General features: G+C 32.6%; 101 protein-coding genes, 1 tRNA gene and 2 riboswitches (2 of these 104 cut by a window edge). Of the genes, 59 read left to right on the top strand and 43 right to left on the bottom strand.

The features are described from left to right. From EV143_RS08740 to EV143_RS08725, 4 genes are all read left to right on the top strand, one after another. On the top strand, window positions 1-31 hold the 3' portion of the coding sequence (locus tag EV143_RS08740; RefSeq protein ID WP_133507573.1) for a SusC/RagA family TonB-linked outer membrane protein. The gene continues 2945 nt to the left of window position 1, outside the view; only the last 31 of its 2976 coding nucleotides appear in the window; the start codon falls outside the window, past its left edge; it ends in the stop codon at window positions 29-31. A gap of 35 nt (window positions 32-66) precedes the next feature. Beyond that, complete coding sequence (locus EV143_RS08735) at window positions 67-1701, top strand: RagB/SusD family nutrient uptake outer membrane protein (RefSeq protein ID WP_133507572.1); 1635 nt, start codon at window positions 67-69, stop codon at window positions 1699-1701. Window positions 1702-1719: 18 nt separating this feature from the next. After that, window positions 1720-2469, top strand: a complete 750-nt coding sequence (locus EV143_RS08730; RefSeq protein ID WP_133507571.1) for a SusE domain-containing protein — start codon at window positions 1720-1722, stop codon at window positions 2467-2469. Between the two features lie 76 nt (window positions 2470-2545). Beyond that, window positions 2546-5416, top strand: coding sequence for an alpha-amylase family glycosyl hydrolase (locus tag EV143_RS08725; RefSeq protein WP_133507570.1), 2871 nt, complete (start codon window positions 2546-2548; stop codon window positions 5414-5416). Window positions 5417-5490: 74 nt separating this feature from the next. On the opposite strand, the gene EV143_RS08720 is transcribed toward EV143_RS08725, so the two are convergent. The 3 genes from EV143_RS08720 to EV143_RS08710 all read right to left on the bottom strand — a co-directional run bounded on the left by EV143_RS08720 (window position 5491) and on the right by EV143_RS08710 (window position 7725). Further along, window positions 5491-5718 (bottom strand): DUF6814 family protein, encoded by a 228-nt coding sequence (locus tag EV143_RS08720; protein ID WP_133507569.1) that lies wholly within the window; start codon window positions 5716-5718, stop codon window positions 5491-5493. A 12-nt stretch (window positions 5719-5730) separates the two neighbouring features. Further along, window positions 5731-7230, bottom strand: coding sequence for an MFS transporter (locus tag EV143_RS08715; RefSeq protein ID WP_133507568.1), 1500 nt, complete (start codon window positions 7228-7230; stop codon window positions 5731-5733). A gap of 422 nt (window positions 7231-7652) precedes the next feature. Further along, window positions 7653-7725: transfer RNA gene (locus tag EV143_RS08710), tRNA-Phe, on the bottom strand. A 99-nt stretch (window positions 7726-7824) separates the two neighbouring features. On the opposite strand from EV143_RS08710, the gene EV143_RS08705 reads away from it, so the two are divergent. The 7 genes from EV143_RS08705 (at window position 7825) to EV143_RS08675 (ending at window position 14918) form a co-directional block, all read left to right on the top strand. After that, window positions 7825-8559, top strand: a complete 735-nt coding sequence (locus tag EV143_RS08705; protein WP_133507567.1) for a type III pantothenate kinase — start codon at window positions 7825-7827, stop codon at window positions 8557-8559. After that, window positions 8552-9778 carry a hypothetical protein gene (locus EV143_RS08700; protein WP_133507566.1) on the top strand — a complete coding sequence of 409 codons (1227 nt, stop codon included), beginning with the start codon at window positions 8552-8554 and terminating at the stop codon, window positions 9776-9778. Before EV143_RS08705 ends, EV143_RS08700 begins: the two co-directional genes overlap by 8 nt. 52 nt (window positions 9779-9830) lie before the next feature. Further along, window positions 9831-10382, top strand: coding sequence for an LPS export ABC transporter periplasmic protein LptC (gene lptC, locus EV143_RS08695; protein ID WP_133507565.1), 552 nt, complete (start codon window positions 9831-9833; stop codon window positions 10380-10382). A 10-nt stretch (window positions 10383-10392) separates the two neighbouring features. After that, complete coding sequence (locus EV143_RS08690; protein WP_133507564.1) at window positions 10393-10587, top strand: hypothetical protein; 195 nt, start codon at window positions 10393-10395, stop codon at window positions 10585-10587. Window positions 10588-10590: 3 nt separating this feature from the next. Further along, window positions 10591-11850 (top strand): hemolysin family protein, encoded by a 1260-nt coding sequence (locus tag EV143_RS08685; protein ID WP_133507563.1) that lies wholly within the window; start codon window positions 10591-10593, stop codon window positions 11848-11850. 108 nt (window positions 11851-11958) lie between these two features. Then, the gene (locus EV143_RS08680; RefSeq protein ID WP_133507562.1) at window positions 11959-14058 is read left to right on the top strand and encodes a peptidylprolyl isomerase; all 2100 of its coding nucleotides are present in this window, start codon (window positions 11959-11961) and stop codon (window positions 14056-14058) included. A gap of 512 nt (window positions 14059-14570) precedes the next feature. Continuing rightward, window positions 14571-14918, top strand: a complete 348-nt coding sequence (locus EV143_RS08675) for a hypothetical protein (protein WP_243739822.1) — start codon at window positions 14571-14573, stop codon at window positions 14916-14918. Between the two features lie 37 nt (window positions 14919-14955). Here the strand turns inward: EV143_RS08675 and EV143_RS08670 are convergent, their stop codons facing one another. Next, window positions 14956-15876: a GYDIA family GHMP kinase gene (locus EV143_RS08670; protein WP_133507561.1), complete on the bottom strand. Its 921-nt coding sequence runs from the start codon at window positions 15874-15876 to the stop codon at window positions 14956-14958. Window positions 15877-15895: 19 nt separating this feature from the next. Further along, complete coding sequence (locus tag EV143_RS08665; protein ID WP_133507560.1) at window positions 15896-17209, bottom strand: hydroxymethylglutaryl-CoA reductase, degradative; 1314 nt, start codon at window positions 17207-17209, stop codon at window positions 15896-15898. A 180-nt stretch (window positions 17210-17389) separates the two neighbouring features. Here EV143_RS08665 and EV143_RS08660 point away from each other — a divergent pair, with 180 nt between their 5' ends. From EV143_RS08660 to EV143_RS08635, 6 genes are all read left to right on the top strand, one after another. Continuing rightward, window positions 17390-19561 carry a S9 family peptidase gene (locus tag EV143_RS08660; RefSeq protein WP_133507559.1) on the top strand — a complete coding sequence of 724 codons (2172 nt, stop codon included), beginning with the start codon at window positions 17390-17392 and terminating at the stop codon, window positions 19559-19561. 35 nt (window positions 19562-19596) lie between these two features. Further along, a complete protein-coding gene (locus EV143_RS08655; RefSeq protein WP_133507558.1) occupies window positions 19597-21273 on the top strand; it encodes a peptide MFS transporter in 1677 nt (558 codons plus the stop codon). Between the two features lies 1 nt (window position 21274). Beyond that, window positions 21275-22759: a peptide MFS transporter gene (locus EV143_RS08650; protein ID WP_133507627.1), complete on the top strand. Its 1485-nt coding sequence runs from the start codon at window positions 21275-21277 to the stop codon at window positions 22757-22759. 52 nt (window positions 22760-22811) lie between these two features. Next, window positions 22812-23279 (top strand): thioredoxin family protein, encoded by a 468-nt coding sequence (locus EV143_RS08645; RefSeq protein WP_133507557.1) that lies wholly within the window; start codon window positions 22812-22814, stop codon window positions 23277-23279. 222 nt (window positions 23280-23501) lie between these two features. After that, the gene (locus EV143_RS08640) at window positions 23502-23960 is read left to right on the top strand and encodes a thioredoxin family protein (RefSeq protein ID WP_133507556.1); all 459 of its coding nucleotides are present in this window, start codon (window positions 23502-23504) and stop codon (window positions 23958-23960) included. 268 nt (window positions 23961-24228) lie between these two features. Beyond that, window positions 24229-24678, top strand: a complete 450-nt coding sequence (locus EV143_RS08635; RefSeq protein ID WP_133507555.1) for a thioredoxin family protein — start codon at window positions 24229-24231, stop codon at window positions 24676-24678. Window positions 24679-24689: 11 nt separating this feature from the next. On the opposite strand, the gene EV143_RS08630 is transcribed toward EV143_RS08635, so the two are convergent. The 5 genes from EV143_RS08630 to surE form a co-directional block, all read right to left on the bottom strand. Beyond that, complete coding sequence (locus EV143_RS08630; RefSeq protein WP_133507554.1) at window positions 24690-26726, bottom strand: ComEC/Rec2 family competence protein; 2037 nt, start codon at window positions 26724-26726, stop codon at window positions 24690-24692. Window positions 26727-26778: 52 nt separating this feature from the next. Continuing rightward, window positions 26779-27261 carry a C40 family peptidase gene (locus EV143_RS08625; RefSeq protein ID WP_133507553.1) on the bottom strand — a complete coding sequence of 161 codons (483 nt, stop codon included), beginning with the start codon at window positions 27259-27261 and terminating at the stop codon, window positions 26779-26781. Window positions 27262-27270: 9 nt separating this feature from the next. Then, window positions 27271-28386, bottom strand: coding sequence for a lipid-A-disaccharide synthase (lpxB, locus tag EV143_RS08620; protein WP_133507552.1), 1116 nt, complete (start codon window positions 28384-28386; stop codon window positions 27271-27273). A gap of 67 nt (window positions 28387-28453) precedes the next feature. Then, the gene (locus EV143_RS08615; RefSeq protein ID WP_133507551.1) at window positions 28454-28726 is read right to left on the bottom strand and encodes a hypothetical protein; all 273 of its coding nucleotides are present in this window, start codon (window positions 28724-28726) and stop codon (window positions 28454-28456) included. Beyond that, window positions 28719-29498, bottom strand: a complete 780-nt coding sequence (gene surE, locus EV143_RS08610) for a 5'/3'-nucleotidase SurE (RefSeq protein WP_133507550.1) — start codon at window positions 29496-29498, stop codon at window positions 28719-28721. The genes EV143_RS08615 and surE overlap by 8 nt, the downstream gene beginning before the upstream one ends. Before the next feature lie 216 nt (window positions 29499-29714). Between surE and EV143_RS08605 the strand changes: the two genes are divergently transcribed. Both EV143_RS08605 and EV143_RS08600 read left to right on the top strand, forming a co-directional pair. Beyond that, entirely contained in the window at window positions 29715-31898 is a 2184-nt protein-coding gene (locus tag EV143_RS08605) for a carboxy terminal-processing peptidase (protein WP_133507549.1), read from the top strand. A gap of 87 nt (window positions 31899-31985) precedes the next feature. Beyond that, window positions 31986-32762 carry a DNA/RNA non-specific endonuclease gene (locus EV143_RS08600; protein WP_410503700.1) on the top strand — a complete coding sequence of 259 codons (777 nt, stop codon included), beginning with the start codon at window positions 31986-31988 and terminating at the stop codon, window positions 32760-32762. On the opposite strand, the gene rpe is transcribed toward EV143_RS08600, so the two are convergent. The 10 genes from rpe to EV143_RS08550 form a co-directional block, all read right to left on the bottom strand. Next, complete coding sequence (gene rpe / locus EV143_RS08595; RefSeq protein WP_133507548.1) at window positions 32739-33401, bottom strand: ribulose-phosphate 3-epimerase; 663 nt, start codon at window positions 33399-33401, stop codon at window positions 32739-32741. The genes EV143_RS08600 and rpe overlap by 24 nt on opposite strands. A 331-nt stretch (window positions 33402-33732) precedes the next feature. Beyond that, entirely contained in the window at window positions 33733-34596 is an 864-nt protein-coding gene (locus EV143_RS08590; RefSeq protein WP_007804760.1) for a sigma-70 family RNA polymerase sigma factor, read from the bottom strand. 142 nt (window positions 34597-34738) lie between these two features. Then, window positions 34739-36496: a hypothetical protein gene (locus EV143_RS08585; protein WP_133507547.1), complete on the bottom strand. Its 1758-nt coding sequence runs from the start codon at window positions 36494-36496 to the stop codon at window positions 34739-34741. A 20-nt stretch (window positions 36497-36516) separates the two neighbouring features. Further along, window positions 36517-37740 carry a DUF4249 domain-containing protein gene (locus EV143_RS08580; protein WP_133507546.1) on the bottom strand — a complete coding sequence of 408 codons (1224 nt, stop codon included), beginning with the start codon at window positions 37738-37740 and terminating at the stop codon, window positions 36517-36519. 12 nt (window positions 37741-37752) lie between these two features. Continuing rightward, entirely contained in the window at window positions 37753-40527 is a 2775-nt protein-coding gene (locus EV143_RS08575) for a TonB-dependent receptor (RefSeq protein ID WP_133507545.1), read from the bottom strand. A 1-nt stretch (window position 40528) separates the two neighbouring features. Next, complete coding sequence (locus tag EV143_RS08570; RefSeq protein ID WP_133507544.1) at window positions 40529-41299, bottom strand: hypothetical protein; 771 nt, start codon at window positions 41297-41299, stop codon at window positions 40529-40531. 180 nt (window positions 41300-41479) lie between these two features. Beyond that, window positions 41480-43615 carry a polyribonucleotide nucleotidyltransferase gene (locus EV143_RS08565; RefSeq protein WP_133507543.1) on the bottom strand — a complete coding sequence of 712 codons (2136 nt, stop codon included), beginning with the start codon at window positions 43613-43615 and terminating at the stop codon, window positions 41480-41482. Window positions 43616-43793: 178 nt separating this feature from the next. After that, window positions 43794-44060, bottom strand: coding sequence for a 30S ribosomal protein S15 (gene rpsO / locus EV143_RS08560; protein ID WP_133507542.1), 267 nt, complete (start codon window positions 44058-44060; stop codon window positions 43794-43796). Window positions 44061-44227: 167 nt separating this feature from the next. Next, window positions 44228-45184, bottom strand: coding sequence for an energy transducer TonB (locus EV143_RS08555; RefSeq protein WP_133507541.1), 957 nt, complete (start codon window positions 45182-45184; stop codon window positions 44228-44230). Between the two features lie 30 nt (window positions 45185-45214). After that, the gene (locus EV143_RS08550) at window positions 45215-45670 is read right to left on the bottom strand and encodes a GAF domain-containing protein (protein WP_133507540.1); all 456 of its coding nucleotides are present in this window, start codon (window positions 45668-45670) and stop codon (window positions 45215-45217) included. A 71-nt stretch (window positions 45671-45741) separates the two neighbouring features. Here EV143_RS08550 and xrtF point away from each other — a divergent pair, with 71 nt between their 5' ends. From xrtF to EV143_RS08520, 6 genes are all read left to right on the top strand, one after another. Further along, entirely contained in the window at window positions 45742-46278 is a 537-nt protein-coding gene (xrtF, locus tag EV143_RS08545) for an exosortase family protein XrtF (protein WP_133507539.1), read from the top strand. Continuing rightward, window positions 46268-46714 (top strand): exosortase F system-associated membrane protein, encoded by a 447-nt coding sequence (locus tag EV143_RS08540; RefSeq protein WP_133507538.1) that lies wholly within the window; start codon window positions 46268-46270, stop codon window positions 46712-46714. The genes xrtF and EV143_RS08540 overlap by 11 nt, the downstream gene beginning before the upstream one ends. A gap of 45 nt (window positions 46715-46759) precedes the next feature. Beyond that, on the top strand, window positions 46760-47158 hold the full coding sequence (locus tag EV143_RS08535) for an HYC_CC_PP family protein (protein ID WP_133507537.1): 399 nt from the start codon (window positions 46760-46762) through the stop codon (window positions 47156-47158). Between the two features lie 103 nt (window positions 47159-47261). Next, a complete protein-coding gene (locus EV143_RS08530) occupies window positions 47262-49268 on the top strand; it encodes a TonB-dependent receptor plug domain-containing protein (RefSeq protein WP_133507536.1) in 2007 nt (668 codons plus the stop codon). A gap of 41 nt (window positions 49269-49309) precedes the next feature. After that, window positions 49310-49648 (top strand): heavy-metal-associated domain-containing protein, encoded by a 339-nt coding sequence (locus EV143_RS08525; RefSeq protein ID WP_133507535.1) that lies wholly within the window; start codon window positions 49310-49312, stop codon window positions 49646-49648. Between the two features lie 134 nt (window positions 49649-49782). Further along, window positions 49783-50463, top strand: coding sequence for a DedA family protein (locus EV143_RS08520; RefSeq protein ID WP_133507534.1), 681 nt, complete (start codon window positions 49783-49785; stop codon window positions 50461-50463). A 226-nt stretch (window positions 50464-50689) separates the two neighbouring features. On the opposite strand, the gene rodA is transcribed toward EV143_RS08520, so the two are convergent. The 6 genes from rodA to purH form a co-directional block, all read right to left on the bottom strand. Further along, complete coding sequence (gene rodA / locus EV143_RS08515) at window positions 50690-51925, bottom strand: rod shape-determining protein RodA (RefSeq protein WP_133507533.1); 1236 nt, start codon at window positions 51923-51925, stop codon at window positions 50690-50692. Window positions 51926-51940: 15 nt separating this feature from the next. Beyond that, window positions 51941-53923 carry a penicillin-binding protein 2 gene (mrdA, locus tag EV143_RS08510; RefSeq protein WP_133507532.1) on the bottom strand — a complete coding sequence of 661 codons (1983 nt, stop codon included), beginning with the start codon at window positions 53921-53923 and terminating at the stop codon, window positions 51941-51943. Next, a complete protein-coding gene (locus tag EV143_RS21770; protein ID WP_133507531.1) occupies window positions 53920-54426 on the bottom strand; it encodes a rod shape-determining protein MreD in 507 nt (168 codons plus the stop codon). Before EV143_RS21770 ends, mrdA begins: the two co-directional genes overlap by 4 nt. Beyond that, window positions 54419-55249: a rod shape-determining protein MreC gene (mreC, locus tag EV143_RS08500; protein WP_133507530.1), complete on the bottom strand. Its 831-nt coding sequence runs from the start codon at window positions 55247-55249 to the stop codon at window positions 54419-54421. Before mreC ends, EV143_RS21770 begins: the two co-directional genes overlap by 8 nt. A gap of 110 nt (window positions 55250-55359) precedes the next feature. Continuing rightward, complete coding sequence (locus EV143_RS08495; RefSeq protein ID WP_007804822.1) at window positions 55360-56388, bottom strand: rod shape-determining protein; 1029 nt, start codon at window positions 56386-56388, stop codon at window positions 55360-55362. 54 nt (window positions 56389-56442) lie between these two features. Further along, window positions 56443-57969, bottom strand: coding sequence for a bifunctional phosphoribosylaminoimidazolecarboxamide formyltransferase/IMP cyclohydrolase (gene purH, locus EV143_RS08490; RefSeq protein ID WP_133507529.1), 1527 nt, complete (start codon window positions 57967-57969; stop codon window positions 56443-56445). 164 nt (window positions 57970-58133) lie between these two features. Here purH and EV143_RS08485 point away from each other — a divergent pair, with 164 nt between their 5' ends. After that, window positions 58134-59381 (top strand): ABC transporter permease, encoded by a 1248-nt coding sequence (locus tag EV143_RS08485; protein ID WP_133507528.1) that lies wholly within the window; start codon window positions 58134-58136, stop codon window positions 59379-59381. Between the two features lie 93 nt (window positions 59382-59474). Further along, complete coding sequence (locus tag EV143_RS08480; protein ID WP_133507527.1) at window positions 59475-60359, top strand: cupin-like domain-containing protein; 885 nt, start codon at window positions 59475-59477, stop codon at window positions 60357-60359. Here the strand turns inward: EV143_RS08480 and EV143_RS08475 are convergent. The 4 genes from EV143_RS08475 to tamL form a co-directional block, all read right to left on the bottom strand. Continuing rightward, window positions 60356-61030: a hypothetical protein gene (locus tag EV143_RS08475; protein WP_133507526.1), complete on the bottom strand. Its 675-nt coding sequence runs from the start codon at window positions 61028-61030 to the stop codon at window positions 60356-60358. The two genes, EV143_RS08480 and EV143_RS08475, sit on opposite strands and share 4 nt — an antisense overlap. A 44-nt stretch (window positions 61031-61074) precedes the next feature. Continuing rightward, window positions 61075-61929 carry an acetyl-CoA carboxylase, carboxyltransferase subunit beta gene (gene accD, locus EV143_RS08470; protein ID WP_133507525.1) on the bottom strand — a complete coding sequence of 285 codons (855 nt, stop codon included), beginning with the start codon at window positions 61927-61929 and terminating at the stop codon, window positions 61075-61077. A gap of 83 nt (window positions 61930-62012) precedes the next feature. Further along, window positions 62013-63080 (bottom strand): class II fructose-bisphosphate aldolase, encoded by a 1068-nt coding sequence (gene fbaA / locus EV143_RS08465; RefSeq protein ID WP_133507524.1) that lies wholly within the window; start codon window positions 63078-63080, stop codon window positions 62013-62015. A gap of 59 nt (window positions 63081-63139) precedes the next feature. After that, window positions 63140-65695, bottom strand: a complete 2556-nt coding sequence (tamL, locus tag EV143_RS08460; protein ID WP_133507523.1) for a translocation and assembly module lipoprotein TamL — start codon at window positions 65693-65695, stop codon at window positions 63140-63142. 37 nt (window positions 65696-65732) lie between these two features. Between tamL and EV143_RS08455 the strand changes: the two genes are divergently transcribed. Continuing rightward, window positions 65733-66461 (top strand): TrmH family RNA methyltransferase, encoded by a 729-nt coding sequence (locus EV143_RS08455; protein WP_133507522.1) that lies wholly within the window; start codon window positions 65733-65735, stop codon window positions 66459-66461. Between the two features lie 9 nt (window positions 66462-66470). Here the strand turns inward: EV143_RS08455 and porT are convergent, their stop codons facing one another. The 4 genes from porT to EV143_RS08435 all read right to left on the bottom strand — a co-directional run bounded on the left by porT (window position 66471) and on the right by EV143_RS08435 (window position 69348). Next, window positions 66471-67190 carry a type IX secretion/gliding motility protein PorT/SprT gene (gene porT, locus EV143_RS08450; RefSeq protein WP_133507521.1) on the bottom strand — a complete coding sequence of 240 codons (720 nt, stop codon included), beginning with the start codon at window positions 67188-67190 and terminating at the stop codon, window positions 66471-66473. A gap of 1 nt (window position 67191) precedes the next feature. Next, window positions 67192-67923 (bottom strand): bifunctional demethylmenaquinone methyltransferase/2-methoxy-6-polyprenyl-1,4-benzoquinol methylase UbiE, encoded by a 732-nt coding sequence (gene ubiE, locus EV143_RS08445; protein WP_133507520.1) that lies wholly within the window; start codon window positions 67921-67923, stop codon window positions 67192-67194. A 582-nt stretch (window positions 67924-68505) separates the two neighbouring features. Beyond that, window positions 68506-68988, bottom strand: a complete 483-nt coding sequence (locus EV143_RS08440; RefSeq protein WP_133507519.1) for a dihydrofolate reductase — start codon at window positions 68986-68988, stop codon at window positions 68506-68508. A gap of 12 nt (window positions 68989-69000) precedes the next feature. Further along, complete coding sequence (locus tag EV143_RS08435; protein ID WP_133507518.1) at window positions 69001-69348, bottom strand: 2TM domain-containing protein; 348 nt, start codon at window positions 69346-69348, stop codon at window positions 69001-69003. A 241-nt stretch (window positions 69349-69589) separates the two neighbouring features. Between EV143_RS08435 and EV143_RS08430 the strand changes: the two genes are divergently transcribed. Further along, window positions 69590-69886: an isoamylase early set domain-containing protein gene (locus EV143_RS08430; protein ID WP_133507517.1), complete on the top strand. Its 297-nt coding sequence runs from the start codon at window positions 69590-69592 to the stop codon at window positions 69884-69886. Window positions 69887-69927: 41 nt separating this feature from the next. Here EV143_RS08430 and EV143_RS08425 read toward each other — a convergent pair whose 3' ends face one another. The 4 genes from EV143_RS08425 to EV143_RS08410 form a co-directional block, all read right to left on the bottom strand. After that, window positions 69928-70779: a thymidylate synthase gene (locus EV143_RS08425; protein WP_133507516.1), complete on the bottom strand. Its 852-nt coding sequence runs from the start codon at window positions 70777-70779 to the stop codon at window positions 69928-69930. Between the two features lie 116 nt (window positions 70780-70895). Continuing rightward, window positions 70896-71519, bottom strand: coding sequence for a bifunctional nuclease family protein (locus tag EV143_RS08420; protein WP_133507515.1), 624 nt, complete (start codon window positions 71517-71519; stop codon window positions 70896-70898). 164 nt (window positions 71520-71683) lie between these two features. Next, window positions 71684-72652, bottom strand: a complete 969-nt coding sequence (locus EV143_RS08415; RefSeq protein ID WP_133507514.1) for an electron transfer flavoprotein subunit alpha/FixB family protein — start codon at window positions 72650-72652, stop codon at window positions 71684-71686. A gap of 161 nt (window positions 72653-72813) precedes the next feature. Continuing rightward, window positions 72814-73560 (bottom strand): electron transfer flavoprotein subunit beta/FixA family protein, encoded by a 747-nt coding sequence (locus EV143_RS08410; protein ID WP_133507513.1) that lies wholly within the window; start codon window positions 73558-73560, stop codon window positions 72814-72816. Between the two features lie 490 nt (window positions 73561-74050). On the opposite strand from EV143_RS08410, the gene EV143_RS08405 reads away from it, so the two are divergent. The 5 genes from EV143_RS08405 (at window position 74051) to EV143_RS08385 (ending at window position 81799) form a co-directional block, all read left to right on the top strand. Continuing rightward, window positions 74051-75028 carry a pyruvate dehydrogenase complex E1 component subunit beta gene (locus EV143_RS08405; RefSeq protein ID WP_133507512.1) on the top strand — a complete coding sequence of 326 codons (978 nt, stop codon included), beginning with the start codon at window positions 74051-74053 and terminating at the stop codon, window positions 75026-75028. Window positions 75029-75091: 63 nt separating this feature from the next. Continuing rightward, on the top strand, window positions 75092-77596 hold the full coding sequence (locus tag EV143_RS08400) for a DUF5686 family protein (protein ID WP_410503699.1): 2505 nt from the start codon (window positions 75092-75094) through the stop codon (window positions 77594-77596). Window positions 77597-77896: 300 nt separating this feature from the next. Further along, entirely contained in the window at window positions 77897-78496 is a 600-nt protein-coding gene (locus EV143_RS08395; RefSeq protein WP_133507511.1) for a DNA-3-methyladenine glycosylase family protein, read from the top strand. A gap of 111 nt (window positions 78497-78607) precedes the next feature. Beyond that, window positions 78608-79138, top strand: a complete 531-nt coding sequence (locus EV143_RS08390) for an inorganic diphosphatase (protein WP_127337859.1) — start codon at window positions 78608-78610, stop codon at window positions 79136-79138. Between the two features lie 111 nt (window positions 79139-79249). Then, window positions 79250-81799 carry a sodium-translocating pyrophosphatase gene (locus EV143_RS08385; RefSeq protein ID WP_133507510.1) on the top strand — a complete coding sequence of 850 codons (2550 nt, stop codon included), beginning with the start codon at window positions 79250-79252 and terminating at the stop codon, window positions 81797-81799. 155 nt (window positions 81800-81954) lie between these two features. On the opposite strand, the gene EV143_RS08380 is transcribed toward EV143_RS08385, so the two are convergent. The 3 genes from EV143_RS08380 to EV143_RS08370 all read right to left on the bottom strand — a co-directional run bounded on the left by EV143_RS08380 (window position 81955) and on the right by EV143_RS08370 (window position 83775). Next, window positions 81955-82257 carry a hypothetical protein gene (locus EV143_RS08380; protein WP_133507509.1) on the bottom strand — a complete coding sequence of 101 codons (303 nt, stop codon included), beginning with the start codon at window positions 82255-82257 and terminating at the stop codon, window positions 81955-81957. Window positions 82258-82345: 88 nt separating this feature from the next. Continuing rightward, window positions 82346-82960 (bottom strand): deoxynucleoside kinase, encoded by a 615-nt coding sequence (locus EV143_RS08375; protein ID WP_133507508.1) that lies wholly within the window; start codon window positions 82958-82960, stop codon window positions 82346-82348. After that, window positions 82960-83775 (bottom strand): hypothetical protein, encoded by an 816-nt coding sequence (locus EV143_RS08370; RefSeq protein WP_133507507.1) that lies wholly within the window; start codon window positions 83773-83775, stop codon window positions 82960-82962. The genes EV143_RS08375 and EV143_RS08370 overlap by 1 nt, the downstream gene beginning before the upstream one ends. A 234-nt stretch (window positions 83776-84009) precedes the next feature. On the opposite strand from EV143_RS08370, the gene EV143_RS08365 reads away from it, so the two are divergent. From EV143_RS08365 to EV143_RS08355, 3 genes are all read left to right on the top strand, one after another. Then, entirely contained in the window at window positions 84010-84915 is a 906-nt protein-coding gene (locus EV143_RS08365) for a GLPGLI family protein (RefSeq protein WP_133507506.1), read from the top strand. Between the two features lie 75 nt (window positions 84916-84990). Then, window positions 84991-87678: a carboxypeptidase-like regulatory domain-containing protein gene (locus tag EV143_RS08360; RefSeq protein WP_133507505.1), complete on the top strand. Its 2688-nt coding sequence runs from the start codon at window positions 84991-84993 to the stop codon at window positions 87676-87678. A gap of 95 nt (window positions 87679-87773) precedes the next feature. Beyond that, window positions 87774-90008: a hypothetical protein gene (locus EV143_RS08355; protein ID WP_133507504.1), complete on the top strand. Its 2235-nt coding sequence runs from the start codon at window positions 87774-87776 to the stop codon at window positions 90006-90008. A gap of 60 nt (window positions 90009-90068) precedes the next feature. Here EV143_RS08355 and EV143_RS08350 read toward each other — a convergent pair whose 3' ends face one another. After that, complete coding sequence (locus tag EV143_RS08350; protein ID WP_133507503.1) at window positions 90069-91847, bottom strand: DUF4153 domain-containing protein; 1779 nt, start codon at window positions 91845-91847, stop codon at window positions 90069-90071. Window positions 91848-92005: 158 nt separating this feature from the next. Further along, complete coding sequence (gene metK, locus EV143_RS08345; RefSeq protein ID WP_133507502.1) at window positions 92006-93256, bottom strand: methionine adenosyltransferase; 1251 nt, start codon at window positions 93254-93256, stop codon at window positions 92006-92008. Window positions 93257-94123: 867 nt separating this feature from the next. On the opposite strand from metK, the gene EV143_RS08340 reads away from it, so the two are divergent. The 22 genes from EV143_RS08340 to EV143_RS08240 all read left to right on the top strand — a co-directional run. Then, a complete protein-coding gene (locus EV143_RS08340) occupies window positions 94124-94309 on the top strand; it encodes a hypothetical protein (RefSeq protein WP_133507501.1) in 186 nt (61 codons plus the stop codon). A gap of 77 nt (window positions 94310-94386) precedes the next feature. Continuing rightward, the gene (locus EV143_RS08335) at window positions 94387-95691 is read left to right on the top strand and encodes an O-acetylhomoserine aminocarboxypropyltransferase/cysteine synthase family protein (RefSeq protein ID WP_133507500.1); all 1305 of its coding nucleotides are present in this window, start codon (window positions 94387-94389) and stop codon (window positions 95689-95691) included. Between the two features lie 90 nt (window positions 95692-95781). Beyond that, entirely contained in the window at window positions 95782-96870 is a 1089-nt protein-coding gene (locus EV143_RS08330) for a homoserine dehydrogenase family protein (RefSeq protein WP_133507499.1), read from the top strand. 631 nt (window positions 96871-97501) lie between these two features. Beyond that, on the top strand, window positions 97502-97699 hold the full coding sequence (locus tag EV143_RS08325) for a hypothetical protein (RefSeq protein WP_133507498.1): 198 nt from the start codon (window positions 97502-97504) through the stop codon (window positions 97697-97699). Window positions 97700-97888: 189 nt separating this feature from the next. Continuing rightward, a riboswitch (SAM riboswitch) is annotated at window positions 97889-97997 on the top strand. Window positions 97998-98078: 81 nt separating this feature from the next. Then, a complete protein-coding gene (locus EV143_RS08320; RefSeq protein ID WP_243739821.1) occupies window positions 98079-99062 on the top strand; it encodes an alpha/beta fold hydrolase in 984 nt (327 codons plus the stop codon). Window position 99063: 1 nt separating this feature from the next. Next, window positions 99064-101478 carry a bifunctional aspartate kinase/homoserine dehydrogenase I gene (gene thrA, locus EV143_RS08315; protein WP_133507496.1) on the top strand — a complete coding sequence of 805 codons (2415 nt, stop codon included), beginning with the start codon at window positions 99064-99066 and terminating at the stop codon, window positions 101476-101478. A 217-nt stretch (window positions 101479-101695) separates the two neighbouring features. Continuing rightward, on the top strand, window positions 101696-102121 hold the full coding sequence (locus EV143_RS08310; protein WP_133507495.1) for an OsmC family protein: 426 nt from the start codon (window positions 101696-101698) through the stop codon (window positions 102119-102121). Window positions 102122-102228: 107 nt separating this feature from the next. Next, the gene (locus EV143_RS08305) at window positions 102229-103401 is read left to right on the top strand and encodes a trans-sulfuration enzyme family protein (RefSeq protein WP_133507494.1); all 1173 of its coding nucleotides are present in this window, start codon (window positions 102229-102231) and stop codon (window positions 103399-103401) included. A 190-nt stretch (window positions 103402-103591) separates the two neighbouring features. Continuing rightward, window positions 103592-104098: an RDD family protein gene (locus EV143_RS08300; protein WP_133507493.1), complete on the top strand. Its 507-nt coding sequence runs from the start codon at window positions 103592-103594 to the stop codon at window positions 104096-104098. Between the two features lie 150 nt (window positions 104099-104248). After that, window positions 104249-104659 (top strand): RrF2 family transcriptional regulator, encoded by a 411-nt coding sequence (locus tag EV143_RS08295; RefSeq protein ID WP_059114931.1) that lies wholly within the window; start codon window positions 104249-104251, stop codon window positions 104657-104659. 115 nt (window positions 104660-104774) lie between these two features. After that, window positions 104775-105692, top strand: coding sequence for a sulfite exporter TauE/SafE family protein (locus EV143_RS08290; protein ID WP_133507492.1), 918 nt, complete (start codon window positions 104775-104777; stop codon window positions 105690-105692). Between the two features lie 27 nt (window positions 105693-105719). Next, window positions 105720-106430, top strand: a complete 711-nt coding sequence (locus tag EV143_RS08285) for a phosphoadenylyl-sulfate reductase (protein ID WP_133507491.1) — start codon at window positions 105720-105722, stop codon at window positions 106428-106430. A 119-nt stretch (window positions 106431-106549) separates the two neighbouring features. After that, complete coding sequence (gene cysD / locus EV143_RS08280) at window positions 106550-107449, top strand: sulfate adenylyltransferase subunit CysD (RefSeq protein WP_133507490.1); 900 nt, start codon at window positions 106550-106552, stop codon at window positions 107447-107449. Between the two features lie 145 nt (window positions 107450-107594). Continuing rightward, complete coding sequence (locus tag EV143_RS08275) at window positions 107595-108839, top strand: sulfate adenylyltransferase subunit 1 (RefSeq protein WP_133507489.1); 1245 nt, start codon at window positions 107595-107597, stop codon at window positions 108837-108839. An 82-nt stretch (window positions 108840-108921) separates the two neighbouring features. Continuing rightward, window positions 108922-111012 (top strand): nitrite/sulfite reductase, encoded by a 2091-nt coding sequence (locus tag EV143_RS08270; protein ID WP_133507488.1) that lies wholly within the window; start codon window positions 108922-108924, stop codon window positions 111010-111012. After that, window positions 111005-111778: a uroporphyrinogen-III C-methyltransferase gene (gene cobA, locus EV143_RS08265; RefSeq protein ID WP_133507487.1), complete on the top strand. Its 774-nt coding sequence runs from the start codon at window positions 111005-111007 to the stop codon at window positions 111776-111778. Before EV143_RS08270 ends, cobA begins: the two co-directional genes overlap by 8 nt. A gap of 140 nt (window positions 111779-111918) precedes the next feature. Next, window positions 111919-112500, top strand: coding sequence for a precorrin-2 dehydrogenase/sirohydrochlorin ferrochelatase family protein (locus EV143_RS08260; protein WP_133507486.1), 582 nt, complete (start codon window positions 111919-111921; stop codon window positions 112498-112500). A gap of 97 nt (window positions 112501-112597) precedes the next feature. Continuing rightward, window positions 112598-113650 (top strand): NAD(P)/FAD-dependent oxidoreductase, encoded by a 1053-nt coding sequence (locus tag EV143_RS08255; protein ID WP_133507485.1) that lies wholly within the window; start codon window positions 112598-112600, stop codon window positions 113648-113650. 101 nt (window positions 113651-113751) lie between these two features. Next, the gene (locus EV143_RS08250; RefSeq protein ID WP_133507484.1) at window positions 113752-113979 is read left to right on the top strand and encodes a hypothetical protein; all 228 of its coding nucleotides are present in this window, start codon (window positions 113752-113754) and stop codon (window positions 113977-113979) included. Further along, window positions 113970-114263, top strand: a complete 294-nt coding sequence (locus tag EV143_RS08245; protein WP_133507483.1) for a type II toxin-antitoxin system RelE/ParE family toxin — start codon at window positions 113970-113972, stop codon at window positions 114261-114263. Before EV143_RS08250 ends, EV143_RS08245 begins: the two co-directional genes overlap by 10 nt. A gap of 151 nt (window positions 114264-114414) precedes the next feature. Continuing rightward, window positions 114415-114549 (top strand): hypothetical protein, encoded by a 135-nt coding sequence (locus EV143_RS21890; RefSeq protein ID WP_262710973.1) that lies wholly within the window; start codon window positions 114415-114417, stop codon window positions 114547-114549. 150 nt (window positions 114550-114699) lie between these two features. After that, window positions 114700-114813, top strand: a riboswitch (SAM riboswitch). 314 nt (window positions 114814-115127) lie between these two features. Continuing rightward, window positions 115128-115343: the start of a homocysteine S-methyltransferase family protein gene (locus EV143_RS08240; RefSeq protein ID WP_133507482.1), read on the top strand. Its footprint extends 789 nt past the window's final position; the window shows 216 of its 1005 coding nt (coding positions 1-216); the start codon lies at window positions 115128-115130; the stop codon falls past the right edge of the window.

Below are 115343 nucleotides of genomic sequence, written 5' to 3'. Positions count from 1 at the left end.
ATTCTTGTTTGGAGTGAATGCGAATTTCTAATAGTAGACTGAATCAAAAATTTAAAAATAAACAAAATGAAAATATCATTTAAATATATATCTTATTTTTTCCTATTCATTTTAGGAATAAGTATGACGCTTACTTCGTGTACGGACGATTTAAACGTGACGCCAAAGGATGATGATGAATTTCTATCAGAAGCCTTTTTTAAAGATCCGGCATCGTATAAAGAAGTATTAGCTAAACTATATGCAGGTTTATATGTTGGAGGAAATGATGGTGATGGAGATGCTACGAAACCGGGGCAAAATCCTGATATTGCTGGACTTGGAGGTGACTTTAGCAGTTACTTAAGATTACTTTTTGTAACGCAGGAATTTACAACAGATGAAGCTATTATTGCTTGGGCTGATGGTACGTTACCAACTTTAAATACTCAAACATGGTCTGCGGATAATGAATTTTTAGCAGGAACATTCTCAAGAGCATTTTATCACATTAGTGTTGCAAATGAGTTTTTAAGACAAACTACTGATGAGAAATTAACGGCAAGAGGTGTTGATGCAGGTTTGAAAGCAGATATTGCAAAATTTAGAGCTGAAGCTCGTTTCTTGAGAGCTTTCTCTTATTATAATTTAATGGATTTATTCGGAAATGTGCCAATCACAACAGAAAATGATCCTGTTGGATTCTATTATCCGGTGCAAAAATCAAGAGCAGAAGTTTTTGCTTATGTAGAATCTGAATTGAAAGATTTAGACAATAGTTTAGTGGCTTCAAAAGCAAATGAATACGGAAGAGTTGATAAAACTGCAGCTAAATTTTTATTAGCACAAATTTATTTGAATTCGAAAGTATATACAGGTGTAGACAGAAACAATGAAGCAGCTACATTATGTAGTGAAATCATTACTGGTTCAGGATATACTTTTGCAAATGTTCCTTACCGTTACTTATTTTCTGCGGATAATAACAGAAATGGTGCTGAAAGTGAATTTATTTTTCCAATTATTGGAGATGGTAATGCGATTAGGGCTATCGGTGGTGGAATGAGCTTTATTATGCACGCTTCTATTGGAGGTAGCATGAATGCGGCTTCCAGAGGAATGGACGGTGGATGGCAAGGAATCAGAACTCGTAGAGAGTTTGTAAACCTTTTTCCAGACGAAACTGCAACTGCAACTGCAGATAATAGAGGTACATTTTACACAGCTGGTCAGTCAAAAGATATCAACAACGTTGCAACTTTTACAGATGGTTACGCTGTAACAAAATACATCAATGTAAATTCAGATGGTTCTGCAGCGCAAAGAAATGATATGCCAGATATTGATTTCCCAATGTTTAGATTAACGGATGTTTATTTAATGTATGCTGAAGCAACTCTTAGAGGAGCTACTACCGGAAATATTAATACAGCTTTGGGATATATCAATCAAATTAGAACAAGAGCAAACGCACAAACAATTACACTTCCTCAATTAACACTTGATTTTATTTTAGATGAAAGAGGAAGAGAATTATTTTGGGAATGTCACAGAAGAACTGATTTGATTCGTTTTGGAAAATTTACTGGTGGATCTAAAATCTGGCAATGGAAAGGTGGATCTATAAATGGTAATTCTACAGATGCAAACAGAGATTTAATGCCAATTCCTGCAAGAAACATTCAGGCAAATCCAACATTAAAACAAAATCCAGGGTACTAACATCTTATAAACATTAAAATGAAAAATATATATAAAATTTTAATCGCATTTATTGGTGTATTGGCTGTTTCATGTAATGCTGATGATGTAGACAATAGACCCGTTATTGATGCAGGAACTGCTCCGGTATTATTAACACCAAAGTCTGATTTTAGTATTGTACTTACAAAAGATACAGAGAAAGACATTGCTACAACAGTAACATGGAATAAGGCAACTTATACCGGAATTCAAACAATTGTAAATTATACTATTGAAATTGCAAAAGCAGGTACAAATTTTGCCAATCCAACAACTGTGTCAAATACAACTGCGCTTTCAAAAGAATTAACAGTTGCCGAATTAAATTCTGCGGTACTTAATGGGGGTTTTACTCCATATCAGGAAAATAATGTTGATGTTCGTATAAAGTCTGTTGTAGGAGCTACAGGACTTCCTCAATATTCTAATTCCTACACAATTAAAGCAACTCCTTATGCTGCTTGGGCAAACTGGGGTTTAATTGGTTCTGCAACTCCTAATGGATGGAATGATCCAGATACTGATTTAAATTATGATTTGGCTACTAAAAAATATTCTTATGTTGGACCATTAGTAGTAGGCGAAATTAAGTTTAGATTAGATGATGGTTGGGCTACTAATTATGGAGATGATGGTAATAACTTATCATTAGATCTTGGAGGTGCTAATATTCCTGTTCCAGTAGCTGGAAATTATACTGTTGAAGTTGATATCACTAATAAAAAATACACTATTACGAAAAACTAATATTTTCTTCAAATTAAAAATGGGGCTATCTAAGGATAGCCCTTTTTTAATCATACTAACCAATCAACCACATATTATGAAAAAAATTATACTAACCACATTTCTGTTGTTGTCAGTGACAATTTTTGCACAAAAGCAAGATGTTACTTACTCAATAAACCCTCCAACTTTTGAGGATACAACACCAATCACCATAACTATTCCAGGCACAAGCATCAATGAAGTTCCATGGGGTATAGACACTACTCATGCATTATATCTTTGGTCATGGTGTTATGATGTAAACGATGCAAACCAAATGGATTCGCCATCTAACGGTTCCTGGACTGTTTCAAATGAAGCAAGCAGATTTACCTACAATGCGGGAACAGATACTTATACAAAAACATTTACACCATCTGTTTATTTTAACAGAAATGGAATTGGCAGAATAGGATTTCTTGTAAAAGCAAAAGACGGATCGGGTACAAAACAATCACAAGATATTGTGGTCGAAGTCGGTTCTTTTCAGGCAACACTGACTGCTCCAACAGAAAATAGTGCCAGCGTTATTGCTTCAGGTTCAAACTTTGCAATTGCAGCAACTAACACAAATGGCGCGGCAAGTTATACCTTAAAAGCAAACGGAACGATAATAAATACTAACGCAAGTACATCAAGTTATACTTATTCTCATATTAATGTTACAACCAATCAAAGCTACGAGCTAACTATAGTTCAGGGAGCAACAACAATCGTAAAAAAGTTTTCTGTAATTGTAAATCCCAATACAATTTCACAAGCTATGCCAGGAGGTTTGGTTGATGGAATTAATTATAATTCGACTGATGCAACAAAAGCAACTTTGGTTTTAGATGCGCCTTTAAAAGATTTTGTTTATGTTGCAGGAAGTTTCAATAATTGGCAGCCTTCATCGGCGTACGCCATGAAAAAAGATCCGGCTTCGGGCAAATTCTGGTTAGAGCTAACTGGGTTAGTTTCAGGAATAAATAATACCTATCAATATTGGGTTGTCGATGCTACTCCGCTTGCCAATTCTCCTTCGTTGGTAAAAACAGCAGATCCTTATTCTAGTTTGGTTTTATCTCCTTTTGACGATGCTGGAATTCCTTCAATTTCATATCCAAACATGCCAACTTATCCGGTTGGACAAAACTTTGAAGTTACGGTTCTTAAAACCGGACAAACGCCATACAATTGGCAAGTAACTAATTTCACAAAACCTGAAAAAGAAAAATTAGTGGTGTATGAAGTTTTAGTTCGTGATTTTGATGCAGCCAGAAATTATCAAAGCTTAATTGACAGAATCGATTATTTTAAAAATCTTAAAATAAATGCCATTGAATTAATGCCTGTAATGGAATTTGAAGGAAATGAAAGTTGGGGTTATAACACTTCATTTCATATGGCTCTGGATAAATTTTATGGAACTTCAGATAAGTTAAAAGAATTGATTGATTTATGCCATCAAAACGGAATTGCAGTTATTCTCGACGTTGCTTTAAATCATGCTTTCGGAAGAAATCCGATGGTGAGAATGTGGATGAACGATCCTGACGGAGATGGTTTTGGATCGCCTACAACTGAAAACCCGTATTTTAATACTGTTGCAAAACACAGTTATAATGTTGGTGAAGATTTTAATCATCAATCATTAAAAACGCAAAACTATGTAGATCGCGTCATCAAACAATGGATTGAAGAATACAAAATTGATGGTTTCCGTTGGGATTTAACCAAAGGATTTACACAAGCTTGTACAGATGCTGATCAGGCTTGTACGAATGCATATCAACAAGACAGAGTTGATATCTTGAAGAAATATGCCGATTATTCCTGGAGTCTTGACCCAACACATTATACCATTTTCGAGCATTTAGGAACTGACGCCGAAGAACAACAATGGGCAAATTACAGAATTACAGAAACGCCAAATAAAGGAATTATGATGTGGGGAAAAATGACAGATCAATACAACGAATTGTCAATGGGATACAATAGTAATATTTCAAGAATGTCAAGCGCAAGTCGTGGGTTTACTGCAAATCGTTTGATGGGTTATGCAGAAAGTCATGATGAAGAACGTTTGATGTATAAAAATTTACAATACGGAGCTTCAAGCGGATCTTATAATGTAAAAACATTAAATACAGCTTTATCAAGAATGTCTGCGATTGGTGCCGTTTCACTATTGATTCCCGGACCAAAGATGATTTGGCATTTTGGAGAATTAGGTTGGGATGATTCTATTTTTACGTGTAACAATGGCACCGTAAATAATGATTTTGATGCTACTTCGGGAGATTGTAAATTAGACACAAAGCCACAGCCTCAATGGACAGAAAACTGGCTGGGAGATTCAAACAGAAATAAAATCTACAACGACTGGGCAAAAATGATTGCACTTAAAATCGCAGAGCCTGTATTTTTAGGAACACCAACAATTGCAAATGCAAATTCATTATCCGTAAACATAAAAATTACCAATAGTAATTTGGTTTCAACGCAATTAAAAGATGTTCTGATTTTAGCCAATTTTGATGTAACAGCACAAAATGTTGCTACTGGATTTCAATATACAGGAAGCTGGTACAATCTAATGGACAATACTTCAATAAATGTTACGGATGTAAATGCCCTAATAAGCTTAGCGCCTGGAGAATACAGAATTTACGGAAACAAACAAGCGAATTTAGCCATAGAAGATTTCGAAAAAGGAAGCTCGGTTAGTTTACATCCAAATCCGGTTTCTAATTATTTTACTCTAAATATTGCAACTACAAAAGTTCAGGTTTATGCGGTATCCGGACAATTAGTAAAAAGTTTTATAGCCAATGGAAATTCCGAGTTTCAGTTTAATGTAAGTGATTTAAAAACAGGATTATATATTGTTAAAGCTTTGAATGCAGATAATGAAACGCAAGTAATGAAGTTCATTAAAAAATAAGTTTTGGTTTTGTTAGTAATGCAAAAAGGGCTGCCTATTATTGGCAACCCTTTTGTTTTTCTGACGTTTTAAAATTACTTTTTTTCGTCGCTATATTCGCCTATCATCGCAAAATATCCAAATGTACCCAAGCCTAAAACAATAAGAGGAGTGAGAATGAAAAGGATTATAATGCCAAAGACAAGATCATCTTGTTTGTCTGAGAGCAATTTAGGCAATCCAAATTCAAATACACAAAAGTACGCCGCGGCAATAGCTAATATAGCCCATAAAACACCTAAAACCTGTTTGATTGTATTCATTATTATTAAATATTAAAGGTGATTCGTTTTATTTTTATTATCGATATAAACCATTCCAATTACAAAGCACACCGATGCAATAATTATAGGATACCAAAGTCCGTCAAGATAAAAATCAGCATTTCCGGCTTGTTTAGAATGTGTTACAAAATAAGTTGAAATGGCAGGAAGCAAGCCTCCAAAAATTCCGTTACCAACATGATACGGCAATGACATTGAAGTATACCTGATTTTAGTTGGAAACATTTCCACTAAAAAAGCTGCAATTGGGCCATAAACCATTGTAACAAATAAAACCTGAATGAAAACCAGAAAAATGATTGTCCATTCATCGCTGGTATTTATATTGATTGAAACACTACTTTGAGATTCTTTTTCGTTATTATTAAAATCTTTCTTCTTCTCAATATACGTAGTTCCGTCAGTGTAGGTTTTTGAAATAGTGGTAATTACATCATTATTTTTTGTTGTTTCAATGTTTTGCGTAGTTTTTTCTACAATTTCAGTTTTATGATTTACATCTGTTGTTTCATACATCATTTTATAAATAGGTCGGTAAAATAAAATGGCAAGTAACATTCCACCCATCATGATATGTTTTCGGCCTATCTTATCACTTAACCATCCAAAAACAATAAAAAACGGAGTTCCTAATAATAAAGCAATTCCCAGTAATTCATCCACTTGAGATGATTCTATATTCATTACTGTTTTCATGAAACTCATGGCATAAAATTGGCCTGTGTACCAAACAACGCCTTGCCCCATTGTAGCACCAAATAACGCTAATAAAACAAATTTCAAGTTATATCGGTTACCAAAGCTCTCTTTCAGTGGATTTGTACTTGTTGTTCCTTCTTTTTTAGCTTTAGCAAATACAGGAGATTCATCCATGTTTTTTCGAATCAAATACGAAACGCCAACCATAACGATAGAAACCCAAAAAGGGACGCGCCATCCCCAGGTATCAAAATCTTCAGCCGAAAGAATATTTTTAGTGACAAGAATTACCATCAACGAAATAAATAATCCTACAGTTGCTGTGGTTTGAATCCATGATGTCCAATATCCTTTTTGTCCTTCAGGCGCATGCTCGGCAACATAAGTAGCTGCTCCGCCATATTCTCCACCAAGAGCTAAACCTTGCAGTAAACGCAGAATTAAGACCAATAAAGGAGCTAAAAATCCAATAGTTTCATAACTCGGAATACAGCCTATTAAAAAAGTAGAACCACCCATTAATAATAAGGTAGCCATAAAAGTATATTTCCGACCAATAATATCACCAAGTCTTCCAAAAAATAATGCACCAAATGGACGAACTACAAATCCCGCCGCAAAAGTGGCCAAGGTCGATAAAAATGCTGCGGTTGGATTATCACTCGGAAAAAATTTAGTAGAAATCACAACAGCTAAACTTCCAAAAATGTAGAAATCATACCATTCTATCATAGTTCCCATGGAAGAAGCAGAAATTACTTTCCAAATACCTTTAGTAGAAGTTTCGTTCATAAATTAGTGTTGTATACTTGTTAGTAAATAAAACTATAAAATATTATTTCACGAATATAAAAGATAATTTTTTAATTTTTTGATACTTTTTTAACAAATATTTATAATTTATTCGCTTCTTGAAATTTAAATAAGAAATAGCTGATGTATACTTTAAAATAAGGGAATTTTAGCAGAAAAGGCATTAAATTTTAATAAGATTTATATAGCATCAAATAAAACAAGAAAAAAGAAGAAGTAAAAAGATAATTTTACCGCAAAACTCACCAAGAAGAAACACAAAGGTTCTCTAAAGCTATAAATTAAAACTTTGCGAACCTTTGCGTAAACCTTAGGGCTCTTTGCGGTATAACTTTTTGCGGTAAAATTTGAGGAAAGTATTAAAAACAAAAAACCCACTCGGTTGAGTGGGTTTTTAAAGGTGGTGCCTCCAGGGATCGAACCAGGGACACATGGATTTTCAGTCCATTGCTCTACCATCTGAGCTAAGGCACCGTGCTGATTGCGGGTGCAAAGATAGAATCATTTTTCATTTATCCAAAACATTTTTTTAAAAAAATCAATTCGTACCTTCGCATTTGTAAATAATAAAATATGGTTTTAACGGTTGATGTTGGTAATACTCGAATTAAAGCTGCTGTCTTTGAGGGAAGTACTGTTCTTGAAAATTTTGTTTTTGAGAAGAATGAACTCGAAAAAAAAATTGAAAAAATTTTAAAAAAATTTCAAAATTGCTCTGATTTAGTCGTTGCATCAGTCGGAAATATCGAAAAACAATCTTTTTTGGCTTTCGAAAACCAGCTAAATATTCATTTTTTGACACATGAAGACGTTTTTCCCTTCATCAATAAATATGCAACCCCAAAAACTTTAGGAATCGACAGAATGGTTTTGGCTGCCGGAGCAACTTTGCAGTTTCCAAAACAAAATAGGTTAGTAATAGATGCAGGAACTTGCATTACCTACGATTTTATCGACGAAAATGACAATTATTTGGGCGGAGCAATTTCTCCCGGCCTGAGATTGCGTTACGAAGCTTTACATAATTACACAGCCAGACTGCCTTTGCTGGTATTAGAATCTCCTGATTCCTATATAGGAAACTCCACGCAACAGGCGATTCATTCAGGAGTTGTTAATGGCTTCGTCTATGAGATTGACGGTTTTATAGATGAATATCGGGCAAACTTTTTAAATTTTATAATAATTTTAACGGGTGGTGATGCAGAATTTTTGGCTAAACGATTAAAAAATACCATATTTGCCAATTCAAATTTCCTTTTGGAAAGTTTGAACCAAACATTTCAATATAAAACCGAAAATGATTAAAAAAATTATAATAAGTGCTTGTTTGCTTATCTCGTTCGTTTCATTTGCTCAGCAAGGTACTTCATCACCTTATTCTTTTTACGGAATTGGAGATGCAAGATTTAAAGGAACCCTCGAAAACAGATCTATGGGTGGTGTTGCGGTAGAGCAGGATAGTATTCACTTGAATATTGATAACCCGGCAAGTTATGCTAGTCTTGGACAAACAACTTTTACTGTTGGTGGAACTTTTGGAGGTAATACTATAAAAAGCGATACAGAATCATCAAAAGCACAAAGATCAACTTTTGATTATTTAGCATTAGGAATTCCGATGGGTAAATTTGGAGCTGGTTTTGGTTTGATTCCGTTGTCATCTGTTGGATATAAAATTTCAGATATTAATACCGGAGCAGGTGCTGTAAACAGCCAGCTTGAAGGAAAAGGAGGAGTAAACAGAGTATTCTTTGGTTTAGGATATAAAATTACTCCAAAATGGAATATTGGGGCTGATGTGCAATACAACTTTGGTAAAATTACGACAACAACTATAGAAGGTATTGTAGATGTTCAGGGCGCAACAAGAGAAACAAGTTCATCTGAATTGTCAGGAACAAGTTTTAATATTGGTACCATGTATCGAACAAAAATTGATAAAAAATTAAATTTATATACAAGTTTAAGTTACTCTTTTGCAAGTGATTTAAGATCAAATAGCGCAAGAATGATTGAAGTTGATGGTGATCCTGATCCTTATGAATATCCTGCTTCTACAATTACATTAAAATTGCCAAACAAAATAACTTTTGGTGCTGGTATCGGAGAAGCAAGAAAATGGTTAATTGGTACTACATTAGCCTTTCAGGGGAATGGACAACTGGCTAATTATTACAATACAAGCGATAATGTTCGTTATGAAAAATACTCGAAATATGCGTTTGGAGGATATTATATTCCTAATTATACGTCATTTTCAAGTTATTTCAGCAGAATTACATACAGAGCAGGTCTTAGATTCGAGAAAACAGGTTTAATAGTTAATGATCAATCAATTAATGATGTTGGGATGACTTTAGGAGCTGGATTTCCAATTACAGGAACTTTTTCAAATGTAAACTTCGGAATCGAATTTGGTAAAAAAGGAACTACATCTGCAGGCTTAGTTCAGGAAAATTATTTAAACTTTAGTTTGAGTTTCTCTTTCAACGATAAATGGTTCGTGAAAAGTAAATTCAACTAAAACATAAAATTGCTGTTTTTTTAAGCTCAGTACAATTTACTACATTTGGCAAATGAATTTACCAAAGAGATATATTATAACCGTTGTCACAGTTTTTGCTGTGACACTGTTTTTTGGATGCGAAAGTAATTTTAAGGACGTTCAGAAAATGGACTTTTCAGAATTTGTTCCAGGAAGTGATGCTGATACTGTAAATATAAAATATACGGATTCAGGAAGAATAACCGCAGTTTTGAAAAGCCGAAAAATGCTTGACTTTTCTAATCTTGATTTTCCGTTTACAGAATTTCCTAAAGGAATCGATGTTACCTTATATGATAAAAAACTAAAACGTACTTTTATAACATCAAATTATGCTGTATCTTATAAACAAACCGGGATCATTGATTTGCAGGGAAAAGTAAAAATTACTTCAGAAACCGGCCAGATGCTTGAAACGGAGCAGTTGTATTTTGATCAGAAAAATGAATGGTTTTATACCGAAAGAAAATTCAAGCTTACAGATGCAAAAGGCGTTTCATACGGACAAGGAATTGATTTTAGTAAAGATTTTAAAGTGATAAATTCACAACGAATAACAGGCGAATTAGAAGCCGAAGAATAAAATAGAGATTATGGGCATACTAAAATATACACAATACGTTTACTTATTAATTGCAGTTGCGTTTATTTATGACGGAATTACAAAGCTAAATGATCCTACAACTAATCCGTGGTTAAGTTTTTTGATTGCCGGTGTGAGTATTTTTATGTTTTTCTTTAGAAGAAAATATGCTAAAAGATTTGACGATCATTATAAAAAACAATAAAAAATGGAAATTAGTATTATAATACTATGTTTAATACTATCAGCCTTTTTTTCAGGAATGGAAATAGCTTTTATTTCTTCCAATAAAATTTATCTTGAAATAGAAAAAAAACAAGATAATTTTCTTTCTCAAATCCTCACAAAGCTTACCGAAAACCCTTCAAAGTTTATTGCAGCAATGCTTATTGGCAACAATGTGGCTTTGGTCGTTTACGGCTTTTATATGGGAGATTTAATTCTGAAATGCGTTACTGGTTTCGGATATCAATTCTCGAACATTACAAGTTTGTTGGTGCAAACGGTAATTACGACTATTGTCGTTTTAATTACAGCCGAATTTTTTCCAAAAGTTTTTTTTCAAATCTATGCCAATTCCTTAATTAAGATTTTTGCAATTCCGGCCTATCTCTTTTATAGATTGTTTTATTATGTGTCAACTTTTTTTATCTGGATTTCAGATTTTATTTTGCGAAAGTTTTTTAAAACAGAAGGAGATCAGGTTCAACTATATTTTAGTAAAATTGAATTAGGAAATTATATTACAGAGCAAATGAGTTCTGTGGAAGAAAATCAGGAAATGGACTCTGAAATTCAGATATTTCAAAATGCTTTAGAATTTTCGGGTGTAAAGGCGCGAGACATTATGACGCCACGAACAGAAATTGTAGATATTGATCTGTTTTCCAATATCTCAGAATTAAAAGAATTGTTTATAGAAACCGGCTATTCAAAAATTGTAGTGAGCCAAAATTCACTCGATGATATTGTAGGATACGTGCACTCATTCGATTTGTTTAAAAAACCCAAAACCATTAAATCGGTTTTAATGACGGTGGAGTTTGTTCCTGAAACAATTTCTATAAAAGATGCTCTTAATCTGCTGATTAAAAAACGAAAAAATGTTGCCGTTGTTTTAGATGAACATGGAGGGACTTCTGGTATTATAACTATCGAGGATATAGTCGAAGAACTTTTTGGAGAAATTGAAGATGAGCACGATTTAGACGAAGAATTGATAGAGCAGGAGTTAGGAGAAGGAAAGTATTTGTTTTCGACTCGTTTAGACGTAGAGTATTTAAATGAAACTTATAAATTGGATATTCCGGAAGAAGATTCATACGGAACTTTAGGCGGATTCATTGTGAATTCTACTAAAGAAATCCCTCAAAAAGGAGATGAAATCGTCATAGATTGCTATCATTTTGTCATTGAAGAAGCGTCTAATAAGAAAATTGAATTGGTAAAAATGACGATAAAGGAGTAATTTTTTTAGGAATTAAAAAAAAATGTGTAAAATAAAACACTAGTTGTATTGTTATTAGCTAGATAATTGTATTTTCGCAAACTGAATATAAAATTAACGATAATAAAAATGGCAGTTTTAGCAAAAATTAGACAGCGTTCCGCTTTATTGATAGGAGTTATTGCACTTGCATTATTTGCATTTATAATACAAGATCTATTCACAAGAGGAAGCTTCGGTCAAAGTTCAAAAGATGTAGGAAGCATCGATGGAAAAGATATTTCATTTGAAGACTTTAGAGTTAAAGTTAGTAATGTTGAAAAAAGTGGTCAAGGAATTTCTTCTACTGAAGCTGCAAACAGAGTTTGGGATCAAGAGGTTTCGATCGCTTTATTGTCATCTCAGTTTGACAAATTAGGATTGAGAGTTGGTGAAAAACACATTTTGGAAGTTTTAAAAACAGATCCGAATATTGGTAAAAATCCAATGTTCTTAAATGCTGCAGGTGTTTTTGACGTTGCAAAATTTAAAGAATACTTTAAAACAAATCCTGAAGCAGCACAATACATTTCTGCAAAAGAAAAAGATGCTGAATTAAACGCAAAATTTCAAATCTACAATACATTAGTAAAATCAGGTCTTTACACTACAGCTAGTGAAGGAAAATTGAAATATGAAATGGAAGCTAACAAAGTAAACTTTGCTTATGCTGCTGCATTATATTCTTCAATTAAAGACAGCGACGTAAAAATTTCTGATGATGAAATTGTAGCTTACATGAAGAAAAACGAGAAAAAATTTAAAGCTGATGCAACTCGTGAAATTCAATATGTTTTAATTGAAGACAAAGCTTCAAAAGAAGACGAAGCTGAAATTAAAGCAAAAATCACTGCACTTTTAAACGGAAGAGTAGAGTACAATGCAAAAACAGGTAAAAACGATACATTACCAGGTTTTAGAAACGCAACTAACATTGCTGAATTTGTAAACTCAAATTCTGATGTTCCTTACGATTCTACATACGTACCTAAAAACAATTTGCCGGCTGTTGATGCTGATAAATTATTTAGTTTACCTGCAGGAGCAATATACGGACCATATATTTATGGAAGATATTATGCTATTTCTAAATCTTTAGGATTTAAAGCTGGTGTTAATGCGAAAGCAAGTCATATCTTAATTGGTTACGAAGGATCTCAAACTCCAAATACAAAAGAAAAAAGAACTAAAGAAGAAGCTAAAGCTAAAGCAGAAGAAATTTTAGCACAGGTTCAGGCTAATCCTGATAGTTTCATGATGTTGGCTTTTACAAGTTCTGATGATTCATCTGCACAGCAAGGTGGTGATTTAGGATATTTTGGTCCAAACCAAATGGTAAAACCATTCAATGATTTTGTATTCAATAACGGAATTGGAAAAGTTGGTTTAGTTGAAACTCCTTTTGGATTTCACATTATCAAAATTACAGATAAACAAGACGGAATTCGTTTAGCTACAATTGCTCAAAAAATTGAGCCATCTGAAGCTACTTCTGATAAAGTATTCACATTGGCAACTAAATTCGAAATGGAAGCTGCTGATAAAGATTTTGCTGCTACAGCGAAACAATTAGGTTTAAAAGTTGCTGCTCCTATTACTGCAAAAGCAATGGATGAAGCATTTGGTCCTTTAGGAAACCAACGTAACATTGTAAGGTGGGCATTTGATAAAGAAACTAATACTGGAGACGTAAAACGTTTTGAGTTAGCTAATATTGGTCACGTAATTGCACAATATAAAAGCGAAAACAAATCAGGTTTAGTATCTGTTACTGTTGCAAGACCATACGTAGAGCCAATCTTGAAAAACCAGAAAAAAGCTGAAATGCTAAAAGCTAAAATGACAGGATCAAGCCTTGAAGCTATTGCTAAAAGTGCCGGCGTTGCAGTTCAACAAGCGACTAATGTAACCTTAGACAATCCGGTTTTACCTGGTGGAGTTGGACAAGAGCCTAAAGTTGTTGGTAATGCATACTCATTAGCAGCAAATAAAGTTTCTGCTCCAATTGAAGGAAACACAGGAGTATATGTTGTTAAAAATATTAGCACAGTAAAAGCTCCTGCAATTGCAAATCACGCTGAATATGTTGCTAAAATAAAAGCACAAAGCGCATCTGATGCAAGCAGAATTTTACCAGCGTTGAAAAACAATGCTAAAATTGAAGATAATAGATTGCAATTTAACTACTAGTTATTAGTAGATAAAAGAAAAATATAAAAAACCCGAAGCGTTCATTTTGAATGTTTCGGGTTTTTTTGAATCTAAGTTTTAAAGTAATTTTTTTATCAGCGTTTAAAACTATAATAAAGAATTACTCGTATATAATTCGGAATAAAAACTGAATTGTCCGCAATTGTTTTATAAGGAATAAATGTTTTTCTTTTTCTATTTGTTAAGAAAATTCACGATAATTTCGTAATAAAATTCGCTCTATTTTTCTTTAGTTATATAGGAATAATAGAAATATAATTTAAAAAATTTGTGATATTGAAAATATTACAGTTAATTTGTCCGAATTTTTATTTTAACAAATTAGATTATAGTTAGTTAGACTTATTGAAATTTGCAGATAAATGGTAGATAATTACTCTAAAAAAATAAAGCATTTGATGTTTTTTACTTTTAAATTTTTAAAAAAGAGGCCGAGGGTTTACTCCAAAATAGAAAATCATATTTTCGGGATAATTACTGAACTTTTAAAAGTGAGCAGTACTGATATCAATGTCGACGAATTAGGTGGTAAGTATTATTTAAGTAACGAAGAACAGCACTTTAAAGTTACGATCTTAAGCAATGATTATGTTATCAGGCTTACTAATACTCGTGATTCTGTTGCTGAAAAATATGATAAATTTTTTGTTGAAGATGTTTTAAAAGCGGTAAAAGAAGAGAAACATCGCAGAATGGAATTGGTATATGATTCTATTACAAATAGTATCGAAAAAATGGCCGAGCGATTACATAATACACTTATTGAATCTAATGGACAGGAAAATCAAAAAGTTCGACGATTAGAAACAAAACAAAATAACAAGAAGGTAAACTTTTAATTAGTTTATTTTCTTGCAATAGATTTAGGCTTTCGATTTATTTTTGCAAAATCATTTCGTCGTAGGAAAGTATAGTTTCATACCCTTTTGAAACAAAATAAGCTTTCGGATCTTCTTTAGAAATTACCATTACAAAATCACCGCCCCAGGCGCCAAGGCTTTTAATAACGCCGTTAAAATCCGGAAAAGCTATTTCTTTAATAGTTCGAATTTCCAATATATTACTCAATTGAATTTCATGTTTTTGAAGAGCCAAAGCAAATTCTTTTGTAGTTTTAGCATTCAAAACCAAATCAGTTATTTTATTATTAGCCGAAATATTTTCAGCTAAATTTTCATTTTTGTTATTATAATACGCGCTTATAGCAGATTTGCTGTTTTGTTTCTTATTAAGGTATACAAAGTGAATGTTTTCAGTAAAATCAGGATTAAAATCTAGAGTTTCAACAATTGGTAAACCCTGATCCAAACGATAAGTAATAGCAGTATGATTTTGTGCGCAGGCAATATCGTAACCACTGCCTCCAAAACTGTTATTAAGCAGCGTAAAAGCATCAATTTTTGCCCATTGTGCTATATTGTTTAGTAAAGTAGAGGAAGTTCCTAATCCCCAATTTTTTGGAAAAGTAAGATGAGTGCTTATTTTATATCCTTCAGCATCATTAATGAAAGCCGGATTTAAAAGATAAGCTTCGTGTAAAATATTAATTAAAGTAGTTCTTACAGTTTCAACCTTATCCTGAACATTATTTATAATTTCAGAAAAAAGAATAACGTCTTCAAACCAAATGTGATTATCGTAGTTATAGCTCTTCCATTGTATTTCCTGATTTAATCCACTTTCGACAACTAAATTTTGACCAAATTTTGTGGGTAAAGCAAAAGCTTTCGCACCATCTAAAACCAAGTATTCACCTGTAATTAAGAGTTTTCCGTTACTATAAAAGGTTGTTTTCATTCTTGTTTCAGCTCTTCAATTATTTTCTTAAATTTTCAATAAACTCAACTACAGCACTATGTGAAATAGCATTTTTCTTGAAATGAGCTTTAATTAAATTACGTTCGCTTTCAGTAGCTTCAAACTGATTGATGATATTGTTTAAATGCATTTTCATGTGGCCTTCCTGAATTCCGGTTGTAGTTAACGAACGCAAAGCAGCAAAGTTTTGAGCTAATCCGGCAACGGCAACAATTTGCATTAATTCAGAAGCAGATGGTTTTTCAAGAATTTCCAGACACAATTTTACCAAAGGATGTAAAGAAGTTAGTCCGCCAACGGTACCTAAAGCTAAAGGAATTTCCAACCAAAAAGTAAATATTCCGTTTTCGATTTTAGCATGCGATAAACTGGCATACTGGCCATTGCGTGAAGCATAAGCGTGTACGCCGGCTTCAATTGCTCTAAAGTCATTTCCTGTTGCCAGAATAACGCCATCGACACCATTCATAATACCTTTGTTGTGTGTTACGGCTCTAAAAGGTTCAACTTCGGCAATTTGCACAGCCTGCACAAAACGCTCAGCAAATTCTTGTGGATTCGGAATGTGTTTTTCCGTTAAATCTTCAACAGGGCAAGATACTTCAGCTCTTACAAGGCAATTCGGAACATAATTAGACAAAATACTCATAATTACAGTAAGCGTTTCATTTTCTGAAAATAACTCAGAATTTTGAAACTCTTCTTTTAAAGTAGAAGCAAATTGTTCGAGACAAGAATTGATAAAATTAGCTCCCATGCTATCCTTAGTTTCAAAAGTAGCATGAAGCTGAAAATAGTTCTCCAGTAAACTTCTTTTGTCTTTAAGCTTAATATCTAAAATTCCTCCGCCACGTTGCTGCATGTTTTTGGTGATGCTTTGCGTGTCGGAGAAAAGTTTAGATTTTATATTTTCGAAGAAAGATTGCAGTTTTGCAGCATCTCCATTAAAAGTAAAATGTACCTGGCCAATTTTTTCTGTATCAATTACAGTTGCTTTAAATCCGCCGCGTGTTGCCCAATATTTAGCAGATTTTGAAGCTGCGGCAACAACAGAACTTTCCTCAATTGCCATTGGGATCGTTTTATAACTTCCGTTAATTAAAAAATTTGGCGCAACTCCTAATGGAATATATAGATTGGTAATCGTGTTTTCTATGAAATCGTCGTGTAATTGTTGAAGCCTTTCATCTGAATTCCAGTAATTTCTTATTATATTAAGCGCTTCGTCAGGCGTTGAAAAATATTCGTTAGCGATCCAGTTTATTTTTTCTTTTTTGGATAATTTAGAAAATCCGGCAACAGCGTTGTTCATTTTCAGTATTTTAAATAGTAATGTTGTCGCAAATATACCAATTTAAGGGTTTGTTTGTAAACTATTTAAAAATTGAAAAGTACGCAATCGTTATTTTTTTTAACATTTAACACTTAAAATGTGTATTATGTTTATTTTTTTCACTAAAATTGGGCTCTTTTTATATTTAAATTAATTCAAATGAATACAAGTAAACTTACTGTTATATTTTTGTTTTTAGTTGCTACCGTTTTTGGCCAGCAAAAAATTACAGTCGAAAATATTTATAGTGGAGCATTTCGTGCCAAGGGAATGGATGAATTGCAATCGCTAAAAAACACAGATCAATATACTGTTCTGAATGTTGATCAGGCTAACAGAAGCATGCAGATTGATTTATATGACTTTGCAACGCTAAAAAAAGTATCAAATTTAATCGATACAAAAAACCATAAGGAACTTGCAGACGGAATCGACAGCTATACTTTTGATGCTTCTGAAAAAAAGATTTTAATTGCTTGTAATACAAACCAAATTTTCCGTCACTCTTTTACAGCAGATTATTTTTTGTATGATATTACATCTAAATCGCTAACAAAGCTTTTTGATTTTCAGATTCAGGAACCGACTTTTTCACCTGACGGAACTAAAATTGCTTATGCAAAGGAAAACAATTTATATGTTTACGATGTTGCTTCAAAAAAATCAACAGCAGTTACCACTGATGGAAAGAAAAATGCAATTATAAATGGTATTACGGATTGGGTTTATGAAGAAGAATTTGCTTTTGTGCGTGCATTCGACTGGAGCAAAGACAGTAAAAAACTAGCTTACATTCGTTTTGATGAAAGTGCCGTTCCGGAATTTTCAATGTCAATTTTCAAGAAAGATTTATACCCAACGGTTGAAACATTTAAATATCCTAAAGCCGGAGAAAAAAATTCAGTAGTTTCATTACATGTTTATGATGTTGCAGGAAATGCTGGTAAAAAAGTTGATTTAGGAAATTATAATGATTTTTACATAGCAAGAATGCAATGGACAAATGATAATAATACATTGTCGGCTCAGGTTTTAAACCGCCACCAGGATAACTTAGATTTACTATTTATTGACGGTACAACCGCTACAGCAAAAGTTGTTTTGAATGAAAAAGATAAAGCTTATGTTGATGTTACAGATAATTTAACTTTCTTAAAAGACAACAGTTTTATCTGGACCAGCGAAAAAGACGGTTTTAATCATATATATGTGTATGATAAAACAGGAAAACTTAAAAATCAGGTTACAAAAGGAAACTGGGAAGTAGTATCTTACTACGGTTTCGACGAAAAAACTAAAACTATTTTCTATCAATCTACAGAAAATGGTTCAATTAACAGAGATATTTACCGCATTGCTTTAGATGGAAAAAACAAAGTTCGTTTAACTACAAAAGTTGGAACAAGTGCAGCGACTTTCAGTCCAAATTTCCAATACTTTATTACAACTTTCTCTAGTAATTTACAGCCTACAACTTATACTTTAAACGAAAGTAAAACCGGAAAAGAAATTCAGGTTATCGAAAACAATCAGGCACTTGCTGATAAATTGAAAGCGTATAATCTTCCTGCTAAAGAATTCTTTGTTTTAAAAACGGCTAAAGGAAATGAATTGAATGCATGGATTTTGAAACCAAAAGATTTTGATCCTTCAAAAAAATATCCGGTTTTCATGTATCAATATTCTGGTCCGGGATCTCAACAAGTAAATAACGATTGGAATAATACAGACGATTACTGGTTTCTTTCGCTTACACAACAAGGTTATATTGTAGCTTGTGTTGACGGTAGAGGAACAGGTTTTAAAGGTGCTGATTTCAAAAAAGTAACTCAAAAAGAATTAGGAAAATACGAAGTTGAAGATCAAATTGATGCTGCAAAAGTAATTGGAGCATATCCATACGTTGATGCTTCAAGAATTGGAATCTTCGGATGGAGTTATGGTGGTTTTATGGCTTCAAACTGTATTTTTCAAGGCAATGATGTTTTCAAAATGGCAATTGCAGTTGCTCCGGTAACCAACTGGCGTTTTTATGACAGCGTTTACACAGAAAGATACATGCATACGCCACAGGAAAATGCAAGCGGATACGACCAAAACTCTCCAATAAATCACGTTGATAAATTGAAAGGTAAATTTTTATTGATTCACGGATCTGGTGATGACAACGTTCATGTGCAAAATTCAATGCAGATGATGGAAGCACTAATTCAGGCGAACAAACAGTTTGATTCTCAAATATATCCTGATAAAAACCATGGTATTTATGGTGGTAAAACGAGAATTCAGCTCTATAATAAAATGACTAACTTTATAAAAGAAAATTTATAATATAACTTTATCAACCTTAATAAATAGTGAATAATATGGAAGAAACTCAAGTGAAAACGGCGCATCCAAAAGGACTGTGGGTTTTGTTTGGAACGGAGATGTGGGAGAGGTTCAATTTTTATGGAATGCGGGCTTTATTGACTTTATTTCTTGTTAACTCATTGTTGATGAAAGAAGAAGAAGCCTCATTGATTTATGGAGGTTTTCTTGGGCTTTGTTATTTAACACCAATGTTAGGCGGATTTGTTGCCGATCGTTTTTTAGGTAACAGAAATTGTATTTTATTAGGTGGATTATTAATGGCTGTTGGGCAAATGTTATTGTTTACCAGCGGAAGTATTTTTGAATCTAATCTGGCAGTAGCTAAAGCTATTATGTATTGCGGATTAGGTGTTATTGTTTTTGGTAACGGATTCTTCAAACCAAACATTTCAAGTATGGTGGGAAGTTTGTATCCAAAACAAGAAAAAACAAAACTAGATACAGCTTTTACTATTTTTTACATGGGAATCAATATTGGTGCTTTCTTAGGCCAGTCTATTTGTCCTTTGTTAGGAGATGTTAAAGATTCTGGAGGAATTAGAGATATTCACGCTTTTAGATGGGGATTTTTGGCGGCTTCTGCTGCAATGCTTATCGGAACTGTTCTTTTTTACTTCTTAAAAAATAAGTATGTAGTTTCTCCGGAAGGAAGACCATTAGGAGGTTTGCCTTCTAAAAATGTAGCAGAAGATTTTGAAGAAGGAGAATCACAAAAAGCTAATTTTTCTAATAAAGCGCTTACTATTGCAGGAATTGCATTTATTGCTTTAGGGTTCTTTTTTCATTATGCTGTAGGTCAGAATTTAATTTATACTTTGATTTATTCTAGTGGATTGGCTTTGGCCGGATTAATTATTTCAGATACTTCTTTAACTAAAATTGAAAGAGACAGAATTATTGTAATTTATATCGTTTCGTTCTTTATTATTTTCTTTTGGGCTGCTTTTGAACAGGCAGGTTCATCATTAACTTTTATAGCCGACAATCAAACGGATAGACATTTCTTTGGATATCTAATGCCTCCGTCAATGGTTCAAATTTTTAATGGATTATTTGTAGTTATAATGGCTGTTCCTTTTAGTATACTTTGGGATACTTTGAGAGCAAATAACAAAGAGCCAATTTCTCCCGTAAAATTAGCTGCCGGTTTAGTAATAATCTGCGTGAGTTTCTTTATGATTGCAACTCAGGTTTCTTATATAGGAACATCTGGTTTGTTATTGGTAAAATGGCTTATCTTATTATATTTCTTAAATACATGTGCTGAGTTGTGTTTATCTCCAATTGGTTTATCGTTGGTAGGTAAATTATCTCCAAAACGTTTTGCGTCATTATTATACGGAGTATTTTTCTTATCGAATGCATCTGGATATGCTTTAGGAGGAACTTTGGGTTCTATCTTACCTGCAACTGGTGATAAATTCGTAAAAGCAAAAGAATTAGGAATTGATCTTCAGGCAGTTTTAGATCATAAAATAACACCAACAGCAGAGCAATTATCGCTTTTAGAGCAACACCAAATTAGTGCACATAATCACTTTTTTGCCGGATTCGAAATTCATAATCTATACGAGTTTTTTATGGTTTTTGTTGTTCTTACTGGTATCGCAGCAATTGTCTTATTTGCGTTGACTCCATTCTTGAAAAAAATGATGCATGGTGTTAGATAATATGGAAAACAATACAGCTTTAGAGGAAATTCAAAATTTTAAAGGTAAATATCCAAAACAGTTGTGGTATTTATTTTTAGTTGAAATGTGGGAGCGTTTTTGCTTTTATGGAATGAGAGGGGTTTTAGCTTTTTTTATGGTAGACCAATTAGGTTTGCTCGAAGGAAAAGCAAATCTTCAATATGGAGCTATTCAGGCATTTGTTTATGCTTTTACTTTTATTGGAGGAATTTTTGCAGATAAAATTTTAGGATTTAAAAAGTCACTTCTTTTTGGAGGAATCGTGATGATTTTAGGTAATTTACTTATTGCTGCAAATCCGCATGATTTCTTTTATTACGGAATAACACTTTCTATTATTGGAACCGGCTTTTTTAAACCTAACGTTTCGTCAATGGTTGGTGAATTATATCATGAAAAAGACGGAAGACGTGACGCTGGTTATGGATTATTTTACGCCGGAATTAATATAGGCGGAATGCTGGGAGGCGCTATTCCTATTTATTTAGGAAAAAATTATTCCTGGAGTTTATGTTTTCTTTCTGCAGCAATTGTTATGATTATTGGTGTTGTTACTTTTCTTTTAACAAAAAAACATTTAGCACCAATAGGAAATTCTCCTTTAGAAAATCATACTCCTAAAAAACGTAACCTTTATGAAATAGCCGTTTATGTAGGATCATTTTTAGTAATTCCATTGGTTTATATCATGGTTATAAATTCTGATTTTACGGAGTATTTTATGTATTCAATTGGTGTTGCGGCATTAGTATACTTTTTGTTTGAATTATTGAGAATAGAAGATAGAAAACAACAATATAAACTTTTGGCAGCCTTTGTATTTATCTTCGGATATTTCATGTTTATGGCAATCTCTGAGCAATCAGGTGGTTCTTTGTCGTTGTTTGCAAAAGATAACTTAACAAATAAGCTGTTTTTTTTTCACATAGATCCAAATGTGGTTAATAATAGTATAAATTCATTGTATGTTATTATTTTTAGCCCTTTAGTTGGATTGTTATGGATCTTTCTTTACAAAAGAAAAATCGAACCTAATACCGTTATTAAATTCGGATTCTCTTTTATATTGTTAGCCGCTGGTTTCTTTATTTTTTATAGCGCCAGATTTTTTATTGATGAAAAAGGATTAAGTTCTCTAAATGTATTTGCCCTGGGTTACTTGTTGTATACACTTGGTGAATTATGTATTGGACCAATTGGAATGTCTGTAATTACAAAATTATCACCAAAAAGATTATTTGGTATGATGATGGGGCTTTGGTTTTTATCAAGTGCCTTCGGGCAATTTGCTGCAGGAAAACTTGGTTCAGAAATGTCGAATGCAAATACCGGAACAACTTTAATGTCTAAACTTATTGCTTACACAGATGGATATTATCAATTGGCATTATATTCTTTAATTGCAGGTATTGTTTTGATTGTAACTACGCCTTTGATAAAAAAATTAATGCAAGAAGTAAAATAGATACATTTTGCGATTTAAATTTTGTTTAGCTTTGTAAAAAATTAAAATGACCATGAAAAAAATATTTTTAATCGCCTTGTTTATCGCTGGCGCCTTTGCTTCGCAAGCACAAGAGTTAAAATGGTATACTGATGTAAAAGAAGCAATTACGGTAAGTAATAAAGAAAATAAACCAATGCTGATGTTTTTTACAGGAAGTGATTGGTGCGGATGGTGTATTCGTTTGCAAAATGAAGTTCTGAAAACAACTGAATTTCAAAAATGGGCATCAGACAACGTTATTTTGGTGGAATTAGATTATCCTAGAAGAACTCCTCAGGCTCCTGAAATAAAAAGCCAGAATAATGAATTGCAACAAGCTTTTGGTATTCAGGGTTTTCCAACGGTGTTTTTTACCAGTGCCGAATCTAAAGATGGAAAAATTAACTTTAAAGGTCTGGGTCAGACGGGATATGTTGCTGGTGGTCCATCTGCTTGGTTAGCAGTAGCTGAAGGAATTGTTCATCCTAAAAAATCCTAAATAAAAGACATTTTTAATTAAATATATCTAAAACTCCTTACAGCAATGTAAGGAGTTTTTTTGTTAGGTAAGAAAAAGTTTTCAATTATATATTTGGTAATTATTATTTTGATATTTTATTGGTGATAAAAAAACATATAATTTATTTTTTATATTAATAAAACTTGTAAAATTAAAATATTATGTTAATTTAGTCGTGCTAATCTAACCAACCAAATTGATATGACTAAAAAATTACTTATCCTACTTGTTTTTTTTGGTTCATACCTGTTGCATGCTCAAAATCTAGTTTGGAGAACAAATATGACTGATGCTATCGCAATAAGTAACGAACAAAGAAAACCGATGTTGATCTTATTCACCTCCTCAGGTGTAGCTGACAATCTTCAAAATGAAATCTTTAAAACACCAGATTTTGCCGTGTGGTCACGTGACAATGTTATATTGGTGAAATTGGACTTATCTGATATTAATGCTTCTGATAGTGATAAAGAACAAAATGTACGGCTAAAAGATGCCTTTGGTGTTGTCGAATTGCCCGAAGTTTGTTTTGCAAGTGCTTCTGTTAGGAAAAACAAAACAACTTTTAGCGCTTTAGGCAAACTTTCCTATAAACCAGGTGGTGCAAAATCCTGGATTAATGAATCAAACGCGATTTTACATCCTGTAGAAAGCGAATAACTAAAATTTAAATTAAGTTTCTTAGTTTAATTTGTAGGATCCCTTTTCAGCAATTGTATGAAAAGGGATATTTTTTTAAATTATCAAGCATTCATTACCAATCGTTTTGATATTTAAAGGCAATATTTATTTTCATTATCATATTTTTTTTTACTTAAAATATCAAATCTACTTTTATTGAGTTTTGTTTACTTTTTTAACTCATTGAATCTTGTTTTTTAGTGTTATTATGTTAAATTGGTTCAAAATATTAACCAAATCTTCTATTATGACCAAAAAACTACTTATCCTACTATTTTTTTTAGGTTCATTATTTGTTGAATCTCAAAACTTGGTCTGGAATACAGACATGAGTACTGCAATAGCACTTAGTAATGATCAGAGAAAACCGTTGCTTATCTTTTTTACGACAAAAGAAACAGCAGATAAAATTCAGAATGAAATATTTAAAACTTCTGATTTTGAATCCTGGTCGGCTAAAAATGTTGTTCTGGTAAAACTAGACTTGTCGGATCCTACGGTATCTGAGAGTGTTAGAGATCAAAATCTTTCTTTAAAAAATGCTTTTGGAATCGATGAACTACCCCAGGTTTGTTACGCCACTGCATCTATTAGAAAAGGAAAAACCAATTTCAGTTCATTAGGAAAACTTGGCTATAAGTCCGGAACCGTAAAGTCCTGGATATATGAATCTGATTTACTTTTAAATCCTGAATAAATTTCAATTTCTTAGTTTAATTTAAAATATCCTTTTTCGCGAATAGAATGAAAAGGGATATTTTTTTTCAGACAACTGGCTTCCCAATATTTTTGAAAAGAATAGGAATTAGTGGCATCTGCGACAACTACTTTTGGATTTACTTCTTCCAATAAACGATCTAAATTTATTTTTGGCGATTGTGTAAGTACAATAATATTCGATTGAATTTTTTTTGGATAAACGCCGCTGCTATCTATGAGAAGAATTCTTTTATTATTAAAAAATAACGTGTTTTTGATTGGATTAATTGCTTTTAAATGCCCAAAATTCCCAACTAAATAAGCATCGAAGATTCCGTTTTTTGATCCATTTTTTAAGAGACTGTCATTTGTAAAAAGCGCAATATTTCTTCCAGTTCTCTCTGTAATAATTGTTTTTTTCTTTGCATTAAAAACAATTAATTCCTGTTGATTTTCAATTTCCTTTTTTGTGAAAATAAATGAAATTTGTACTAGAATTATTGTGATCAGAACGATTAGTAATTTGTTATAATTTGGATTTTTGAGCCAAACTATAGTTGCTATAGTCAACAGATAAAAAGTTACTAAATAGTAAAAATTGAAACTAATATCTCTTATTACAAATGATTGAAATGAAGCTACATAATGTATTATTAGATTTAAAAGATAAATGCTTTTTTCAAAAATGACAACGATAAATACAGGACAACTATGAAAAACAGAAATCACCATAACAATAATTCCGGCTATCATTATAAAAGATAAGACTGGTAAAATTAAAATATTGGTTACAAAGAAGAGTCCGGGAAACTGATGAAAGTAATACAAACAGATAGGGAAAGTGCCTATTTGAGCGGCAAATGAAACGGTTAAAGCTTCCCATATATAATTTACAATCTTATTTTTTGGATCACAGATGTTTTTTAATAATGGCTGAAGCCAGAGAATTGAAAATAAGGCGATATAACTCAGCTGAAATCCGACATCAAATAAAAAATAAGGTTCGAAAAGTAATATCAGTAAAACGGAAACCAATAAAGTATGATAAGTATTAGTGCTTCTGCGTAAATGATTGCCAATGGCCAAAAATGAAAACATAACTACAGAACGCAAAACCGGTGGAGAAAGTCCGGACACAATCGCAAATAAACCTAAAGAGATTAAAATCGCCATTAATTTTATAAAAGAACCTTTTCTGGTATTAGGGATTGGTTTTAAAATAAAAAGAATAAACAGCATAATAAAGCCAACATGCAGCCCGGAAACAGATAAAACATGTGTTGCTCCTGAATATTGGTAGTCCTGAATAATATCTGCAGAAATATCTTGCTGCTGCCCTAAAATTAATGCCATTGCAACATGCATTTCGGCTCTGTTAAAATTAGCTTTTTCAAGATTTGTAACGATTCTTGTATTTAAGCGCGAAGCATAAAACCAAATGTCTTTTTTGATTTTTCGGTTTACTCTAATCTCTGATTGCGTAGTGTAAATTTGCGCATATATTTGTTTGTTAGACAGGTATTTGCCATAATCAAATTGATATGGATTTTTGGCAGAACTACTGGCTTGCAATGCTGTTTTTACCCGAATTACGTTTCCTGTTATAAGTGGATTCGCCGATTTCTGTTTCTGTATGTTTACGATAATTTTTCCATTATAATTCTCGTTATCAATACTATTAATAATGGCGACAAAACGATCATTATAATCATTGCCTTTTATTTTTTCGCGTAATGTACACGTAATAAAATGTGGTTTTTCGAAAGCGTTTTTGAAATGTAAATAATTTGATTTTTGAAGAGAATCGGTATTAATTAATAAGCTGATAATGCCAATGAAAAATGAGGTGAAATAGGTAATTATTCCGAAAACAGAATTTAGTTTTTTGTTCTTTTTAGAAAGAAAATATAAGATCGAAAGGAGTAAAAGGCTAATAATTAAAGCAATTGAACTAATCTGAATTGTTGGCTGCCAGTAATAACAAACCAAAATGCCCAAAATAAAGCCAATCGTAATTTTAATCAAAGGGAAATCTAATACTTTCATGAGTTAAAAGTATTAAAAATTTGTAAGAAAAATAATATTTTATTAAATAATATTACTCGATAATTCTGTTGATTTGCACAAATGAATCATGATAATATAATTCTTTTGTAGACGAAATGATTACGCCTTTTGAAGTTGAAGAGTGCACAAATTTTATCTCATCAGAATTTACTTCAGTAATTAAACCAACGTGATTAATTCGATTGCTTTTATTGGTTTTAAAGAAAATTAAATCGCCTTTTTTGGCCTCATCAAATTTAATTATTTTTCCAATTTTAGCCTGATCGTAGGAAGGTCTGGGAAGGTTTATATTTTCAGATTCAAAAGTGGTGAATACCAGACCGGAGCAATCAAAACCATTTCTGGTTGTTCCTCCAGCTTTATAAGGCACGCCAATATTGTCGGTTGCTTTTTCAATTAAATTTTTAATAATTGATTTATTTTCTTTAGATCCATTTTTGTTTGTTGCAACTGAACTTGATTTACAATAAGCAAATAGTGTAACAATAAACAATAAAGAGAGAATCTTCGTCAAAGCTAAAATTTAAGGGTTTAAATCGGCAACGATAAGTTTTGCAGTTTTTTTACTGGCTCCAACGCCGCCCAATTTCTGCTCTAAGATATCATAATTTTTCAACAGTTTTTCACGATAATCCGGTTTTAGTAATTTTTGCAATTCTTCTTTAATGCGTTTTGTATTGCAGTCATCCTGAATTAATTCAGTTACAACTTCCTGATCCATAATTAAATTGACAAGCGAAATGTATTTTAAAGTAATAATACGTTTTGCGATTTGGTATGAAGCCCAACTTCCTTTATAGCAAACAACTTCGGGAACTTTAAAAAGAGCCGTTTCTAAAGTTGCAGTTCCGGATGTTACTAAAGCCGCTTTTGAAGAGCGAAGTAAATCATACGTTTTATTCGAAACAAATTTGATGTTTTTATTACTGATAAATTGCTGATAAAACTCAAAATCCTGACTCGGTGCACCGGCGATTACAAATTCATAATCCTGAAAATCATCAACAACACTAAGCATGACACTAAGCATTTTTGTGATTTCCTGCTTACGGCTTCCCGGTAAAACAGCAATAATTGGTTTTTCGCCCAATTGATTTTCTTTTCTAAAAGTGCTTTCATCAAATGGAGGCTGATTTTGAATGGCATCAATTAACGGATGTCCAACAAAATCTACAGGAAAATGATGTTTATCTTCGTAAAAACCTTTTTCAAAAGGCAAAATCACAAACATCTTATCAATATCTTGTTTAATAGCCTTAATTCTGTTTTCTTTCCAAGCCCAGATTTGAGGAGAAATATAATAATGAGTTTTATAATCTAAAGCTTTAGCCCATTTTGCAATGCGCATATTAAATCCCGGATAATCAATAAAAATTAAAACATCCGGTTTGAATTCACTAATGTCTTTTTTGCAAAAAGTAATATTGCTTAAAATAGTTTTCAGATTAAAAATAACTTCAACAAAACCCATAAAAGCCAGTTCACGATAGTGTTTTACTAAAGTTCCTCCGGTTTTTTGCATCAAATCACCACCCCAAAATCTAATTTCGGCTTGAGGATCTTCTTCATACAATGCTTTCATTAAATTTGAACCATGTAAATCTCCAGAGGCTTCGCCGGCTATAATGTAATATTTCATATCGATTTTTTTGAAAGTGTGTTTCCATTTTCAAACACAACATTTTTTTGCAATGCAAAGATAAGATTTAAATAAACAAAGTCGAAATAGCCAAAATAATCACAGCCAAAATAACACCTCTTGCCATAAATTCTTTGTTCATTTTTAAAAGAATTGTAAAAACAACCAAGTCTAAAACAGTACCCAAAGTAATTACTTTTCCTAAATATCCATATTGTCTAATGGTTTGAAGTCCTGTCGAAACATCAAAAGGCGTAAACAGCGTAATGAATAAATAACTTCCAAGCATCGAAGTAAAAATTCCGATAAAAAAACCAATAATTAAATCTTTTTTATCCATTTAATTTCCAGGTATTAAGTTGTTGCATAGTATGATGTGCTGTTAAATCAAATTGTACGGGAACTATAGAAATATAGCCATTTTCTAAAGCCCATTCATCAGTATCTTCTCCCTGATCTTCGTTGACGAATTTTCCGGTAAGCCAATAATAATCTTTACCAAAAGGAGTTTGTCGTTTATCAAATTTTTGAGCATAATAGGCTTTTGCCTGACGACAAATTTTTATCCCCTTAATTTCATTTTCTTTTAGCTTCGGAAAATTGACATTTAGAACTACGCCTTTAGGTAGTTTATTGTCAAGCGTTTCCAGCGTAATTTTTTTAATGAAAGATTTTATAGGCTCAAAATCGGCATTCCAGTCATAATCTAATAATGAAAAACCAATGGCCGGAATTCCCTCAATTCCTGCTTCAACGGCAGCGCTCATGGTTCCGGAATAAATTACGTTTATAGAAGAATTAGATCCGTGGTTAACGCCTGAAACACATAAGTCAGGCTTTCTTTTTAAAATTTCATTTACAGCCAGTTTTACACAATCAACGGGAGTTCCGGAACAGCTATATTCAGCAATAGGATCTTCTTCTTTCGAAATTTTATCCAGATACAAAGTATTGTTGATGGTAATGGCATGTCCCATGGCACTTTGAGGTTTGTCCGGAGCTACAACAATCACATCTCCAATGGTTTCCATAACGCTTATCAAAGCTCTGATTCCGGGCGCCAGAATACCATCGTCATTGGTAACTAATATAAGTGGTTTTTCTTTTTCCATAATTTAAAAATAGTGCCGTTTCATGACTGTTTTGGCAGCTTTATAAAAGCAAATGTAATAACAGATTTTGGTAGAATACTAACAAATAAAATAAAATTTGTCAACTTAACTTAAGTTGTCTTTGGTACTTCAAACATTTTTATATCTTTAACAAAAAATTATAGTGAACTTGGCTTTACTGGCTTAGTTTTTACCGTAACTTAGATTAAAAAATTGATGAATGCTATTATTAAATTTATGAAAAGAAATTATAAAATACTTATAGCCGTATTATGCTTGTCTTTAACCTTATTTGCTTTTAAAATAAACGCTGATAAACAGGATGATCCGGACCCAAACAGAGATAAAACACTTTTAGAATTGCTTGCATTTGTTATTGAAAAAGGACACTACAGTCCGGCTGAAATAAATGATGACTTTTCGAAAGGAATTTTTAAAGATTATATCGATGCACTTGATCCTTCAAAAAGATTCTTTTTGCAATCAGATATTGATGAATTTAAGCAATATGAATTGCAGTTAGATGATCAGTTTTTGAATAAGGATTTGACATTCTTCAATCTTACTTATACAAGATTGATGAAACGTATGGAAGAAAGCAAAAAACGCTATAAAACTATTTTAGCGCAACCTTTCAACTACAATGTTGATGAGACTTTTAATGCCGATTATGATGCAATTCCTTATGCAAAAAATCTAACAGAAATTAATGAAAGATGGAGAAAGCAAATTAAATTGTCTACTCTTTCTTCGTTAGTAACAAAACAAAAGTTAGAAGAAGATAAAAAGAAAACAGATCCTGCTTATAAAGTAAAATCGTTTGAGGATCTTGAAAAAGAAACTCGTGATAGTTCGTTAAAATCTTTAGACGATAACTTTAGTCTTATTAAAGATTTAAATAAAGAAGATTGGTTTTCTGTGTACGTGAATTCTATTATGACACGTTTTGATCCGCATACAAGTTATTTTGCTCCAGAGGAAAAAGATCGTTTTGATGTAAATATCAGTGGAAAATTAGAAGGTATTGGTGCAAGATTAACTAAGAAAAATGATTTTACTCAAATTGATGAATTAATTTCAGGCGGACCAGCATGGAAAGGAAAACAACTTGAGGCCGGAGATTTAATTTTGAAAGTAGCACAAGGAAACGAAGAGCCTGTAGATGTTGTAGGTATGCGTTTGGATGATGTTGTGAAAAAAATTAAAGGACATAAAGGAACTGAAGTAAAACTTACCGTTAAAAAAGTTGACGGAAGCATTAAAGTTATTTCGATAATAAGAGATGTTGTTGAAATTGAAGAAACCTATGCTAAATCTAGTATTGTAGAAAAAAATGGATTGAAATACGGTGTAATCTATTTGCCTAAATTTTATATTGATTTTGAAAATAAAGATGGTCGTGATGCCGGAAAAGATATCGCTCTTGAAGTAGAGAGATTGAAAAAAGAAGACATTAACGGAATTGTACTTGATGTTCGTGATGATGGTGGTGGATCTTTATCTACTGTTGTTGATATTGCTGGTTTATTTATCGAAGAAGGACCAATTGTTCAGGTAAAATCAGCAGGAAAAAAGAAAGAAGTTTTATACGATAAAGATAAAAAAATCGAGTGGGATGGACCGTTAGTAATTATGGTTAACAGTTTCTCTGCTTCGGCTTCAGAAATTTTGGCTGCTGCAATTCAGGATTACAAACGTGGAATTATCATTGGAAGTAAACAAACTTATGGAAAAGGAACTGTTCAAAATGTTCTGGATTTAAATCAGTTTGTTCGTAATACAAATTATGGCGATTTAGGAGCTTTGAAAATTACAGGTCAAAAGTTTTACAGAATCAACGGAGGTTCAACTCAATTAGAAGGAGTTCATAGTGATGTTGTTATGCCGGATCGTTATGCTTACTTAAAAATGGGAGAACGTGATATTGACAATGCAATGCCCTGGGATAAAATTGATCAGGCTGATTATAATACTTGGAACGGAAATCAAAAATTTAATCAGGCAATTGCAAATAGTACAACAAGAATTGCTCAAAGTCCTCAATTTAAATTAATTGAAGATAATGCAAAATGGATTGATGTTAAGAATAAAGAGAATACTTATAGTTTAAATATCAATAGTTTTAAAGCAACTCAGGAACAAGTTGAAAATGAAGGTAAAAAATACAAACCAATTTCAGATTATAAAAATAATTTGGTTTTTAAATCTTTGCCTTATGAAGAGCTTGAAATTAAAAATGACGCTACTTTAAAAGAAAAAAGAGAAGCTTGGCACCAGGCATTATCTAAGGATGTATATGTTGAAGAAGCATTGAATGTTTTAGATGATTTGCAATCAACAGGTAATGGTGCTAAAGGCGCTCCATCAAAAATGAAAAAAGATAAATTAGTAAAATCTTAATTTCTCAGAAAATTAATTTGTTATTTGAACGCTCCGAAAGTTTTATATTTACGGAGCGTTTTTTTATGGATTTAAGTTAAAAATAATATGATGAAGAGTTTTGTATTAATATTTGTAAGTGTGCTGTTCTTTTCCTGCAAAAATGAAGTTGAGAAAAAGGAAGTCGTAAAAGAACAGGAAGCTCAATTTGTGTCAAATCAAAATACAGATTCGTTGTATACTTTTGCTTATTTGCCTACATCAACTACTAAGCAAATCGTTAAGCATAAATATTATACACTTTCTTATTATGAAAAGTTCGAGCAGGCAGAATGGGTTGCGTATGAATTGAAGGCAGCGTATTTGAAAAACAATGATTTTAAAAGACCTTATTTTATTGAAGATCCAAAAGTAACTACAGGTTCTGCCGATTGGAGAAATTATAAAAAATCAGGTTATGATAAAGGCCATCTTTGCCCGGCGGGTGATATGGAGTTTGATAAAGAAGCTTATAATGATACTTTTTACACATCAAATATTTCTCCTCAAAAACATGATTTTAATAGCGGAATCTGGAATAGAGTTGAACAAAAAACGCGTTATTGGGCTGAAAAGTACAATGATATTTATGTCGTAACTGGAGGAATTTTGAAAGATTCGGATAAAAAAATAGGAACAGAAAAAGTATCTGTTCCTAAATATTTTTATAAAATTATTTTAGCCAAATCTGGGAAAGAACATAAAGCAATCGCCTTTTTGGTTCCGAATGAAGATAGTGATAAGTCAATTTATGATTTCGTAGTTTCTATTGAAACTTTAGAAAAAATGACCGGAATTGATTTCTTTCCGAATTTAAAAAATTTAAAAAGTAGTAAGGACTTTTAAATCGGCAATAGTTTGCGTTGGGTTTTCGGCTTTAAATACAAAGCTTCCTGCTACCAAAACATCTGCACCGGCTTCTACTAATTGTTTTGCATTTTTGTTGGTTACACCGCCGTCAATTTCAATAATAGTTGAAGCATTTTTACGTGTAATTAAAGCTTTTAGTTTTTTAACTTTATCGTAAGTGTTTTCGATAAATAATTGTCCTCCAAAACCAGGATTTACACTCATAATACAAACTAAGTCAATGTCATTAATCACATCTTCTAATAAATCGATATTAGTATGAGGGTTAATCGCCACTCCAGCTTTCATTCCTTCAGCTTTAATAGCTTGTAAAGTTCTGTGCAAGTGTGTACAGGCTTCGTAATGAACGCTTAAGATATTTGCTCCTAAATCGGCAAAAGTTTTAATGTACCTGTCCGGATCAACAATCATTAAATGTACATCAATTGTTTTTTTAGCATGTCTTGAAATAGCTTCTAGAACTGGCATTCCAAAAGAAATATTCGGAACAAATACTCCATCCATAATATCGATATGAAACCAATCAGCATCGCTGTTATTAATCATTTCGATATCACGTTGTAAATTCGCAAAATCAGCTGCAAGAACAGAAGGAGCAATAAGTGTATTCTTCATTGTGTGTAGTTGTGTTATTTTTTGCAAAGGTAGATTTTAGTTTGTTTAAAATGAAATTTTTTCGAACCATTAAGAGATTAAGAAAGTAAAGTTTTGGATGCTAAATTAACTTGCTTTTCAGTTAATTAAGAAGTTGCTTGATGAAAATTAATGCCTTAATGGTTCAAAAAACTCCAATAAAAAACTCCGGTAATCAGCCGGAGTTTCAATCATCAATCAAAAAACGAACAGTCAATCAAACTGTTGTTTACGGTAAAATTCCAAAGTTGAAAAATTCCAAATTCCAATAAAAGTTGGAATTTGGAATTTAAATATATTGAAATTTAAATTTTTATCCTAAATAAGTTTTAAGAATTTTACTTCTTGAAGTATGTTTTAATCTGCGGATTGCTTTTTCTTTAATCTGACGAACACGCTCACGGGTTAGGTCGAAAGTTTCTCCAATTTCTTCTAAAGTCATTGGGTGTTGATCTCCAAGACCAAAATACAAACGAACAACATCTGCCTCTCTTGGAGTTAATGTCTCTAATGAACGCTCAATTTCAGTACGTAATGATTCGTGAATTAATTCTCTGTCCGGGTTTGGAGATTCACCAGAACGTAAAACGTCGTAAAGGTTAGAATCTTCACCTTCAACAAGAGGTGCATCCATAGATAAGTGACGACCAGAGTTTTTCATTGACTCTTTTACGTCATTAACAGTCATATCAAGTTCCTTTGCAATTTCTTCAGCAGAAGGTGGGCGTTCGTTAGATTGCTCTAACAAAGCATACATTTTGTTGATTTTATTGATAGAACCAATTTTATTTAATGGTAAACGAACGATACGTGATTGTTCTGCAAGCGCTTGTAAGATCGATTGACGAATCCACCAAACTGCATAAGAGATAAATTTGAAACCACGAGTTTCATCAAAACGTTGAGCCGCTTTAATTAAACCTAAGTTTCCTTCGTTAATTAAATCAGGAAGCGTTAATCCTTGATTTTGATATTGTTTAGCAACCGATACTACGAAACGTAGGTTGGCTTTTGTAAGTTTTTCTAAAGCTCTTTGATCACCAGCCTTTATTCTTTGTGCTAATTCTACCTCTTCATCAGCGGTAATTAGGTCAACTTTTCCGATTTCTTGTAGATATTTATCTAACGATGCAGTTTCACGATTAGTTACCTGCTTGGTGATTTTAAGTTGTCTCATTGTATTGTCTCCTTATTTTTTAAAGTGTACAAATGGTTATACGTAAAGAGTTACGAAAAAGTTACAACATTTTGAAAAAAAAATAAAAATTCCCGTTTCATTTTTTTTGAAACGGGAATTTTTAGTACAATTAATTGCTTTATTAATTTGAAATTGAATCTTTTACTTCAAAAGTTTCTTTTAAAGAAACTGGAGTTCCATTATTTGTAAATCCTTCTAAACTTATTTCGAATGTTCCTGAAATGTCAGAAGTAAAGAAAGAAATTGTAGTTTCTTGATTCTCCAAAGATATTTCCGGTTGCCAAAGCAATTGATATCTATAATCCGGAATTCTTTCATATTTATTTTTATCTGTATAATCTTGTTTAAATGCCACTATTGTATTCTGAGGTCTTTGTATTTCTGTTTTTAAAATATAATCTCCCGTGGCTGAAGTTATATAATCATTGTTTTTGGTCGTAAAGTTTATAATTCCGTTAAAAGCTTTTGGTCCATAAAAATAGATGCCCGGAACAACACTAACTTTATATATGTTTTCTGTTTTGTAACTAAATAATTCGTTGACATTCTGAATTAATAACCCATCAACTAAAACCAATGCTGGTTCAGAAAAATAATTCATATCATAATTTATATCCCTAACACCTAAAAAGTAATTATTGTCTTTTTCACGGTAGTAAATTTCTTTTAGAACTTCTGTGATTGTCTCTTTTAGGCTGGGAAACATTGTATAATCGCCTAATATGTATTCTTTTGCCAAAGGCTGGTAAAATGGGATTGCTTTTAAATTAGTCGCTAAGCTGTCTTTTTTTAGAGAGTAATAGGCATTCTCTATTTGATTTGCTATTGATCTTTGCTCTATACTGTTTTTATAATCAGCAGTTAGATTAATTTCATAAGTGATTTTTAACTCTGACAAATTATTATAACCTTTGTTTTTGTCAATCTCTATTTTATAGTCATTTTTATCAATTTCAAAGACCTGAAAAGTGGCGTTAGTAAAGTTTGGATCTTTATCCAGAATAAAGATAAATCTTCCAAACTGGTTTGTTTTAGCAATTTTAAATGCAAAATCTTTACCAGGTAATGATAATGCTACACTTTTACCAGCAACCTCTTTTGGATTTTTAGTATTTGTAATAGTACCTGATAGTATTTCGCCCCGAAGTTCAGGAAGAAACGTGATCGAATCTTTTATTGCGTTTAATGACTCCTTTGTAGATTGAAGTTTTAAAAATTCAGAAGAATTCAGCTGTTTTTTTAATGGCAAATTATCAATTTTCTTTACAGAAATAGAATAACTTCCTTTGAAATTCTCAGAAATTAGTGTTTTTATTTTTAAGAAAACTTGTTCTCTTTCGTAAAATATTTTTTTATTAACTTCTAATACAAAACTCTCGGTTTTAGCCAAATTTTCAGGAATTGAATTATTTTCAGAAGTTTCCGATTGATTCTTTTGTAGCTGAGAATCTTTAGAAGAGATTATTTTTTTATTAGCAATGTATGGGTTAATTATTATGATATCAGTTAAATTGACTCTGTTGTCAATTTTATTTAGCATCCAATTTGTATAAGCTATAAGTTTGTAGTTACCTGTCTCAATTGTTGTTGGGATAAAGAAATCACCTTGTCCTTTTCCGTTATCCAGATAAATTTTATTAGTGAAAATAATCTGGTTATCATTATTAACAAGATCTACATATGCAATTTTACTAATTTTACTGAAAGTGTTGTTTGCTGGGTTTAAGCTATATAATTTGCAGTGTAGCGTTTCGCCAACAATTAATGTTGTATTGTTTAAATGAATAAAAATACTTTCATTCGTAGATTTACTTATAGTTTCATTTCTGTTTGATAAACTATTTTGTGCTATAGCTAATGTGTGAATTGCTATTAGCATTATTATACTGGTTATTTTTTTTAATCTATCCAAAATAAAGGTTTAATGTTAGATGAAAATGAAGTACAGTCACCACAAGGCGATGGAACAAATATAATTGTTGACAAATTGTCTCTATCGGAATAATATACTAGTTCAGGTACAGGTGATTGTACTAAAGCAAGAATTGTGTATCCTGCGCAACCCTGAACCCAGCAGTTCCCTAGCTCGATTGGTGTACAATCAACAAAAAACGGAGGGAAATTAGTGTCAGTAGTAAATATGTCTCTAAAATTAAAGAAAATCCTTTTTGAAGAAATAGATGATACTTCAAAATAACCAATTATTTTTTCGTTTGGATTATCAGTTGATTTTAAATTTCCATAATTAAATCCTGGTTGAACTTGTGAGAACAAACTTGTAGATGTAGAAAGGCTTTTTAATGTTTTGTAAAAAGTGTACGATTCTAAATTTTGAACATATTGGCGTACTAAAATACTATATCGCTCACCGATAATAGGGTTTTTGATATCTATAAATCGTATTGGCAGATTGATACGATCTTCACTTAACCCTACTGTACTTAATAAGATTATATCGTCTGATTTTTTTGTAGAGTAGCAAATTCTTGTTTCCTTATTTCTGGGAACTCTTAAAAAATTTGGCGTTTGACTAAGATCATTAGGGTCTACTATGAGTTTATTTGGTGTCCAGTAAGGCGATATTATTTTATATGTTTCTTCATATTCGTACCTGTAAAATTGTGATTTTGCATTTGGATCATAACTGCTCACAACAATTTGTACTCCTTTATTTCCATCTATAGTTTCAATTTTTGGCTCCACGTTAATCTCATTAACAGTCGTTAAAGTTTCAGATGATGAGGAATATGATTTTCCATCTATAGTAGTAATGTTTAATTGATATGATCTTCCAGGAACTGCCTGAAAAGGATTTTTTGAAACATAAAGACCGGAAAAATCTTCTGCTTCAAATTCATAAGTATTATTTTCACTATCCGTTACATAAACAATTGCTCCTTTTTCAAAAGGTGGTGCATTTTCTTCAAGCCGATATGATCGGGTAATTTTTATTTCCTGTTTTTTTAATTCATTTGTAATTTTTGCCTGCACTACAAGAATACTTTCAAATGTAGAATTTGTTTGAAAAACATATTGCTCTGTACAACCACCTATAGAAAAACAAAAAAGTAGTAAAGCGGATGTCTTATATAAAAGTCTGATATGTCGGATTAGGAATTCCATTTGTTTTGATTATTAAAATTTGACATTGTAAGTTATAGTTGGAATTGGCACCGAAAATATAGATGTTTTGTATGCTTTTATCTCCCCATTTGTTGTAACAAAAAAGATAGAATACGGATTGTTTCTTCCTAACAGGTTATAGATTGATATATTCCAAAAGCTGTGTGATAACTTTTTAATTTTGTGATTTCCTTCGATATTAAAGCCTATATCCAGTCTGTAATAATCGGGAATTCTAAATTTGTTTCGATCACTATAAACTGTGTATTCCAGGCCATTGTAAACATAACTACCAATAGGGTAGGTTATTGGTCTTCCTGATTGATAAACAAAATTACTTGATATGCTATATCTTTTTGTAAATTTATAATTCATTACAGCGCTAACTTCATGAGGCTTATCAAAGTTTGTTGGAAAATAGTTGCCATTATTAACTTTTTCTTCATTAAATGGGCTGTCTGATTTTATAAAAGTACGTGAATAAGTATATCCTAACCAACCATTAAGTCTTCCGGCATTTTTTTTAAGCAATAATTCTACTCCATAAGCTTTTCCTTCACCTTGTAATAACTGTGTTTCTGTATTTTCCTTTAATAGTAATTCAGATCCAACTTTATAATCCAGAATATTGTCAGATTTTTTGTAGTAGCCTTCAATGCTTAATTCTATATTGTCGTTATTCAGGTTTTTATAAAAACCTAATGAATATTGTTGTGCATTTTGTGGGGCAATATTCAGGTCAGATAACTTCCATGAATCTGTAGGCGATTGGGTAGTGTTATTGGTTAGTAAATGAATGTATTGGTACGTTTTATCATAACTCGCTTTTACAGAGAAATCATCAGTAAACAAATAACGCATTGCTATTCTTGGTTCGAAACCTCCATACGTCTTGATAACTTCATTTTTTTTATAATGCTGGCTGCCAATTACTGTGTTGTCATTAATTGGGGCATTACTTTCATAAAATCTTTGAGTAGATTCACCTAAAGCCGAAAATGTTGAATAACGTAATCCAAGGCTAATTAATATTTTCTCACTTAAAGTGTAATTGTCTGCAAGATAAACAGCAGATTCTAAAGCCTTTTCATCATCTATTTTTATGGGAATTATGGTTGACTCAGGGCTTTTAGGATTAAGATAGCCTGGAGAAACGTTGTAAAGTTTGCTTGAAACCCCATAATTAAAAGAATGTTTATTATTAAGCGAGTAATTCCCGTTTATAATAAATTGAGTTTCGTTTAATTTATATCCGTAATCAAAAGAATTTAACCCCCCATTATCGTAATCAATATTAAATTTATACTCACTATTTGTAAATATTACATCTGCTTTGCTTTTATTATTAAAGGAATGATTCCATTTTAATGAAACTAACGCATTACTATATTTATAAACAGAATCTGAAGAGATACTAAAGCGATCCTTACTATAATATACTGTAGATTCAATATTATTATTAGCGCTTATTTTGTGATTGTATTTTAAAATTCCATCGAAAAAAGCTGCCTCACTATTTTTTAAAGATTCATCTTTTAGACTTTTTAAAATCCATTCAGAATAGGTAGTTCTTACGCCAACTAATAAACTTGATTTGTTTTTTATTATTGGAGTTCCAATAGAAAGATTGCTGGTTACAGATCCAATTCCGCCTTCTCCGGAAAATTTTTCCGGATTACCATTTTTTGTTGTAATGTCAAAAACAGATGATAATCTCCCTCCAAATCTTGCAGGAATACTACCTTTATAAATATCAACTTTGCTTGTTGTATAAGGATTAACAGCAGAGAAAAAACCTAGAAAATGAGAGGTGTTGTATAGAACAGCATTATCTAAAAGTATTAGATTTTGATCGTCTTTTCCTCCTCTAACATTAAATCCAGCAGAACCTTCTCCGGTAGTTTTTATTCCTGGTAAAGTTGTGGCTACTCTAAAAATATCTCTTTCACCAAGCACTAAAGGAATGTTTTTTATGCCCTCAACATCAATACTGGAGACTCCAGCAATAACATTTTTGACATTTTTATCTGCATTTTTCTTTATAATTACTTCATCTAATTCATTGATGTTTTCATAAAGGCTTACGTCTAATTTACCACTATCATAAACCATTACAGCTTCTACATCTTTTTTATGATTTATTGATTCTACTTCAATATAATTAAGGCCATACGGTACTTCAATGGTGTAATAACCTTCATCATTAGTAGTAGTGCTTGTGTTTTTGTTACGTGCCTTGATGCTTACATTAGATAGCGCTTTGTTTGTTTTTTTATTTTTTATAATACCTGAAATAGTGTATGATCTTGATTCTCCTGTCTTTTTTTCTTTTCCAATGAAGATTACGTTTGAAGAGACATTATTACTTATAGTATCATATTGTTGTTTGAACAAAGGCTTTGCTGAAGTTTTATTCTCTGTTTTAGTATTTTGAGAAATTGTTGAAGTTTCAAAATAATCGCTGGGTAACGAATCATAAATTATACTGTTTTTCGTTAAAATGATTTTTTTATCAGAAATAAAATAGTTGAAATCAGTTTTTTCGAAAAGACTATTCAATAGATCTTCAACAGAAACATTATTATAACTTTTATTAATTACAACAGGATTAGCATTAAACCAATTCTGATCAAAGTAAAATTTATAATCTGTTGATTTTTCAATGTTTTCTAATGCTGTTTTTAGATTAGCATTATTAAATTCGATAGATATTTTATTTGTTTTTTCCTGACTAAAAGATAATGCATGAAAAGTTAATAAAAACAGGGTGAGTATAATTTTTCTCATTTTAATTAGATACATTAGGAAGAAGATTATTTATTTCTTTTATTAAATTTTCAATAAAAATTTTATTATCCGATTCCTCTAATTGACTGTTATTGTTATAATATTTTTTTATTTGACTTTTATACTCGGGAAAAATTTTGATAACATCACTTTTTGAGGTTATCTTATAATACTCATTTTTGTACATCAGTACAAATTCGTTTTTTTCTTTAAATTCATCTGATGAATAGGTATTATTTACATCGGAATTTTTTTGAGCATCAATAACTTTTTCTCTTCTTTTATGATGTTTTATATAAAGTGCGTTGTTTTTCGAAAAAATAATTTCCTGATAATAACCGCTCATAAAGGCGGGATGTTCAGGATTATTAATTTCTATATTAATGAATTTTTTATTACGAAGCGTAAAAGAAGCAGTTTTTTCTTTGATTAGATTAATGCCCAAATAGTCGTATTCACCAACAGATTTCAAAACTAAAATATCATTATTAACATCGTATTTGAGTTTTAGGTTATAATAATTTTGACCTTGATAGTTAACATTGCCATTGCTGTAATCTTCTGTGAGGTAATAACTATGACTCTTGTCAAATGTTCTGTAAAAGTTTATATGACGTGGTCCATTATAAAGTTCTAGGTTTTCTTTGCCAACAGCTTTATCAAACCAACTGTATAAAGCGACATCATTGTTTGTTTGGCTACGGGTAGAGTAAATGTTTATGAATAATCCAAATAAAATAAAGAATGCAGATTTTTTTTGATAATTTTTCAAAAGAATATGTGGTTTTAATGTTTTGTTTTGGTAATTTCAAAAGTATCAAAAAAATGTTATAAAATTTCTGTTAATGTGTTAAAATGTAATATTATTGCTATTCTTTTAAACGAAAAACCCCAATTCAAATAAATGAATTGGGGTTTTCTATGAATAAACCTTTAGTAAACTAAGATCTGATTACTCTTTTTTATCCTCACGTGGAGGTCTTTGTAAAAGTGCTTTTCTTGACACTTTTTCTTTTTTGGTTTTAGGATCAACACCTAAGTATTTCACTTCAAATACATCACCCATGTTTACAACATCAGTTACATTTTCAGTGCGCTCCCAAGCTAATTCAGAAACGTGTAATAAAACTTCATTACCTGGCGCAGAAGTATATTCTACTACGGCTCCAAAGTCAAGCATTTTAATTACTTTAACTTCGTATGCTTCTCCCATTTGAGGTTTGAAAGTGATAGATTGGATTTTTGCCAATACCGCTTCAATTCCAGCAGGATCTGTACCTAAGATTTCGATTACACCTTCTTCGTTTACTTCATTGATTACGATAGTAGTTCCAGTAGCTTTTTGTAACTCCTGAATTACTTTTCCACCAGGTCCAATTAATGCTCCAATAAAGTTTCCAGGAATAGTTCTGGTAATGATTTTTGGAGAATGTGCTTTAACATCTGCATTTGGTTTTGCAAGAGTTTCAAGTAATTTTCCTAAAATATGCAAACGTCCATCACGAGCCTGAGCCAAAGCTTGTTCCATGATTTCGTATTTCAATCCGTCAATTTTGATATCCATTTGACAAGCTGTGATACCTTCTGAAGTTCCTGTTACTTTGAAATCCATATCTCCTAAATGATCTTCATCACCTAAAATATCAGATAAAACTGCGAAACGATCACCATCAGTAATTAATCCCATTGCAATTCCAGAAACTGGACGAATCATTTGAATACCGGCATCCATCAAAGCTAATGTACCAGCACAAACTGTAGCCATAGAAGATGAACCATTTGATTCTAATACTTCAGAAACAACTCTGATAGTGTATGGATTTTCAGCAGGAATCATATTCTTTAACGCTCTTTGTGCAAGATTTCCGTGACCAACTTCTCTTCTTGAAGTTCCTCTTAACGGACGAGCTTCTCCTGTAGAAAAAGGAGGGAAGTTGTAATGCAGATAGAATTTTTCTTCTCCTTGTTCAGATGGTGAATCAATTTGGTTAGCTTCTCTGGAAGTTCCTAAAGTTGCTGTTGCCAAAGCTTGAGTTTCTCCACGTGTAAACAATGCCGAACCGTGAACAGATGGTAAATAATCTACTTCACACCAGATTGGTCTGATTTCTGTAGTTTTTCTTCCATCAAGACGAGTTCCTAAATCTAAAGTTACATTACGAACAGCTTCTTTATTGGTTTTGTAGAAATATTTAGCAACTAAATCGCCGTTTTCTGCCAATTCTTCTTCTGTAAATAAGGCGCGTACTTCTTCTTTCACAGCATCAAATGCAGCAGAACGTTCGTGTTTAGCTGAACCTTTGCTTGCAATAGCGTAAATTTTATCATAAGCTGCTGCTTTTACTTTTGCGTAAATAGCATCATCTGTTTTTTCAGTTTCATAAGTACGAACTTCTTTTTTTCCAAAAGCAGCTGCCAGTCTTTCCTGAGCAGCAATTTGTACTTTAATATGTTCGTGAGCAAATTTAATTGCTTCTAACATTTCAGCTTCTGAGATTTCTTTCATTTCTCCTTCTACCATTGCGATAGAATCAGTTGAAGCTCCAATCATCATATCAATATCTGATAACTCTAATTGTGCACGAGATGGATTGATGATAAATTTACCGTCAATTCTTCCAACTCTGGCTTCAGAAATTAAAGTTTCAAAAGGAATGTCAGACAAAGCAAGTGCTGCCGAAGCGGCTAATCCTGCTAGTGCATCCGGCATAACTTCATCATCATGAGACATTAACTGAATCATAACCTGAACTTCTGCGTGATAATCACTTGGGAAAAGCGGACGTAAAACACGGTCAACTAATCTCATTGTTAATACTTCGCTATCACTTGGGCGAGCTTCTCTTTTGAAGAAACCACCAGGAAAACGACCTGCTGCCGCAAATTTTTCGCGATAATCTACAGTCAATGGTAAAAAATCAATACCCGGACTTGCTTTTCTTGATGATACAACTGTTCCTAAAATAACAGTTTTGCCAATTCTTACTACTACAGAACCATCAGCTTGTTTAGCTAAACGTCCTGTCTCGATTGTGATGCTTCTGCCATCACCTAAATCGATACTTTCTACAAATAATTGTGGAATCATAAATTTTTTCCTTATTGGTTATACAATGGGTTTTAGTTGTGTTGTAGTTGTTGTGTGTAGTTGTTGTTAATCTAAAACCCAATGAAAAACCAAACTTTTTTTCTTTTTAAAAACGCTTGTAATATATATAATCTGTAAAAACAAAAAGAGGCACTCTCGCACCTCTTTTCTATATTGATTATTTTCTGATATTCAATACTTTGATAATCTCACGATATCTGTTGATCTCTTTCTTTTTCAAGTAATCTAACAACGATCTTCTTTTACCTACTAACAGTACTAATGAACGCTCTGTGTTATAATCATGACGATTTTTTTTCAAGTGCTCAGTTAAGTGACTAATTCTGTAAGTAAACAATGCGATTTGAGCTTCAGCTTTTCCAGTGTTTGTTGCTTCACCGTGTTGAGCAAAAATCTCTTCTTTCTTTCCTTTAGTTAAATACATTCCAATATTATTTAATGATTTTTATGTATGTCGTACATCTTTTGTAAGACGGGTGCAAAAATACATCTTTTTTCTGAAAAAATAAATTTAAAGATTGAAAAATTTATAGATTCAACAATTTAAGCTAAAAATAATCTTTTTTTAGTGTATTCGTGATTTAATTTTTATTAAAAAGTACTATTTGAGGCTATCGTTATAGGCAATGAATATAGAACTCTTACCGGAAGTCCTCTTCTTATTCCGGGATTCCATTTTTTCGCTTCTTTAATTAAGCGAATTGCATTTTCGTCTAAACCATATCCAATACCTTTTACTATCTTAGGTTCGACTAAAGTGCCGTCCTTATCAACTATAAAGGTCAAATATATTTTTCCAGATATTTTATTTCTGACATCTGCCGGAATATTCATTGATTTAGCAACATAGCTGTAAAAAGAATTTATTCCCTTTTTGGGGCTGGGAGCTTGGCTAACAATAGTATACGGATATTCAATGTTTAAAGAGTCTTTACTTATTCCGGAAATTAATTTGCCATTTTCATAATTCTCGGTAAAAGTAGTTTTGCTTTTTAAAATTTTTCCACTCCAAATACCATCCGGAAGTCCATTTTTAACTTTCCCACTTTCTTTTTGATATTCATTTACAATTTCATAATCGCCATTTCCATCTTTTACTTTTTGTTCATTTTGAACATTCCAGTAATTATTGGTTTTACATTCAACTTCTCCTTTTTTATTCTCAAAATATTCAAGTTCAGACTTTATATTGCCGTTTTCATACCAATTAAACTCTCTGCCTTTCTTTTTATAATTCGAATAATTAACGGTTGATTTTTTATTGCCGTTTTCATAGTAATAAACAAATTGACCTTCTTGTCTTAAAATGTCCCTATCTGATGAAGCACCAATCATCTGTAATTTTTTAGATTTGAAATAATCTTTAAATATATAGGATTTTCTATCAGTATAATAGTTCTCAATAACTCTAATATATTTGTAATCATCTGCAGTGGTTTCAACCCATGATGAATCTAAAAAAATAACCTTATCAATAGTTGCAGGCGTCTGAGAAAACAATTTTGTCGAAATTGTCAAAAAAATGAATACTTGTAAAATGAATTTCATAAATAAAAAAATTACGCTAATGTATTATTTTTAGTACAGTTTAGCAACTTCTTCATTTACAAATTCTAAAAACCTTTCATCAGATTCTGTAAAAGGATCTATAACATGGCTGTCAATATCAATTTGACCAATATTTACGCCGTTTACAAATAATGGCACTACGATTTCAGATTTTACGGTAAAACTACAAGCGATATAATTGTCCTGAGCAGCAACGTCAGGCACTACAAAATTGGCATTACTTTCTGCAACCTGCCCACATATTCCTTTTCCAAACGGAATAACAGTATGATCAGTTTCAGCACCTACATAAGGGCCTAAATGCAAAGTTTTGTTTTCGTGATTGGCGAAATAAAATCCAACCCAGTTATAATATTCAACGTTTTCATTTAGTAATTGGCAAATAGCTAGTAATTTTTCGTCTCTAACTAGATTATTATCAGCTACAATAGCAGTTATTTTTGGTTGTAATTCCTGAAATGTCATAATATAAAAATTTTATACAAAAGTATTTAAAGCTGAACTCAAAAAATACATAAATTTGAAAAAAAATTCCATTGAAAAAATATTTACTACAATTTAAGCCATTTCTTATTTTTATAAGCACTTTTTTTGCTGCTTACATCTTACTTACAGTGGTTTATAAATACTATCTAAATAGTTTTGAAATAAATGATGTTGATGGAATAACGAATATTGTTGGCCATAATGTCTATCAGTTGATGCATTTCTTTAATTGTGATATCAAAATTTTCAAAAACATTTCAAATCCCTATCTGGAGGTTTGGTATAATAAAAAGTATATTCTTAGAATTATTGAAGGCTGTAATGCTGTAAGTGTAATTATTCTATTTATTTCTTTTGTTGTTGCTTTTTCCGGAAAAATCAAAACAACTTTAGCTTTTATTCTATTTGGAGTTCTTGTTATATATATCATGAATATTATTCGAGTTGCTTCCTTAACGATTCTGTTATTTCATTTTCCTGAAAAAGAACATATTTTACATGGAGTTCTGTTTCCATTAATTATTTACGGATTGGTTTTCCTCTTGTGGATTATCTGGGTGAATAAATTTTCAAAATATGCTAAATAAAATAGGGGAGAATAAGCTAAAAATCACCATTACAATTATAGTTGTATTGTGTTTTGCCATTATTAGAGCTTTTGAAAGTCAACTGTTTTATGATCCTCTTATAACTTATTTTGATTCGGAATTTAAAAGTCTGCCTTTTCCCAAAGTTGATATTTTAAAACTCTTTGGAGGGCTTTTATTTCGGTATTTTTTAAATACAATCCTCTCAGTAATATTGATTTATTCCTTGTTTCAGGATATAGATATTGTTAAGTTTAGTGTTTTTCTCTACCTATTTTTTTTAATATTGCTTTTAGGAATGTTTTTTGCAATTCTTAATTATTATCCAGACGGAAGCTGGCTTCTTTTCTATGTAAGAAGATTTATTATTCAGCCCATATTTGTCTTGCTTTTTATTCCCGCATTTTATTACCAGCAGCAAAATATCAAAAAATAACATTTTATTAAATCTTTTCTCAAGTCTTTTAAATAGTTTTGCAATATGAAGTTAAGAAAGTGCACCGGATTATTTTTAGCGTTCCTATTGTTGGTTTCCAACATTGGGTTTGCTTTTGATGTGCATTATTGCGGAGGTAAAATTGCTTCTGTTTCTTTAAATACAACTTCTGCTGTAGCGCCCGAAAAAAAATGTTGTGGCGCATCTGAAAAAAAATCATCTTGTTGCAAAGATAAAGTAGTTCATTTTGAAAAAAAATCTGATGATGCTACCTTTAAAATATTCTTTTTTCAAATTGCTTTTCCTGCAGTAATTCAGGAATTCAAGCCAATTGCTTTTTTATCAATTCCAAATTTCAAAAGCAATCAAATCACTTCGTATTATTCAGATGCGAATGCGCCTCCTTTATTTAAATTATATCACCAATATATTTTTTACTCCTGATTTTAATGTTTAGAGTCAAGTCGGTCATGACTTGCATTACTATTTGATGTTTCTTATTTGTGAAACTTTAGATAATGCTAAATAACATTTAAATCAATTTTTTATGCAAAAAAATATAGCACTTTTTGTTATGCTTTTGCTTTCTGTATCTGCGTTTTCGCAAGAAGATCTCGAGGAAGTAAAAGTTACAAAAAAGCAAAAAGGACTTAAAAAATCCTATACACTAACCTCAAATACGACTTTAATTACAAGCAAAGAATTGCTCAAAGCGGCGTGTTGCAACCTTGCCGAAAGTTTCGAAACAAATCCATCAATAGACGTCAATTTTTCTGATGCTTTAACAGGAACGAAACAAATAAAAATGTTGGGACTAACAAGTCCGTATTTAATGATTACCGAAGAAAATATTCCTTCGGTTCGTGGCGCTTCTCAAGCTTACGGTTTGTCCTTTACGCCGGGAACCTGGATAGAAAGTGTTCAAATTACAAAAGGTGCGGGAAGCGTTATCAATGGTTACGAAAGTATTTCAGGACAAATAAATACAGAACTTTTAAAACCTTTAAGTGATATTCCGTTTTTTCTAAATGCTTACGGATCTACTGATTCCCGTTTTGAATTGAACACACATTTCAATAAAAAAATATCAGATAAATGGGCAACTAGTTTGTTTGTTCACGGTAATACACGCGTGGCGAAGAATGACATGAACAAAGACGGATTTCTGGATAATCCTTTAGGAAAACAAATTAATGTTCTAAACCGATATCAATATTATGATCCCGAAAGTGGTTTGGTGAGTTTTATTAATTTCAGATATATGAATGATAAAAAACAAACCGGTGAAGTTGATTTTGATAAAGACATCGATCGCGGAACAACCAATCATTGGGGTTCAGAAATTAATACCGAACGTTTTGAAGTTTCTACTAAAATCGGATATGTTTTTAAAGATATGCCATATCAAAGTATTGGTTTTCAAAATGCCTTTAACAGCCATAATCAGGAGTCGTATTTTGGTTTAAACCAGTATAATATTAAGCAGAACAGCTATTATTCGAATTTAATTTTCAACTCGATTATCAATAATACCAAGCATAAATTTACCACAGGATTAAATTTTACCTACGATCAATATCAGGAATTTGTGAATGTAAATGATTACAGTAGAATTGATAATTCTGTTGGAGCATTTTTTGAATACACTTACGATAATACCGATAATTTTAGTGTAATATTAGGCGGAAGAGTCGATAATCATAATAGATTAGGATTTTTTGCAACACCGCGTTTGCATGTACGTTACAATCCGTGGAAAGATGGGGTTCTTCGTTTCTCTGCCGGAAGAGGAAAAAGATCTGCTAATATTTTTGCAGAGAATCAACAGCTTTTTGCGAGTTCAAGAACTTTTTCAATTTTAGACAATAGCGGAAAAATTTATGGATTGAATCCTGAAATTGCATGGAATTACGGAATTAGCTTTTCTCAAAAATTTAGAATTTTTAATAAAAACGCTGAAGCAGGTTTTGATGTTTACAGAACCGATTTTCAAAATCAGGCCGTTGTTGATGTAATGCAAAGTCCGCAGCAAGTTTTGTTTTATAATTTAAAAGGAAATTCGTTTGCAAACAGCTTGCAAGTAGAGTTTAATTACGAGCTAATTCATAATTTGAATTTAAGAACAGCGTATAAATATTATGATATTCAAACCGATTATTTAAGAGGAACTTTCCAGCGTCCGTTGCAGGCGAAACATCGTTTTTTAGGAAATCTTGAATATGAAACCAATTTAAATGACAACAAACAATGGAAGTTTGATTATACGTTTAATTGGTCTGGAGAACAGCAATTACCCTATACGGCTTCAAATCCTGTTCAGGATCAGTTTCCGGAATTTTCACCTTCCTATGCTATTATGAATGTTCAGGTTACAAGGGTTTTCTCTCCAGTATTTGAGGTTTATATTGGCGGAGAAAATATCGGAAATTACAAACAAGAAAAAGCTATTTTAGGAGCCGATAATCCATTTGGGACTAACTTTGATGCTTCGGTAGCTTATGCTCCAATTTTTGGACAAATGTATTACGCCGGACTGCGATTTAAAATAAAGTAGAAATAAAAAATCAATTTCAATAACAATAAAAGATAAACAAAATGAAAAATATAATTTTAGTAATAATAATCACTTTTTTAGGATTTTCAGCTCAGGCTCAGAGTAAAAAAAATAAGAATTTAAAATATACAACCGAAGTAAATGGGAATTGTGAGCAGTGCAAAAAGCGTATAGAAAAAGCTGCTTTTGGAGTTCCGGGTGTAAAAATGGCAAATTGGGATATTAGTTCTCATCAACTGACTGTAATATTGAATGAAGAAAAATGTTCTCCGTCTGATTTAAATAAAGCCATTGCAAAAGTAGGTCATGACACCAAAGAGGTAAAAGCCTCAGAGGAAGATTATAACAATTTGCATACGTGTTGTAAGTATGAGAGATAGCTGTTTTTTTAGCTCGTATTTTAGTGTCCCAGTCTTTTTTGAATAGTTAATTTATCTTTAAAAAACCGTATTTTATTGTGGTTAAGGTAAATTATTGTTACTTTCACACACTATAAATGTAACCAAACCATTTTATGAATAATTTTGATTGGACCCAATTAATTAATCCCGAATTTTATATTACTTTAAGTATTGGAGGTTTTCAAATTGGTTTGTATATTGTTCTGTTTATAATTTTCGCAGAAACTGGACTTTTTGCAGGTTTTTTTCTACCGGGAGATAGTTTGCTTTTTTTGGCAGGTATCTACAGTCGTGACTTAATTCAAAATGTGATTCATATTCCAAATGATTTTCTAAATGTTTTTATACTTTCCATTTTGGTAGCAATTATGGGTGTTTTAGGAAATATGACCGGGTACTGGTTTGGAGCCAAAAGCGGATATTACTTGTTTAAAAAAGAAGATACTTTCTGGTTTAAAAAGAAATACCTGTTACAATCAAAAGATTTCTTTGAAAAGTATGGTGGAAAAGCAATTATTTATGCACGGTTTCTGCCAATTTTCAGAACCTTTGCCCCAATTATTGCAGGAATAGTTTCTATGGACAAAAAGAAATTTATGTTCTTTAATATTTTAAGTTCATTTTTATGGTCTTTCATATTAATTTTTTCAGGACATTATTTATATGGAGTATTTCTGAAACAAGGAATTGATTTAAAAGAACACATCGAATATATTATTATAATTATTGTTGTCATTTCTACATTCCCGGTTTTACTTAAACTGTTAAAGAAAAGACCAGTTGAAAAAATATAAAGATTAAAATACATTAAAAAAAGTCCGAAGTTTTAAACTTCGGACTTTTTCTTTATAAGAAATATTCTTTCAATATGGGTTATTTAAATGTACACAGAATAATGAAATTATTCGATAAAAGTAAGTTCATAAAAAAATCCAAGCTGTTATGACTTGGATTTTTTTATATATCAAAATTGGAATTTGGAATTTATTCTGAGGCTTGAGAAGATTGAAATTTAAACATCTACCATTCATTTACCTTATTCGCATCCATTTTTAAGAAGATAAACAACAAAATTGTGAATCCCCAGAGTCCTGAACCTCCATAAGAGAAGAAGGGCAGAGGAACGCCAATTGTTGGAAAAATTCCAACTACCATTGCAATGTTTACAAAAAAGTGTGTAAATAGAATTCCCGCTACGCAATAACCATAAACCCTGCTGAATTTTGTTTTTTGCCTTTCGGCCAAATAAATTACCCTCAAAAGTAATCCAACAAAAAGAAGTATTACAACGAGTGAACCGGCAAAGCCCCATTCTTCACCAACAGTTGTAAAAATATAATCGGTATGTTGCTCAGGAACAAAACCTCCTTTGGTTTGAGTACCTTCCAGAAAACCTTTTCCTATCCAGCCACCAGATCCAATTGCAATTTCAGATTGATTCGTATTATATCCAATACCTTTCATGTCGACACTCTTTCCTAATAAGATATTGAAACGATCTCGATGGTGTTGCTTGAAAACATTATCAAAAACATAATCTACAGAGAAAACAAAACCAGAAATTAATGCCAAAATTATGGCACTTAAAAGTAAATTTCGATCGACTACCCTGCCTTTAAAATGTATAATAATTAAAACTCCCAGAGCTATTAATATTACCACGTAAGGTTCTAAAATCAGCGTTAATACAAATAATAGTATTGTAAAAAAACCTGTCCAGACATACCATGCAGGCAATCCTTCTCTAAACAGAACCACAATAAAAATACTGTAGATTAATGCACTTCCCGGGTCAGGTTGAGGTAGAATCAATATAACGGGCAAAAAGACAATGGCTAATGCCTGAATTTGTCTGTTTGTTTCTTTTAAATTAATTTGGGTATCACTTAGGTATTTTGCTAATGCTAATGATGTTGCCGCTTTTGCGAATTCAGATGGCTGAATTGTAAAACTCCCAATAGCATACCAACATCTCTGGCCTGCAATTGTTTTTCCGAAAAGAAACAAACCGGCTAAAGATAATAATGCAACTCCAAAAATAATACTCGCGTATTTTTCATAAAATTTACCGTCTACAAATAGAACAACAAAAATTAGAGGAATAGTACATCCTATAAAGATTAATTGTTTCTGATATGTTCCATCAGTTGATAATAATGAAGAAGAATAAATATTTAACCACCCCAGGGTTACTAAGGCAATGTAGATAAAGACACTTATCCAATCAATATTATTTTTTACACTTTGATTTTTCATTTGAAATAATCCTTGTTAGTTCTTTTTAGTAGTGTCTACGGTTGTTTTTTTAACTTCTGTTTTAGGTGTTTCAGTTTTCGATTTTATTGGTACTTTCGGAACAATAATTTTAGCTTTTAAAACAGAATCTTTTGGCGTCGATTCGATAGCACTTGCATCATTCATTCCTCCTAATTTAGCATATTCGCTCACTAAGCTTTTGTTTAAAACATGCACTTCTAAATCGGTTCTTGTAATTTTTTTCCTTAGATATTTCTCGATCATCAAACTCGCAATTGGTCCCGCAACAGTGGCACCAAAACCTCCATTTTCAATCATAATTGCAATAGCAATTTTTGGATTATCTTTTGGAGCAAAAGCAACAAAAATCGAGTGATCTTTTAATTTTGTTCTAACGCCGCCAATTTTTGCATAATTTTCAGCGGTACCGGTTTTTCCGCATATATCAATACCTTCTACTCTAAGAGCATAAGCGGTACCTTTATTATAAACATCGAACAAACCACTAATCACTGGCGGGAAATGTTTTTTGTCAATGGTGGTTTCGTGCTTCGTTGTAAATTTAGCATCTATTTTCTTGCCTTCAATCTTTTTAATGATATGAGGTGTATAATAATAACCCTGATTAGCAACTGTCGCCATCATATTAGCTAGCTGAATTGGAGTCATTAAAACCTCTCCCTGACCAATCGCATTTGACACAATTGTAGTACTTCTCCAGCCGCCGTTAGGATATATTTTTTTGTATGTTTTAGAGGTTGGAATATTTCCTTTTTTACCAGTTGGTAAATCGTATCCCATAAATTGACCTAAACCAAAACTTTTTACGTGATTACTCCATACATCTACTGCTTTCCCCGGATCGCCATATTTGTTAATGGTTAGCATATAAGACTGTGCAAAATAAGTGTTACAAGAGTTATATATACCATTATGTAATTGGTGTGGGCCAAAACCGTGACATTTCATAAAACGACCTCTACCATAACTAAATCCATGGTGACACATAAAGGTAGTTTGTTCATCGATAACACCTTCCTGCAAAGCAACTAAACCAGTTAAAATTTTAAATGGCGAACCTGGAGGATATTCCGCCAGAAGTCCTCTGTCGTATAATGGTTTTGCAATAGAATCGTGATATAAAAGCGTGTAATTTTTCGACCTTTGCCTTCCAACTAAAATTCCTGGATCGTATGATGGAGCAGTTACTAATGCCAAAATTTCACCTGATTTAGGCTCAATTGCAACAATTCCTCCTCTTTTATTAATCATCAATTCCTCCCCATACTTTTGAAGTTCAGCATCAATCGTTAAATTGATATCTTCCCCGGCAACGGCAATAGTATCGTATTTTCCGTCTTTATAAGAACCGATTTCTCTGTTGTATTTATCTTTCTGAATGTATTTTACCCCTTTTATTCCGCGTAAAACTTCTTCGTAGCTTTCTTCAACACCTTGTTTTCCAATTAAATCTCCACTATTATAGTAAGGATTTTTTTCAATTAATTTTTCGGTTACCTGCGTTATAAAACCAAAAATATTGGCTCCATAATCTACTTCATAATCACGAAGCGATCTTTTTTGAAAATAGAAACCTTCATATTTTCTGATTTTTTCCTGAAAAGCAGCAAATTCTGATTTGTTTAACTGTGCTAGAAAAACAGACGGCAATCTGGGGCTATACACTTTAGCTTTTGCAATTCTTTTATGATATTCTTCCGGAGTAATGCTTAGTAAATTGCAGAATTCAGTAACGTTTAGGTCTTTCTTGATTTCTCGCGGAATAACCATGATATCATAAGAAGCCTGATTAGCTACCAATAATTTACCATTTCTGTCGTATATGTATCCTCTTTCAGGGTAGTCGTATGCTTTTTTTATTGCATTATTTTCTGATTTTAATTTGAATGAATCATCAATAATTTGCAAATAAAAGATCCTCATCACTAGCAAAGATGCTGCAATAATAATTAAAGAGGGCAGCAAAACTTTTCTCATCTTCTATTAGGCTTAATAAGATATATTATTATGATTGAAATGATTATCGTAAAGATCGAACTAAATAAAGTTCGTAACAGAACATCCCAGATAAATTTAAACTGAAAAGCTTCAAGTACAAAAAGTATAATGTGATGAAGTAAAACAGACACTAGAATAAATGAAAATCTTTCAGGTGTAAGTGATTCGTTCAATTTAATAGTTTGATATTCGTAACTCAATCCAAAAGAGAATTTAAAAATATAAGGTCGATAATAAGCTAAAATAACACAGGCTGTTGCGTGAATTCCCCCGGAATTGCAAAACATATCCATTGTAAGCCCAAGTAAAAAACTAGAGATAATTAATCCTGATCTGTTACTGTTTACAGGATACAAAATAATGTACAAGATATATGGGAAGGGACTTATGTACCCTAAAAAATTCATATTATTGAAAATAACAACCTGAATTGCCAGCAACATAATGAATCGAAAAATATTTACTAACAAAGCGCTACTCATCTTTTTTCTTGCTTTTGTTTTCTAGATTAATAAGTTCATCTCTGTCCTTACTCTTAATAATATATACATGTCCTAAGTTGGTCATATCGTTAAATAGCTTAACTTTTATAACATAAAAACTAGTATTTTCCTTTTTGTATACAACATCTACCGTTCCAATGTTTATTCCTTCAGGAAAAATTACAGATTGTCCTCCGGTAACGATTGTGTCTCCTTTTTTGATAGAAGCTAATCTAGGTACATCTTCTAACTGTACAAATCCTGTGCTTTTTCCGTCCCAGGTTAATGAACCAAAGTGATTTGATTTTTTGATTTTTGCATTAATCTGAGATTTCATATTCAAAATACTAACCACAGTCGAGTAGTTTTTTGATGTATTGTCAACAACACCAATAATACCTAAACTATTAATTACTCCCATATCCTGTTTAACTCCCTCTTTTGATCCGGAATTTAAAGTGATATAGTTCTCATGTGTGCTATACGAATTATGAATAACTTTTGAAACAATGATATCAGCCGGTTTTACTCCTTTTATACTATCAGCTAACGGTATTTTTGTGGTGTCTTCCTTATTAAACAAAAGACTTTTTAATCTTGCATTTTCAAGTACCAGTTCGTCATTTTGAGTTCTTAAATTCAAATATTCGTTTACACGATTGATTCTTTCATAAACACCTCCGCTTAAAAAATTGGCGGAATTGATTACTCTGCTTCTGTGAAATGAATGAGATTGAATTGTGAGGACCAACGAAATACCTAAAAGCAGCAAAAACAGCAATCGATTACTGTTTCTTATAATGAAATTAAAAATTTGCTGCATTTCTTGTTCGGGTTATTTTGTTTCAGGATATGCTTTTGGTTTCAAAATTTATTAGAGTTGAATGCTTCAATTCAACTCTAATAAAAAAATATAGATTGTTATTTTGAATCTTATTTGATTAAGATACTTTTAAATTTTGCAATATTTTTAAGCGCCATTCCAGTTCCACGAACAACAGCTCTTAAAGGATCTTCAGCGATGTAAACCGGTAAATCAGTTTTTTGCGAAATACGTTTGTCTAAACCTCTTAACATCGATCCACCACCAGCAAGATAAATACCTGTATTGTAAATATCAGCTGCTAATTCAGGAGGAGTTTGAGATAAAGTTTCCATTACAGCATCTTCAATACGCTGAATCGATTTGTCTAATGCTTTAGCAATTTCTCTATAAGAAACATCAACTTGTTTTGGTTTACCAGTAAGTAAATCTCTACCCTGAACTGACATATCTTCCGGAGGACCATCTAAATCTTCGATAGCGGCTCCAATTTGAATTTTTATTTTTTCTGCAGTACTTTCTCCAACAAATAAATTGTGTTGTGTACGCATGTAATAAACGATATCATTTGTGAAAACGTCACCTGCAATTTTTACAGATTTATCACATACAATTCCACCTAATGCAATAACGGCAATTTCAGTAGTACCACCTCCAATATCAACAATCATGTTACCTTTTGGCTGCATAATATCGATACCGATACCAATTGCTGCTGCCATTGGTTCATGGATTAAGTAAACTTCTTTTCCGTTTACTCTTTCACAAGATTCCTTTACAGCTCTCATCTCCACCTCAGTAATACCAGACGGAATACATACTACCATGCGTAATGCCGGAGTAAACATTCTTTTTTTCAATGCCGGAATACTTTTAATGAACATATTGATCATTTTTTCTGAAGCATCAAAATCTGCAATTACACCATCTTTCAATGGCCTTATGGTCTTGATGTTTTCATGTGTCTTACCCTGCATCATGTTAGCTTCCTTACCAACAGCAATGATTTTGCCTGATATTCTATCACGTGCAACGATCGACGGACTATCAATAACAACTTTATCATTATGTATGATTAAAGTGTTTGCGGTACCAAGGTCTATCGCAATATCCTCGGTCATGAAATCAAAAAATCCCATAAGTTTTTTAGGGGTTTAAAATGTTAAAAATTATTTTGAACAAAGTTAAACAAATTAATGTTTAAAATGACGTGTTCCTGTAAATACCATTGCAAGATTATTTTCATTGCAATAATTTATGCTTAATTCATCTTTTATTGATCCTCCTGGCTGAATTACTGCGGTAATTCCTACTTTTTTGGCTAATTCAACACAATCCGGAAATGGGAAAAATGCATCACTTGCCATCGAAGCGCCTGTTAAATCAAATCCAAAAGCTTTAGCTTTATCTACAGCTTGTACCAAAGCATCAACTCTTGATGTCTGGCCAGTACCTGATGAAATTAATGTTCCGTTTTTTGCAAAAACAATCGTATTTGATTTGGTGTTTTTACAAATTTTTGAAGCAAATATTAAATCCTCTATTTCCTGAGCGGTAGGCTCTGTGATAGTAACGGTCTTTAAATGCTCTTTATTATCTGTAATATTGTTTCTGTCCTGAATTAACAAACCATTAAGACATGTTCTTACTTGTCTCGATGGTAATTCAACTTCATTCTGAACTAATATAATTCTATTTTTCTTTTCCTGCAAGACTTCAATTGCATCATCATCATAACTCGGTGCAATTACTACTTCACAAAATAACTTATTGATTTCCTGTGCTGTAGCCAAATCAATTTTTGTGTTTGCAATCAAAACTCCACCAAAGGCAGATGTTGGATCACAAGCCAAAGCAGCTAAATAAGCTTCGCTAATTGTTTTTCTTGAAGCTAAACCACAAGCATTGTTGTGTTTTAAAATTGCAAATGTTGGTCCGTCAGTTTTAAACTCATTAATTAAATTAACGGCTGCATCAACATCTAAAAGATTATTGTATGATAATTCTTTTCCGTGAACTTTTTTGAACATGGCATCAAAATCTCCAAAAAAGAATCCTTTTTGGTGAGGATTTTCTCCATATCGTAAAACCTGGCCACCTGCAATACTCTCTTTGTAAATTGTTTCGTCTGTGTTGAAATAATTAAAAATAGCGCCATCGTAGTGAGAAGAAACATGAAAAGCTTTAGTAGCAAACAATCTTCTGTTTTCAAGAGTTGTTGCGCCATTTTGCTCTGTAATCAAGTCGAGAAGCAAGCTGTATTCGTTAACCGAAGCTACAATTACAGTGTCTTTGAAGTTTTTTGCACCGGCACGAATTAATGAAATTCCGCCAATATCAATTTTCTCAATAATATCTTGTTCGCTGGCACCAGAAGCAACCGTTTTTTCAAACGGATACAAATCAACAATTACCAAATCAATCTGCGGAATATCAAATTCCTTCATTTGCTGAACATCACTTTCATTATCCTGACGATTTAAAATTCCGCCAAAAATTTTCGGGTGTAATGTTTTTACTCTTCCACCAAGAATTTCAGGAAAAGAAGTAATATCTTCAACAGGAACCACAGGAATTCCAAGATTTTTTATAAAATCTTCAGTTCCTCCGGTTGAGTAAAGTGTAACATTTTGTTCGTGTAATTTTCTAACGATTGGCTCTAGTCCATCTTTCGAAAAAACTGATATTAATGCTGATTGTATTGTTTTAGTTGTGCTCATTGTGTAGTTATGATTTTCAGACTGCAAAAGTAGTTTTTTTAAATATTATTTTAAAGAAATTAGTGTAACATTATAGTAAAAAAATCTACTGATGAGTAAGTTAACTTTTATTAGGTTTTTGATTTTAATTTATTGAATTTTACTTTATTGAAAAATACTATCATATGCTTCTTTATCTCCGATTATTAAAAGAAAGTTTGAGCTTTGCCATAAACGCTTTGCGAAATAATAAGTTACGAACCTTATTATCATTATTGGGCGTTACAATTGGTATTTTTTCAATTATTGCTGTATTGGCCGCTGTTGATTCTTTAGACCGAAAAATTTCTAAAGATCTGAGCAGTTTAGATAAAAATACAATTTATTTAATGAAATATTGCTTCGGGCCATCTGAAATTCCACAATGGAAAAGAGAGCAGTTTCCGAATGTAAAATACGACGAATACATCAACTTAAAAAACTCACTAAACAATACAGAACAAGTAGGGTATCAGCTTTTCGTAAATAGAGAAAGTTTAAAATACGATTCGAAAACCGTTGCCGACGTAAATATGGTTCCGTCTTCTTTTGAAATGGTAGATATCGACGGATTAAGTTTTGATAAAGGAAGATTTTATAATGAATCAGAATCAAATTCAGGAACTCCGGTAATTGTTTTAGGATATGATATTGCCGACGGACTTTTTGGGTCAGGCGATCCTATCGGCAAAAGTATCCGTTTATATGGACAACGCTTTACTGTTATTGGAGTAATGAAAAAGCAAGGAGCAGGTTTTTTTGGAGACAGTAATGATACTTCGGTCTATTTCCCGGCTAATTTTTTACGAAGAATGTACGGTGACAGTGACGCCATGACGCCGGTTATTGTTTTAAAACCGGTAAAAGGTATTGATATGGAAGCATACAAAGCTGAAGTAGCACAAAAATTGCGAGCCATTCGTGGAATGAAAGCAGGAGAGATGGATAACTTTTTTATAAATGTACTTTCTGGTTTTACTGATTTTATCGATGGAATTTTAGGCCAGATGAATGTTGTAGGATGGATTATTAGTGGATTTTCTCTTTTAGTTGGAGGATTTGGAATCGCTAATATTATGTTCGTTTCGGTAAAAGAAAGAACTAATTTAATCGGAATTCAAAAATCTTTAGGAGCAAAAAATCGTTTTATTTTATTCCAGTTTTTGTTTGAAGCCATAATCCTTTCTGTTATTGGCGGAATTATCGGTTTGTTAATGGTTTGGGGAATTGCCCTTATCTTAACAAAAGTCCTTGATTTTGAATTTGTATTAAGTCTGGGAAACATAATTTTAGGAACAACTCTGGCTGCCCTTATCGGATTAATTTCAGGAATTTTGCCTGCGATTTCAGCTGCCAATCTGGATCCGGTCGAAGCTATTCGAACAGGAATGTAGTATATATTGCATTGTAATATTTTACTTTAAATTTTGAAGGCTAGAAATAATTGGATATTTTTGATAAGCCAGACAATTTAAATTAATAGATAAATGAGCTTTATTCTAAAACCTGTCGATGTTGTTGAGTCTATTTCTAGAGAAGATTTTAAAAAGAATTATTTAGATAAAAGAAAGCCTCTAATTATAAAAGGATTAACCAAAGATTGGCCTGCGCGAGAAAAATGGTCTACCGATTATTTCAAGCAAATTGCAGGAGATATTGAGGTAAAACTGGTTGACAATTCTAAAGCAGATCCAAAAAAAATAATCAATGCCTCTATTGCCACTATGAAATTTGGCGATTATCTCGATCTAATAAAAAGAGAGCCAACACAATTGCGTATTTTTTTCTTCAATCTTTTTAAACACAGACCAGAATTGGTCAATGATGTTATAATTCCAAAAGATTTAATGGGCGGTTTTATAGAAAGTATGCCTGCTATGTTTTTTGGAGGATCCAAAGCTATTACCTTTTTACATTATGATATCGATTTGCCACATCTTTTTCACATGCATTTTGGAGGAAAAAAACATATTATATTATTTGATAATAAATGGAAAAAAAGGCTTTACTGCGTTCCAAATACCACTTATGCTTTAGAAGATTACGATGTTACCAATCCGGATTTTGAAAAATTTCCTGCTCTAAAAGGTGTTGAAGGTTATGAGGTTTTTCTGGAACACGGCGACACCTTATTTATGCCAACCGGAATGTGGCATTGGATGCGCTACATTGATGGATCTTTCTCTCTGAGTCTTCGTGCATGGGATTCATCTATAACCCGAAAAATGGCCAGCGTTTGGAGTTTATTCATGCATGGTGCAGTAGACAGTGCTATAAAAATTGTTTTTAGAGAACGTTATGCTAAATGGCGCGAGAAACTAGCTTTTAGAATAGCAGAAAAAGAATTGAAAAATAACAGGCCTAAAAATTAATTTAAGTTTTCTCTTTGGGGTTTTGTTTTATTCTTTTCTTTTACAAATTCTAAATGTTCGGGGAATTTAATTCTTGTTTTGTCCCATTTGATATCGGTGGAATTGTAATATTTATTATTTCTTTTATAATAAATAACGGTATCTTCTTCTTGCGTTGTTCTCCTTATACAAACAAAATCTCGATCTCTTTCAAATTTTTTTAAAGATTTATACAAATCGAAAAAAAATTTAGAATTTATTGTGTCCGATTGTGATGCAATAAAAGTCGCATTTCGAAAATCATTACTATAATTTAATTTTATAAAATCATAGATGTTTTTGTTTGATATTACTATTAAGTCTCTTGATTGTAAATTACTAAAATATGGAATTGTATCTGCATTTGGTGTTCCGCATATAAATCCTATTTCTTTATTTTGGAAATAATAAGCTGTAGAATCGGAGTTGATGATAAATGTATCTGTTCCATAAACAAGCCATCCAGGAATTGGTGGAGGTGACAGAATTGTGTCACCATAAATTACTTTGTGTGTTTTTTGAGAAATTATGTAAGGTGTGTTTTTTTCTATTTCTTGTTTCTTAGAACAATTTAAAAAGAGCAAAATCATGGAAAGCAATAAAATTCTCGTCATAAAGTATAGATTTAAAATAAAGATATAAAAAAATCCCATTAGCCGAAGCGAATGGGATTTTATGTGTTTTTAGAAGTTTAAAACTATCTAATATTGCTATTCTGAATCAAATCAATATATAAGTTGATCTTGTCTTTTAAATCTTTTCTAGGCGTAATAAAATCTAGGAAACCGTGCTCTAAAAGAAACTCAGCAGTTTGAAAACCTTCAGGTAAATCTTTTCCTGTAGTATCACGAACAACACGAGGACCAGCGAAACCAATCAAAGCACCCGGCTCAGAGATATTAATGTCTCCTAACATTGCGTAAGATGCAGTAGTTCCTCCAGTAGTTGGGTCTGTACATAAAGAAATGTATGGTAAGCCAGCTTCTGCAAGTTGCGCTAATTTTACAGATGTTTTTGCTAATTGCATTAACGAATAAGCAGCTTCCATCATACGAGCTCCTCCGGATTTAGAAATCATTACAAAAGGAAGCTTGTTTTTGATCGCATGATCAATACCTCTTGCGATTTTTTCACCTACAACAGCTCCCATAGACCCACCAATAAAGGCGAAATCCATACAGCAAATTACAAGTTCTTTTCCTTTAGATTTTCCAACTCCCGTACGTACAGCGTCTTTAAGATGAGTTTTTTCCATTACATCTTTCAATCGTTCTGCATATTTTTTTGTATCCACAAAATGCAAAGGATCTTTTGATGTCATGTTTTTATCTAACTCAACAAATTCGTTGTTGTCGAATAAAATTTCAAAATAGGTTGCGCTTCCAATTCGAACGTGAAAATCATCTTCAGGACTAACAAATAAGTTTCTGGCTAATTCGTCAGCGTCAATAATTTTTCCAGTAGGAGATTTGTACCACAATCCTTTCGGAACGTCCATTTTATCTTCTGTAGCGGTCGTAATCCCTTTTTCCTGTCTTTTAAACCAAGCCATTTTTTTAGATTTTAGATTTTAGACTGTAGACTTCAGATTTTAGACTTCAAGGAATCTAAAATCTGAAATCAGTAATCTAAAATTTATAGTGTGTTTACGTTATTCAAGTCTGCAAAAGCTTGCTCAAGTCTTGTATTGAATGTCACTTCGCTTTCACGTACCCATTTTCTTGGGTCATAATATTTTTTGTTAGGAACTTCGGCACCTTCTGGGTTACCAATTTGTGTTTTTAAATAGTCAATGTTTTTAACCATATAATCACGAATTCCTTCAGTATATGCAAATTGTAAATCTGTATCAATATTCATTTTGATAACTCCGTAGCTAATTCCTTCTCTGATTTCTTCAAGTGTAGAACCTGAACCTCCGTGGAAAACGAAATCTACCGGGTTTGGACCAGTTTTGAATTTGTTTTGAACGAAATCCTGAGAATTTTTTAAGATTTTTGGAGTCAATTTTACGTTTCCTGGTTTGTAAACACCGTGAACGTTTCCAAATGCAGCAGCGATAGTAAATTTAGGGCTTATTTTAGATAATTCTTCGTAAGCATAAGCTACTTCTTCTGGCTGTGTATATAATTTTGAGCTATCAACATCAGAGTTATCAACACCATCTTCTTCACCACCTGTAATACCAAGCTCGATTTCTAATGTCATACCCATTTTACTCATTCTCGCTAAATACTCTTTACAGATCTCGATGTTTTCTTCGATTGGCTCCTCAGACAAATCGATCATATGAGAACTGAATAATGGTTTTCCTGTTTCTGCAAAATGTTTTTCAGATGCATCTAACAAACCATCAATCCAAGGCAATAATTTTTTTGCACAGTGGTCAGTATGCAAAATTACAGTTGCACCATAAGCTTCTGCTAAAGTGTGAATATGTTTTGCTCCTGCGATTCCACCAGCGATTGCTGATTTTTCATTAGCGTTAGATAATCCTTTTCCAGCGTTAAATTGTGCTCCTCCGTTTGAAAATTGAATAATAACTGGCGCGTTTAGTTTTGCTGCAGTTTCAAGTACTCCATTGATTGTGCTTGAACCAGTAACGTTTACGGCTGGTAAAGCAAAACCTTTTTCTTTCGCATAATTAAAAATCTCCTGAACTTGATCTCCTGTAGCTACTCCGGGTTTAATGTTGTGTGCCATTGTAATTTTTTTATAGTTGTTTTTAGTTTTTAGGTTGCAAAAATAAGAATTAATTAGCATTAGAACGGATAATTTATTCCAAAATTTAAAACCGAGTGACCAAAATTGTATTCTTTAAACCATCTATCTCCCTCCTCATGTGCCGGATTATATGTCTTGAAGCCCAAATCTAATCGAATTACAAAAAAGCTTAAATCGTATCGTAAACCAAATCCGGAACCCAAAGCAATTTCAGCTAAATCGTTTACGTTGTCAAATTTTGCTTTCGTGTCAATCACATTATCGAGCACATTCCATATATTTCCGGCATCTGCAAAGATAGCTCCTTTAACATCGCCAAAAATTTTAAATCGAAATTCTGCACTCAATGCAATCTTCATATTGGCCTCATTAAAATCGTTCATCGCATCGGTACTTCCGGGACCTAATGAATAAGGCTGCCAAGCACGGTTATCATTTGAACCTCCAGAATAATAACTTCGTGAAAACGGAATATAATCTGAATTTCCAAAAGGAATAGCGATTCCAAAAAAGCTTCTAAAAGCTAAAACTTTTTCTTTGCCAAAATCCCAATGTTTGATATAATCGAATTCTGTTTTTATATATTCAGAATATTCTAAGCTGAATATTTCATAATTGCCTTTTGTGTTTTTAGGCAGATTTGCGACATTTGAAATGGCTGATAATAAAGTTCCTGCAGATTCTATTTTTGTTTTAAATTGATAAAAAGTATTATCGGCAAGATCTTTTTTTGTTGTTGTCGTAAAAGTATAACTAGTTGCTAAAATAAAGTCATTTTCTGTTAATCGAACTCTTCGTTCCTCGATGCTTTCAACATCTCTGTATTCCGGATTCCCTGGAGTTAATACAGTGTTTCCGTTTAATACATCATTAGTAAAACCCGTTGTTCCTTCAGAAATGATCAAATTTCCATTTGAATCAATATTGGTTGGAGTAGTATTATAAGTTCCTGCAATATTATTTAATTCATTGTATGAAGAACTATAAACTCTAAAATAATTGTTAGGATTTAAGTTGCGTACAAATTGCGCATTCAATAAATCAAGTTTTACAGTATTACGACGTTTTGGAGACCAATTATAAGAAATTCCACCCGTAAAATTTTCTTTATCTAAACCAATATTTCGTTGCTTAGAGAAACCTGCAGCAATACTGGTAGAAGGAATCATTCTTTTTGGAATAATTTTTTCAGTTCCAAAAGGCATTAAAATTCTCGGGAAATTAAGTTTTGTATCAACTCCATATTCCGAAACATTAAAGAAATTATCATTAGGATTGGCCATATCTTTTGAAGAACCAATATTCATACGTGCTGAAATTTCTAACGTTTCAGCTCTGTTAAAAACATTTCGAATTGTTTCAGAAACGCTGGCTCCAATTCCAAAATCCTGAATGTTCGAATGCGTTAAATCTAAAGAAGCACCAAAGCTATATTTTTTCCTTGGCGTTAGATAAACATTAGCGATTAAAGACTCTGCCTTTGAATCTCTTTTATCGACTTCATATTGTATTGAGGGATAATTGAAAATCTTTAAATTATTTAAATATCGTGACGAAAGTGTTGTACGAGTATCTGAAAAAGTACTTCCTTTTGTAATAAAAATGGCGTCAGTAATAGCACGCGGCTTATATTTTAAGGTTTTATAACTGTATAAATTAAAGTTTTTATATGTTGTGCTATCGTTAATTTTTGCTTTTGCATTCGTAGGCGAATAATCAGTATAGATATTTACATCGCTAATTTTATACAATTTAAAAGGTTCTGTACGGCTTGAATCTCTTTCCTGAATATTATTGTTGTTGATAATTAAAGTTACATCAGCTTTGTGTTGTTTACCAATCGTATCAATATTATAATTGATATAAGTTGGTTGAAAAAAGTAAGCACCGTGATTTCTGAAATAAGTGGTAATACGGGCTTTTTCTTCTTCAAAATCAGAAGTTTTAAATTGATTTCCGGATTTTAAAAGAGAAGGCTCATTATTCGTTTTATACAATGAATCCAGAGCCGGAGTTAGAATGTTCGTTTTAATTGAATCTAATTTATAACCAGGCCCGGTGGTAATGTTGTAGTTTACCTGCGCTTTTTTTCTGGCAATACTATCAATAGTATAATCTGTTTTTACATTAAAGTAACCATTATTAAAATAATAGAATTTTAAACGCACTAAAGATTTTTGTGTCTTTACAGTATCAACAATTACAGGAGGTTCCCCTGTATTTTTTAAAAACTCATGAATTCCTTTATATAAAAAAGACTGTCCAAGTCGGTCGACCTGTTTTGCAGATAATATTTTAGCCTGACGCTCGTATAAGCCCGGATTATTTTTAAATTTTGCCTGATAAGTAGAATCGGGATTTAAATTCGCTAAATTGTACATATTCAAACGTAATTTGTACCCTAATAGAGTACCATTAGGTTTTTGATACATTTGGTTTGATGCAATTTCGTCGTTTGAAGACTTGCCATTTACAAGAATATTATTTTTAACAAGAAGGTTTTTTCCATCCGGAACTCTTTTTACGGCATCACAAGCAGAAATAAATATTGCTATTAGAATAAATGCTACTATTTTTGTGGAATTCTTTTTCAAGTGTTTTTAAATATTTAATTCAAAAGTACATTATTTTATGGTTAGTAAAAACCAAATAAAGCTTATAACAGGTTTACATCAAAAAAAGCAACGTTTTGCAAATCAACTCTTTTTTGCCGAAGGAGTAAAGGTAATTCAAGAACTGTTGCAATCCAATTTTGAATTAGAACATTTATATTCAACGCAAAATGATTTTGAAACTGTTCATTCCTCAAAACGAACGCTTATTTATGAGCAGGACCTTAAAAAAATAAGTGCTTTAACAACTCCAAATTCCTGTTTGGCGGTTTTTAAAATTCCATCCGAAAATGAAATAATCGACTCCGGCTTAATTTTAGCGTTAGACGATATTCGTGACCCCGGAAATCTGGGAACGATTTTACGCCTTTGCGACTGGTTTGGTATTAAACAAATTATTTGTTCTAACGAAACCGTTGATATTTATAATCCAAAAGTAGTTCAGGCCACTATGGGATCGATCACCAGAGTAAATGTAAATTATGTCGATTTGAAAGCTTTTATCGCTCAAACAGAATTACCGGTGTTTGGAACTTTTATGAACGGAGAAAACATTTATCAATCGAATTTGCCTCAAAGTGGAATCATTATTATGGGTAATGAAGCCAATGGTATTTCGGCAGAGATTGAAAAGATGGTCACAAGCCGACTCACAATTCCAAGGTTTGGAGAGCTACAAAAAACAGAAAGTTTGAATGTAGCTACTGCAACAGCAATTATTCTTAGTGAATTTAAACGAAATAGTTAAGAATTTGTTTTAATGGAAAGTGAAATTTATTAAAATCGCTCTCGATTTCATAGAATCAATATTATCTGTCCATGCACTAGGCCCATTTGCGGGATTATCACGAATTAATTCATCCGTAATACCAAACATTCCTCTGATGGAAGGAGAGAAAATAAAATATTCTGAGAAAATATCGATTCCAAAACCAAGTTCGTAAGCTGCAGTCCACGGTTTTACTCTAAACTTTCCTTCAAAATTATCATCTTTAGATTTTGAGTTCGCGGATAAATTTAGCGTAGTCGACATTCCTCCAACTAAATACGGACGAATGTTTCCTGTTCGAAGAGAGGAGAATTTTAATAATAAAGGAAAATGAATATAAGTACTGCTTACTTCTCTCAAGTAAGAACTTTCGCCTTGCTCAAATAATTCAGGATAATATAAATCACGTTTTGTGTAATATAAACCTGGTTCAAAACGTAAATTAATATATTCCTGCAATCTTAAATCAGCAACAACACCAACATTAAAGCCAGTAGTTTTTTTAACCTGAATATCTTGAGCTATTGGAGTTTTGTAATCAAATTTAAAGTCGAAATTATTAAAGCCTAAATAATAGCCAAAATAAAGGCGTTGTTTTTGCCAGTTTTCGAGATTAATAATAGGATCCTTGCTAAACATGTTTTTAGCAAATTGCGAATATCCGTTTGTCGTTAAGACTAATAAAAGTAAGATTACTGTTTTTTTCATACTATTTTTTAGAAGCAGAATAAATGGTTGCAACTCCAAAAGTTTGAGGCATAGCCACAACATCTATAAACCCAATTTTTCGCAAAATATTGTTTAAAGCTTCTCCATATGGAAAAACAGCAGCAGATTCAGACAAATATCCGTAAGCTGAATTATCTTTAGAGAACAATTTTCCTATAATTGGAAGTATATTTTTGGTATAAAATCTATAACCTTGTTTATACGGCGTTTTGTCCGGAACCGAAGTTTCTAAAATTACAAAAACACCATTTGGCTTTAAAACCCTTAAAATTTCAGAAAACCCCTTTTCTAAATTCTCAAAATTTCGAACACCAAAACCTACCGTTATAGCGTCAAAATAATTATCTTCAAAAGGCATATTTTCAGAATCTCCTAAAACCATTTCAATAACATTGGATAGTTTTCTTTCTTCAATTTTCTTTTTTCCAACTTCAAGCATTCCTGCAGAAATATCTAAACCAATAATTTTTTGAGCATTTGTTTGTGCCATTAAAATAGCCAAATCGCCTGTTCCTGTTGCAATGTCAAGAATAATTTTTGGTTTTGCATCAGAAACTATTTTTAATACTTTTTTACGCCATTTAATGTCAATTCCAAATGAAATTACACGGTTTAAATTATCATAGTTTCCAGAGATAGTATCAAACATTTGGGCAACTTGTTCTTTTTTGCCTAATGCTGAATCTTTATACGGAGTTACTTTTTCGCTCATTACTTTTAATTTACGCAAATATAATACAATCTGACTTAACTGTAATTGGGTTTTTTAAATTGTAAATCAAATGTTTTAGAAAATATTTTTTTGATCCCGGTTTGTTTTTAAGTTATCACGGAAAACGGGTATTTTAAAAAAATCACGGAAAGTGGGTATTGTAACAGTTGAATTTTTTAATCAATTTTGTCTTGTTAATATTTAAAATTTTAATGATTGATAGCGGCTTTAGGACTCAAATCAAATGAATGCTTTTTTGCGCTGGTATTTCATTTGTTCTTGAAAGTAGTTTTAAAAGTGTTGTAGTGATATTCAATACTATTTTTAAAGTGCAAAATACGTTCTTAGGATTAAATTTGTTTTTGGAAATTTTAATTTTTTTGCCTTTAATACCTTCGTGGTATTTGGTATTAAAGGCTTTTTTTGAGATGTCTCTCAAAAGAATTAATATTATAGCTTTAAGTTCAGTTGTTTATAACGATTGTAGCTTTTAGTTCATGTTACTAAAACTATTTCTTGAATAAGTCCTAAGCTAGAAATCATTTTTACTAAGAACATCCTCTTTTGAGGATGTTTTTTGTTTTATAACTTTATGTAAGTTTCATAAGTATAATCGTAAAGATGTTTTTCGTCTTTAAAGTTTTCTTCAGATTCTACCAGCTGCCATTCATTTTTATTAATTTCCGGAAAAAAAGTATCCGCTTCAAAAGTATGGTGCACTTTCGTGATTTCGATAATATCTGAATAAGGTAAAGCCAAATTGTAAATTTCACCACCGCCAATAATATAAGAATCTTCATCTTCAGGACATACAGCAATAGCTTTTTCAATACTGTCTACTACAATACAGCCTTCGGGATTATAATCAGTCTGGCGCGTTATCACAACGTGAACTCTGTTTGGTAAAGGTTTAGGAAAACTTTCAAAAGTTTTTCTTCCCATTATAATATGATGATTGGTTGTAAGTGATTTAAATCTTTTAAAATCATTTGGTAAATGCCAAACCAATTCATTGTTTTTTCCAAGCGCATTGTTTTCGGCAACAGCCGCTATCATTATAATCATGGTAATCTAAAACTAAATTTTATTATCAGTATCTTCATTTACTTTTGATTCTAATTGACTTATTCTTTTTTGCTGTAAAGCAACAAGTCTGTCAATTTGTTCTCTTTCCCACCTTTTATTCATAAATCTATCTGTAATATAAACTTTTATAAAGTGTAAAATAAAGATAAAGAACCATATTGTTATGGCCCATATGCACCAATTTGGCTCAGTGGCACTAACGCCAAATCCAAAAAATTTATTTGCAATAAATAAGAATAAACTCCCAATAAGAAAAAACACAAAGTGAAAATATAATATTTTTTTTTGTCTTAATCTTCTTCGGGCATATTCGTATTGTTCGTGCACTTCTTTTTCCATAAGATCTAAAATAATGATTTTATAAAGTTAGAATTTATTTTGAAATCATACTATTTTAGAATCACAATATTTGCTTTGGAAAGAGTTTTGAATTTGAAATGTAAAATTTTTAGGCCGTTTAATTATTGATAAAACGAAATTAGTGTTGCCTTTTTGCTATTATCATAAATCGATTACTTTGATATCTAACTGTAGGAATTATTCTGTAATTTTATTGTATAAATCTAAAAATTAAATAGTTATGTCTTTAAAGAAACAATTCATTAAAACTAAGCCAGTTTGTAAAGTTACATTTTCAGTAGAAGCTAAAGATGCAAATTCGGCCGCTGTTGTTGGAGATTTTAACAATTGGAATGCCGAGGAAGGAACCTTAAGTAAATTAAAAAACGGAACTTTTAAAGCGACTTATGACTTGGTTAAAGATGCTATTTATGAATTTAAATATATAATTGACGGAAGTTATGTTAACGATCCTGAGGCAGATTCATACAAATGGAATGATTTTGCAGGAAGTGAAAATAGTGTTTTAGTCGTATAAAAAAATCCGCTAAAAACTTTCAGCGGATTTTTTATGTTTTTTTATACAGCAACACTTCCTTTTATGCCGGCATGCGGTTCATAATCTAAAAGTGTAAAATCGTTATAATCAAAATCGAAAATGTTTTTAATCGCTGGATTTAAAATCATTTTTGGTAATGGTTTTGGTTCACGCGTTAATTGCAATTCTAATTGTTCAAAATGATTGTTGTAAATGTGTGCATCTCCAAAAGTGTGAATAAATTCACCATATTCTAAATCGCAAACCTGAGCAATCATCATTGTTAAAAGTGCGTAAGAAGCAATATTAAAAGGAACTCCCAAAAATATATCAGCACTACGCTGGTACAACTGGCAAGATAATTTTCCTTTTGTTTCGCCTTTTTCAAGATCCGGGCTTGTTACATAAAACTGAAAAAAAGCATGGCAAGGAGGCAATGCAGCTTTATTATTGGCAACGTTTTCTTCAAATGATTTTTTGGTATCCGGTAAAACCGATGGATTCCATGCAGAAACCAGCATTCTCCGGCTATTCGGATTTGTTTTTAGCTCCGTTATCAATTCAGAAATCTGATCAATTTCTTCACTGTTCCAGTTACGCCATTGATGTCCGTAGACCGGGCCTAAATCTCCATTAGAGTCTGCCCAGGCATCCCAAATCTTCACTCCGTTTTCCTTAAGATATTTGATATTGGTGTCGCCTTTTAAAAACCAAAGCAACTCGTAAATAATAGATTTCAGGTGTAATTTTTTGGTCGTAACCATCGGGAAACCTTCACTTAAATCAAAACGCATTTGGTAACCAAAAACACTTTTTGTTCCAGTTCCGGTTCGGTCTCCTTTTTGGTTCCCGTTTTCTAAAACGTGTTTTACTAAATCTAAGTATTGCTTCATGACTGCTTTAAGCTTTAGGCTTTAAGCTTTAGGCTTTTTCCTAAGGCTCATAGCTTGTTTTTAATATTTTTCGCTTTAAGCTTACAGCCTAAAGCTTATGGCTTACAGCCTTAAAATTATCTTTTCGAGATTTCGTCTCTGATTTTTGCTGCTTTTTCATAATCTTCCTGAGAAACGGCCTGATCTAAAAGATCATTCAGTTCTTCTAAACTATGTTTGGCATACACATCTCCGGATTGATTTGTTTCTTCTTCACGGCCAAAAGTTTCCGGGTTCGAAAGTACATCATCAATTTCCTGAGAACCCTGATCTGTTTCGGCAGTGTTTGATTTTAAATAAATACCAGCTTTATCTAAAATATTTTTATAAGTAAAAATTGGAGCATTAAATCGTAATGCCAATGCAATCGCATCAGAAGTTCTGGCGTCGATAATTTCTTCGATTTTATCTCTTTCGCAAATTAAACTTGAATAGAAAACGCCGTCAACAAGTTTGTGAATAATGACTTGTTTAACAACAATATCAAATCGTTCTGCAAAGTTTTTGAACAAATCATGCGTTAACGGGCGAGGAGGTTTTATCTCTTTTTCCAGGGCAATAGCAATTGACTGAGCTTCAAAAGCGCCAATAACGATTGGCAGTTTTCTTTCGCCATCAACTTCATTCAAAATTAAGGCATAAGCGCCATTTTGAGTTTGGCTGTATGATATTCCTTTTATGGATAATTTTACTAGACTCATATATATGGGTAAAAAAGGGCAGTTAATGCCACATTTTAGTACTTTTTTTAATTAAAAAATAAAGGTGCAATTTTAATCAAAAAATATGGAACAAAAAAGCCACCTAAAGCAAAGATACGATTATCTTGTTTTTAGGCAGCTATATTTTTATAGAGATTTCTAAATTAAGAATGTTGTGCTTTGAAAGCTTTTAATTTCTCTGTTAATTTAGGAACAATTTCAAATGCATCTCCAACAATACCGTAATCAGCAACTTTAAAGAAAGGCGCTTCAGCATCACTGTTGATAACTACTTTTACTTTTGATGAGTTGATTCCTGCAATATGCTGAATAGCTCCGGAAATACCAATAGCAATATACAAGTTGGTCGCAACAGGTTTTCCTGTTTGTCCAACGTGCTCGCTGTGAGGTCTCCATCCTAAATCTGAAACTGGTTTAGAACAAGCAGTTGCAGCGCCTAAAACAGCTGCTAAATCTTCAACTAATCCCCAGTTTTCCGGTCCTTTTAAACCACGTCCGCCAGAAACTACAACATCAGCATCAGCGATAGATACTTTTCCTGATACTTTTTCTACAGATTCTACTTTAACACCAAAATCATTGTCTCCAATTGATGGATTAAAATCTTCTACGGTTGCAGATCCTGCACTTTCGAAAATTCCGTAAGAGTTTTTAGCCAAACCAAGAACTTTTACATCTGTACTAATTTCAGTAATATTGAAAGCTTTGTTTGAGAAAGCATTTCTTTTTACCTGAAAAGGAGAAGTGCTTAATGGTAATCCAACAACGTTAGATGCAAAACCAGCATTTAAAGCCACAGCAACCAATGATGAAAGATAAATACTATCTGTTGTAGAAGAAAGCAAAACAACTTTTGTTCCTTCTTTTTCAGCAGCTTGTTTGATAACATCGGCGTAAGCCTTAGCGGTAAAACCTGCTAATTTATCGTTTGTAACTTTTAATACTTTATCAACTCCGTATTTAGATAATTCGCTTACGTCGCTAATGTTTACAGTTACAGCCGTAACTGTTGTTCCTAATGTTTCAGCTACTTTTTTAGCATATGAAGCTAATTCAAAAGCTACTTTTTTAAATTTTCCTTCTGCAGATTCTGCATATATTAATAATGACATAATAATTTTAGATTTTAGATTTTAGATTTCAGATTTTTTTAAAATTGAAATCTAAAATGATTATTGATTTTAGATTTTGAAGTGAATCAAATGTTGGTTTTAGATTTCGTATTGCACAATCTGCAATCTAAAATCTATCCCGAGAATTCGGGACTACAATCTTAAATCACTTTCGCTTCGTTGTGTAATAAATTAATTAACTCATCTAAATTATCAGGAGAAATTAATTTCACTGCTGATTTTGGAGCAGGTTTTTCAAATTTCACTGCTTTTGTATTTACAGGAGCATCAACCGGCTCTAGAATTGTTAAAGCTTTAGTTCTTGCTGTCATGATTCCTCTCATGTTCGGGATACGTAAATCTTTTTCTTCAACAAGACCTTTTTGTCCACCAATAATTAAAGGTAAAGTAGTACTTACCGTTTCTTTTCCACCATCAATTTCACGAACCGCTTTTACATTGTTTCCTTCAACAGTAACACTTGTACAAGAGTTTAAAAAGTTAGAACCTAAAATTCCTGCAATCATTCCAGGAACCATTCCTCCATTATAATCTAAAGACTCTTTTCCTGCAATTACAAGATCGTAACCACCGGTTTTAATTACTTCAGCCAATTGTTTTGCAACGAAAAAACCATCAGTAGGATTAGCATTTACACGAATTGCTTCATTTGCACCAATTGCCAATGCTTTACGCAAAGTTGGCTCAGTATCAGGACCTCCAACATTTACTACAGTTACAGTAGCGCCTTGTTGTTCCTGAAACCAAATAGCACGAGTTAAACCAAACTCATCATTAGGATTAATCACATATTGTACACCATTGGTGTCGAATTCTGAATCACCATTGGAGAAGTTGATTTTTGAAGTAGTATCAGGTACATGACTGATGCAAACTAATATTTTCATAAGTATATATTTTATATTTATAATATTCTTTTACAAATTTAGAAATTAAAATCGGAATAATATACTATGCATGCATAATATTTTTTAAAAACTATTACGTTTTCGAAGATTATGAATTTTTGAAGTCTTTTTATCGTGATTTAAAAGTGAAAATGCAGTCATTTCTATTGATCCTTAAGGAATTTGCAATTTCAGAATAGTCATGTAGGACTTAAAGTTGAGATTATTTACGCTGTGTCTAAAGTTGTTTTATTTTGAAAGACAATTCTACTAAATTTTAGATTTACACAAATAAAGCTGAATTTGTGTAAAATGATTTTTATGTCACAAATCGGGTATTATATCGATTTCGTAAACTGTACAATAAAATTTAAAAAGTTAAAAACCAAATCAGGAAAGAAGTTCATGTGATTTTAAATTCAATTTATGCTTTTAAGTTATTTAAAATATTTATTTTTGCTCTTCAGAAAATTCAACATACAATATAAATATGAGAACAATACAATTTAGAGAGGCCATTTGCGAAGCGATGAGCGAAGAAATGCGTCACGATGAATCCATATATTTAATGGGCGAAGAAGTTGCAGAATACAACGGAGCATACAAAGCTTCAAAAGGAATGCTTGCTGAATTTGGCGAAAAAAGAGTAATCGATACTCCAATTGCTGAGCTTGGTTTTACAGGAATTGCAGTAGGATCAGCTATGAATGGTTGTCGTCCTATTGTAGAGTACATGACATTCAACTTCTGTTTAGTTGGTATTGATCAAATTATAAATAATGCTGCTAAAATGCGTCAAATGACTGGTGGACAATTTAATGTGCCAATCGTTTTTCGTGGACCAACTGCTTCTGCAGGTCAATTAGGAGCAACACACTCACAAGCTTTAGAAAACTGGTTTGCAAATACTCCGGGTCTTAAAGTTGTTGTACCGTCAACTCCTTATGATGCAAAAGGACTTTTGAAATCTGCAATTCGCGATAATGATCCTGTAATTTTTATGGAATCTGAGCAAATGTACGGTGACAAAGGTGAAGTTCCGGACGGAGAATACACAATTCCATTAGGAGTTGCTGATGTTAAACGTGAAGGAAAAGATGTTACAATTGTTTCTTTCGGAAAAATCATCAAAGAAGCTTTTATTGCAGCTGATGAATTAGCTAAAGAAGGAATTTCATGTGAAATTATCGATTTAAGAACAGTACGTCCTATGGATAACGAAGCAATTCTTAAATCTGTTAAAAAAACAAACCGTTTGGTAATTTTAGAAGAAGCCTGGCCATTTGCAAGTATTTCATCTGAAATAACATATATCGTACAAGAACAAGCTTTTGATTTTCTTGATGCGCCAATACAACGTATTACAACTGCAGATACACCTGCGCCTTACTCTCCTGTTTTACTAAAAGACTGGTTGCCAAACGCAGCTGATGTAGTAAAAGCAGTTAAGAAAGTAATGTACAAATAGTAAATTAAACATTCTTATAAAACTTCATCAGTCATATTAATTGATGAAGTTTTTTTTTGCCAGATGATAAAAAAAGTAATTTTACTCAGTCTATTTTTTGTATTTGCGCTCGCAAATATTGCTACTGCACAAACTAAAGTGAGCGGAATTGTTTTGGATAAATCAAATCAGCCAGTTCCATTTGCTAATGTTGTTTTTAAAGGTTCAAATACCGGAATAGTTTCTAACGAAGACGGTCGTTTTTATCTTGAATCGCCAAATACTTATACTGCTTTGCTGGTTACTTCGGCAGGATTTTCAGATAGAGAAGTTCCTTTAGAAAAAGCGGTGAATTACGATTTTAAAATTGTTTTAGGCGAAGCCGAAGCATTAAACGAAGTTGTAATTTTTACTGGAAAAACATCTAAGAAAAATAATCCGGCACTGGATATTTTGAGAAAAATTTGGGAAAGAAAACGTAAAAACGGACTTTACCAATTCAATCAATATCAGATGCAGAAGTACGAAAAAGTCGAATTCGATATGAATACGATTGACAGTGCTTTTATGAAAAATAAACTCTTTAAAGGAATGGAGTTTGTGTTTGATCACGTTGATACATCTGATGTTACCGGAAAAACCTATTTACCAATTTTCATCAACGAATCGGTTTATGATGTTTACGGAGATAATACACTAAAGAAAGTAAAAGAAAACCTTAACGGAAGTAAAACATCTGGATTTAACGGTAATCAACAGATTTTAGCCTTTGTAAAAGATCTTTATTCAGATTATAATATTTACGACAATCACCTTAAATTTTTTGACAAAAGTTTCACAAGCCCGCTTTCAAGAACAGGAATTGATGTTTATAATTATGTCCTGAAAGACAGTGCTTACATCGATAAAAAATGGTGTTATAATATTGTTTTTTATCCGCGACGTAAAAACGAATTGACTTTTAAAGGAGATTTTTGGGTAAATGATACCACTTTTGCCATCAAGAAAATTAATATGGGCGTTACCAAAAGTGCCAATATTAACTGGGTAAAAGATATTTATATCGAACAGGAATTCGAAGTACAAAATGATTCTGTTTTTCTGTTAACGAGAGATTATATGATGTCTGATTTTGCTTTGAATAAAAAAGAAAAATCAAAAGGAGTTTACGGAAAACGAACTACATTATTTAGAAATCATAAATTCAATATTCCAAAACCGGAGAAGTTTTATAAAGAAGAAGTCAATTTTATAGACAACGCTGTTTATGAACGGCCGGATGAATTTTGGGAAGAGAATCGTTTTGAACAACTCAACAAAGACGAGCAGGGGATTTATAAAATGCTCGACACTTTGCAAACCGTCAAAAGATTTAAGCAGCTTTATAGTTTAGTTTCCATTTTAGGAAGTGGTTATGTCGAATTTAAAAACTTCGATTACGGACCCATTTTTTCCACATTTGGGTACAACGAAGTCGAAGGTTTGCGATTAAGAGTTGGAGGAAGAACCTATTTTGGACCAAATGATCCTTGGCGTGTACAAGCTTATACAGCGTATGGTTTTGATGATAATAAATTCAAATACGGAGTATCAGGAAAATGGATGCTTGATAAGCAAAAACGCCTTATTATCTCTGGAGGAAACAGGCGCGACATCGAACAAATTGGAGCCAGTTTAACAACAACAAACGATATTTTAGGACGAAGTTTTGCTTCATCTGCCTTGTTTACAACAGGAAGCAACGGAAAACTGACCAACATTAACCTGAGCAACGTTTCTGTAGAAATGGAGCCAATTAAAAACTTTGTGGTTCAGGCCGGTATTTCATATAGAACATTAGCATCAGCATCACCAACGTTTAGCTTAGATTATTATACGACTTTGCCAACGCCAGAAAATCCTGCAGGTGTTATTGCAAGCGAAGTAAAACAGTTTGAAGCCAATGTTCAGTTCGAGATTATGCCAAAACGTAAAACAATCGGTTTTGGTGTAGAACGCGATCTTGTTGATAGTCCGTTCAGTCATTTCTTTGTTAATTTCAGTTATGGAATTAAAGGCGTGATGCAAAGTGATTTTGCTTACGAAAAAATACAATTATTCTATAAGCAGCCTATTATTATAGGACCTTTAGGAAGATCTAATATTATTTTGGAAACCGGAAAAACCTTTGGTACAATTCCGTTAGGATTGATGAGTGTAATTCCAGGAAACCAGACTTATTTTACGATTGAGAATACGTTTAGTAACTTAAATTTCTACGAATTCATAACAGATCAATATACCACTTTGCAATGGAATCATGATTTTGGAGGAAGGTTATTTGCCAGAATTCCATTTATGAGAAAACTAAATTGGAGAGAATTTGTTGGTGTAAAAGGAGTTTACGGAACTATTTCAAGTGAAAACAGAGCCATCAATGCTTCTGATCAGGTTTACAATGCACCTGAAAATGTATACTGGGAATACAATGCCGGAATTGGTAATATATTCAAAGTTTTCAGAATCGATTTCTCCTGGAGAGGAAGTTATTTAAACGCTCCGGATGCTAATAAATTTGCAGTAAAAGGATCGTTCGGATTCTATTTCTAATAAGGTTAAAAGTATTGCCACAAAGACGCCAAGCCGCTAAGTTAATTTCTTGCAGCTTGGCGTTTTTCGATATTAATTAAAAGAAGATTGAAGACTTTCACGCAGATTTTGCAGATTTAAACAGATAAACACAGATGTTATTATTGTTTCTGCTCTTGCTATCTATTAAATCACATTTTAATAATTAAAAAAATCTGCTTAAATCTGCAAAATCTGCGTGCAAAAAACTTTGAGCCTCTGCATCTTTGCCAGAATTGATCTCATTTTTCTTAATTTTGAATCAGAATTAAAAGATAAACCATGCAGGAAGCTATCGATTTTCTATCAACCAAAAATCCAATATTTCAGGAAATTATTGAGAAATATGGATTACCACAAATTCCAAAACGTCCACAAGGTTTTGAAACTTTGGTACTATTGATTCTTGAACAGCAAGTCTCTGTAGATTCGGCGAAAGCCACATTCTTAAAAATAAAAGCTTACACAACTTGCGATCCTGAAACGATGGTAATTCTCTCAGATGAAGAATATAGGAGTCTTGGTGTCAGCCGTCAAAAAACAAAATACATTAAAATCTTAGCAGAAGCTGTTTTAAATAAAGATCTAGATATAGAAAGTTTAGCCACAAAATCAGCAAAACAAGTTCGCGAAGAGCTTATTAAATTGAAAGGAATAGGGAATTGGACGATTGATATTTACTTGATGTTTTGTTTACAAGAACCGGATTTAATTCCGCTTGGCGATATTGCTGTCATCAATACCATCAAAGAATTACTTAATATTCACGACAAACAAGAGATGGAAATTTATGCAGAACAATGGAGTCCTTATCGCTCTTATGCCACCTATTTACTCTGGCATTATTACCTAAATAAGCGAAATAGAAAAATTACATATTAACTGTCTGTTATTTAAAAGAAAAGTACGTAGATTATTATAGTTTTTTATTGTGAAAAAAGGATTGTTTGGTTACTTTTGCAGTCGAAATTATAGATATAATAAAAAACGAAAATGACCGCAGACAAACTAACGACTTTCGATGTATTAATCGAAATACCAAGAGGAAGCAGAAATAAATATGAGTACGATTTTGAAATCAAAAGAATGCGTTTCGACAGAATGTTATTCTCTTCGATGATGTACCCTGCTGATTACGGATTTATTCCTGAAACTTTAGCTCTTGACGGTGACCCTCTTGATGTATTGGTTTTAATAAACGAACCAACTTTTCCTGGATGTGTTATCGAAGTAAAACCAATTGGTGTTTTCCATATGGCAGATGACAAAGGACCAGACGAAAAAATTATTTGTGTACCGGTTTCAGATCCAATTTGGAATTCACTAAATGATCTTTCAGATATCAATGCACACTTATTAAAGGAAATCGAACACTTCTTTCAGGTATACAAAGATCTTGAAAACAAACAAGTAGATGTAGAAGGATGGGGAGACGTAAACGAAGCTTTCGCAATTATTGCAGAGTGTACTAAACGTTTTAACGATATTGAGAACAAACCAGAAGGATTATTTAGTATTAAATAATTTTTGCCTTCATATTTTATAAAAAAAGCAATACTCCGTTAGGAGTATTGCTTTTTTGTTTAAATTCGTTTAGTTAGTTTATTGACTATTAACCAAAACCATTAAAATATTATGAATGCATTTATGATTTACTTGCCAATTGTTATGGCAATTGTAGGATTACTTTTCATGGCAATAAAAAGAACATGGGTTTTAAAACAAGATGCCGGTGATGGCAAGATGAAAGAGATTTCGGATTACATTTACGAGGGGGCTCTCGCCTTCTTGAAAGCAGAATACCGATTACTGACTTTTTTCGTAATTGCTGCCAGTATAGTTTTAGCCGGAATTTCTTATATTGTTCCAACCACACATATTTTAATCGTAGTAGCATTTATTTTTGGCGCATTTTTTTCAGCTTTGGCTGGAAATATGGGAATGAAAATTGCCACTAAAACAAATGTTAGAACTACACAAGCAGCGCGCACAAGTTTGCCACAAGCCTTAAAAGTTTCTTTTGGAGGCGGAACTGTAATGGGTTTAGGTGTTGCAGGCTTAGCTGTTTTAGGCTTAACAGGATTTTTTATTGTTTTCTTTCAGATATTTATGAATGGAGTCTGGACTTCATCTGAAGATATGACCAAAGTTTTAGAGACTTTAGCCGGGTTTTCGCTTGGTGCGGAATCAATTGCTTTGTTTGCCAGAGTTGGTGGTGGAATTTACACAAAAGCTGCCGATGTTGGTGCAGATTTAGTGGGTAAAGTCGAAGCAGGAATTCCGGAAGATGATCCTCGTAATCCGGCAACAATTGCAGATAACGTAGGAGATAATGTTGGAGACGTTGCAGGAATGGGAGCTGATTTATTTGGTTCGTATGTAGCAACAGTTTTGGCTGCAATGGTTTTAGGAAACTACGTAATCAAAGATATGGGCGGAAACATTCAGGATGCTTTTGGCGGAATTGGTCCAATTTTATTACCAATGGCAATTGCCGGTTTTGGAATTCTATTTTCAATTATCGGAACGACTTTGGTAAAAATATCAGATGATAACGCGAAAGAAGCACAAGTACAAAAAGCATTAAATATAGGAAACTGGGTTTCGATTGTTTTAACTGCAATTGCCTGTTTCTTTTTAGTACAATATATGTTGCCTGAAACGATGCAAATGAGCTTTTTCGGCGAAGGTTCTAAAGATATTTCATCAATGCGTGTTTTCTACGCAACTTTAGTTGGATTGGTTGTTGGTGGTGCTATTTCATCAGTAACGGAATATTATACAGGATTAGGTACAAAACCCGTAATGGCAATTGTACAAAAATCATCAACAGGAGCAGGAACAAATGTAATTGCAGGTTTAGCAACAGGAATGATTTCTACATTTCCAACCGTATTATTATTTGCTGCCGCAATCTGGATTTCATATGCGTTAGCAGGATTTTATGGAGTTGCTTTAGCTGCTTCAGCAATGATGGCGACAACAGCAATGCAATTGGCAATTGATGCTTTCGGACCAATCTCTGATAACGCCGGAGGAATTGCAGAAATGAGTGAATTACCAAAAGAAGTAAGAACAAGAACTGACATTTTAGATTCAGTAGGAAATACAACGGCAGCAACCGGAAAAGGTTTTGCAATTGCTTCTGCGGCCTTAACTTCATTAGCATTATTTGCAGCGTATGTAACTTTTACCGGAATCGACGGAATCAATATTTTTAAAGCGCCGGTTTTAGCCATGTTATTTGTGGGAGGAATGATTCCTGTAGTTTTCTCGGCTTTGGCCATGAATTCTGTTGGAAAAGCCGCTATGGATATGGTGTACGAAGTTCGTCGTCAATTCAAAGAAATTCCTGGAATTATGGAAGGAACCGGAAAACCGGAATACGGAAAATGTGTTGAAATTTCTACAAAAGCCGCTTTACGCGAAATGATGCTTCCGGGAATTTTAACTATTGGTTTCCCAATTGCAATTGTATTATTAGGGAAATTAGTTTACGGTCATAACAATCAATTAATTGCTGAAATGTTAGGCGGATATATGGCAGGAGTTACCGTTTCAGGCGTGCTTTGGGCTGTTTTTCAAAACAATGCCGGAGGAGCTTGGGATAATGCTAAAAAATCTTTTGAAGCAGGAGTTTTAATCAACGGAGAAATGACGTACAAAGGTTCAGATGCGCATAAAGCTGCTGTAACCGGAGATACAGTTGGAGATCCGTTTAAAGATACTTCAGGACCATCAATGAATATTTTAATCAAACTAACTTGTTTAATCGGATTGGTGATTGCGCCAATTTTAGGAGAAGGACATTCATCTTCACTTATTTCTGAAAAAAGTTCCTGTTGTGCTAAAACTGAAATGCATGCCGGCATGAATTCTAAATGTGGCGATTTATCAGCAATGACCAAAGAAGAATGCATTCAAATGTGCAAAGAAAAAGGTTGTACAGCCGAAGAAACTGCAAAATGTCTGGCTCATTATGATGCAAACGGAAAATATGCGCATCAAAAAACAGATTGTTTCGATACGACTAAATACGATAAAAACCGTGTTGAGGTTAATTTAGCAACAACGAATGGTGTTACCGTAGGAACTGTAACCAAAACCGAAAATGGAAAAACAACGACAGAAGTTTACGAAGGAAGCGAAGCAGAAGTAAAAGCAAAAATTGAAGCTGCGAAGTAATTTTAGCTATTCTTGGATATAATATCCTAACAGGTTTGCAAAACCTGTTAGGTATTAATATGGATATGAAAATTAGAAAATAAAAAAAAATAAAAATGCCTCTAAAATAATAGAGGCATTTTTTATGGATTTAAGTAAGCTGTTAATTCCTAATACTAACCCTTCATTGTTGATCCTATTACCATACGCATTGCTATAAAATATAACAGTAAGAGCGTTAAAAACACACCTAAAATAGAAGAAATGATTAAATTAATTAAAGCTGTTTTTCTAATTTCTGTTTTTCTACTTATGTAAAACAAATAATATTGAATCATTAAATAAATAAGTATTGGTATCCAAAAATAAGCCTCAAACGCTTTCTTAGCAAATATTGAGAAAGATAAATAAATTGCTAAAGTTAATGATACAAGGCTTATTAAAAATATTTTTGGTTTGGTAATAGTTTTAAAAATCATGGTTTATTATTGATTTAAAATAAAAAAAGTCCATTATAATCTGGACTTTTTGAATTATTTTTTTGAATGAAAATTGAAATCTGTGTTTCTAAAACAACCCATTCAATTCAGCATCAATTCTATTAATGATGTTACCTAAATCCTCCGGATTATCAACGAAATTGATATTGTCAACATCAATAATCAATAATTTCCCTTTGCTGTAAGTCTGAACCCAAGCTTCGTATCTTTCGTTCAAACGGCTCAAATAATCGATAGAAATTGAGTTTTCATACTCGCGTCCGCGTTTGTGAATCTGACCTACTAAATTCGGAATAGAACTTCTTAAATAAATTAATAAATCTGGAGCTTTCACCAAAGATTCCATCAATTCAAAAAGAGAAGTATAATTTTCGAAATCACGGCTTGTCATTAATCCCATAGAATATAAATTGGGAGCAAAAATATAAGCATCTTCATAAATCGTTCTGTCCTGAACAATTTTTTTTCCGCTTTCGCGAATTTGCAAAACCTGACGAAAACGACTGTTCAGGAAATAAATCTGTAAATTAAACGACCAACGTTCCATTTGGTGGTAGAAATCATCTAAATACGGATTATCTACTACATCTTCATAATGAGGCTCCCATTTAAAATGTTTGGCTAATAATTTAGTTAAAGTAGTCTTTCCTGCGCCTATATTTCCTGCTATTGCTATGTGCATTACGGTGTTACGATTTTATAATTTGTGATTTCCTTGGTTGTAAAAATAGATAAAATTTGGTCTTTGTAGCAGAAATTGTCAAAGGTTTTTTGTAAAATTTCAATTTCAGAAATTGTAGTTGAGTTTGTGTCAGTAATGTCTTTAAAATACAGCAAATTATCCTTGCTAAAAATATATTGATGCGCGTTAATAATTTCGATTCTGTCAAAATCAGAAACTTTTCCCAGCGAAGTTGTTTTTCCGAAAATATCACAAGAGAACCAATTATTCTTTTTATCAATCCAATAAAAAGTATTAAAATCGGTTTGATAATATTTAATCGTTTCTGTTAATGGCGTAGAAACCGTTTTGTATTCATTTTTTAAATAATCAAAAAGGCCTATTTGCTGGTTCAAAGCATTATAAACCCATAACTGGTTTTGAGTTGACATTCCAATCGCATCTACCACAATTGGAATTGCATTTTGAGAAAAATTAATCTCTGTAATTTTATTTAACTGATTGTCCAGTAACAAAACAGTGTTGAAATCGTCATAATACAATACGATTTTAAGCGGATTTTGAAGATCGACTTTAGTAATGTTTCCTAATGAAATGCTTTTGTATTCAAAGGCCTCATTTCCTTTGGTTTTAGTAAAGACATTATTTTTAATTTGATACGAATATCCAAAAGAATCATAACCTAAAAATGTATCAACATCAAGGTTAAAATGAGAAAGAGAAGTTCCGCTTATTTTTTGATTTTGTGCAAAAACAGCTGAAAAAGAACAGGCGATGAAAAACAAGAAGAATATTTTGCGCACTGTTTTACTCATTAGATTGGGTTTTTCTGATGAGCCAAATTACAAAAAACTAAGTTAGGAATGATTCAATTTGCCTATTTAGAGCGATTTTGTAGTTTAAAAGAGTGTAAACTGCAATAGTCTAATTTATTAGCAATTTTGTCTATAGCTTATCGGTATTGATATATTTAACTTTCAGGATTTTAAAATTAATAATACATTTGAGTGTAAGTTTATAAGACTTACTTTATTTAAAAAACTATCTAAATGAAAAAACTATCATATTATTTGCTTTTAATGCTTGCTTTTACTCAGGCACAAGCACAAAAAGATTTTCAGGGAATGGCCGTTTACGAGTCAAAAACCCAAGCGCCAAAATTGGAAGGAATGCGAGGAAACCGTGATATCACGCCCGAAATGCAGAAAAACATGGAAGAGCGCATGAAAAAAATGCTCGAAAAAACCTTTATTCTGAATTTTGATAAATCGGCTTCGATTTATAAAGAAGAAGAAAAATTAGAAACTCCCGGACAGCAAGGCGGCGGAATGCGTGTCATGATGAATTCTTTCATGGGCGGCGGCGGAACTTTTTATAAAGATGTAAAAAGCAAATCGTATACAGTAGATAAAGAATTTATGGGAAAAGAGTTTCTGGTTGTAGATTCTCTGCCAAAATTAAACTGGAAACTAGAACAGGAAACCAAACAAATTGGAGGTTACACTTGTTATAAAGCAACTGCTGTAAAAGAAGCCAGCAAAACTGATTTTAGAAATTTCAGACCTAAAAACAACGACGATAAAAAACCCGAAGACAAAAAGGATGAAGCCAAAAAAACTTCGGGGGATACAAAAACCAACTTTGAAGATAATTTTGAAATGCCAAAAGAAGTTGCCATAATAGCCTGGTATACGCCAGAAATTCCGGTAAATCAAGGGCCGGAGAATTATTGGGGATTACCAGGTTTAATTTTAGAGGTAAACGACGGTAGAACAACTATTTTATGTTCGAAAATTGTTATGAATACCAAAGAAAAAGTCGAGATAAAACCATCTAAAAAAGGAAAAGTAATTTCTCAAAAAGAGTACGACGAAACCGTAATTAAAAAAATGGAAGAATTTAGAGAAATGAATCGTGGTCGCGCCGGTGGACCGCCGCCAATGATGGGAAGATAAAACTTTTTAAATTTCAAATTCCAAATTCCAAATTCCAATTTTCTATCTCCGGGTCCAAATTCCAAAATTTTTATAATGAACAAAATACTTTGTTTCGTAGCCTTTTTATTGACTTCTGTTTCCTTTTCTCAAAGTGTACGTTTTGATGGATTTATTCAGGACGAACAAAAAAATCCGTTAGAGATGGCCAATATTATGGCCGTCAATAATGCCACAAAAGCAATGGATTCTTATGGAATTACCAATGATAAAGGAAGGTTTCAACTGACTTTAAAACCGAATACGGCATATACCGTTAAAGTAAGTTATCTGGGAATGAAATCGAAAGAGATTTCTATTGCAACTCAAAGCGCAAATATCATACAGAATATTATTATGGATGATGCCGGAATCGAACTTGACGGAGTTGAAATTGTTCGTGAAATGCCTGTTTCGATAAGCGGCGATACGATTGTTTACAATGCAGATTCTTTTAAATCCGGAACAGAGAAGAAACTGGAAGATGTTCTAAAGAAATTACCAGGAGTTGAGGTAAATGCCGATGGAGAAATTGAAGTAGAAGGTAAAAAAGTAAGCAAATTAATGGTCGAAGGAAAAGACTTTTTTGATGGCGACACCAAATTGGGCGTTAAAAATATTCCGGCTGATGCTATTGATAAAATTCAGGTACTAAGAAATTATAATGAAGTCAGTGCTTTAAAAGGTCTTGAAAATGATCAGGATAATGTGGCCATGAATATTAAGCTGAAAGAAGGAAAAAAGAACTTTTGGTTTGGCGACATGACCGCAGGAATTGGGGTTGGTGAACTTGACAGCCGATATATTATTAATCCGAAATTATTTTATTACAGTCCCGAATACAGCATCAATGTCATTACCAATTTTAATAATATTGGCGAATTGCCGCTTACGGCGCAGGATTATTTTAAGTTTACCGGAGGTTTTAAAAACATGATGAAAAAGGGCGGAAGCAATTTTAATGTTTCGTCGAACGATTTGGGAATTTCAATTTTGAGAAACAACCGAGCCAAAGAAATTGAAACAAAATTTGGAGCTACAAATTTCGCTTACTCGCCTACAAAAAACTGGAATATCAGTGGTTTCGGAATTCTTTCTACATCAAAAACAGATCTCGAAACCAAATCGCAGACGACAATTCTGGATTCTGGCGATCAACAAAAACGAGATGAATTAACACATCAAAAAAATAATCTGGGTCTTTTTAAGTTGAGTTCAAGTTATAAGCCAAACACAAAACTTCAGTTTGATTATGACATCTTAACGAAATTATCCAAACAAAATGAAGATACAGATTTGCTTCGTGAATCTGTGGTAAAAGATAGTTCTGCTACAGAAACTATTTTTACTACTAAAAAGCAAAATCCAACATCAATAAATCAAAACCTGAGTTTGTATTATACACAAAGCGATAAAAATATTTTTGCTTTTGAAATGCAGCATTTATATCAGGATGAAAACCCGTTTTATAATGCCAATTTACGAACTCAGCCTTTTATTTTATCAGGTTATACTTCCGGGCAACAAAGAAATGATTTAAATCAGGATCGTTTTGTAAAAACAAATAAAGTTGATGCCAAATTAGATTATTACTATATGGTAACGCCAAAAAGCAATATCAATATCACGTTAGGAAATACCTATTCGCATCAGGATTTTAATTCGCATATTTTTCAAATGCTGGATAATGGGGACAGAAATGATTTAAGCGATCCGAAAAATAACAATCAGGTAAAATATAATTTTAATGATGTTTTTCTGGGATTCCACTATAAAATACTAACAGGCAAATTTACATTAACGCCTGGTTTTAGCGTGCATTCGTACACCATGACAAACGTACAATCAGGAACTGATTATTCACAGAGTTTCGCCAAAGTATTACCTGATTTTTTTGCTTTATATCAAATCAAAAAAGCAGAAACGCTGACGTATAATTTTGCGTTGTCCAATGATTTTACAGATGTTAATCAATTGGCTTCAGGATATGTTTTGTCGGATTACAGCAGTTTGTTTAGAGGAGATCGTTCGTTAGAAAATGCCACTTCACAAGTGCATACATTGCGTTATTTCAAATACAATATGTTCAATTTCGAAAATATTTTTGCGAATGCCGTTTACACAAAAAAAGTGGACGCCATTAAAACCAGTGCCAAATTTACCGGAATTAATCAGGAGTCAAACCCTTATAATTCTAATCTGGCTGATGAAACTTTTTCAGGAATGGGAAATTACGGGCGATCTTTTTTAAAGAATTATAAAGCCTCCGCGAATGCAAGTTTGAATTGGTCGAAATTCAATAATATTCAAAATAATGAATTAGCGACTACAGAAAGTTTTACTCAAAGTTATACCGTAAAAGCGTCGACTAACTATAAAAATATGCCGAATCTGGAATTAGGTTACAACGCTTTAATTAACAAATATAGCGGTTCAACTTATTATACAGACAAACCTTTTGCAAGAATAGATTATTACTTTTTAAATAGTTTTTCGTTTGTATCAGAATATGAATTTTACCATTATTACAATACTAGCAAATCTGTAGATAATGAATATGATTTTTTAAGTGCCAGCTTAATTTATCAAAAGAAAGACAGTAAATGGGAGTACAAAGTTTCCGCCACAAACTTATTAAACACTAAATATCTTAATGACGACAGTTTTTCGCAGTTTTCTACAAGAGTTTCTCAATATACCGTGCAGCCGCGTTACATTATATTTTCGATGAAATATAATTTATAGTATATATTAAGTATCTATTTTGAATTGTAAGGCACCTGACTTCGATAATAATCGAATATCTTTACGTTTAATATTAACAAGTCAAAATTTATATTATGCGCAATTATATATGGAGTTTCTTATTGTTTTTTTGTGTAGTATCTACCTTATTTTCTCAAACAAAAACATTAGAAAAAGGAACTTATATTACCACCAATAAAGGTCAGAAAATCAAATTAAATTTATTAGAAAACAATAAATACGAATTGGTTTTTTATTCTGGTGAATATAAAATCAAAGGCGATTCACTTCTATTTTCTCAAACTGAAAAAGCAGGAAATTCATTTAATCTTAGTTTTAAAAACGATAAGAAAGCTCAAAAAATTAAAATTAAATTTTTAGAACCTTCTATCTATTCTTTTTATATCGGAACACAAAATGGTTCTGAGCCGGTACAATACCAAAAACTTACTGATATAAAAACCAAAGTCGATCCCGATTGGATCAATATAGATGTTGATTTTGAAATCGAACGTGCCGATTATTTGTATGTAGTATATGAAGGATATGAAACGGAAAGTAAAATTTCTAAATATGCTCTGCCAAAAGATATTTCAGAAATTACGATTAAATATGAACTTGATGCTTTAGGCGATTTAAATCTGGCCGGTTTTTTTGATAAAAAGACCAATGAGCTAAAAATTGCTGAACAGGGAGGAAAAAATCCGTTAGTATTTTTAAATGCAAAAGATACTCCGCCCGCAGTTCCCCCAAGCGTTACGCCACTCGAAAATAAAAGTGTCTTAAACTGGACCTATCCGGGAAAAGATGCTTTAGTTAACGAAGATTTTGGAGTAGAGGTAACTGTCGACACTGCTACCACGGATTATGCTGCATCTAAATATGATTTTAAATTTAAAGTAGAAAATAATTTAAAAGCTGCTATTGCGGCGACCAAAACAGCTAAAAGTAAATTTTTAATAGTTTACGCCGACAGTAAAAATCCTGCTGCAAAGGCTGATTTTGATGCAGTCCTAAAAGATCTTGAAACACAGGTTGGATACTATATGTATGATGCTTACAATGCTCAATATGATGTTTTTAATTATTATCTGGCTACAGCCGATGATAAAAAATGGCTTGAAGCCAATAAAATTTCTGATGGTCCGGCTTTATTAGTAGTAAACGGAGAAGGTGATGTTTTAGCAACTGCAAAATCGAATTTATTAGAGAAAAAATCAGAATTAAGCTATTACGATGAGTTTGCAAAAAAGCTGCAAAGAGCAAATGCTTTTTATGCTTTTGATAAAATAGCAAAAAATAAAAAAGCAACAGATGCTGATATCGTTTCTGCTTTTTATAAAGCTTCGATACTTGATATACCTTATGAATATGAAACTGATGCAGTTGCTGTAACAGAAGAGGTAAATCCGAAAGATTTTAAAATTGCAAAAATTACTTTAGATAAAAAAGAAGTTGCCCAAACCTGGAAAAAATTGATCGAAGCACATCAAAAAGACACAAAGCCAAACAGAGAGTTGGTAGAAGCAATTTTGAGAGAAATAAAAAACGCAGGTTTTACGAAGCAGTTTTTTAATGAAGAGCGCGTTTTTAATGATACCGATTTCTTATCAATTGATTATCTATTAAAACATTACGATGCCATCGAAAAAATGAACATTGAAGATGAAAACGGAAACGCATTAACGTTATTAAAAGGAAGTTTAAGTTTTGAGATTTCATCTGCTTTACAACAAAATAGCTACGTAGCGCAAGAAGGCGTTGCAGGAAAAGCAAATCAAAATAAAATAATTGCGATCTACAAAAAGTTGATTGCAAGCGGTAAAGGAAATTTTGATTCTTATAAAACTTATTTTGATTATTTGAATGTAGACAGCGAAAATAGTGTTGATGATATTACTTTCTTAAAAGAGTTTAAAACGTATTTTAATACCTATTTATCAACCGAAAAAGGAAATGCCATTGAAAGATTAGATCAAATGTTTGCGTCTTTAGATACAGAATCTGATTACTCATATAACGGATGGAATTCTTTTAAAGAATACCATTCTAATCTGGCCAATACAGCAGCGTGGGCAACGGTATTAAAGCCTGCAAATAGCAGTTTTATAAAAGATGCCATTACTTGGTCTGAATACAGCTTAATGGTAACTAAAAACAATCCGTATTATTTAGATACATTGGCGCAGTTGTATTATAAAGACGGTCAAAAAGATAAAGCCATTGCAACTCAGGAATTAGCAGTAAAGTTTTTAACTGCTGAAGTTGACGAACAAACCGCTATGGAAATACGCGAAATGCTAAGCAAAATGCAAAACGGAACCTATTAGAATTTACAATTTATATAAAAACAAACCCGACAAAATTTTAAATCTTGTCGGGTTCTTTTTTTATTTTTTGATGCCTACCATAATTTCGATCTGGTAATTTTTAGGAATCTTTTTCTTGTTTTTGATTGTACCATAAGCACTTATATAACTTAACAAAATAGTGTATTTTGAATTCTCAATTCTTTGTTCAATTTTTTTGTCTGATTCAGAATATTCATTTCCAGTTTTAAATTTTGAATTGGAATTGATAAAATCATTTATTTTTAATGGAATAATATCCTGGTTGATTTGTAAATCCTGACCATAATCTGTAGGTTTTGATTTTATAGCATAAGCTGTATTATCAATATTTACAGTGGCGTCAAAACTATTATTCTGAGATAGAGTGAATATTAAATCATAGCCATGAATATTGGTTATTGTGTTGTCATCATTTTTATAGAAATAATAATTAAAAGAATCGTTTGCATCATCTTTTCGGTCATATTCAGATCGATATTGAAAACCTAAAGTTTCTATAATTTGAGTTGAACCTGGATCTTTATCTTTTTTGTAAAGTGCATCTAATTTTTTATTCGCGTATGGAAGCATAACTTCAAACCCATAATTTCTATCAAGAAAATAAACAATACTGCTTAATTCCTGCTCTTCTTCAAAGGTTAGTTTTTTACCATCGGCTTTTTGCAAATAAGATTCAAAACGTGATAACTGACTGTATTTTGAAACAGCATCAGCACTTTGCGGACCAACTATAGATAACAATCCGGCAAGGCACATACTGATAGGAATGAATTTTATTTTTGGATGTTTCTGAATTAGAAAATAAGCCACTACAACCGCCAGCCAAACCGATAATAATAAAACATAATAACGTTCGTGCGTAAACCCGTAAAGATTGATTCGGTATAAAATTGCCCAAAATAATAATAGCAATAACGGAATTAATAAAAAGTAAAACCAGCGATTAAAGGTTCGCATCCACAAATTTCCGTTTTCGTTTGCAATAGGGTGAACCAATAAAAAAGAAAGAATTCCGGTAATCGCAAATGCCAAAACAAGATAAGAAACCCAGCCGACAGGCAATGAAAGCGTGATAAGAATTTTTGCTTCATAACAAATCAAAATCACTAAATAGAGACTTATTAATGGCAATAAAACATATTGCGTAAAATTTTTAAGTCCTTTTGGATAATTTAAACGTAACGGAACTTCTTCATTATTAATTTCAGGAACGCCACTTAAAAAGAAAATAGTATTAAAGATTCCTGCAATCGTGAAAAAGATATACATATAAATGTTATCGTAAAAGTCAAAATTAAATAGTTTTTCGACAGCCAAAACCGCCAAAGCTAATCCGCAATACAAAACTCCACTATATAAACAAGCCGTTAAAATTCTTAGAAAAAGCTGCTTGTTAAACTCCCAAAATTCTTCCTGATTGTAAACTTTTGGAAGAAAACCTGCAAACGAAACTAATAAGTGCAAAGCAACATTGAGAACAAAAAACTGCTGAAATTCTGTTTGTGTTATTTTTTCTCTAAAACTAAAGATAAATGCAACAACTAACGATCCGAGAATTAAACTTGTAATAAAACGTAAGATTTTCTTTTTGTTCGAACTAATAAAAAACAAACTAACAGAAAGAAAAAGAACAAGACACAGAGAAGAACTCATTAATGCTTTTTGATAAAACTCTTTATTAGGATTGCTATAATGTATTTCGTTAAGAGTAACAGCGAAAATGGTTCCGCAAATTGCAGTTATAATTTCTAACGGAAATCGAAGAATGGTATTTTTTGTAGCATTCAGGACGTTTTGTAACGAAGGAAGTTTACTCATTTTTTGGTCAGTTATTTTGTACTAAGAAAAACAATTGCAACCAAATAACCAAATAAAAACCCCGAACTCTAAAAGAATAGATTTCGGGGTAATTATAAGTAAGATTAAAAAGAAATTGACTCTGAGATCTAAGAATTAATAATCGTATGAATCAATAATTATAAGTTAAATGCAGCTTTTACTTTGTCTACAAAATCAAGTTTCTCCCAAGTAAATAACTCAACAGTAACTGTTTTTTCGTGTCCGCCCGGAGCGTGGAAAGTTTTTGTTACAACTTCTGGCGTACGTCCCATGTGTCCGTAAGCAGCAGTTTCACTATAAATTGGGTTTCTTAATTTTAAACGTTGCTCAATAAAGTAAGGACGCATATCAAACAATTCCTCTACTTTTTTAGCGATTTCACCGTTAGTCAGGTTTACTTTTGAAGTTCCGTAAGTATCAATAAAAATACCCATTGGTTTAGCAACTCCAATTGCATAAGAAACCTGAACTAAGATTTCGTCAGCAACACCAGCAGCAACTAAGTTTTTAGCGATATGACGTGTAGCATACGCAGCACTTCTGTCTACTTTACTAGGATCTTTTCCAGAGAATGCACCACCACCGTGAGCACCTTTTCCACCGTAAGTATCAACAATAATTTTTCTTCCAGTTAAACCAGTATCTCCGTGAGGTCCTCCAATAACGAATTTTCCTGTTGGGTTAATATGGTAGTTGATTGTATCGTTGAATAAATGTGCGTGAGCCGGATTTTTAGCAATGATTCTTGGAATCAAAATTTCAACAATATCTTTTTTGATTTTAGCCAACATTGTAGCTTCTTCATCAAAATCATCGTGTTGAGTAGAAATTACAATTGCATCAATACGAGTTGGTTTATTATCGTCGCTGTATTCTAAAGTTACCTGAGATTTAGCATCTGGACGTAAATAAGTAATCTCTTTATTTTCACGTCTTAAAATAGCTAACTCTTGTAATAATTTATGAGATAAATCAAGTGCCAATGGCATGTAGTTTTCAGTTTCGTTAGTTGCGTAACCAAACATCATTCCCTGATCTCCTGCACCTTGCTCTTCTGGCTTAGCTCTGTCAACACCTTGATTAATATCTGCAGACTGTTCGTGAATAGCTGAAAGAATTCCACAAGAATTCGCTTCAAACATATATTCACTTTTAGTATATCCAATTTTACGGATTACCTCACGAGCAATTTGTTGAACATCAAGATAGGTATTCGATTTTACTTCACCAGCCAAAATAACCTGACCAGTTGTAACTAAAGTTTCGCATGCTACTTTTGAGTTAGCATCAAATGCCAAAAAGTTATCAATTAATGCATCCGAAATTTGATCTGCAACTTTGTCTGGATGTCCTTCACTAACAGATTCTGACGTAAATAAATAAGCCATAATAATTTATTAAATTAAAATTAAGCGAGGAAAATAATTGCTGAAAAAGGCTAAAGGAGAGTTTCTGCTTTAGCATTTTTTACTACTGAAATTAATTTTTCAGTATTCATAACGAACCGTTTCATTATGAAGAGGTTGCAATCAGTTCAAATTTTTCCTCTGTATTCGCGTGCAAAGGTATAAAACCATTTTGATTTGCAAATTAAACTTTAACTTTTTTTAATTTTATAGCGAGAAATTTAACATAATATACTATTTTGATAGGGTAATAGAAATTATTTCAATTTTTGTTTGGCCAATTAAAAAATAGTTTGCAAATTTGCTGCATCAAAATAAAAGAAAAAATGAAATTAACAGTTTGCAATATGTCTTGTATGATGCCGGAATCTTCCGCAGAGACACTATTGTAGTTTTTTTAAACACCTATATATAGAACCTCTGCAAGTCGCAGGGGTTTTTTTTATGCCAAAAAAACAACGACATTTTAAAATAAATAAACAGTAACGCTTTAATTTTTTTATTGTTTAATCTGTCGCTAAGTATTTAAAAGAAAAATAATTAAAAAATAATTTCCAGTATTTATAAGGCTAATGAAGTCTTTCAATGTTAAATGTCATTTTTGGATTTGGTAGTTAAAAAAATACTAATTATATTTACCCTATCTAATTAGTCGAATTTAAAAAATAAAGTAATATGAAAACAGTAGTAAATAAAATGATGGTGTGTTGTATGATGCAAATGTGCATCCCAAATTTGCTATTGCCAAAAGTGAAAGAGTAATCTTTGTTATAGAGTTAAAAACTATAAAACCCTTTTGGTAGCCATCCGGAAGGGTTTTTTTAGTTTCAACATTTTAAATTTTAAATCATGAACACATTAGATATAAATACAATCGCATTTCAGTACTTATTGAGAACAGATTCTCAAAAAAGCAATAATAAATCTGAAGAACTAACAAGTGATATTATAGAGTATAATCCAGAACAATATATAGGTCAAAAATCTTTATTGGCTCAAATATACAGTCTGGAAGAAGAAGACCTTTATGTCTAAACAATATCAATTTTAATTTCAAAAATCAATTTCAATCACAATATATAGTATTAACAATACCTAAAAACTAAGAAATCATGAGCACACAAAAATTCGCAACAAATGCATTACACGCAGGGCACGACGTAACCAAAAACGGTGGAACAAGAGCAGTGCCAATTTACCAGACTTCATCGTATGTTTTTAATAATTCAGATCATGCAGCCAAGTTGTTTGGGCTTGTCGAAGCTGGTTTTATTTACACACGATTAAATAATCCAACAAATGATGTTTTAGAACAGCGACTTGCAGCGCTTGAAGGCGGAATAGCAGCCGTTGTAACAGCATCCGGAGCATCGGCAATTGCTACGACATTTTTAAGTTTATTAAAATCCGGCGATCATATCGTAGCTTCAAACAGTTTATACGGAGGAACTTATAATTTATTAAAAGTGACTTTACCTCGTTTAGGCATTACAACCACTTTTGTAGATCCTGCAAAACCGAAAAACTTTACAAAAGCAGCGAAAGAAAACACTAGAGCTTTCTTCGTAGAGTCGTTAGGAAATCCAAAATTAGATGTATTGGATTTGAAAGCGATTTCGGCGGAAGCCAAAAATTTCAAAGTCCCTTTTATTGTAGACAATACCGTTGCAACTCCTTATTTATTAAAACCAATCGAATACGGAGCCAATATTGTCATTCACTCCTTAACCAAATATATTTCAGGAAACGGAACTTCTTTAGGAGGCGTTATTATCGATGCCGGAACTTTTGACTGGTCGAACGGAAAATTTCCTGAGTTTACAGAACCTTCTGCCGGTTATCACGGTTTGATTTATCACGAAGCTTTGGGGGCTGCCGCTTTTATAGCAAAAGCAAGAATTGAAGGACTACGTGATTTTGGTTCCGCATTAAGTCCGTTTAATGCTTTTCAAATCATTCAGGGATTAGAAACATTGCCAATCCGAATCAAGAAACACAGCGAAAATGCTTTGGCTTTAGCCGAATGGTTAGAGCAACAAGATGAGGTTGTTTGGGTAAATTATCCGGGTTTAAAATCAAATAAATATTATGATTTAGCCAAAGAATATCTTCCGGAAGGACAAAGCGGCATTATTACTTTCGGCTTGAAAGGTAGTTTCGAAGCAGCAAAAAAAGTAGTTGATGAAACAAAACTATTTTCGCTCCTGGCCAATATTGGTGATACAAAATCACTAATTATTCATCCGGCAAGCACTACACATCAGCAATTGAACGATGAGGAACAACTGGAAACAGGAGTTTCTAAAGATTTAATCCGACTTTCTGTTGGAATTGAAGACATCGAAGATTTGATTGCCGACTTGAAAACTGTATTTGCAAGCATTACGCAATCACAATACAGTATCAATAAAAATTAGGTTTTTTTGTTTTTTGTTTGAAAAATTGCCTTTAGCAATGTGAGTTTTGCTAGAGGTAATTTTTTATGAATTTCATCTAATATATACATTATGTCAAAGCTTAAAATAAACATTATCCTTTTTGGAATTGGAAATATCGGAAGCACTTTAATCAATCAGATTATCGAAAGTCAGGAATTTTTTCTTCAAAGCAAAAACATCGATTTTCATTTTCCAATCATCACCAATTCTACAGTTGCTTTTTTCGAGAAAGAAGGCGTTGGATATGCATGGGAAACCAATTTCGTGCAATTAGCCGTTCCTTTTAAAGTAGAAGATATTGTCGAATTTGCAAAAGTAAATGAATTTGAAAATTTAATTGCCGTTGATGCTACAGCGAGCGATGAATTGATAGGTCATTATAATACGCTGATTCAAAACGGATTTAATATTGTAGCGGTCAATAAAAAAGCCAATACACTGCCAATCGATCTTTATAAAGAAATACGAGCGAATCTTAAAAAGTATGACAAAGAGTTTCTGTATGAGACTTCGGTAGATACAGGATTTCCTGTTTTGCAAACCCTGAGAGATTTGTATTATTCAGGAGAGAAAATCACTAAAATTCGCGGCGTTTTTTCAGATAACCTGAGCTATGTCTTTAACCGATTTTCTAGTGAAGAAACTACTTTCTCTTCTATTTTAAAAGATGCGAGTTTGTTAGGATTGATGCGCTCTACTTTTAAGGAAGATCTTTCAGGAAATGATACTGCAAAAAAACTGCTGATTCTGACCAGAGAAATTGGAAAAGATTTTGAGCTTTCAGACATAAAAATCAATTCACTTATAAACGAAGAACATTTGGAGAAAAACGGCATCCTTAATAAAGAAGCAGTGGACAGATCGTTTAAGATTGCTAAAATAACGCAGGCAGACAATCATGTATTACGATATATAGGAGAATTTGATATCGCAAAAAACACATTAGAAGTGAAATTGGTTTCAGAGCCGATAACATCAGCTATCGGACAGCTAAAAGGTTCTGACACCATTTTTGAAATCTATACCCAATCGTATGCTGATGTTCCAATCGTAATTCAAAGCGGTTCTGCATGCAAACAGGCAATTTCAAGAGGAATTATAACCGATATTCTGAAAATTGCAGAAAAAATCAAGCATAAAGAGGCAATCTGGGTTTAGACATTATTAAAAACCAGATCGAATTTTAACACTGTTCTTTGATAAACTGATTTGTGGAAATAGTTTTTAGTGCATAAAACTAGTTTTGTAAGTTTTTACTTTGGTTTTTTGAAACAAAAGTTTTGTAAGATGTTTTATATCGTCAAAATGTATTTTTTTGTCGGATTTTCGTATTAATTTATTTATTTTTATTTGTGTATTTAAAATAATATTTGCACATTTGTTAAACCCAAAAGCTACTGAATCAATGAACTTAAAGGTCTATAAAATGTTTTGCGCCATTTCGGTTAAAACCGTTGGGATGCTAATTGCTTAAAATTGTAAGAAAACAATAATTATATATAGCAAAGCCTCCCGATAATTTTTAGGAGGCTTTTTTAATTTTATGAAAATGCAAAAATTAAATATAACAGATAAATCACAAATGAATAAATCCCTACAGATGAACAAGATGTTCTCTGTCGCATTTATTTGCGTGCACGTCTGTTGATACTAAAAGAATATATAAGTTTAAAAACTTAAACCCTTTTGGTATCACGTCCAAAAGGGTTTTTTTATTTCATCATGGCAGCGTTAATAAAACATAAACGAATAATAAAGATAAAAACACAACAAACTAAAACTTAATAAAATGAGCACAACAAACTACTTAACGAGAACATTTTCTAAATTGAAAAGCATCAGAACGAAAAGAAACAATCCGCCGCCAACAAACGAATTGATTCACCCAAGCTTTGGAATCACTGAAGCAGATAAGGCAGAGAAAAAAACACCGAATTCATTATTATTTTTGATGTATTCTAAAGAAAATGAAACACTTTTTATTTAAATCAAAAAGCACCATAAAATAGGGTAAAACCGGCTTAATTTTACTGAGCAAATAGTTCGGTAATTTTTTGCGTACAATAGTTTTAGTTTGAATTATATTTAAGAAAATGAGTAATCAGTTTCGATAAAATTTGTTTGTTTAAGAAATTAGTAGTTAATTTGCACCTTTAAGTTCAAAAACGTATTGAAAATGTTATAAAGAAAGGACGAGGGATTAGACCCGATGAATCCTTAGCAACCCTTCGTTAACGCGAAGAAGGTGCTGCATTCTACCACGCCCAAACGTGGAAAGATAACAACAAGAATTTTTCTAGTATTTACACTCTAGACTTTCTTTCTAATATTTCCGTATACAAATCAAAAATAAAAAAGATTTGAAATTGGAAAATATACCAAGTCCCATAATAATTCAGGAATTCACCACAGAAAATGGTGCACTCTATCGTTCGTTACCTTTAAGTTTCGCTGTTTTTGGCCAGCCATTATATAGCGCACCTATCGTTTTGGTAAATCACGCCCTAACCGGAAATGCTCAGGTTACCGGCGAAAACGGTTGGTGGAATGACTTAATTGGCGACGAAAAAACAATCGACACCACAAAATATACCATATTGGCATTCAACGTTCCCGGCAACGGAAACGATTCTTTTGTCATAGAAAATTATCAGGATTTCACGACCAGAGATATTGCGAGAATTTTTATAGAAGGATTAAAATCTTTACATATAAGTGAAGTATTTGCAATAATCGGAGGTTCTGTTGGCGGTGGAATTGCCTGGGAGATTTTGGCATTAGAACCAAATATAACAGAACATTTAATTCCAATCGCAACCGACTGGAAATCGACCGACTGGATGATTGCAAATTGTTATCTGCAGGAACAAATTCTGAATAATTCTTCAAAACCTATTGAAGATGCTAGAATTCATGCGATGTTATGCTATCGCTCTCCGGAATCATTCAAAGAAAAATTTCAGCGTACCATAAATCAGGATCTTCTCATTTTTAATATCGAAAGCTGGCTGGCGCATCACGGCAGTAAATTGCAAAAACGCTATCAGTTATCCTCTTATAAATTGATGAACCAATTGCTTAAAACCATAGATATTACAAGAAATGCTGCTGATTTTGAGACTTTACTATCTAGAACAAATGCAGCGATTCACATCATTGCAATCAATTCAGATTTGTTTTTTACACCAAAAGAAAATCTGGAAACCTATAATGAATTAAAGAAATTTAAAAACAATGTTTTTTACAGCGAAATAGATTCCGTTCACGGACATGACGCTTTTTTAATCGAGTACAAACAATTAGATCATTTACTTGCCGATATTTTTAAGGCAGAAACAATAGAAAAATAAAATGAAAATATTAAAATTTGGAGGTAAATCGTTATCAAACGGAGAAGGATTAAACAAAGTAGTTTCAATCATTTCGGATAAAGTAAATCAAGGCGAAGAAATTGCCGTTGTTGTTTCAGCGCGTGGCAATGCAACAGATGAATTAGAAGATATCTTAAGAATTGCCGCTAAAAACGGAAATTACAAACCTTTATTAGAAAGCTTTAAAACATACCAGATTTCAGATTATCCAAAAGTCGATTTTTCTGAAGAATTTAATATTTTAGATAAATTATTTGAAGGCGTAAGCTTAATTGGAGATTACAGCAATAAAATTAAAGATCAGATTTTGTCTAAAGGCGAATTGCTTTCGGCTAAATTATTAACTTCAATTTTAATCGAAAAAGGAATTCAGGCCAACTTTGTAGATTCAAGAGAATTACTTAAAACCGATTCAAAATTTGGTGATGCACAGCCATTGGAACAACTTTCTAAGAAAAACGTAATCAATTATTTTAAACTTCATAACGGAGCAACCGTGAATATCGTTACAGGTTTCATTGGTTCAAATAATAATAACGACACGACAACTTTAGGAAGAAACGGAAGCAATTATACCGCTTCATTAATTGCGAATTATTTAAATGCCGAAGAGCTTCAAAACTTTACGCACGTAGACGGAATTTATACAGCAAATCCGGATTTAGTTGCCGATGCCAAAAAAATCGAATATTTATCGTTTAACGAAGCAAATGAATTAGCCAATTTTGGAGCCACGATTTTGCACGCCAAAACCATTATTCCATTATTAGAAAAAAATATTCCGCTTCGTATTTTAAACACATTCAATGATGATAATCGCGGAACCTTAATAACTTCTGATTCTGAAAAAGAAGGAATTAAAACACTTTCGGTTCTGGAAAATGTTTCTCTTGTAAATCTTGAAGGACGCGGATTACTTGGAAAATCAGGAGTTGATGCCCGAATTTTTAAAGTTATGGGCGATCATAATATCAGCGTAAGTATTATTTCGCAAGGTTCTTCAGAAAGAGGAATTGGTCTTGTTGTGGCGACTGAGAAAGCGACAACAGCAATGGTCGAATTAGAAAAAGAGTTTGAAAACGACTTTTATTCTAAAGATGTAAACCAGATTACAGTAACAGATAATGTTTCGGTAATTTCTATTATTGGTCAGGATTTGAGCACTTTCCATAAGCCCTATACCGCTTTAATTAAAAATAAAATTGTTCCCATATTGTTTAACAACACCGTTACAGGTAAAAACGTGAGTTTGGTTGTTAAAAAATCAGAACTGCATAAAGCGCTGAACGTTATTCACGGTGAGATTTTTGGAGTTTCTAAAAAAATCAATATCGCAATTATCGGCCACGGTTTAGTAGGTGGAACTTTAATCAATCAAATATTAGAATCTTCTGCAGCAATTGAAAAACGTAAAGACATCAAACTGAATGTTTTTGCAATTGCCAATTCTAAAAAATTACTTTTAAACAAAAACGGCGTAACTTCAAACTGGAAAAACGACATTCAGACTAAAGGTGATGCGTACACTATAAATGACATTATTGCTTATGCAAACGAACATCATTTAGAGAACTTAATTGCAATTGACAATACGGCAAGTGCGACATTTGTAGAGAATTATATTCCGCTTATCGAAAGCAGTTTCGACTTGATTTCATCCAATAAAGTAGCGAATACATTAAGCTATGGTTTTTATAAGGAAATCAGAAAATCATTGGCAGAAAATCAAAAAAATTATTTGTATGAAACCAATGTTGGTGCCGGTTTACCATTAATTGATACGATTAAATTATTGCATCTTTCAGGAGAAAATATCACCAAAATAAAAGGCGTTTTCTCAGGAACGTTAAGTTATTTATTCAATAATTTCTCTGCAAAAGAGGTTCCGTTCAGTCAGATTTTGCAAGAAGCAATTGATAACGGATATACAGAACCGGATCCGCGCGAAGATTTAGGCGGAAATGATGTGGGAAGAAAATTATTGATTTTAGCGAGAGAATTAGATTTGCAAAATGAATTTGAAGAAATCTCAATTCAGAATTTAATTCCGGAACATTTACGTGACGGAAATGTTGCTGATTTCTTAACCAAATTAAAAGAATTCGACCCAATTTACGAGAAAATAAAAGCCGATCAACAACCAAATCACGTATTAAGATACATTGGCGAATTGTCTGGAGATTTGCAAAACGATAAAGGAATTCTGGAAGTAAAATTAGTTTCTGTGCCTTCAGATACGGCGCTGGGTGGATTAAAAGGTTCAGATTCTTTCTTTGAAATTTATACAGAATCTTATGGCGATCGTCCAATTGTTATTCAGGGAGCCGGAGCAGGTTCTGCGGTAACAGCGAGAGGTGTATTTGGAGATATTTTGAGATTATCAGATAAAGAATAAGAGATTTTAGAGTTCAGATTTTAGAATGTAGATTTTATATTTTCTAAATCGGTTCAACTGTGTCATTTCGACGGAGGAGAAATCACACTCGATTATCGACAAAGATTGACCAAATTCTTTACGGAATTTCTAGTGTGATTTCTCCTCCGTCGAAATGACAAGATTGTGGAAAATCCATCAAATAAAACAAAAAACAAAAAAATAAAATAACAACACAATGAAAGTAACCTTAAACAGAGTAAACGATGCGTTTCATTTTAAACTCAAAAATGAACGCGGACATATAGTTGACGTTGATAGCAGAGCCGAATTTGGCGGAAGCGATTTAGGCGCAAGCCCGATGGAATTAGTATTGATGGGAGTTGCAGGCTGCAGTGCTATTGATATGATTTCGATTTTGAAAAAACAACGTCAGGAAATCACTTCTTTTAATGCTGAGGTCGAAGGAACCCGCGTTCAAATAGACGAAGCAAAACCTTTTAAAGAAATTGATGTAATTTTCTATTTAGAAGGCGATATCAATCCTGAAAAAGCACAACGCGCCGCAGAACTTTCTTTCGAGAAATATTGTTCAGTTGCTAAAACTGTAGAGCCAACAGCAACTATAAAATACAAAGTTGTTTTAAACAACGAAATATTATAGAATTAGAAAATTCTTGACTACCTATTAAATAATGAAAGACTATTACGCGCAACTCTATGTTCACTTTGTGAATCTCTGCGAAATAACTCTTTTAAACACACAACACAATGAATAAAGAAGAATTTGGCTTTGAAACTATTGCCATAAGAACACAACTGGAAAGAACGCAGTATTTAGAACATTCAGTACCATTATACCTATCATCAAGCTTTGTATTTGAAGATGCCGAAGATATGAGGGCTTCTTTTACAGAAGAAAAAGAAAGAAACATTTACAGCCGTTTCAGCAACCCGAACACAACAGAATTTGTAGATAAAATTTGTAAAATGGAAGGAGCAGAAGCCGGTTACGCTTTTGCAACCGGAATGGCAGCGGTATATTCAACTTTTGCAGCTTTGTTAAATTCAGGTGATCACATTGTTTCTGCAAGCAGTGTTTTTGGTTCTACTCATGCTTTATTTGTGACTTATTTTCCAAAATGGAATATCGAAACTTCTTATTTTGAAATCAATAAGCCGGAAACAATTGAAGCTTTAATAAAACCAAATACAAAAATATTATACGCAGAATCGCCAACAAATCCTGGTGTAGATGTAATCGATTTACAATTGTTAGGAGATCTTGCCAAAAAACACAATTTGATTTTAATTATCGACAACTGTTTTGCAACGCCATACATTCAACAACCCATTAAATTTGGAGCGCATTTGGTAGTGCATTCAGCAACAAAACTAATTGACGGTCAAGGTCGTGTTTTGGGTGGAGTTACGGTTGGAAGCGAAGATTTAATCAGACAAATCTATTTATTCTCAAGAAATACCGGTCCGGCTTTATCTCCGTTTAATGCCTGGGTTTTATCTAAAAGTTTAGAAACTTTGGCAATTCGTGTAGAAAGACATTGCGAAAATGCCTTGAAAGTTGCCGAGTTTTTAGAAGCGCATCCGAATGTAAACAGTGTGAAATATCCATTTTTAAAATCGCATCCACAATATGAAGTTGCCAAAAAGCAAATGAAATTGGGAGGAAATATTATTGCTTTTGAGATTAAAGGCGGAATAGAAGCTGGAAGAAAATTTTTGAATGCAATTAAACTTTGTTCATTGTCAGCCAATATTGGTGATACAAGATCAATCGTAACACATCCGGCATCGACAACGCACAGCAAATTATCTGAAGCAGATCAATTAGCAGTTGGAATCACACAAGGTTTAGTGCGTGTTTCGGTAGGTTTAGAAACTGTAGAAGATGTAATTGCAGATTTGAAACAAGCGCTTGATTAAAGATTTTAGATTGATGATTTTAGATTCCTATAAGTGGTCTAAAATTTTATTATAAATAACGATTTTTGGCTGTAATTTTATTACTGTTAAAAATCGTTATTCTTTTTTATTGTAGTTTGAGTAAAAAGTATATTTTTGTTAAAAATGAATTTTAATACTATTAACAACCATTAACTTAACCAACTACAACATGAGTAACTCTACTTACATTATTGACGACAAATTATTAGCCTCCAACGGAAGTCGTTTTTTAAATTATATTTTAGACCTTTTCGCTTTCTTAATTATTTTCTTTTTATTTTGTATTGCTCTCGGAATTTTCATTGGATTATTAGGAGGGACATCACTAAGCAGCTGGATAAGTGATATGGGTGAATTAGGATGGAATTTAATTGTATTCACACTATTCATATCATATTACATTTTATTGGAAGGTTTTTTTGGACGATCAATTGGTAAATTTATTACAGGAACAATTTTAGTCGATGAAAATGGACAAAAACCAAGTTTTGGAACCATTTTCAAAAGAACTTTATGCAGATTAATTCCTTTTGATGCATTTTCCTTTTTAGGAAGTGATGGAAGAGGATGGCATGATACACTATCTGATACCTATGTAGTTAATAAAAAAGCTTTAGCAGAAGAAATAAAAACGTTTCATGAATTTAGCTTAATTGGAAATGAGGAAACAAATTAGTTAAACTATACTAATTTAGTAGAATATACTTGTCATTGTGTTATTATTCTCGTGCAAAAAGCATATTTTTGTTGTAGAATAATTTGTAGGCTGTTGATTTTAGTTTTTTTTAATCTAAAATCAACAATCTGCAATCTAAAATATATACTAGTGCTTTCAAAGAAAACAAAATACGGAATTAAAGCTTTAACTTATTTAGCCAGGCGCGACAACAATGAACCTGTACAAATTGCAGAAATTGCCAGAAGCGAACATATTTCGATAAAATTTCTAGAAAGCATATTGTTACTTCTTAGAAACTCCGGTTTTCTTGGAGCAAAAAAAGGAAAAGGCGGTGGTTATTATCTGATAAAAGACCCAAAAGATATCAGTATGGCCAAAGTTTATCGCATTCTCGAAGGTCCAATTGCACTGCTTCCATGCGCAAGTCACAATTTTTATGAAAAATGTGATGATTGTGATGACGAGTCAACTTGCGCTGCAAGACGCTTAATGACTGAGGTTCGGGACAATACGCTTAAAATACTTGAAAGTAATTCTCTCGCAGATATTGCTTTTTAATCGATAAAAATTATCAAAAAAAAAATTTGAATTTAAAAAAAAGTGTTACTTTTGCAAAGTAATCTACTAAGCCGATAGGATAATGGATTTTAATAATAAGAAAAAACATAGCAATATGGAAAAAGAGCTGAAACTGAATAATGATGGTGTTAAGCCTGATACGTCAATTAAAGAAAAATTATGGGTTACAATACCTGTTATTTTATTGATTGGCTTGTTAGCGACATTAATATACAATCATTACGGTGAATTTTCCTGGGGTGGATTTGTAGATGGTTTTAACCAGGAACTTTTGATTTTTTTCTTCATAGGTGTTTTTGCACAATTAGTAGATGGAACATTAGGTATGGGTTACGGTGCAACTTCAACTTCGTTTTTATTGGCATACGGAGTTCCGCCTGTTATTAGCAGTACAGGAGTTCACGTGGCCGAAATGTTTACAACCGGTGCATCAGCAATTTCGCACCACCGATTTGGAAACATCAATAAAAAATTGGTAAAACATTTACTGATTCCGGGTGTATTAGGTTCAATTACAGGAGCTTATTTATTATCAGATATTATTAACGGAGATGTTATTAAACCATTTATTGCGGTTTATATGATTGTTTTGGCGATTATCATTATTAGAAAAGCATTAGCAAAAAATATCATTAAAAAGAAGACCAAAAAATTAGGATTTCTGGCCGCTTTTGGAGGTTTTATGGATGCTGTAGGTGGTGGAGGCTGGGGTCCAATTGTAACTTCTACATTATTAGGAAGAGGCAGAAACCCGCGTTACACTATTGGTTCTGTAAATGCTGCAGAATTTGCAGTTTCATTTGCAAGCGGAATCACCTTCATGATTTTTGGAGGAATTCACGGATGGCAGGTTATTATTGGTTTGATTTTAGGAGGTGTAATGGCCGCTCCGCTGGCTGCTTTCCTTGTAAATAAAATCAAAAGAAAACCAATGATGGTTGCAGTAGGAATCTTGATTATATTATTGAGTTTAAAAACATTATCGAAAATATCATTGCCTACATTTTGGTAATATTTTTTATAAGGAAAGACAGAGAATATGAATGCAAAAGATATAGCAGTATTATTAGATATAACAAAAGATTTTTCTCTTGAAAAAACCTTAGTTTTTTTAGCAGAACAATATCCGGGAAAAGTAATTTTTTCAACTTCATTCGGGCAGGAAGATCAGGTAATTACAGATTACATTGCAAAAAGTAATACAGACATTACCATTTTTACATTAGATACCGGAAGATTGTTTCAGGAAACATACGATGTTTTTCACAGAACATTAAAAAAATACAAAAAACAGATTGAAGTTTATTTTCCGGAAGCAACAGCAGTGGAAAATCTATTAAAACAAAAAGGTCCGAATAGTTTTTACGAGTCGGTAGAAAATAGAAAGGAATGCTGTTTTATTCGAAAAGTAATTCCATTAAGAAAAGCTTTGGCAGGAAACTCAGTTTGGATTACAGGTTTAAGAGCCGAGCAATCGGAGAACAGACATGATTTGAATTTATTTGAATACGATGCAAATTTCGAAATCATAAAATTCAATCCATTATTAAAATGGACTTTACAAGAGGTTGAAGATTATCTTAAAGAAAATAATGTTCCTCAAAATGCATTGCACAAACAAGGATTCGTAAGTATAGGTTGTGCACCATGTACAAGAGCAATTTTGCCAGACGAAGATATTAGAGCCGGAAGATGGTGGTGGGAATCGAGCCATAAAGAATGCGGTTTGCATAGTGCTAAGAAAGAATAGAGAGAATAGAACAAAGAGTAAAGAATCAAGAATTAAGAGAATAAAATAGTAGCGGAGAGATTTAGATCAGGCAGAAAAAACCTGAAACCTGAAACTTGAAACTTTTTAAACAAATAAAAATGAGTTCAGTATTAAAAACAAACGCTTTAGAGAGTGAAGCAATATACATTTTCAGAGAAGTAATTTCACAGTTTGACAAACCGGTTTTACTTTTTTCTGGGGGAAAAGATTCTATAACATTAGTGCGTTTGGCGCAAAAAGCATTCTTTCCTGCTAAGATTCCGTTTCCTCTTTTGCATGTTGATACAGGACATAATTTTCCTGAAACAATTGCTTTTAGAGATAAATTGGTAGAAGAATTAGGATTGGAATTAATCGTTCGTAATGTTCAGGATGCTATTGATGAAGGAAAAGTGGTAGAAGAAACCGGAAAATATTCTAGTAGAAACAGCTTACAGACAACAACACTTTTAGATGCAATTGAAGAATTCAAGTTTGATGCTTGTATTGGTGGCGCACGTCGTGATGAGGAAAAAGCAAGAGCTAAGGAACGTATATTTTCAGTTCGTGATGATTTCGGACAATGGGACGAAAAAAATCAGAGACCTGAGTTATTTGATATTTTGAACGGAAAAATAGAAAATGGACAAAACGTTCGTGTTTTTCCAATTTCAAACTGGACAGAATTAGATGTTTGGAGTTATATCGAAAAAGAACACATCGAAATTCCGTCAATCTATTTTTCACATAAAAGAAAAGTTTTTTTGAGAGACGGTTTAATCTGGTCGCATTCTCCTTATGTATACCAGGAAGAAGACGAACAAATCGAAGAAAGAATTGTTCGTTTTAGAACCGTTGGAGATATGAGTTGTACAGCCGCTGTAGAATCTTACGCAGCAACCATTCAGGAAGTTGTGGGAGAAATCAGAACTTCGACTATTTCTGAAAGAGGTGCCAGAATCGATGACAAACGTTCTGAAGCTGCAATGGAAAAGAGAAAACAACAGGGATATTTTTAATTATTAATTGTGAATTATAAATTATTAATTAAAAATACTGGAAAGTAAAATTCAAAAAACATACAGATTTAAATTTTAGTTTAAAGGTAAGCGACTTGAAACTTGAAACCTGAAACAAAAAATAAACCTGAAACAAAACATAAGAATGGAAGTTTTAAAAATAGCAACAGCAGGAAGTGTAGATGACGGAAAAAGTACTTTAATCGGAAGATTGTTGTACGATACAAAATCATTGACGACTGATAAAATAGAAGCAATCGAAAAAAGCAGTAAACAAAAAGGATACGATTATCTTGATTTTTCGTTGGCAACCGATGGTTTAGTAGCAGAAAGAGAACAAGGAATCACGATTGATGTTGCGCATATTTATTTTTCGACTGCAAAGAAAAGTTACATTATTGCCGATACTCCGGGTCACGTAGAATATACCAGAAACATGGTTACAGGAGCTTCGACTTCTCAGGTTTCTATTATTTTAATCGATGCCAGAAAAGGTGTTATCGAGCAAACGTACCGTCACTTTTTTATCAATAATTTATTGAGAGTAAAAGAAGTAATTGTTGCGATCAATAAAATGGATTTAGTTGATTATTCTGAAGAAGTTTACAACAAAATCAAAGCCGATTTTCAGGCATTAAATGCAAAAAGCACTTTCAAGGAACAAAACGTAAGTTACATTCCGTTAAGCGCAATCAACGGCGGAAATGTTGTTGATAAATCAGAGAATATGCCTTGGTACGATGGTCAAACGGTATTGGAACATTTAGAAGGATTACATTCTTCGGATGTATTTGAAGCAGGAAAAGCACGTTTTCCGGTTCAAACCGTAATTCGTCCAAAAACAGAAGAATACCATGATTTTAGAGGTTACGCCGGAAAATTATACGGAAATTCAATTAAAGTTGGCGATGCCGTTACGGTTCTTCCTTCTTTAACCGAATCAAAAGTATCAAAAATTCACTTTTTCGATAAAACATTTGACGAAGCCGTTGCAGGTTCATCAATTACAATCGAATTAGAAAATGACATCAATGTTACAAGAGGCGATATGATTGTAAAATCATCTGAACTTCCAAAAATTGAAAAAGAAATCACGACAACAGTTTGCTGGATGGACAGTAAAAAACTGGTTGCAGGAACAAAATATATTGTACAGCATAATACCAATTCGGTTTTAGCGAAAGTAGAAAGTATCAAAAATACCATCTCAACAGATTATTCCGGAACAAAAGAAGCTACACAATTAGCAATAAACGAAATAGGAGAAGTTACTATCAAATTGAGCAAGCCTTTATATTTTGACGCTTACAACGACAACAAATCAAACGGAGCTTTTATCTTAATTGATACCGCAACAAACACAACAGCAGGAGTAGGATTCATTCGCTAGTTGATAGTTGATGGTTTTTAGTTGATAGTTATTCTGCCAGCAAACCAACAACCAACAACTAACAACCAACAACTAAAGAGAAATGGAAAGTTTTAGAACAGAAATAGAAAATCCGATAGTTCAAAAAGAGATTATCGATCTTGAAAAAAAGATTCATTTATTCCGTGGAGGAAAAATTGATGACGAACGTTTTCGTAGTCTTCGTTTAGCGCGCGGAATTTACGGTCAGCGTCAGGAAGGTGTACAAATGATTCGTATCAAATTACCTTACGGTAAAGTGACGAGCGAACAATTGGTACGTATTACGAAAGTTTCTGACGAATATTCTACTGGGCGTTTGCATATTACAACGCGTCAGGATATTCAGATTCACTATGTGAGTTTAGACAGAACACCTGAACTTTGGGCAAATCTGGCTAAAGACGATATTACATTGCGTGAAGCGTGTGGAAATACCGTTAGAAATATTACAGGAAGCGAATTGGCTGGTGTTGATGTAAACGAACCATTTGATGTTTCGCCTTACGCACACGGACTTTTTCAATATTTGTTAAGAAACCCAATTTGTCAGGAAATGGGACGAAAATTCAAAATTTCGTTCTCTTCTTCAGATGAAGATACGGCGCTGAGTTATTTACACGACTTAGGATTTATTCCGAAAATTGTAAATGGCGAAAAAGGCTTCAAAATTATGTTTGGAGGAGGTTTAGGATCTCAGCCAGCGCATGCCGAATTGCTTTCGGAATTTGTTCCCGTGAACCAAATCATTCCAACAGCAGAAGGAATCATCCGTATTTTTGATCGTTATGGCGAACGTGCAAAAAGAATGAAAGCGCGTATGAAATTCTTAATCAAAGAAATGGGAAGAGATGTTTTCCTTGATTTGGTTGAAAAAGAGAAAAAGGCCATTGCATTTGAAACTTACGAAATTGACACAACCGCTTTTGATGGTCCAATTCCGGAACCATTATTAGCAGTACCACAAGTTACAATCGAAGATACAAAAGCGTATGAAGCCTGGAAAAAATCGAATGTAATTAAACAAAAACAAGACGGTTATTACGCAATTGGAATCAAAGTTTTATTAGGAGATTTTTATACTGATAAAGCAAGATTATTAGCCGATTTAATTAAAAATTACGGAGCCAATGAATTGCGTTTTTCATTGCGTCAAAATATTGTAATACGTCACATAAAAGAAGAAAATTTACCTTTCTTTTATCAGGAATTAGCCAAATTAGACTTTGTTCATTTAGGTTATAATTCTACGGCAGATATTACGGCATGTCCCGGTACAGATACTTGTAATTTGGGGATTGCAAGTAGTACCGGAATTGCGGAGGAACTAGAAAAAGTTTTAAATGCAGAATATCCGCAATACTTAAACAATCAGGAAATTGAAATTAAAATTTCGGGTTGTATGAACGCTTGCGGGCAGCATAATATGTCTGCAATTGGTTTTCAGGGAATGTCTATCAACTCAGGAAAATTGGTGGCTCCGGCTTTGCAGGTTTTGTTGGGCGGAGGAAAATTAGGAAATGGCGCTGGTCGTTTTGCTGATAAAGTAATTAAAATTCCGAGTAGAAGAGGACCAGATGCTTTACGTACCATTTTAAATGATTTTGATGCCAATGCAAACGGAGAAAAATTCCTGAATTATTACGATCTAAAAGGAGAGAAATATTTCTATGAAATTTTAAAACCTTTTGCAGATGTAACCAATTTAACCGAAGCCGATTTCATTGATTGGGGAAATGCCGATAACTACGTAAAAGCAGTTGGAGTAGGAGAATGTGCCGGAGTCGTAATTGATTTAGTAGCTACTTTATTGTTAGAAGCCAAAGATAAATTGACTTTTGCTCAGGAATCTTTCGACGAAGGAAAATGGTCTGATGCAATTTACCACGCTTACGCCGGATTTGTAAATGGTGCAAAAGCATTGTTGCTTTCAGAAAACGAAAAAACAAATAATCACGCAGGAATTGTTGATTTATTTGACACCGTTTTTATTGCAGCAGGTAAAATCGGATTGCCAACAACTTTCAGAGAGTTGGTATATCAAATCAATCAAAATGAACCGAGTGAAGCGTTTGCAAAACAATATATTGAAGAAGGAATTGCATTTTTTGCAATTATAGAAAAATACAGAGCTCAAGAATTAGCAAATGCTTAATATAAAACCAAAAGTAACTTTAGTTGGCGCAGGTCCAGGCGATCCGGATTTGATTACGCTCAAAGCTGTAAAAGCACTAGCTGAAGCAAATGTGGTTTTATACGATGCCTTGGCCAATGACGAAATATTAGCGTACGCTCCTAAAAACGCCATCAAAATTTTTGTTGGAAAAAAAATAGGAAATCACGCTTATACGCAAGATCAAATCAATCAATTGATTGTGGATAATGCTTTAACTTACGGACATGTAGTTCGCTTAAAAGGCGGAGATCCTTTCATTTTTGGAAGAGGAAGCGAAGAAATCGAATTTGCAGAAAGTTTCGGAATTGAAACAATCGTCGTTCCCGGAATTTCCTCAGTAGTTGCCGTTCCTGCAAGTCAGGGAATTTCGATTACGAAAAGAGGCGTTTCAGAAAGTTTTTGGGCGATTACCGGAACAACTTCTGATAGAAAATTATCCTCAGATGTAGCTTTGGCGGCGCAATCGTCTGCAACAGTTGTAATTTTAATGGGAATGCACAAATTGCCTCAAATTATCGATTTATTTCAGAAAGAAAACAAAGGCAATTTACCCGTTGCGATCATTCAAAACGGAACAACTTCTGAAGAAAAAGTAGGAGTTGGAACAGTAGATTCGATTCTAAATATTGTAAAAGAAAAAGAATTGGGTTCGCCAGCCATCATCGTTTTAGGCGAGGTTGTCCGCGAAAGCAATAAATTAAAAGGTTTTTACGAAGAATTTTTATCGAAAGAAATTGCCAGATAAAGTCCCAAAGGGACGACCAATATTGTAGCGTCGGGTTTTAACCCGATGGAAATAAAGAAATTTTACGAAGAATTTCTATCGAAAGAAATCGTCCGATAAAATATAAATCATCTAATTTTGATTGGATAAAATTAAATGAAATGGAACAAAACGAATTATATCCAATATTCTTAAAACTTCACAATCTGAATGTTTTAATTGTAGGCGGAGGAAATGTGGGATTAGAGAAACTTTCTTTTTTGCTAAAGTCGAGTCCAAACGCCAATGTTGAGGTTGTGGCGCCGGATTTTCATTTAGAAATTAAAGTTTTAGCCGAAAATCATCCATCAATAAAATTGACGGAAGCGAAATTCAAAAAGAAAATGCTCAAAAAACGTCACATGGTAATCGCTTGTACAGACGATTTAAAAGTCAATAAAAGAGTATATGATTTATCAAGAAAGCGTTATTTGATTTGCAATATTGCCGATACGCCCGATTTGTGTGACTATTATTTAGGCGGAATCGTAACAAAAGGAAATGTAAAAATCGCCATTTCGACCAACGGAAAATCGCCAACAACAGCCAAAAGGCTTAGAGAATTTTTTGAAGAAGTAATTCCGGAAGACATCAATCAAATGGTAGAAAATCTGAACGAATACCGAAAAACTTTAAAAGGTGATTTTGAAGAAAAGGTAAAAAGAATGAACGAGATAACCGATTCATTAAAAAATAAATTGTAAAAAGCTGAGCAGAGAAATGAATGATAAAAATCATTGATTATAGAACAAATTATTCGTTTCTTTGTATTATTAAGAATGATTATAAACAACAACCATAATGATTAAAACAGATATACTTATAATTGGAGCAGGCCCAACAGGTTTATTTGCCGTTTTCGAGGCAGGATTATTAAAATTAAAATGTCATATTTTAGATGCTTTGCCACAAGCTGGAGGACAACTATCAGAGCTGTATCCAAAAAAGCCTATTTATGATATTCCGGGTTTTCCTGAAGTTTTAGCCGGAGATTTAATTGATAATTTGCAAGAACAAATTAAGCAGTTTGAGCCAGGTTATACATTAGGAGAACGCGCAGAAACGATCGAAAAACAAGAAGACGGAAGTTTTATCGTAACATCAAATAAAGGAACTAAATTTCACGCGCCGGTTATTGCTATCGCTGGAGGTTTAGGAAGTTTTGAGCCACGCAAGCCACTTATAGAAGATATTGAGTTTTATGAAGATAAAGGAGTAAAATACTTCATCAAAAATCCGGAGAAATTCAGAGATAAAAGAGTTGTAATTGCCGGAGGAGGAGATTCAGCTTTAGACTGGAGTATCTTCTTGTCTAATGTAGCTTCAGAAGTAACTTTAATTCACAGAAGAAACGAATTTAGAGGAGCACTTGATTCTGTAGAAAAAGTACAGGAATTAAAAACAGCCGGAAAAATCAAATTAATTACACCGGCAGAAGTAATCGGAATTAATGGCTCTGAGCATGTTGAATCTTTAGATATCGAAGAAAACGGCGCACACCGTAAAATAGAAACAGATTATTTTATTCCACTTTTCGGATTAACGCCAAAATTAGGTCCAATTGCAGACTGGGGATTAGAAATAGAGAAAAATGCGATTAAAGTAAACAACGCTTTAGATTATCAAACCAACGTTCCTGGAATCTTTGCTATTGGTGACGTTAATACATACCCAGGAAAATTAAAATTGATTCTTTGCGGTTTCCACGAAGCAACTTTAATGTGTCAGGCAGCCTACCAAATCATCAATCCAGGTAAGAAATATGTATTAAAATATACAACAGTTTCTGGTGTAGACGGTTTCGACGGAACTCGTAAAGAAGCTCCAAAAGCGGTTGTTAAGGCGATTGTTTAGTCTGATGTCCTAATTAACTAAGATTTATATAAAGCTCAAACTTGTAATATAGTTTGAGCTTTTTTTATTTGTATATTTGTTTTATATAAATTTTGAATATCATGGACTTAGAAGCTAGAAAATATCAGTTTATTCAAGCGTTGGTTAAGGTAGAGGATGAAGGGGTTTTGGAAAAACTAGAATTAATTCTTAAAGCAAATCAAAACGACTGGTTCGATGAATTATCAGAGTCAGAGCAAGCTGAAATTCAAATTGGATTAGATCAGGCTGAAAAAGGAGAATTTTCAAACCATGAAGATGTTATGAAAAGATTTTCAAAATGGCATTAAGATTTATATGGACAGCACAAGCGGTTAAAGGTTTTAATAAAGTTATTGATTATCTAGAAGCTAATTGGACAACAAAAGAAATTTTAAACTTAGAAAACAAAATTCAACAGGTTATTAATCAAATTAGTCTTAATCCGGATCAATTTCCAAAATCTAAAAAAAGCGAATCTTTGTATAAAGCATTTATAGATAAAAATAATTATTTAGTGTACAAAATAAGCAAACAATCTAATAGTATTGAAATTATCAATTTTAGAGGAACAAAGCAGCAGCAAAAATATTAATTGTACGCTTAAAATTTAAGAGAACGTAAATAGTAAAGCTCAAACTTGTAATATAGTTTGAGCTTTTTTTATTAAAAAAAAATGGATTTTAAGTTTTGAATAAATCATATAAAGTATTAACTTTAAGAATGAATTCAAAAAATCACTTATTATGAACAATTGGAATGTAGAGCAAACCCAGGAAGAAAAGGCAAAAATTGAAACTAAAAGTAATCAGGAAGATAATGAATTTATAAATCATGAAGAAGTTATCGATATCTTTCTAAATTGGGAAAGAAGTTTTTAAAACATCTTTTTTTAAATCTAAAAATAATAAGCCTATTTAGTTCAGTTTTACTTCTAACATCTTACCAAAAAACTAATTAAAAAATATCGTGCTAATACTTGCAAGTATTAGCGCTATGTGTTTACTTTGCACTGTTCTTAAAATTATTGAAAGTTATCACGAAAGGCGGAGGGAAAGACCCAATGAAACCTTAGCAACCCTTTATCATAAAGAAGGTGCTACATTCTACTTTATACTATTCTTAGTATTAAAGATAGATAACACAAATACATAAAGTATTTCTCAAAACTCTTCCTGACAACTTATATATTATTTTACTGAATTCACTTTGGTATCATGAGCGAATCATTGGCGCATTTTTGCTGTCAATCGTTCCCGCTTTCGCCTTTATCTCTCCGTTTCACTACGAGGATACCGGCTCAATCGGGGCTAATTACTCACATAGTGAATTTTTGGAATCAATGTGAATAAAAGTAACGTATGCTAACAGGTTTTTAAAACCTGTTAGGTATTATAATTAAGTAAAAAACTTAGCAACTTAGGGCCTTAGTATCTTAGTAGCTAAAAGATAAAAAAATATGTCAATAACAATTCAGGAAGCAATAAAAAAAAACATCCTAATCCTAGATGGAGCAATGGGAACCATGCTGCAGCGCTATAATTTCTCCGAAGAAGATTTTCGCGGAGAGCGTTTCAAAGATTTTCCGCATCCGTTAAAAGGAAACAACGATTTACTATCCATAACACAACCACAAGCGATCCGCGATGTCCACGCAGCCTATTTTGAAGCCGGT

The sequence above is a fragment of the Flavobacterium chryseum genome (genome assembly GCF_004362015.1).
Classification (GTDB): Bacteria; Bacteroidota; Bacteroidia; order Flavobacteriales; family Flavobacteriaceae; genus Flavobacterium.
This window is presented reverse-complemented; position numbering and strand designations above follow the sequence as displayed.

Excerpts from the sequence above, each read along its gene's own strand:
- EV143_RS08410 (WP_133507513.1), bottom strand. The coding sequence starts at position 73,560 with ATGAAAATATTAGTTTGCATCAGTCATGTACCTGATACTACTTCAAAA.
- EV143_RS08550 (WP_133507540.1), bottom strand. The coding sequence starts at position 45,670 with ATGACATTTCAGGAATTACAACCAAAAATAACTGCTATTGTAGCTGAT.
- EV143_RS08380 (WP_133507509.1), bottom strand. The coding sequence starts at position 82,257 with ATGATTTTTAAAACTATTACCAAACCAAAAATATTTTTAATAAGCCTT.
- EV143_RS08495 (WP_007804822.1), bottom strand. The coding sequence starts at position 56,388 with ATGGGATTTTTTGATTTCATGACCGAGGATATTGCGATAGACCTTGGT.
- EV143_RS08250 (WP_133507484.1), top strand. The coding sequence starts at position 113,752 with ATGGACTTAGAAGCTAGAAAATATCAGTTTATTCAAGCGTTGGTTAAG.
- rpe (WP_133507548.1), bottom strand. The coding sequence starts at position 33,401 with ATGAAGAATACACTTATTGCTCCTTCTGTTCTTGCAGCTGATTTTGCG.
- EV143_RS21770 (WP_133507531.1), bottom strand. The coding sequence starts at position 54,426 with ATGAGTAGCGCTTTGTTAGTAAATATTTTTCGATTCATTATGTTGCTG.
- EV143_RS08310 (WP_133507495.1), top strand. The coding sequence starts at position 101,696 with ATGAAAGTAACCTTAAACAGAGTAAACGATGCGTTTCATTTTAAACTC.
- EV143_RS08430 (WP_133507517.1), top strand. The coding sequence starts at position 69,590 with ATGTCTTTAAAGAAACAATTCATTAAAACTAAGCCAGTTTGTAAAGTT.
- EV143_RS08290 (WP_133507492.1), top strand. The coding sequence starts at position 104,775 with ATGGAAAAAGAGCTGAAACTGAATAATGATGGTGTTAAGCCTGATACG.
- EV143_RS08680 (WP_133507562.1), top strand. The coding sequence starts at position 11,959 with ATGGCAGTTTTAGCAAAAATTAGACAGCGTTCCGCTTTATTGATAGGA.
- EV143_RS08530 (WP_133507536.1), top strand. The coding sequence starts at position 47,262 with ATGCAAAAAAATATAGCACTTTTTGTTATGCTTTTGCTTTCTGTATCT.
- porT (WP_133507521.1), bottom strand. The coding sequence starts at position 67,190 with ATGAAAAAAACAGTAATCTTACTTTTATTAGTCTTAACGACAAACGGA.
- ubiE (WP_133507520.1), bottom strand. The coding sequence starts at position 67,923 with ATGAGCGAAAAAGTAACTCCGTATAAAGATTCAGCATTAGGCAAAAAA.
- purH (WP_133507529.1), bottom strand. The coding sequence starts at position 57,969 with ATGAGCACAACTAAAACAATACAATCAGCATTAATATCAGTTTTTTCG.
- EV143_RS08715 (WP_133507568.1), bottom strand. The coding sequence starts at position 7,230 with ATGAACGAAACTTCTACTAAAGGTATTTGGAAAGTAATTTCTGCTTCT.
- EV143_RS08390 (WP_127337859.1), top strand. The coding sequence starts at position 78,608 with ATGACCGCAGACAAACTAACGACTTTCGATGTATTAATCGAAATACCA.
- mrdA (WP_133507532.1), bottom strand. The coding sequence starts at position 53,923 with ATGAGAAAAGTTTTGCTGCCCTCTTTAATTATTATTGCAGCATCTTTG.
- EV143_RS08690 (WP_133507564.1), top strand. The coding sequence starts at position 10,393 with ATGGGCATACTAAAATATACACAATACGTTTACTTATTAATTGCAGTT.
- EV143_RS08540 (WP_133507538.1), top strand. The coding sequence starts at position 46,268 with ATGCTAAATAAAATAGGGGAGAATAAGCTAAAAATCACCATTACAATT.
- surE (WP_133507550.1), bottom strand. The coding sequence starts at position 29,498 with ATGGAAAAAGAAAAACCACTTATATTAGTTACCAATGACGATGGTATT.
- EV143_RS08335 (WP_133507500.1), top strand. The coding sequence starts at position 94,387 with ATGAGCACACAAAAATTCGCAACAAATGCATTACACGCAGGGCACGAC.
- EV143_RS08305 (WP_133507494.1), top strand. The coding sequence starts at position 102,229 with ATGAATAAAGAAGAATTTGGCTTTGAAACTATTGCCATAAGAACACAA.
- EV143_RS08720 (WP_133507569.1), bottom strand. The coding sequence starts at position 5,718 with ATGAATACAATCAAACAGGTTTTAGGTGTTTTATGGGCTATATTAGCT.
- EV143_RS08585 (WP_133507547.1), bottom strand. The coding sequence starts at position 36,496 with ATGCTAATAGCAATTCACACATTAGCTATAGCACAAAATAGTTTATCA.
- EV143_RS08405 (WP_133507512.1), top strand. The coding sequence starts at position 74,051 with ATGAGAACAATACAATTTAGAGAGGCCATTTGCGAAGCGATGAGCGAA.
- EV143_RS08260 (WP_133507486.1), top strand. The coding sequence starts at position 111,919 with ATGGAACAAAACGAATTATATCCAATATTCTTAAAACTTCACAATCTG.
- EV143_RS08480 (WP_133507527.1), top strand. The coding sequence starts at position 59,475 with ATGAGCTTTATTCTAAAACCTGTCGATGTTGTTGAGTCTATTTCTAGA.
- EV143_RS08300 (WP_133507493.1), top strand. The coding sequence starts at position 103,592 with ATGAGTAACTCTACTTACATTATTGACGACAAATTATTAGCCTCCAAC.
- EV143_RS08645 (WP_133507557.1), top strand. The coding sequence starts at position 22,812 with ATGAAAAAAATATTTTTAATCGCCTTGTTTATCGCTGGCGCCTTTGCT.
- EV143_RS08370 (WP_133507507.1), bottom strand. The coding sequence starts at position 83,775 with ATGAGTAAAACAGTGCGCAAAATATTCTTCTTGTTTTTCATCGCCTGT.
- lptC (WP_133507565.1), top strand. The coding sequence starts at position 9,831 with ATGAATTTACCAAAGAGATATATTATAACCGTTGTCACAGTTTTTGCT.
- EV143_RS08325 (WP_133507498.1), top strand. The coding sequence starts at position 97,502 with ATGAGCACAACAAACTACTTAACGAGAACATTTTCTAAATTGAAAAGC.
- EV143_RS08285 (WP_133507491.1), top strand. The coding sequence starts at position 105,720 with ATGAATGCAAAAGATATAGCAGTATTATTAGATATAACAAAAGATTTT.
- EV143_RS08355 (WP_133507504.1), top strand. The coding sequence starts at position 87,774 with ATGCGCAATTATATATGGAGTTTCTTATTGTTTTTTTGTGTAGTATCT.
- EV143_RS08660 (WP_133507559.1), top strand. The coding sequence starts at position 17,390 with ATGAATACAAGTAAACTTACTGTTATATTTTTGTTTTTAGTTGCTACC.
- EV143_RS08435 (WP_133507518.1), bottom strand. The coding sequence starts at position 69,348 with ATGGAAAAAGAAGTGCACGAACAATACGAATATGCCCGAAGAAGATTA.
- EV143_RS08665 (WP_133507560.1), bottom strand. The coding sequence starts at position 17,209 with ATGAACAACGCTGTTGCCGGATTTTCTAAATTATCCAAAAAAGAAAAA.
- EV143_RS21890 (WP_262710973.1), top strand. The coding sequence starts at position 114,415 with ATGAACAATTGGAATGTAGAGCAAACCCAGGAAGAAAAGGCAAAAATT.
- EV143_RS08330 (WP_133507499.1), top strand. The coding sequence starts at position 95,782 with ATGTCAAAGCTTAAAATAAACATTATCCTTTTTGGAATTGGAAATATC.
- EV143_RS08415 (WP_133507514.1), bottom strand. The coding sequence starts at position 72,652 with ATGTCATTATTAATATATGCAGAATCTGCAGAAGGAAAATTTAAAAAA.
- EV143_RS08555 (WP_133507541.1), bottom strand. The coding sequence starts at position 45,184 with ATGAAATTCATTTTACAAGTATTCATTTTTTTGACAATTTCGACAAAA.
- EV143_RS08360 (WP_133507505.1), top strand. The coding sequence starts at position 84,991 with ATGAACAAAATACTTTGTTTCGTAGCCTTTTTATTGACTTCTGTTTCC.
- EV143_RS08590 (WP_007804760.1), bottom strand. The coding sequence starts at position 34,596 with ATGAGACAACTTAAAATCACCAAGCAGGTAACTAATCGTGAAACTGCA.
- EV143_RS08635 (WP_133507555.1), top strand. The coding sequence starts at position 24,229 with ATGACCAAAAAACTACTTATCCTACTATTTTTTTTAGGTTCATTATTT.
- EV143_RS08350 (WP_133507503.1), bottom strand. The coding sequence starts at position 91,847 with ATGAGTAAACTTCCTTCGTTACAAAACGTCCTGAATGCTACAAAAAAT.
- rpsO (WP_133507542.1), bottom strand. The coding sequence starts at position 44,060 with ATGTATTTAACTAAAGGAAAGAAAGAAGAGATTTTTGCTCAACACGGT.
- EV143_RS08575 (WP_133507545.1), bottom strand. The coding sequence starts at position 40,527 with ATGAGAAAAATTATACTCACCCTGTTTTTATTAACTTTTCATGCATTA.
- EV143_RS08270 (WP_133507488.1), top strand. The coding sequence starts at position 108,922 with ATGGAAAGTTTTAGAACAGAAATAGAAAATCCGATAGTTCAAAAAGAG.
- mreC (WP_133507530.1), bottom strand. The coding sequence starts at position 55,249 with ATGCAGCAAATTTTTAATTTCATTATAAGAAACAGTAATCGATTGCTG.
- EV143_RS08365 (WP_133507506.1), top strand. The coding sequence starts at position 84,010 with ATGAAAAAACTATCATATTATTTGCTTTTAATGCTTGCTTTTACTCAG.
- metK (WP_133507502.1), bottom strand. The coding sequence starts at position 93,256 with ATGGCTTATTTATTTACGTCAGAATCTGTTAGTGAAGGACATCCAGAC.
- EV143_RS08705 (WP_133507567.1), top strand. The coding sequence starts at position 7,825 with ATGGTTTTAACGGTTGATGTTGGTAATACTCGAATTAAAGCTGCTGTC.
- EV143_RS08650 (WP_133507627.1), top strand. The coding sequence starts at position 21,275 with ATGGAAAACAATACAGCTTTAGAGGAAATTCAAAATTTTAAAGGTAAA.
- EV143_RS08735 (WP_133507572.1), top strand. The coding sequence starts at position 67 with ATGAAAATATCATTTAAATATATATCTTATTTTTTCCTATTCATTTTA.
- fbaA (WP_133507524.1), bottom strand. The coding sequence starts at position 63,080 with ATGGCACACAACATTAAACCCGGAGTAGCTACAGGAGATCAAGTTCAG.
- cobA (WP_133507487.1), top strand. The coding sequence starts at position 111,005 with ATGCTTAATATAAAACCAAAAGTAACTTTAGTTGGCGCAGGTCCAGGC.
- lpxB (WP_133507552.1), bottom strand. The coding sequence starts at position 28,386 with ATGAAATATTACATTATAGCCGGCGAAGCCTCTGGAGATTTACATGGT.
- accD (WP_133507525.1), bottom strand. The coding sequence starts at position 61,929 with ATGGCTTGGTTTAAAAGACAGGAAAAAGGGATTACGACCGCTACAGAA.
- EV143_RS08425 (WP_133507516.1), bottom strand. The coding sequence starts at position 70,779 with ATGAAGCAATACTTAGATTTAGTAAAACACGTTTTAGAAAACGGGAAC.
- EV143_RS08565 (WP_133507543.1), bottom strand. The coding sequence starts at position 43,615 with ATGATTCCACAATTATTTGTAGAAAGTATCGATTTAGGTGATGGCAGA.
- EV143_RS08630 (WP_133507554.1), bottom strand. The coding sequence starts at position 26,726 with ATGAAAGTATTAGATTTCCCTTTGATTAAAATTACGATTGGCTTTATT.
- EV143_RS08375 (WP_133507508.1), bottom strand. The coding sequence starts at position 82,960 with ATGCACATAGCAATAGCAGGAAATATAGGCGCAGGAAAGACTACTTTA.
- EV143_RS08605 (WP_133507549.1), top strand. The coding sequence starts at position 29,715 with ATGAATGCTATTATTAAATTTATGAAAAGAAATTATAAAATACTTATA.
- thrA (WP_133507496.1), top strand. The coding sequence starts at position 99,064 with ATGAAAATATTAAAATTTGGAGGTAAATCGTTATCAAACGGAGAAGGA.
- EV143_RS08655 (WP_133507558.1), top strand. The coding sequence starts at position 19,597 with ATGGAAGAAACTCAAGTGAAAACGGCGCATCCAAAAGGACTGTGGGTT.
- EV143_RS08245 (WP_133507483.1), top strand. The coding sequence starts at position 113,970 with ATGGCATTAAGATTTATATGGACAGCACAAGCGGTTAAAGGTTTTAAT.
- EV143_RS08520 (WP_133507534.1), top strand. The coding sequence starts at position 49,783 with ATGAATAATTTTGATTGGACCCAATTAATTAATCCCGAATTTTATATT.
- EV143_RS08440 (WP_133507519.1), bottom strand. The coding sequence starts at position 68,988 with ATGATTATAATGATAGCGGCTGTTGCCGAAAACAATGCGCTTGGAAAA.
- EV143_RS08700 (WP_133507566.1), top strand. The coding sequence starts at position 8,552 with ATGATTAAAAAAATTATAATAAGTGCTTGTTTGCTTATCTCGTTCGTT.
- EV143_RS08525 (WP_133507535.1), top strand. The coding sequence starts at position 49,310 with ATGAAAAATATAATTTTAGTAATAATAATCACTTTTTTAGGATTTTCA.
- EV143_RS08615 (WP_133507551.1), bottom strand. The coding sequence starts at position 28,726 with ATGGATAAAAAAGATTTAATTATTGGTTTTTTTATCGGAATTTTTACT.
- EV143_RS08455 (WP_133507522.1), top strand. The coding sequence starts at position 65,733 with ATGGTTAGTAAAAACCAAATAAAGCTTATAACAGGTTTACATCAAAAA.
- cysD (WP_133507490.1), top strand. The coding sequence starts at position 106,550 with ATGAGTTCAGTATTAAAAACAAACGCTTTAGAGAGTGAAGCAATATAC.
- EV143_RS08685 (WP_133507563.1), top strand. The coding sequence starts at position 10,591 with ATGGAAATTAGTATTATAATACTATGTTTAATACTATCAGCCTTTTTT.
- EV143_RS08275 (WP_133507489.1), top strand. The coding sequence starts at position 107,595 with ATGGAAGTTTTAAAAATAGCAACAGCAGGAAGTGTAGATGACGGAAAA.
- EV143_RS08725 (WP_133507570.1), top strand. The coding sequence starts at position 2,546 with ATGAAAAAAATTATACTAACCACATTTCTGTTGTTGTCAGTGACAATT.
- EV143_RS08420 (WP_133507515.1), bottom strand. The coding sequence starts at position 71,519 with ATGAGTCTAGTAAAATTATCCATAAAAGGAATATCATACAGCCAAACT.
- EV143_RS08485 (WP_133507528.1), top strand. The coding sequence starts at position 58,134 with ATGCTTCTTTATCTCCGATTATTAAAAGAAAGTTTGAGCTTTGCCATA.
- EV143_RS08400 (WP_410503699.1), top strand. The coding sequence starts at position 75,092 with ATGATAAAAAAAGTAATTTTACTCAGTCTATTTTTTGTATTTGCGCTC.
- EV143_RS08640 (WP_133507556.1), top strand. The coding sequence starts at position 23,502 with ATGACTAAAAAATTACTTATCCTACTTGTTTTTTTTGGTTCATACCTG.
- EV143_RS08535 (WP_133507537.1), top strand. The coding sequence starts at position 46,760 with ATGAAGTTAAGAAAGTGCACCGGATTATTTTTAGCGTTCCTATTGTTG.
- EV143_RS08670 (WP_133507561.1), bottom strand. The coding sequence starts at position 15,876 with ATGAAAACAACCTTTTATAGTAACGGAAAACTCTTAATTACAGGTGAA.
- EV143_RS08395 (WP_133507511.1), top strand. The coding sequence starts at position 77,897 with ATGCAGGAAGCTATCGATTTTCTATCAACCAAAAATCCAATATTTCAG.
- EV143_RS08385 (WP_133507510.1), top strand. The coding sequence starts at position 79,250 with ATGAATGCATTTATGATTTACTTGCCAATTGTTATGGCAATTGTAGGA.
- EV143_RS08340 (WP_133507501.1), top strand. The coding sequence starts at position 94,124 with ATGAACACATTAGATATAAATACAATCGCATTTCAGTACTTATTGAGA.
- EV143_RS08580 (WP_133507546.1), bottom strand. The coding sequence starts at position 37,740 with ATGGAATTCCTAATCCGACATATCAGACTTTTATATAAGACATCCGCT.
- EV143_RS08730 (WP_133507571.1), top strand. The coding sequence starts at position 1,720 with ATGAAAAATATATATAAAATTTTAATCGCATTTATTGGTGTATTGGCT.
- EV143_RS08475 (WP_133507526.1), bottom strand. The coding sequence starts at position 61,030 with ATGGGATTTTTTTATATCTTTATTTTAAATCTATACTTTATGACGAGA.
- EV143_RS08600 (WP_410503700.1), top strand. The coding sequence starts at position 31,986 with ATGATGAAGAGTTTTGTATTAATATTTGTAAGTGTGCTGTTCTTTTCC.
- rodA (WP_133507533.1), bottom strand. The coding sequence starts at position 51,925 with ATGAAAAATCAAAGTGTAAAAAATAATATTGATTGGATAAGTGTCTTT.
- EV143_RS08255 (WP_133507485.1), top strand. The coding sequence starts at position 112,598 with ATGATTAAAACAGATATACTTATAATTGGAGCAGGCCCAACAGGTTTA.